This window comes from Pseudomonas sp. LBUM1652 (assembly GCF_059716105.1).
The window spans coordinates 934900-1050242 of record NZ_CP166804.1 but is presented as its reverse complement, the minus strand read 5'-3'; the positions used below and the strand labels follow the sequence as shown (position 1 = coordinate 1050242).

General features: G+C 59.3%; 111 protein-coding genes (2 of these 111 only partly in view). 54 read left to right on the top strand and 57 right to left on the bottom strand.

The window, feature by feature from the left end:
• The 8 genes from ACA069_RS04650 to ACA069_RS04615 form a co-directional block, all read right to left on the bottom strand.
• Positions 1-211, bottom strand: partial view of a LuxR C-terminal-related transcriptional regulator gene (locus tag ACA069_RS04650; RefSeq protein WP_497616491.1) — the 5' end (the start) only. 2345 nt of this gene lie to the left of the window's left edge; only the first 211 of its 2556 coding nucleotides appear in the window; it begins with the start codon at positions 209-211; its stop codon lies off the left edge, out of view.
• A 139-nt stretch (positions 212-350) separates the two neighbouring features.
• Positions 351-1718 carry a DUF1329 domain-containing protein gene (locus tag ACA069_RS04645; RefSeq protein WP_187676822.1) on the bottom strand — a complete coding sequence of 456 codons (1368 nt, stop codon included), beginning with the start codon at positions 1716-1718 and terminating at the stop codon, positions 351-353.
• A 23-nt stretch (positions 1719-1741) separates the two neighbouring features.
• On the bottom strand, positions 1742-3535 hold the full coding sequence (locus ACA069_RS04640) for a DUF1302 domain-containing protein (protein WP_497616488.1): 1794 nt from the start codon (positions 3533-3535) through the stop codon (positions 1742-1744).
• A gap of 523 nt (positions 3536-4058) precedes the next feature.
• Complete coding sequence (locus ACA069_RS04635; RefSeq protein WP_497616486.1) at positions 4059-4970, bottom strand: SDR family oxidoreductase; 912 nt, start codon at positions 4968-4970, stop codon at positions 4059-4061.
• 159 nt (positions 4971-5129) lie between these two features.
• Positions 5130-6032: an alpha/beta fold hydrolase gene (locus ACA069_RS04630; RefSeq protein ID WP_497616484.1), complete on the bottom strand. Its 903-nt coding sequence runs from the start codon at positions 6030-6032 to the stop codon at positions 5130-5132.
• Positions 6032-6814: a class II aldolase/adducin family protein gene (locus ACA069_RS04625; protein WP_187676818.1), complete on the bottom strand. Its 783-nt coding sequence runs from the start codon at positions 6812-6814 to the stop codon at positions 6032-6034. The genes ACA069_RS04630 and ACA069_RS04625 overlap by 1 nt, the downstream gene beginning before the upstream one ends.
• Positions 6815-6945: 131 nt before the next feature.
• The gene (locus ACA069_RS04620) at positions 6946-7632 is read right to left on the bottom strand and encodes an LrgB family protein (RefSeq protein WP_187676817.1); all 687 of its coding nucleotides are present in this window, start codon (positions 7630-7632) and stop codon (positions 6946-6948) included.
• Entirely contained in the window at positions 7622-8008 is a 387-nt protein-coding gene (locus ACA069_RS04615; RefSeq protein ID WP_497616482.1) for a CidA/LrgA family protein, read from the bottom strand. The genes ACA069_RS04620 and ACA069_RS04615 overlap by 11 nt, the downstream gene beginning before the upstream one ends.
• A 98-nt stretch (positions 8009-8106) precedes the next feature.
• Between ACA069_RS04615 and ACA069_RS04610 the strand changes: the two genes are divergently transcribed.
• Complete coding sequence (locus tag ACA069_RS04610) at positions 8107-8994, top strand: LysR family transcriptional regulator (protein ID WP_489879218.1); 888 nt, start codon at positions 8107-8109, stop codon at positions 8992-8994.
• Here ACA069_RS04610 and ACA069_RS04605 read toward each other — a convergent pair.
• Positions 8984-9439 (bottom strand): flavodoxin, encoded by a 456-nt coding sequence (locus tag ACA069_RS04605; protein ID WP_187676814.1) that lies wholly within the window; start codon positions 9437-9439, stop codon positions 8984-8986. The genes ACA069_RS04610 and ACA069_RS04605 overlap by 11 nt on opposite strands.
• Before the next feature lie 153 nt (positions 9440-9592).
• On the opposite strand from ACA069_RS04605, the gene ACA069_RS04600 reads away from it, so the two are divergent.
• Positions 9593-10069: a PAS domain-containing protein gene (locus tag ACA069_RS04600; RefSeq protein WP_489879219.1), complete on the top strand. Its 477-nt coding sequence runs from the start codon at positions 9593-9595 to the stop codon at positions 10067-10069.
• Between the two features lie 54 nt (positions 10070-10123).
• Entirely contained in the window at positions 10124-10729 is a 606-nt protein-coding gene (locus tag ACA069_RS04595) for a hypothetical protein (RefSeq protein ID WP_187676812.1), read from the top strand.
• Positions 10730-10732: 3 nt separating this feature from the next.
• On the opposite strand, the gene ACA069_RS04590 is transcribed toward ACA069_RS04595, so the two are convergent.
• Positions 10733-11692, bottom strand: a complete 960-nt coding sequence (locus ACA069_RS04590) for a MerR family transcriptional regulator (RefSeq protein WP_401267918.1) — start codon at positions 11690-11692, stop codon at positions 10733-10735.
• 187 nt (positions 11693-11879) lie between these two features.
• On the opposite strand from ACA069_RS04590, the gene ACA069_RS04585 reads away from it, so the two are divergent.
• The 6 genes from ACA069_RS04585 to ACA069_RS04560 all read left to right on the top strand — a co-directional run bounded on the left by ACA069_RS04585 (position 11880) and on the right by ACA069_RS04560 (position 14886).
• Positions 11880-12455: a putative antibiotic biosynthesis monooxygenase gene (locus tag ACA069_RS04585; RefSeq protein ID WP_305441452.1), complete on the top strand. Its 576-nt coding sequence runs from the start codon at positions 11880-11882 to the stop codon at positions 12453-12455.
• Positions 12456-12525: 70 nt separating this feature from the next.
• A complete protein-coding gene (gene folM, locus ACA069_RS04580; protein WP_497616479.1) occupies positions 12526-13236 on the top strand; it encodes a dihydromonapterin reductase in 711 nt (236 codons plus the stop codon).
• A 21-nt stretch (positions 13237-13257) separates the two neighbouring features.
• Positions 13258-13818: a GTP cyclohydrolase I FolE gene (folE, locus tag ACA069_RS04575; protein WP_187676808.1), complete on the top strand. Its 561-nt coding sequence runs from the start codon at positions 13258-13260 to the stop codon at positions 13816-13818.
• Entirely contained in the window at positions 13819-14190 is a 372-nt protein-coding gene (folX, locus tag ACA069_RS04570; RefSeq protein ID WP_053117178.1) for a dihydroneopterin triphosphate 2'-epimerase, read from the top strand.
• A 68-nt stretch (positions 14191-14258) separates the two neighbouring features.
• Positions 14259-14555 (top strand): DUF1244 domain-containing protein, encoded by a 297-nt coding sequence (locus ACA069_RS04565; RefSeq protein WP_187676807.1) that lies wholly within the window; start codon positions 14259-14261, stop codon positions 14553-14555.
• On the top strand, positions 14548-14886 hold the full coding sequence (locus ACA069_RS04560) for a HopJ type III effector protein (protein ID WP_497616476.1): 339 nt from the start codon (positions 14548-14550) through the stop codon (positions 14884-14886). Before ACA069_RS04565 ends, ACA069_RS04560 begins: the two co-directional genes overlap by 8 nt.
• Positions 14887-14988: 102 nt before the next feature.
• Here ACA069_RS04560 and trxB read toward each other — a convergent pair whose 3' ends face one another.
• On the bottom strand, positions 14989-15951 hold the full coding sequence (gene trxB / locus ACA069_RS04555) for a thioredoxin-disulfide reductase (protein ID WP_497616475.1): 963 nt from the start codon (positions 15949-15951) through the stop codon (positions 14989-14991).
• Between the two features lie 311 nt (positions 15952-16262).
• On the opposite strand from trxB, the gene cysZ reads away from it, so the two are divergent.
• Positions 16263-17015 carry a sulfate transporter CysZ gene (gene cysZ, locus ACA069_RS04550; RefSeq protein ID WP_187676805.1) on the top strand — a complete coding sequence of 251 codons (753 nt, stop codon included), beginning with the start codon at positions 16263-16265 and terminating at the stop codon, positions 17013-17015.
• A gap of 40 nt (positions 17016-17055) precedes the next feature.
• Positions 17056-18255, top strand: coding sequence for a glycosyltransferase family 4 protein (locus ACA069_RS04545; protein WP_489879222.1), 1200 nt, complete (start codon positions 17056-17058; stop codon positions 18253-18255).
• Positions 18256-18381: 126 nt separating this feature from the next.
• Here the strand turns inward: ACA069_RS04545 and ACA069_RS04540 are convergent, their stop codons facing one another.
• The 3 genes from ACA069_RS04540 to ACA069_RS04530 form a co-directional block, all read right to left on the bottom strand.
• Positions 18382-19485, bottom strand: coding sequence for an NADH:flavin oxidoreductase (locus tag ACA069_RS04540; RefSeq protein ID WP_187676803.1), 1104 nt, complete (start codon positions 19483-19485; stop codon positions 18382-18384).
• A gap of 155 nt (positions 19486-19640) precedes the next feature.
• Positions 19641-20123, bottom strand: a complete 483-nt coding sequence (locus ACA069_RS04535; RefSeq protein ID WP_187676802.1) for a glutathione peroxidase — start codon at positions 20121-20123, stop codon at positions 19641-19643.
• A gap of 124 nt (positions 20124-20247) precedes the next feature.
• Positions 20248-20733, bottom strand: a complete 486-nt coding sequence (locus ACA069_RS04530) for an FKBP-type peptidyl-prolyl cis-trans isomerase (protein ID WP_187676801.1) — start codon at positions 20731-20733, stop codon at positions 20248-20250.
• Between ACA069_RS04530 and ACA069_RS04525 the strand changes: the two genes are divergently transcribed.
• The 3 genes from ACA069_RS04525 to yihG are packed head-to-tail and all read left to right on the top strand — an operon-like array spanning position 20702 to position 24094.
• Complete coding sequence (locus ACA069_RS04525) at positions 20702-21028, top strand: DUF3565 domain-containing protein (RefSeq protein WP_187676800.1); 327 nt, start codon at positions 20702-20704, stop codon at positions 21026-21028. The two genes, ACA069_RS04530 and ACA069_RS04525, sit on opposite strands and share 32 nt — an antisense overlap.
• A 60-nt stretch (positions 21029-21088) precedes the next feature.
• Positions 21089-23188: a phosphate acetyltransferase gene (gene pta, locus ACA069_RS04520; RefSeq protein ID WP_497616473.1), complete on the top strand. Its 2100-nt coding sequence runs from the start codon at positions 21089-21091 to the stop codon at positions 23186-23188.
• Positions 23189-24094: a 1-acylglycerol-3-phosphate O-acyltransferase, YihG family gene (gene yihG / locus ACA069_RS04515; protein ID WP_497616471.1), complete on the top strand. Its 906-nt coding sequence runs from the start codon at positions 23189-23191 to the stop codon at positions 24092-24094.
• Between the two features lie 197 nt (positions 24095-24291).
• On the opposite strand, the gene cysN is transcribed toward yihG, so the two are convergent.
• From cysN to ACA069_RS04500, 3 genes are all read right to left on the bottom strand, one after another.
• Positions 24292-26190, bottom strand: coding sequence for a sulfate adenylyltransferase subunit CysN (gene cysN / locus ACA069_RS04510; protein ID WP_497616470.1), 1899 nt, complete (start codon positions 26188-26190; stop codon positions 24292-24294).
• A 9-nt stretch (positions 26191-26199) separates the two neighbouring features.
• Positions 26200-27117, bottom strand: coding sequence for a sulfate adenylyltransferase subunit CysD (gene cysD / locus ACA069_RS04505; RefSeq protein ID WP_007912374.1), 918 nt, complete (start codon positions 27115-27117; stop codon positions 26200-26202).
• 249 nt (positions 27118-27366) lie between these two features.
• Positions 27367-28125 (bottom strand): Nif3-like dinuclear metal center hexameric protein, encoded by a 759-nt coding sequence (locus ACA069_RS04500; RefSeq protein ID WP_489879226.1) that lies wholly within the window; start codon positions 28123-28125, stop codon positions 27367-27369.
• Positions 28126-28228: 103 nt separating this feature from the next.
• On the opposite strand from ACA069_RS04500, the gene algW reads away from it, so the two are divergent.
• From algW to ACA069_RS04485, 3 genes are all read left to right on the top strand, one after another.
• On the top strand, positions 28229-29386 hold the full coding sequence (gene algW, locus ACA069_RS04495; RefSeq protein ID WP_187676795.1) for a Do family serine endopeptidase AlgW: 1158 nt from the start codon (positions 28229-28231) through the stop codon (positions 29384-29386).
• Positions 29387-29473: 87 nt separating this feature from the next.
• Positions 29474-31591: a TonB-dependent siderophore receptor gene (locus tag ACA069_RS04490; protein WP_497616468.1), complete on the top strand. Its 2118-nt coding sequence runs from the start codon at positions 29474-29476 to the stop codon at positions 31589-31591.
• Between the two features lie 12 nt (positions 31592-31603).
• Positions 31604-32323, top strand: coding sequence for a DUF4198 domain-containing protein (locus ACA069_RS04485; protein WP_497616466.1), 720 nt, complete (start codon positions 31604-31606; stop codon positions 32321-32323).
• A gap of 105 nt (positions 32324-32428) precedes the next feature.
• Here ACA069_RS04485 and hisC read toward each other — a convergent pair whose 3' ends face one another.
• The 10 genes from hisC to ACA069_RS04435 form a co-directional block, all read right to left on the bottom strand.
• Positions 32429-33481, bottom strand: coding sequence for a histidinol-phosphate transaminase (gene hisC / locus ACA069_RS04480; protein WP_497616465.1), 1053 nt, complete (start codon positions 33479-33481; stop codon positions 32429-32431).
• A 2-nt stretch (positions 33482-33483) separates the two neighbouring features.
• Positions 33484-34809 (bottom strand): histidinol dehydrogenase, encoded by a 1326-nt coding sequence (gene hisD, locus ACA069_RS04475; protein WP_401272150.1) that lies wholly within the window; start codon positions 34807-34809, stop codon positions 33484-33486.
• Between the two features lie 125 nt (positions 34810-34934).
• Positions 34935-35570 (bottom strand): ATP phosphoribosyltransferase, encoded by a 636-nt coding sequence (gene hisG, locus ACA069_RS04470; RefSeq protein ID WP_016771668.1) that lies wholly within the window; start codon positions 35568-35570, stop codon positions 34935-34937.
• 127 nt (positions 35571-35697) lie between these two features.
• Positions 35698-36963, bottom strand: a complete 1266-nt coding sequence (murA, locus tag ACA069_RS04465) for a UDP-N-acetylglucosamine 1-carboxyvinyltransferase (RefSeq protein WP_187676790.1) — start codon at positions 36961-36963, stop codon at positions 35698-35700.
• 22 nt (positions 36964-36985) lie between these two features.
• A complete protein-coding gene (locus ACA069_RS04460; RefSeq protein ID WP_007912386.1) occupies positions 36986-37225 on the bottom strand; it encodes a BolA family protein in 240 nt (79 codons plus the stop codon).
• A 115-nt stretch (positions 37226-37340) separates the two neighbouring features.
• Positions 37341-37646 carry an STAS domain-containing protein gene (locus tag ACA069_RS04455; protein ID WP_497616461.1) on the bottom strand — a complete coding sequence of 102 codons (306 nt, stop codon included), beginning with the start codon at positions 37644-37646 and terminating at the stop codon, positions 37341-37343.
• Entirely contained in the window at positions 37643-38284 is a 642-nt protein-coding gene (locus ACA069_RS04450; protein ID WP_187676788.1) for an MlaC/ttg2D family ABC transporter substrate-binding protein, read from the bottom strand. Before ACA069_RS04450 ends, ACA069_RS04455 begins: the two co-directional genes overlap by 4 nt.
• Before the next feature lie 11 nt (positions 38285-38295).
• Positions 38296-38763, bottom strand: a complete 468-nt coding sequence (gene mlaD / locus ACA069_RS04445; protein WP_187676787.1) for an outer membrane lipid asymmetry maintenance protein MlaD — start codon at positions 38761-38763, stop codon at positions 38296-38298.
• The gene (gene mlaE, locus ACA069_RS04440; RefSeq protein WP_497616459.1) at positions 38763-39560 is read right to left on the bottom strand and encodes a lipid asymmetry maintenance ABC transporter permease subunit MlaE; all 798 of its coding nucleotides are present in this window, start codon (positions 39558-39560) and stop codon (positions 38763-38765) included. The genes mlaD and mlaE overlap by 1 nt, the downstream gene beginning before the upstream one ends.
• Entirely contained in the window at positions 39560-40369 is an 810-nt protein-coding gene (locus ACA069_RS04435) for an ATP-binding cassette domain-containing protein (RefSeq protein ID WP_187676785.1), read from the bottom strand. Before ACA069_RS04435 ends, mlaE begins: the two co-directional genes overlap by 1 nt.
• A 275-nt stretch (positions 40370-40644) precedes the next feature.
• Between ACA069_RS04435 and ACA069_RS04430 the strand changes: the two genes are divergently transcribed.
• The 10 genes from ACA069_RS04430 (at position 40645) to ACA069_RS04385 (ending at position 47672) form a co-directional block, all read left to right on the top strand.
• Positions 40645-41619, top strand: coding sequence for a KpsF/GutQ family sugar-phosphate isomerase (locus ACA069_RS04430; RefSeq protein WP_047299779.1), 975 nt, complete (start codon positions 40645-40647; stop codon positions 41617-41619).
• Complete coding sequence (locus ACA069_RS04425; protein ID WP_042557670.1) at positions 41620-42144, top strand: KdsC family phosphatase; 525 nt, start codon at positions 41620-41622, stop codon at positions 42142-42144.
• An 8-nt stretch (positions 42145-42152) separates the two neighbouring features.
• Positions 42153-42725, top strand: coding sequence for an LPS export ABC transporter periplasmic protein LptC (gene lptC, locus ACA069_RS04420; RefSeq protein WP_187676783.1), 573 nt, complete (start codon positions 42153-42155; stop codon positions 42723-42725).
• On the top strand, positions 42712-43257 hold the full coding sequence (gene lptA, locus ACA069_RS04415; RefSeq protein ID WP_008085067.1) for a lipopolysaccharide transport periplasmic protein LptA: 546 nt from the start codon (positions 42712-42714) through the stop codon (positions 43255-43257). Before lptC ends, lptA begins: the two co-directional genes overlap by 14 nt.
• Positions 43257-43982: an LPS export ABC transporter ATP-binding protein gene (lptB, locus tag ACA069_RS04410; RefSeq protein WP_008085069.1), complete on the top strand. Its 726-nt coding sequence runs from the start codon at positions 43257-43259 to the stop codon at positions 43980-43982. Before lptA ends, lptB begins: the two co-directional genes overlap by 1 nt.
• Before the next feature lie 187 nt (positions 43983-44169).
• Positions 44170-45663, top strand: coding sequence for an RNA polymerase factor sigma-54 (locus ACA069_RS04405; RefSeq protein ID WP_489879229.1), 1494 nt, complete (start codon positions 44170-44172; stop codon positions 45661-45663).
• A 73-nt stretch (positions 45664-45736) separates the two neighbouring features.
• Entirely contained in the window at positions 45737-46045 is a 309-nt protein-coding gene (gene hpf, locus ACA069_RS04400) for a ribosome hibernation-promoting factor, HPF/YfiA family (protein ID WP_187676780.1), read from the top strand.
• An 11-nt stretch (positions 46046-46056) separates the two neighbouring features.
• Positions 46057-46521, top strand: a complete 465-nt coding sequence (ptsN, locus tag ACA069_RS04395; protein ID WP_187676779.1) for a PTS IIA-like nitrogen regulatory protein PtsN — start codon at positions 46057-46059, stop codon at positions 46519-46521.
• Between the two features lie 2 nt (positions 46522-46523).
• Entirely contained in the window at positions 46524-47381 is an 858-nt protein-coding gene (gene rapZ / locus ACA069_RS04390; RefSeq protein WP_401271477.1) for an RNase adapter RapZ, read from the top strand.
• A gap of 15 nt (positions 47382-47396) precedes the next feature.
• The gene (locus tag ACA069_RS04385) at positions 47397-47672 is read left to right on the top strand and encodes an HPr family phosphocarrier protein (RefSeq protein ID WP_497616454.1); all 276 of its coding nucleotides are present in this window, start codon (positions 47397-47399) and stop codon (positions 47670-47672) included.
• A 94-nt stretch (positions 47673-47766) separates the two neighbouring features.
• On the opposite strand, the gene ACA069_RS04380 is transcribed toward ACA069_RS04385, so the two are convergent.
• From ACA069_RS04380 to pmbA, 6 genes are all read right to left on the bottom strand, one after another.
• On the bottom strand, positions 47767-48660 hold the full coding sequence (locus ACA069_RS04380; RefSeq protein WP_497616452.1) for a ZIP family metal transporter: 894 nt from the start codon (positions 48658-48660) through the stop codon (positions 47767-47769).
• 30 nt (positions 48661-48690) lie between these two features.
• Positions 48691-49302: a superoxide dismutase gene (locus tag ACA069_RS04375; protein ID WP_489879280.1), complete on the bottom strand. Its 612-nt coding sequence runs from the start codon at positions 49300-49302 to the stop codon at positions 48691-48693.
• A gap of 1 nt (position 49303) precedes the next feature.
• Positions 49304-49744: a DUF2753 family protein gene (locus ACA069_RS04370; protein WP_497616450.1), complete on the bottom strand. Its 441-nt coding sequence runs from the start codon at positions 49742-49744 to the stop codon at positions 49304-49306.
• A gap of 27 nt (positions 49745-49771) precedes the next feature.
• Positions 49772-51148, bottom strand: a complete 1377-nt coding sequence (locus ACA069_RS04365; protein WP_497616449.1) for a class II fumarate hydratase — start codon at positions 51146-51148, stop codon at positions 49772-49774.
• Complete coding sequence (locus ACA069_RS04360) at positions 51129-51536, bottom strand: FagA protein (RefSeq protein ID WP_095190848.1); 408 nt, start codon at positions 51534-51536, stop codon at positions 51129-51131. Before ACA069_RS04360 ends, ACA069_RS04365 begins: the two co-directional genes overlap by 20 nt.
• Before the next feature lie 152 nt (positions 51537-51688).
• Positions 51689-53041 carry a metalloprotease PmbA gene (gene pmbA, locus ACA069_RS04355; protein WP_187676772.1) on the bottom strand — a complete coding sequence of 451 codons (1353 nt, stop codon included), beginning with the start codon at positions 53039-53041 and terminating at the stop codon, positions 51689-51691.
• Positions 53042-53143: 102 nt separating this feature from the next.
• On the opposite strand from pmbA, the gene yjgA reads away from it, so the two are divergent.
• Positions 53144-53668, top strand: a complete 525-nt coding sequence (yjgA, locus tag ACA069_RS04350) for a ribosome biogenesis factor YjgA (protein WP_007915377.1) — start codon at positions 53144-53146, stop codon at positions 53666-53668.
• Positions 53669-53719: 51 nt separating this feature from the next.
• Here the strand turns inward: yjgA and tldD are convergent, their stop codons facing one another.
• From tldD to mreB, 8 genes are all read right to left on the bottom strand, one after another.
• On the bottom strand, positions 53720-55162 hold the full coding sequence (tldD, locus tag ACA069_RS04345; RefSeq protein WP_497616447.1) for a metalloprotease TldD: 1443 nt from the start codon (positions 55160-55162) through the stop codon (positions 53720-53722).
• A gap of 3 nt (positions 55163-55165) precedes the next feature.
• Positions 55166-56026: a carbon-nitrogen hydrolase family protein gene (locus ACA069_RS04340; RefSeq protein ID WP_305441410.1), complete on the bottom strand. Its 861-nt coding sequence runs from the start codon at positions 56024-56026 to the stop codon at positions 55166-55168.
• A gap of 58 nt (positions 56027-56084) precedes the next feature.
• Positions 56085-59888 carry a YhdP family protein gene (locus tag ACA069_RS04335; protein ID WP_497616445.1) on the bottom strand — a complete coding sequence of 1268 codons (3804 nt, stop codon included), beginning with the start codon at positions 59886-59888 and terminating at the stop codon, positions 56085-56087.
• 75 nt (positions 59889-59963) lie between these two features.
• On the bottom strand, positions 59964-61421 hold the full coding sequence (gene rng, locus ACA069_RS04330; RefSeq protein ID WP_305441406.1) for a ribonuclease G: 1458 nt from the start codon (positions 61419-61421) through the stop codon (positions 59964-59966).
• 57 nt (positions 61422-61478) lie between these two features.
• Positions 61479-62075, bottom strand: coding sequence for a Maf family protein (locus ACA069_RS04325; protein ID WP_401271457.1), 597 nt, complete (start codon positions 62073-62075; stop codon positions 61479-61481).
• Between the two features lie 37 nt (positions 62076-62112).
• Positions 62113-62604 (bottom strand): rod shape-determining protein MreD, encoded by a 492-nt coding sequence (gene mreD, locus ACA069_RS04320; protein ID WP_497616443.1) that lies wholly within the window; start codon positions 62602-62604, stop codon positions 62113-62115.
• Entirely contained in the window at positions 62604-63731 is a 1128-nt protein-coding gene (gene mreC, locus ACA069_RS04315) for a rod shape-determining protein MreC (protein ID WP_497618195.1), read from the bottom strand. The genes mreD and mreC overlap by 1 nt, the downstream gene beginning before the upstream one ends.
• A gap of 141 nt (positions 63732-63872) precedes the next feature.
• Entirely contained in the window at positions 63873-64910 is a 1038-nt protein-coding gene (mreB, locus tag ACA069_RS04310; RefSeq protein WP_002555108.1) for a rod shape-determining protein MreB, read from the bottom strand.
• A 211-nt stretch (positions 64911-65121) separates the two neighbouring features.
• On the opposite strand from mreB, the gene gatC reads away from it, so the two are divergent.
• The 6 genes from gatC to ACA069_RS04280 all read left to right on the top strand — a co-directional run bounded on the left by gatC (position 65122) and on the right by ACA069_RS04280 (position 70405).
• On the top strand, positions 65122-65409 hold the full coding sequence (gatC, locus tag ACA069_RS04305; RefSeq protein ID WP_007901429.1) for an Asp-tRNA(Asn)/Glu-tRNA(Gln) amidotransferase subunit GatC: 288 nt from the start codon (positions 65122-65124) through the stop codon (positions 65407-65409).
• A 16-nt stretch (positions 65410-65425) separates the two neighbouring features.
• Complete coding sequence (gatA, locus tag ACA069_RS04300; protein ID WP_401271916.1) at positions 65426-66877, top strand: Asp-tRNA(Asn)/Glu-tRNA(Gln) amidotransferase subunit GatA; 1452 nt, start codon at positions 65426-65428, stop codon at positions 66875-66877.
• A gap of 10 nt (positions 66878-66887) precedes the next feature.
• Positions 66888-68333 carry an Asp-tRNA(Asn)/Glu-tRNA(Gln) amidotransferase subunit GatB gene (gatB, locus tag ACA069_RS04295; protein WP_489879234.1) on the top strand — a complete coding sequence of 482 codons (1446 nt, stop codon included), beginning with the start codon at positions 66888-66890 and terminating at the stop codon, positions 68331-68333.
• Between the two features lie 218 nt (positions 68334-68551).
• Complete coding sequence (locus ACA069_RS04290) at positions 68552-68923, top strand: septal ring lytic transglycosylase RlpA family protein (RefSeq protein WP_497616439.1); 372 nt, start codon at positions 68552-68554, stop codon at positions 68921-68923.
• 46 nt (positions 68924-68969) lie between these two features.
• Positions 68970-70031, top strand: a complete 1062-nt coding sequence (locus ACA069_RS04285) for a calcium/sodium antiporter (protein WP_489879235.1) — start codon at positions 68970-68972, stop codon at positions 70029-70031.
• Positions 70028-70405, top strand: coding sequence for a carboxymuconolactone decarboxylase family protein (locus tag ACA069_RS04280; RefSeq protein WP_187676762.1), 378 nt, complete (start codon positions 70028-70030; stop codon positions 70403-70405). Before ACA069_RS04285 ends, ACA069_RS04280 begins: the two co-directional genes overlap by 4 nt.
• Positions 70406-70490: 85 nt before the next feature.
• On the opposite strand, the gene ACA069_RS04275 is transcribed toward ACA069_RS04280, so the two are convergent.
• The 5 genes from ACA069_RS04275 to kdgD all read right to left on the bottom strand — a co-directional run bounded on the left by ACA069_RS04275 (position 70491) and on the right by kdgD (position 77239).
• Positions 70491-71432 (bottom strand): AEC family transporter, encoded by a 942-nt coding sequence (locus ACA069_RS04275; RefSeq protein WP_497616437.1) that lies wholly within the window; start codon positions 71430-71432, stop codon positions 70491-70493.
• A gap of 262 nt (positions 71433-71694) precedes the next feature.
• Positions 71695-73248: a galactarate dehydratase gene (gene garD, locus ACA069_RS04270; protein WP_497616435.1), complete on the bottom strand. Its 1554-nt coding sequence runs from the start codon at positions 73246-73248 to the stop codon at positions 71695-71697.
• Positions 73249-73259: 11 nt separating this feature from the next.
• Positions 73260-74720: an MFS transporter gene (locus ACA069_RS04265; protein WP_497618193.1), complete on the bottom strand. Its 1461-nt coding sequence runs from the start codon at positions 74718-74720 to the stop codon at positions 73260-73262.
• Between the two features lie 88 nt (positions 74721-74808).
• Positions 74809-76254 carry an aldehyde dehydrogenase family protein gene (locus ACA069_RS04260; protein ID WP_401271921.1) on the bottom strand — a complete coding sequence of 482 codons (1446 nt, stop codon included), beginning with the start codon at positions 76252-76254 and terminating at the stop codon, positions 74809-74811.
• Between the two features lie 73 nt (positions 76255-76327).
• On the bottom strand, positions 76328-77239 hold the full coding sequence (gene kdgD, locus ACA069_RS04255) for a 5-dehydro-4-deoxyglucarate dehydratase (RefSeq protein WP_042557640.1): 912 nt from the start codon (positions 77237-77239) through the stop codon (positions 76328-76330).
• A 235-nt stretch (positions 77240-77474) separates the two neighbouring features.
• Here kdgD and ACA069_RS04250 point away from each other — a divergent pair, with 235 nt between their 5' ends.
• The 3 genes from ACA069_RS04250 (at position 77475) to ACA069_RS04240 (ending at position 79508) form a co-directional block, all read left to right on the top strand.
• Positions 77475-78779, top strand: coding sequence for a phospholipase (locus ACA069_RS04250; protein ID WP_497616432.1), 1305 nt, complete (start codon positions 77475-77477; stop codon positions 78777-78779).
• 15 nt (positions 78780-78794) lie between these two features.
• Positions 78795-78986, top strand: coding sequence for a hypothetical protein (locus tag ACA069_RS04245; RefSeq protein ID WP_401271923.1), 192 nt, complete (start codon positions 78795-78797; stop codon positions 78984-78986).
• Positions 78987-79193: 207 nt separating this feature from the next.
• The gene (locus ACA069_RS04240) at positions 79194-79508 is read left to right on the top strand and encodes a hypothetical protein (protein WP_489879241.1); all 315 of its coding nucleotides are present in this window, start codon (positions 79194-79196) and stop codon (positions 79506-79508) included.
• A 4-nt stretch (positions 79509-79512) separates the two neighbouring features.
• Here ACA069_RS04240 and ACA069_RS04235 read toward each other — a convergent pair whose 3' ends face one another.
• The 4 genes from ACA069_RS04235 to ACA069_RS04220 all read right to left on the bottom strand — a co-directional run bounded on the left by ACA069_RS04235 (position 79513) and on the right by ACA069_RS04220 (position 84006).
• On the bottom strand, positions 79513-80262 hold the full coding sequence (locus ACA069_RS04235) for a FadR/GntR family transcriptional regulator (RefSeq protein WP_187676755.1): 750 nt from the start codon (positions 80260-80262) through the stop codon (positions 79513-79515).
• Positions 80263-80366: 104 nt separating this feature from the next.
• On the bottom strand, positions 80367-82094 hold the full coding sequence (locus ACA069_RS04230; protein ID WP_497616430.1) for an ABC transporter ATP-binding protein/permease: 1728 nt from the start codon (positions 82092-82094) through the stop codon (positions 80367-80369).
• 96 nt (positions 82095-82190) lie between these two features.
• On the bottom strand, positions 82191-82751 hold the full coding sequence (locus ACA069_RS04225; protein WP_007942792.1) for a response regulator transcription factor: 561 nt from the start codon (positions 82749-82751) through the stop codon (positions 82191-82193).
• Positions 82744-84006 carry an ATP-binding protein gene (locus tag ACA069_RS04220; RefSeq protein WP_497616428.1) on the bottom strand — a complete coding sequence of 421 codons (1263 nt, stop codon included), beginning with the start codon at positions 84004-84006 and terminating at the stop codon, positions 82744-82746. Before ACA069_RS04220 ends, ACA069_RS04225 begins: the two co-directional genes overlap by 8 nt.
• Positions 84007-84415: 409 nt before the next feature.
• Between ACA069_RS04220 and ACA069_RS04215 the strand changes: the two genes are divergently transcribed.
• Positions 84416-85132 carry an SIMPL domain-containing protein gene (locus ACA069_RS04215; protein ID WP_187676752.1) on the top strand — a complete coding sequence of 239 codons (717 nt, stop codon included), beginning with the start codon at positions 84416-84418 and terminating at the stop codon, positions 85130-85132.
• A gap of 179 nt (positions 85133-85311) precedes the next feature.
• On the opposite strand, the gene ACA069_RS04210 is transcribed toward ACA069_RS04215, so the two are convergent.
• On the bottom strand, positions 85312-85668 hold the full coding sequence (locus ACA069_RS04210; RefSeq protein WP_497616426.1) for a DUF6124 family protein: 357 nt from the start codon (positions 85666-85668) through the stop codon (positions 85312-85314).
• Between the two features lie 980 nt (positions 85669-86648).
• On the opposite strand from ACA069_RS04210, the gene ACA069_RS04205 reads away from it, so the two are divergent.
• The 9 genes from ACA069_RS04205 (at position 86649) to ACA069_RS04165 (ending at position 99273) form a co-directional block, all read left to right on the top strand.
• The gene (locus ACA069_RS04205; RefSeq protein WP_497616424.1) at positions 86649-88250 is read left to right on the top strand and encodes an ABC transporter substrate-binding protein; all 1602 of its coding nucleotides are present in this window, start codon (positions 86649-86651) and stop codon (positions 88248-88250) included.
• Between the two features lie 259 nt (positions 88251-88509).
• Positions 88510-90135, top strand: coding sequence for an ABC transporter substrate-binding protein (locus tag ACA069_RS04200; RefSeq protein WP_497616422.1), 1626 nt, complete (start codon positions 88510-88512; stop codon positions 90133-90135).
• Between the two features lie 302 nt (positions 90136-90437).
• Positions 90438-92036 carry an ABC transporter substrate-binding protein gene (locus ACA069_RS04195; protein WP_401268833.1) on the top strand — a complete coding sequence of 533 codons (1599 nt, stop codon included), beginning with the start codon at positions 90438-90440 and terminating at the stop codon, positions 92034-92036.
• Positions 92037-92212: 176 nt separating this feature from the next.
• Complete coding sequence (locus ACA069_RS04190; RefSeq protein ID WP_187676747.1) at positions 92213-93634, top strand: OprD family porin; 1422 nt, start codon at positions 92213-92215, stop codon at positions 93632-93634.
• Between the two features lie 78 nt (positions 93635-93712).
• Positions 93713-95308: an ABC transporter substrate-binding protein gene (locus ACA069_RS04185; protein WP_497616420.1), complete on the top strand. Its 1596-nt coding sequence runs from the start codon at positions 93713-93715 to the stop codon at positions 95306-95308.
• 73 nt (positions 95309-95381) lie between these two features.
• Positions 95382-96392, top strand: a complete 1011-nt coding sequence (locus ACA069_RS04180; RefSeq protein ID WP_008085273.1) for an ABC transporter permease subunit — start codon at positions 95382-95384, stop codon at positions 96390-96392.
• A gap of 10 nt (positions 96393-96402) precedes the next feature.
• Positions 96403-97314, top strand: a complete 912-nt coding sequence (locus tag ACA069_RS04175) for an ABC transporter permease subunit (RefSeq protein WP_187676745.1) — start codon at positions 96403-96405, stop codon at positions 97312-97314.
• Between the two features lie 10 nt (positions 97315-97324).
• On the top strand, positions 97325-98293 hold the full coding sequence (locus ACA069_RS04170; RefSeq protein WP_187676744.1) for an ABC transporter ATP-binding protein: 969 nt from the start codon (positions 97325-97327) through the stop codon (positions 98291-98293).
• A complete protein-coding gene (locus ACA069_RS04165) occupies positions 98293-99273 on the top strand; it encodes a peptide ABC transporter ATP-binding protein (RefSeq protein ID WP_053117064.1) in 981 nt (326 codons plus the stop codon). Before ACA069_RS04170 ends, ACA069_RS04165 begins: the two co-directional genes overlap by 1 nt.
• Positions 99274-99462: 189 nt before the next feature.
• On the opposite strand, the gene ACA069_RS04160 is transcribed toward ACA069_RS04165, so the two are convergent.
• The 3 genes from ACA069_RS04160 to ACA069_RS04150 form a co-directional block, all read right to left on the bottom strand.
• Entirely contained in the window at positions 99463-99717 is a 255-nt protein-coding gene (locus ACA069_RS04160) for a hypothetical protein (protein ID WP_497616417.1), read from the bottom strand.
• Between the two features lie 180 nt (positions 99718-99897).
• Positions 99898-101091, bottom strand: coding sequence for an MFS transporter (locus ACA069_RS04155; RefSeq protein ID WP_497616415.1), 1194 nt, complete (start codon positions 101089-101091; stop codon positions 99898-99900).
• Between the two features lie 699 nt (positions 101092-101790).
• The gene (locus ACA069_RS04150) at positions 101791-103374 is read right to left on the bottom strand and encodes a peptide chain release factor 3 (protein ID WP_187676741.1); all 1584 of its coding nucleotides are present in this window, start codon (positions 103372-103374) and stop codon (positions 101791-101793) included.
• Positions 103375-103731: 357 nt separating this feature from the next.
• On the opposite strand from ACA069_RS04150, the gene ACA069_RS04145 reads away from it, so the two are divergent.
• The 4 genes from ACA069_RS04145 to ACA069_RS04130 are packed head-to-tail and all read left to right on the top strand — an operon-like array spanning position 103732 to position 107169.
• Positions 103732-104421, top strand: coding sequence for an ABC transporter permease (locus ACA069_RS04145; RefSeq protein ID WP_497618191.1), 690 nt, complete (start codon positions 103732-103734; stop codon positions 104419-104421).
• A 21-nt stretch (positions 104422-104442) separates the two neighbouring features.
• The gene (locus ACA069_RS04140; RefSeq protein ID WP_401268876.1) at positions 104443-105348 is read left to right on the top strand and encodes a glycine betaine ABC transporter substrate-binding protein; all 906 of its coding nucleotides are present in this window, start codon (positions 104443-104445) and stop codon (positions 105346-105348) included.
• Between the two features lie 13 nt (positions 105349-105361).
• Complete coding sequence (locus ACA069_RS04135; RefSeq protein ID WP_007915307.1) at positions 105362-106015, top strand: ABC transporter permease; 654 nt, start codon at positions 105362-105364, stop codon at positions 106013-106015.
• Entirely contained in the window at positions 106012-107169 is a 1158-nt protein-coding gene (locus ACA069_RS04130; protein ID WP_489879249.1) for an osmoprotectant ABC transporter ATP-binding protein OsmV, read from the top strand. Before ACA069_RS04135 ends, ACA069_RS04130 begins: the two co-directional genes overlap by 4 nt.
• Before the next feature lie 49 nt (positions 107170-107218).
• Here ACA069_RS04130 and ACA069_RS04125 read toward each other — a convergent pair whose 3' ends face one another.
• A complete protein-coding gene (locus ACA069_RS04125) occupies positions 107219-108139 on the bottom strand; it encodes a hypothetical protein (protein ID WP_489879250.1) in 921 nt (306 codons plus the stop codon).
• Between the two features lie 507 nt (positions 108140-108646).
• Here ACA069_RS04125 and ACA069_RS04120 point away from each other — a divergent pair.
• Complete coding sequence (locus ACA069_RS04120; RefSeq protein WP_010213203.1) at positions 108647-109810, top strand: type III PLP-dependent enzyme; 1164 nt, start codon at positions 108647-108649, stop codon at positions 109808-109810.
• Positions 109811-109875: 65 nt separating this feature from the next.
• Here the strand turns inward: ACA069_RS04120 and ACA069_RS04115 are convergent, their stop codons facing one another.
• Positions 109876-110625 carry a tetratricopeptide repeat protein gene (locus tag ACA069_RS04115; RefSeq protein ID WP_497616412.1) on the bottom strand — a complete coding sequence of 250 codons (750 nt, stop codon included), beginning with the start codon at positions 110623-110625 and terminating at the stop codon, positions 109876-109878.
• On the bottom strand, positions 110622-111302 hold the full coding sequence (locus tag ACA069_RS04110) for a Fe2+-dependent dioxygenase (RefSeq protein WP_187676737.1): 681 nt from the start codon (positions 111300-111302) through the stop codon (positions 110622-110624). Before ACA069_RS04110 ends, ACA069_RS04115 begins: the two co-directional genes overlap by 4 nt.
• Before the next feature lie 207 nt (positions 111303-111509).
• Here ACA069_RS04110 and ACA069_RS04105 point away from each other — a divergent pair, with 207 nt between their 5' ends.
• Positions 111510-113813: a TonB-dependent receptor gene (locus tag ACA069_RS04105; protein WP_497616410.1), complete on the top strand. Its 2304-nt coding sequence runs from the start codon at positions 111510-111512 to the stop codon at positions 113811-113813.
• Between the two features lie 217 nt (positions 113814-114030).
• Positions 114031-115343: the 5' portion of a PepSY domain-containing protein gene (locus ACA069_RS04100; protein WP_497618189.1), read on the top strand. Its footprint extends 1216 nt past the window's final position; 1313 of the gene's 2529 nt are visible here — the first part of the coding sequence; it begins with the start codon at positions 114031-114033; its stop codon lies off the right edge, out of view.

Below are 115343 nucleotides of genomic sequence, written 5' to 3'. Positions count from 1 at the left end.
ACGGCAACCAGCCGACCTCGCAGCGTGGCGGCGCCTGCAGCAGGCACTCGGCAAGCAGCGCACTCTTGCCACTGCCCGCAGGAGCGCAGATCAGCCTGACCCGCGCCATCGACTCAATCAACGGCTCGCTCAATCGCGAGCGTGCCTGATGATGGGCGGACAGTCTGGGCAGAAATCCGGGGCGATCCAGACACGGCGTCATGGCGGTCATCGGTTGAACCTTTTTATAGTTGTTGGCTCACCCTAGCCCTCTCCAAACCGCTTGTTGATAAGTATTCAGCACGCTGATTGGCGGCCATAAAAAAGGCGACCGTACGGTCGCCTTTTGTTCAGTCGATGTATCCGAAATGTTACCGCACCCCCTCGGCACGCAGGGCCGATGGCGTGTAGTCGGCAGCCTTGGCTTCGAAGCCGAATTCGAAGCTGTGCTTCTCTTCGTTCTTCATCCCCAGGGCAATGTATCGGCCAGCAATGATGTCGTAGAGCGCTTCGAGGGTGTAGGCCTGAGCCTGGTGATCGTAGTAGTACTGAGCGTGACCTTCGGCGACGCGCCACAGTTGCCCGCGACCGTCGTAGTGGTCGGCGAGCGCCACTTGCCAGCTGTCCTCGTCGATGTACATGTGGCGCTTGGCGTAGATGTGTCGCTCGCTCGGCTTGACCGTGCCGATCACTTCCCAGACCCGGTGCAACTCATAGCGGGTCAGATCCTGATTGATGTGCCCGGCCTTGACGATGTCGTCATATTTCAACTTCGGCGAATCGAGTTTGTAGCTGTTGTAGGGAATGTACATTTCCTTCTTGCCGACCAGTTTCCAGTCGTAGCGATCCGGTGCTCCGGAGAACATGTCGAAGTTGTCCGACGTACGCAGGCCATCAGCGGCGGTGCCCGGGCCGTCATATGCGACTTGCGGAGCGCGGCGTACCCGGCGCTGCCCGGCGTTGTAGATCCACGCCAGACGCGGTTCTTTCACTTGATCGAGAGTTTCGTGCACCAACAGCACGTTGCCGGCCAGCCGTGCCGGCGCGGTCACCGACTGCTTGAAGAAGGTCAGCACGTTGGCGGCTTTTTCCGGATCGATATCCTTCATCAGTTGCGGCACGGCGATCTCTTCTTCGAAGCGGATCGGCGTGTAGCTGCCGTTGGTTTGCGGCGTGACCTGGGTGATGATTCGGCGCAGATTGCCGCCGTGGTATCGGGTGATGTGGTTCCACAACACCTCGACGCCATTCTTCGGAATCGGGAAAGCGTAATAGCGATTACCGGTGAAATTGGCGAGGCCGTTGCCGTCGTTGATGCTGGTAACGTTGAGTGCGCTGCGCTTGGCCGACTCGTAGATTTCCGGCGGCACGGCGACGGTGCGGTGGGTCGGATAAACCGGGATCTTGTAGGTTTGCGGGTAGCGTTTGAACATGGCTACCTGGCCGTCGGAAAGCTTGCTCTTGTACTGGTCGACGTTGGCCGCAGTGATGGTGAACAACGGTTTTTCACTGGCGAACGGGTCCGCGAGAAAGCCTTTGCTGTCCACCGCACCGGCGTTCTTCGGGATGCCACCGGTCCATGCCGGGATCGAACCGTCAGCGTTGCCGGCCTTCTCGGCGCCGAGCGGGGTCAGGCTGGTGCCGAGTTTGTTTGCCTCATCCGGCGACACTGCCGCCATCACGTTGGCCGCCAACAGACTCAGGGCCAGCACACCGCATTGCAGAATCATTTTGCGCATTGCTTTCATCCTTCTCGGGCAGATCAGAAGTTCACGCCGAAGCTCAGGGCCACGAAGTCACGGTCTTCGAGGACGTTGTAATCGCCGCCGAAAAAGTCGGTGTAACTGAGGCTCGCGGTGTAGGTGTTGCGGTAATCGGCATCGACGCCGACGCTGATCGCTTTCGCACCTTCGTTGAACAAACCGTTGGGGCCGTAACCGGCGACGTCATGCGACCACGACAGGTTGGGTTTGAGGTTGATCCCGCCGATCACGTTGGCGTAATCGAGGATCGCCCGGGCGCGGTAGCCCCACGAAGTCGAGGTGACGAAGCCGTCGGTATCGCCACCGAAACCGTACTGGCCGTACACCGAGTCGCGGCCGTAACGCAGCTTGCTGCGAGACTCCAGACCACCGACCCGCACCACCGCTGCTTCACCGACCAGAGTCAGGCGTTGAGCACCCCACACCTGATCGAAAAAGTGCGTGAGAGTGCTCTGGATCTGGGTGACCTCTTTGCGTCGGTAACCCTTGTTGTCGGAACCTGGCGTCGTCGCGATCGGCGAAGCCGCGCCGCCGGCAATCGGATTGAGCAGCGCCAGAGTCAGGTCGTTGGTACTGACCTGCACCGGAGCGTTGGGCCGATAACTGATCTCGCCGGTCCATGCCGTTCCGGTGGGCAATGTGGTGGAGAAGCTCGCGCCGTACAGGCGAATGTCCTCCGGGTATTCGAGGTAATAGCCACCGCGCCCGAGCATCACACTCTGCGCCAGTCCCGAACCGCTGCCGGGCGCCAGACCGTTGGCAATGCCGACCATGCCCGGCAACGCCGCCAGGGTCGAAAGCCCTGCGGTGGTGGTGCCCACTGTTGGCGTGCGGCTGTGGTAGTTCATGAAGTACAGGCCGTACTCGGTGTCGTCACCCAGCCAGCGCAACGCCGTGCCCCACTGCCCGGAATCCCGCGCATCGCGGTCGCCGCCACGGGGGATCACCACGCCTTCGCGGGTGACTTGAATGCCCTGACCAAATGCCGTGGTCAACGGCACCAACGGCGCAATCGCCGGATTGCCGACGGTGTAGCCGCTGTTGCAACCGTCCGCCGCCACGTCGACGCCGAAGAACGTGCCGCAGTTGTCGAGTACGGTCTGGTCCCACTCCAGTTGATAAAAGCCTTCAACGGTCAACTGATCCGTCAGGCCTTGCGAGCCGAACAGCATGTTCACCGGAATCAGGCCTTCCTTGATCTCCGCGCCGGGACGCCGGAACGCCGAGACGTCGATCGGGTTGATGCTGTTGATCGAGTTGCCGATGAAAGTACTTTCGCCCCAACTGACCACTTGTTTACCGGCGCGCACAGTGCCCGGCAGATCGCCGATGGAATAGTTGTGATAGACGAACGCATCGAGAATCTGCGCGCCGGACGACTTGGCGCCTTCCTTGCGGCCCTTGTCGCTGATCTGTTTGAACTCGCGGTCTTCGTCCTTGAGTTCGAAGTCGTACCAGTACTTGCCACGCACGAACACACCGGTGTCGCCGTACTTCAGTTCTAGATCGTGAATGCCTTTGACGATTTTCGAAAAGGTCTCGCCCTTCTTGAAGTTCAAGCGCCCGTCATCACCGGTCGAGGATTGCCCGGTACCACCGTTGACCGTGCCGACCAGCGACTTGTCGGCATCGCGCATGCCCCAACTCGCCCCCACCGACAGCGACGAATCGAACGTGCCCTCGATTTCCCCGATGTTGAACGAAACCGCCTGCGCCTGGGCACAGCAACCCAGAGCCACCGCGGCTGCCAGCGCCTGCGGTGTGAAGATGGCGCGCATTGTTGTTTTTGTCATGCGTCTTCCCCGGTGAGTGACAGAAGGCCCCACCCTACTGCCGGGCGAACGGGTCGATAAGCGCACCAAGGAGGTATTCGTGTTGTCACTCGAAAGGATGAATGGCTTTGCGGAGCGGGGCTTTGCGCGAGTCATGAGTCGGCTGGATAGTTGATCATCAGCGCAACGCATGGTGCGAGGCACTGTTGCATGCCCCGTAACAGTGCATGTCCGGAATCGCTATTTTTCCTACAGATTCAAATCCGTATTCTGAGCGGGCTTTCACGGGATACGCCGCAATGCCCCTAGCCTTGGCTACTGAGTAAATCAGGCCATTGCTGACAGATTTCAGATCAATCGAAGGTGTTCGGTTGATCACCCTGGTGTTCACTGACGTTGATTTGTAGCTCCTTGATCCAACGTCTTACCTTGGCCGCTGCGTTTGCAGCGGCCTTTTTTATGGGTGATGGATTTTGCCGGGAAGGGAGATTTTAGCGGGGAGATGGCAGGGCTCGACTGAGCCCTGTCGGTTGCTGCGCAGAAATCAGAGCGAATACTTCTGCAAATTCGCCATCATTTCCTTCAGCGCTTCAATGTTGTCCTGCGGATGCGCCGCGCCTTCGAAATCACAAATCTGTTGCCAATGCGCCGCCACATCTTCCGGCGAAAATCCAACCCGTGGATCAAACCCGGCGCCCAAGCTGCGTTCCCAACGCACTTTGCCCATCCAGCCGCCGCCGACTTCGAACAGGCCCGAGGTTTCCTGGCAGTTTTCGCTAGCCAGGTACACCACCAGCGGGCTGACCAGTTCCGGCTTCAGTTGCTCGAACACTTGTGGCGGGATCAGGCCTTCGGTCATGCGCGTGCCACCCGTCGGCGCGATGGCGTTGACCAGGATGTTGTTCTTGCGGCCTTCGATGGCCAGCGTACGGGTCAAACCGTAGAGGCCAAGTTTGGCCATGCCGTAGTTGGACTGGCCGAAGTTGCCATAGATGCCCGAGGTCGAGGCGGTGAAGATCACTCGGCCATAGTTTTGCTCGCGAAGGTGCGGCCATGCGGCGCGGGTGACTTTGTAGGCGCCTTCGACGTGGACGCGGTAAACCAGATCCCAGTCAGCGTCGTCCATTTTATGGAAGGTCTTGTCGCGCAGGATCCCGGCGTTGTTGACCACTACGTCGACACGCCCGAAGACGTCGAGAGCGTTCTGTACGAGTTTGTCGCCGTCGGTGACCGAGTCGTGGTTGGCTTCGGCGATGCCGCCGGCTTCGCGAATTTCCGCGACCACTCGGTCGGCCGCAGAAGCGTTGGCGCCTTCGCCCTGAGTGGAGCCGCCGAGGTCATTGACCAGCACTTTGGCGCCCTGTCTGGCGAACAACAATGCGTGTGCGCGTCCGAGGCCACCACCGGCTCCGGTGACGATTACGACTTTATCTTCGAAACGCACAGACTCATTCATCACGGCAACTCCAGCAGGCCCAGGGACAGTTCTCCGAGTGTCAGGCACGGAGCTTTCGGTCACAACAAACACGGCTGGGGCTGAATGGTGCGCGATAAGGCTGGGGGATGATGCGGAGCCAGATCAATAGATCGCCGCCGGCTGCGATCTATTGATCTTTCAGGAGCACGCCACTTTGCGCGGTGGCAGCACGAAGCGTTCGCGAAACGCCAGGTAATGCTTGAGCACCTGCGCCGGCGCTTCGGTCTGCGGATAGTGGCCGATGCCTGGCAACAGCACGGTGTCTGCATCGGCAATCAGTTCGCGGTAACGCTCGACCATGTGAACGCCAGAGATCGGATCGACTTCACCATCGATTACCCGCAACGGCACTTCACCGCGCTGCATCGCCGCCACCCAGCGGTCACGTTGCACGCGGCGCTCAGGAATGTAGCCGATCAGTTTGTGCATGATCCGCGGGCCGTGATTACTGTCGATCAGGCTCCAGAAATCATCCAGTTCACTTTCGCTCGGGCGGGTCTGCGGGCCGAAGATCTGGCGGAAGCTTTTCACCAGCGCGTCGCGGGTAAACGCGCGGCCGATCATCCAGCCCAATGGGCTGAGCAGCAGTTTTTGCATTAATACGGGGCGATGGGTCTCCGGGAACAACCCACCGTTGAGAAACACGCAACTGGCAACCTCGATCTGCTCTTCGTAATGCCGCGCGAGCAGTTCCTGCGCGACGCTATCGCCATAGTCGTGAGCGAGGATGTGCACCGGTTGCTCGACCTGCAAATGTGCAAGCAACGCCTGTTGCAGATCGGCCTGCTCAAGAAGGCTGTAGCTGTGATTGACCGGTTTGGCCGAATCGCCGAAACCGAGCATGTCGCAAGCGATCACCCGATAACGCTGGGCCAGTGGCTGCCACAGGTAATGCCAGTCCCAACTGGCGGTCGGGAAGCCGTGGATCAGCAGCAGCGGCTCGCCCTGCCCCGTCGTCCAGTAACGGATCGGCTGGCCACGAAAGACAAACGTCTGGCTGCGTTTGCGCCAGACACACAGAGGAATCTCGGCAAGAGGCATTAGAGTTTATATCCGGGGTCTTGTTTATCGAGTTTGCGCAGCAGCGCCGGCCAGGCCAGCGCGCCACCCATGCCTTGTGCACTTTTGGTGACACCGGCGATCATCGCCTTGGCGCCTGCCAGAATCTGCGGTTCGATGGCGATGAGTTCAGCGCCGCCGGTCTGCGCCATCACCTGGATGTCGCAGGCGCGTTGGAAGGTGAACATCATCAGAAAGGTATCGGCGATGGTGCCGCCACAAGTCAGCAGACCGTGGTTGTGCAGCATCAGGAAATTGTTCTCGCCCAGGTCAGATTGCAAGCGCGCCTTCTCTTCGTGGTTCAGCGCAACACCTTCATAGCCGTGATAGGCCAGGCTCGACAGCACGAACAATGATTGCTGGCTAATCGGCAACACGCCCTGCTTCTGCGCCGACACCGCCACACCCGAGGCCGTGTGTGTATGCAGCACGCAAACCACATCGTGCCGTACTTCGTGTACGGCGCTGTGAATGGTGTAACCCGCCGGGTTGATTTCGTAAGGGCTGTCCATGAGTTTATTGCCGGCCTGATCGACTTTCACCAGGCTCGACGCAGTGATTTCGTGGAACATCAGGCCGAACGGATTGATCAGGAAATCTTCGGTGCCCGGCACCTTGGCGGAAATATGGGTGAAGATCAGATCGTCCCAGCCATGCAATGCGACCAGACGATAACAGGCGGCGAGATCGACTCGGGTCTGCCATTCCGCGGCGCTGACCTGGTCTTTGACATTAAGGGACGATTGGACGGGGGCTACGCTCACTGTATGCACCTCTGCGTTCTTCTTGTTTTGCACGTCTGTGCAGTCTAGTCAGGCGCAGTCGATCGCGTAGTTGCATTGCCAGCCAGCTTGATGACTGAGCGGGTCAGCAACGCAAACACCTTGGATCCAGGTCAAAGCAACGACGCCAACAACGGCGCGGCGAACAGGTTGAGCAACCCGGTCAACACCATCACCAGCCCCGCCACAGAGCCTTCTTCGCCGCCGACTTCATGCGCCCGACTGACGCCAGCACCGTGCGCGCCGACACCGAACAGCGCGCCACGCGCCAAGGCGCTGCGCAACGGCAACCACTTCAAGAGCACCCCGCCGAGCATCGCGCCGAACACGCCGGTGAACATCACGAACACCGCGGTCAGTTCCGGCACGCCACCCAGATCCTGCGCCAGCGGCATGGCGAACGGCGTGGTGATTGAACGCGGCACCAGTGACATCGTTACCGAACTGTCCAGCGCCAACGCCTTGGCCAGCCCGAACGAGGTGCCGATCGATGCCGCACTGCCGGCGACCATGCCCAGCAGCAATGCTGGCCAGTGCCGCATCAGCAGGCGCCGCTGCTGCCAGATCGGCACGGCGAAGGCGACGGTGACCGGGCCAAGCACCAGCATCAGCCAATGGGTGTTGCTCGAATATTCGGCGTAAGCAGTGTGCAGCGGCACGGCGAGCGCCAGCAGCAGCACCGGTACCAGAATCAGCGGTGACAACAGGTATCGCCCGGTGCGGCGATAAATCCAGCGGCTGAACAGGTACGCCAACAGGGTGAAGGCGAGCCAGAACATCGGCATGAGTTCAAGCTTCATGGGAACGCCTCATGCGGACAGCCAACTCCACGGTGAACGCCGTCACCAGCATCACCATCAATGTGCTGACGGCGATTACCAGCAGAATCCGCCAGCCGTCATTGCGCAACAGCGCGCCGTAATCCAGCAGGCTCATAAGCGCCGGAATGAAAAACAGCAACATCTCGGCCATCAGTAAGCCTGCGCCCAGTTGCAGCGCTGCGGGTTTGATCCAGCCAAAGGCGAACGTCAGCAGCAACACCGCCATGCCGATCACGCCGCCGGGAATCGGCATGGCCAGCCACGTGGCGAGTTGGCAGCCGAGCAGGTAGAGGCCGAGCAACACGGCCAGCTCGGCGAATAAACGGGAAAGATACTTAAGGGTGGCGGCGTTCATATGGTTTTGCTCCTGACTGGAGCTCATTTTACGAAGCGCCCTGCCATCCCCGAAGCGAATTGTTAGACTCAAAGCCATTCCAAAACGGAATCAGGCGAATGGAATTCAAACAGCTACGCAGTTTTGTCGAAGTCATGCATCAGGGCGGGTTTACTCAAGCCGCGAAAACCCTGCACATCAGTCAATCGGCGGTGAGTAAACAAGTCGCGCAACTGGAACAGAGCCTCGGCACGCCGTTGCTCGAACGGCTGGGCTCACAGTTACGCCTGACCGCCGCCGGCAGCGTGGTACTGCAACGGGCCGAAGGCATGCTGCGCTTGCGCAATGAGTTGCTCGTTGAACTGGACGACCTCAGCCACCTGGCCCGTGGCGAATTACGCCTCGGTTTGCCACTGCTGGGCAGTGATGCACTGTTTGCCGGGCTGTTTGCCGAATACCGCCGACGCTACCCGAACATCAGCATTCAGTTGCTTGAGGGGGGTAGTCGCAACATTGAGCAAGCGGTGTTGAGCGGTGAACTGGAGTTGGGCGGCAGCCTGTTGCCGAAAGATCCACAGTTCGACTTTCAGCCGTTCTGCGACGAGAAACTCGACGCCCTGTTACCGATGGATCACCCATTGGCGAAACGGGGTGAGATTGGTCTGGAGGAGTTGGCCGACACGCCGTTTCTGCTGTATCAGCGCAGCTTTGTGCTCAACGACCGCTTGCTGCAGGCCTGTCAGCAAATGGGTTTCACACCCAAAGAAGGTGGACGCAGTGGTCAGGCGGATTTTCTTGCGGCACTGGTGGCTGCCGGGCAAGGCGTGGTGCTGTTGCCCAGCGTGGTCGCGCGCGGCCTGGTGCGACCCGGCGTGGTGCGCCTGACCTTGCGAGCGCCGGACTATTTGCGCTGGGACATCGCGTTCATCTGGCGTCAGGGCGCTTATCTGTCGAACGCTGCACAAGCCTGGCTGGCCCTGGTGCGCGAGCGGCCGATCAACCCTTGAGTGTATCGATCAGCTGCGCCAACCAAGGCTCGGCGTCGGTTTCCGGGGTGACGCTTTCGCTGGCGTCGATGCGCAGCATGTCCTGCGCTTCACGCAGGCCAAGCTCGGCGAACAGTTCACGCATTTGCTCACCGCCACCGCAAAAGGTATCGCCGTAGCTGGCATCGCCCAAGGCAATCACTGCGCCCGGCAAACCGCGCCAGGCGGCCGGCAATTGATCACGAATGGTCGAATACAGCGGTTGCAGATTGTCCGGCAATTCGCCCATGCCGGTGGTCGAAGTCACCGCGAGAAACGCTTCAGGCGCGAAAGACTGGATATCGGCCAGGCTGGCGCGCGGGTTGTAGAAGGTTTCAAAGCCGGCGGCTTTCAGCAGGTTCTGGGCGTGGCGGGCGACTTCTTCGGCGGTGCCGTAGACCGAACCGGAGAGGATGGCGACTTTCATCAATCTGATCCTGAAACTGAAAAAATGAGCGGCGATATTAACAGCCTGAGCCAAGAAGTTGCGATTGGCTCTCAATGCGCATTGCTGGCCTATAGACAGCTTCCACTGATCTTTTAAAATGCCCGCCACTGACAACTCTGAAAGGATTCAAAGATGATCAACGCCAGTCTGCTGCAATTGGTAATCAACGCATCAAACGACGGAATTGTGGTCGCGGAGAAGGAAGGTGAACAGGACAACATCCTGATTTACGTCAATCCGGCCTTCGAACGCATGACCGGTTACACCAGCGAGGAAATTCTCTATCAGGACTGCCGCTTTCTGCAGGCCGGAGACCGGGATCAAGAAAGTCTGGAGCTGATTCGCGAAACACTGCGCCGCAATGGTTCGTGCCGGGAAGTCCTGCGCAACTATCGCAAGGACGGCACGCCGTTCTGGAATGAACTGTCGGTGTCAACGGTGAAAAACGCCGATGACGGGCAGACGTACTTTATCGGGGTACAAAAGGACGTGACCGTTCAGGTCAAGGCACAGCAAAGAGTGGCGCAGTTGGAGGCGCAGGTCGCGGCCCTGCAAAGTGAACTGGCTGCCTTGAAAGCGACGAACGGCGCAAACAAAACAGCGAACTGATGGTCAGTAACTACAATCACCAATGACTTTGTAACTATTACTTTCGAGCGCACCATGCAACGCGACGCCCTCCTGACCCAGGATGAGCTGGATTTCATCCAGACCATGCAGCACAACCCGCAATTGAACGTGCGGGATGCGACGTCGAGTCTATTGGTTAATGGTGGTTCGCAGATCCGTGATTTGCTCACGCGCCTGGCCGCTCATGAGCAAGTCACCATTCAGGCCAATTTCGAAAATCAACAGATGACTTTTCCACTGCACTTGGTGGAAGACGAGTTTCATGCGCTACATCTGCGCCTCGGTGTTCCGAGCATTTACGAAGACGGCCCGATGGTGCGCCCATGGCGGCTTACCCTCGAAGAGCCGGTGGCGCTGGAAAACGCCAAAGGCCAACCGGGCACGATGTGGGTTCACGAGGTTTCGCACAAAGGCGTACTGCTGGAAATGCGCAACAAGACCAAACCCCCCAAGCATTTCGCGTTGTGGTTCAGCCCTTCCGGCTATGAGCGGATTTCACTGCGCGGCCAATTCGAACGGGAAACCGAAAGCGGTTTCTACGCTTACGAACTGAGCCAAAGCGATGCGGATGAAACCGAACGCCTGCGCCAGTTCATTCTGCAACAACACCGCCTGACCCATCCCGCCCTGCACACCTGAGCCTCAGGTATCGAGCTTGCCTGCCAGTATCTGCATCAGACGCTGACGCATCGTCGCCCCTTCGTTGCCAACACAACCAATCGAAGTTCCGCTGAGGCTTTCCTGTGCCAGATCGGATGCATCCCCCGCCAGCAGCAACTGACAATCAAGACTCAAGGCCAACCGATTCAAACGCCGTGGCAATTCCGCGGCCGGTGCGTGGTTGGAAAACAGCACCAGAGCCTGTGGCTTGATCTTCTCGCAAACCAGCGTCAGCTCGTCGAACGGCTGGCCGGTGGTGAGCACCCGCACGCCCGAATCGCTGCTACTGAGAAACAGCGCAGCCACCAGCAATTCAAGTTCGCGGCACTGACCGGCCAGGGCACTGACAATGATCTTGCGCGGCTGTGAGCCGCGCAGAACGATGATTCGCTGCAGCACCCGCGCGCGCAGGTATCCATCGAGAAACAGCCACTCACTGGTTTGACCAAAGGCTTCCTGACGCTGCAGCAATTGCCGCCAGAGCGGCATCAAGATGTCTTGAAACACGACCGGCAAAGCGTACGAAGAAAAAATCTGACCATAAACCCGATCCAGTTCGAAATCGTCGAAAGCACTGACCGCACGTTGCAACTGGTGCTGCCATTGCTGGTAGTCGGCCTGCACCAAATCATCGGGGATGATGTGTGCGAGCACCTTCAGCGGTTCGGTTTTAGCGAGGATCTTGCCAATCTTGCTGACCGCCACACCTCGGTCGATCCAATCGACGATGCTGCGAACGCGCTCGATATCTGACATCGAATACAAACGATGCCCACTTTCGGTGCGCGTCGGTTGAATCAAACCATAGCGTCGCTCCCAAGCGCGCAGGGTGACCGGGTTGACACCGGTCAACCGTGAAACTTCCCGAATGGGGAAAAGATCTTCGCGCTCGAGCGCAACAGATGCCTGCGAGGCAGGGCTGACGTCCGTCATGACAGGCATAGTACGTTCAACGTCCTTGTGGGCTTGGATCCTATTCTAACCCCGCGATGATCTGCGACGAAAGCCACTGGTTTAATCAGGAAAATAAGGAATAATCCTTGCTAGTTGAAATACGCAAGCCACTACCCCGGCCTGCGTCAGGCGAAACTCCTACCCGGAGCGACGCACCGAGATACGGAGATACATAATGTCTACTTCACCCGTTACGCTAATGGTCGCGCGCCGCGTCGCCGATGGCCGCTATCAGGATCTGATCATCTGGCTGCGCGAAGGCGAACAATTGGCCACCGACTTTCCTGGCTATCTGGGCTCCGGCGTGCTCGCCCCGCCGCCCGGCGATAACGAATTCCAGATCATTTTCCGCTTTGTCGATGAGCAGACTTTGCATGCGTGGGAGCATTCGGCTTCGCGTACAGCGTGGCTGGACCGTGGCAGCGATCTGTTTGCACACCCGAAAGAACACCGCGTCAGCGGCATCGAGGGCTGGTTCGGAACGGGCGCAATCGGTGCACGTCCGCCGCGCTGGAAACAGGCCGTTGCGATCTGGCTGGCGTTCTTTCCGGTATCACTGCTGTTCAACTTTGTCCTCGGCCCGCTCCTCGCAGACATGAGTCTGTTGCCACGGGTGTTGATCAGCACGGCCTGCCTGACGCCACTGATGGTTTACTTCTTTATTCCCTTGTCGACACGGTTGTTGGCGAACTGGTTGAACGGTGCGCCAACGCGCCCCTTGCCTGTTACGCCGTCAACACAAAATCGTTAAGGCAAGCCGCCGTAGTTCCACGGCACGCGTCGCTGGTATAGTTTCGCTCCAACCGCGATGCGAGCCACTCATGACCACAAATTGCGCCCCGATCCTGATCACCGGTGCCGGCCAGCGCGTCGGTCTGCATTGCGCGCAACGTTTGCTGGAAGACGGCCACCCGGTGATCTTCACCTACCGCAGCGAACGTCCCGGCGTGCAAATGCTGCGGGATCTGGGTGCCGTTGGTGTATTTGCAGACTTTTCCAGCGAAACGACCATCCTGGCATTCATCGCTGAATTGAAAACCCTCACCGTCAGCCTGCGGGCGATCGTGCACAACGCCTCCGAATGGCTGGCGGAAACTCCGGACAGTGAAGCCGAAGCGTTCAGCCGCATGTTCAACATTCACATGCTCGCTCCCTACCTGATCAACCTGCACTGCGCCGGTTTGCTCCAGCAATCGACGCCCGCCGACATCATCCACATCAGCGACGATGTCACCCGCAAGGGCAGCAGCAAGCACATCGGTTACTGCGCGAGCAAAGCCGGGCTCGACAGCCTGACCCTGTCCTTCGCCGCCCGCTACGCGCCAGCAATCAAGGTCAACGGCATCGCGCCGGCCCTGCTATTGTTCAATCCCGACGACGACGCGGCGTACCGCGCCAAGGCACTGGCCAAATCCGCGCTGGGCATCGAACCCGGCAGCGAAGTGATCTACCAAAGCCTGCGCTATCTGCTCGATAACCCGTATGTAACCGGCACGACCCTGACCGTCAACGGCGGGCGGCACGTCAAATAACCCCGCCCGCGAGGATGTTCCATGACCCGCTCCCTGCCCGAGAATTACCGCGAAATCCTCATCGGCCTCGGTGAAGACCCCGACCGCGAAGGATTACTCGACACTCCGGTACGTGCGGCCAAGGCCATGCAATACCTGTGTCACGGTTATGAGCAGAGCGTCGACGCGATCGTCAATGGCGCACTGTTTGCTTCGGACAGCGATGAGATGATCATCGTCGCGGACATCGAGTTGTACTCGTTATGCGAACATCACCTGCTGCCCTTCATCGGCAAGGCCCATGTGGCGTATATTCCGACCGGCAAAGTGTTGGGGTTGTCGAAGATCGCGCGACTGGTGGACATGTTCGCCCGACGCCTGCAGATCCAGGAGAATCTCACCCGGCAAATCGCCGATGCGGTGCAACAGGTCACTGATGCCGCCGGCGTCGCCGTGGTCATCGAGGCCAGACACATGTGCATGATGATGCGCGGTGTCGAGAAACAGAATTCGACCATGAACACCTCGGTCATGCTTGGCGCTTTTCGCGACTCGAGCAACACCCGCCAGGAGTTCCTGCAATTGATTGGACGGAGCAAATAAATGCCACAACTTCAACCGGGAATGGCGCGCATCCGGGTCAAGGATCTGCGCTTGCGCACCTTTATCGGGATCAACGAGGACGAGATCCTCAACAAGCAGGATGTGCTGATCAACGTCACCATTCTGTACGCCGCGCAGGAAGCGGTGCGTGATAACGACATCGACCATGCACTCAATTACCGCACCATCACCAAGGCGATCATCGCCCACGTCGAGGGCAACCGCTTTGCGCTGCTTGAACGACTGACTCAGGAATTGCTCGATCTGGTGATGAGCAACGGTTCAGTGCTGTACGCCGAAGTCGAAGTCGACAAGCCGCACGCGCTGCGTTTTGCCGAATCGGTGTCGATCACCCTCGCCGCCAGCCGCTGAGCGAGGCTGGCGCATTGGTCGCCAGACTTTTATCATCCGCGCCACGTATTGACTGCACAGAGCCCATCATGACCGAGCAACAACGCCTCGAACTCGAAGCCGCCGCCTTCCGCCGGCTGGTTGCGCACCTGGACAGCCGCAAGGACGTGCAGAACATCGACCTGATGAACCTTGCCGGGTTCTGCCGCAACTGCCTGTCGAAGTGGTACAAGGCCGAAGCCGACGAGCGCCAGATCGAAGTCAGCCTCGACGACGCCCGCGAAGTGGTTTACGGCATGCCGTACGCCGAGTGGAAAGCCCAGTTTCAGCAAGAAGCCAACGCCGAACAACAAGCAGCGTTCGCCAAAGGAAAACCCAATGAGTGATCTCAACACCCTGCGCGCCAGCCTCAAAAGCGGCGAACACGTTTTCGCCGACACCCTGGCCTTCATCGCCGCCGGTTACGACTACCAGCCTCAGGCGTTCAACAACGGTGGCGTGGAAAACGCCGCCGGGCAGAACGAAGGTTCGTGCAAGACCCTGGGTCTGGCGCTGCTGGAAGGCTTGAGCGATGAGGAAGCGCTGCTGGCGTTTGGCGAACATTACCGTTCGGTGGTGGCCACGCCTGAGGGCAGTGATCACGGCAATATTCGTGCGTTGATCGCTAGTGGTCTGGCCGGTGTGAAGTTCACCGCGCCGCCCCTGACCCGCCGCTAATCTCAGCCCCATTACATTCCCTGTGGGAGCGAGCTTGCTCGCTCCCACATTTGAATGAACATAAAAAAACCGGCCGAAGCCGGTTTTTTTATGCCTGCGATCTTAGAACGAAGCGTTCTGCAGACCGTCCAGGTAACGCTCGGTGTCCAGTGCCGCCATGCAGCCAGCGCCAGCCGAGGTGATGGCCTGACGGTAAACGTGGTCAGCCACGTCACCGGCGGCAAAGATGCCTTCAACACTGGTCGCAGTGGCGTTGCCGTCACGGCCGCCCTGCACCACCAGATAACCGTCCTTCAAAGTCAACTGGCCTTCGAACAGCGAAGTGTTCGGGGTGTGGCCAATGGCGATGAACACGCCGTCGACTTTGATCTCGTCGAAGCTGGCGTCGTTGTTCTTCAGACGCGCACCGGTCACACCCATGTTGTCGCCCAGGACTTCGTCCAGATTGGCGTTCAACTTGAGGATGATCTTGCCTTCAGCCACACGGGCATTGAGCTTGTCGATCAGGATCTTCTCGGCGCGGAAGGTTTCGCGACGGTGGATCAGGGTCACGGTGCTGGCGATGTTGGCCAGGTACAGCGCTTCTTCAACAGCGGTGTTGCCGCCACCGACCACTGCAACAGGCTTGTTGCGATAGAAGAAACCGTCGCAGGTCGCGCAGGCCGAAACGCCTTTGCCCATGAACGCTTCTTCCGACGGCAGGCCCAGGTAACGAGCGCTGGCGCCGGTGGCGATGATCAGGGCGTCGCAAGTGTAGGTCGCGCTGTCGCCAGTCAGGCTGTACGGCTTGGAAGCGAAGTCCACGGCGTTGATGTGATCAAAGACGATCTCGGTTTCAAAACGCTCGGCGTGCTCGCGCATACGCTCCATCAGCACCGGGCCGGTGAGACCGTGAACATCGCCCGGCCAGTTGTCGACTTCGGTGGTGGTGGTCAGCTGACCGCCAGCCTGCATGCCGGTGATCAGCAGTGGCTTGAGGTTGGCACGGGCGGCATAGACCGCAGCGCTGTACCCGGCAGGGCCGGAACCGAGAATAATCACTCGCGAATGACGGACTTCAGACATGACCTGCTCCTGTTGACCGGGCCGAAAAACTGGCGCGGAACGCCGGACTGCCGGCGGGAATAAAAAAGGACCGTGGATAACCTTGGGGAAGGTATGAGCTCGACAGTCCTGTAAAAAGTTGGGTGCAGCGTATCGAGGGGGGCAAGATTAAGGAAATACGGTTTAACAATCCAGCTCATAGGTGGTCTCTATGCCGACACACTGACGAGATGGACGTCTTTGTTACAGTGGATGTCGATCACTCTGCCGCGCTTTCGCAGCCATTGCAAAGTCGGTAAGGTCGGCGCGTTTTCCCTTGCTCGGAGCACCTTATGCCCGCCCCTGTTCTGTCCGGCCCGCAATACCTGCGCGAAGGCCTCAAACTGGTCCTTAGCCCCAGCCTGCGATTGTTTGTGCTGCTGCCGCTGGCCATCAACCTGGTGCTGTTCGTCGGATTGATCTATCTGGCCGGCCACCAGTTCAGCCTGTGGGTCGATACGCTGATGCCGTCGCTGCCCGAATGGCTGAGCTTTCTCAGCTACATCCTGTGGCCGCTGTTTGTCGTGCTCGTCGCACTGATGGTGTTTTTCAGCTTCACCATGCTCGCCAACATCATTGCAGCGCCCTTCAACGGCTTCCTCGCGGAAAAGGTCGAAGTGGTGGTACGCGGCACCGATGACTTCCCGGCGTTCAGCTGGGGCGAACTGATCGCGATGGTCCCGCGTACCCTCGCTCGGGAAATGCGCAAGCTTGGCTACTTCCTGCCGCGTGCGATCGGATTGTTCATTCTCTCGTTCATCCCGGTAGTGAACATCATCGCCGCGCCCCTGTGGCTATTGTTTGGCGTGTGGATGATGGCGATCCAGTACATCGACTACCCGGCGGATAACCACAAACTGGGCTGGAACGAAATGCTCGCCTGGCTGCGGCAGAAACGCTGGCAGAGCATGAGCTTTGGCGGGATCGTCTACCTGGTACTGCTGATTCCGGTGGTCAACATCCTGATGATGCCTGCAGCTGTGGCCGGGGCGACTTTGTTCTGGGTACGTGAGCGTGGTGCCGAGAATCTGGTGACTCAGCGCTAGACCCGTCACAAATCCATCATCCGAATGTCACAAGCACGACATGGCCTCAGCCGACACTGAGGTCATGACGACAGCTCTGCACATCACTCTGATCACCGAAACCTTCCCACCGGAAATCAACGGTGTGGCCAACACCCTTGGCCGCCTGTGCGATGGATTGCGCGCGCGGGGGCATCAGGTCGAATTGGTGCGCCCACGTCAGGCCGACGATCCACAGCGCAATGAAGACGACGCCCTACTGCTGTGCCGGGGTTGGCCGTTACCGGGCTATCCAGGGCTGCAATGGGGTCAATCGTCGATGCATAAACTGCTACGACGGTGGAAGCGCCAGCGCCCGGATGTGTTGTATATCGCGACTGAAGGGCCGCTGGGTTTGTCGGCGTTGCGGGCAGCGCGGCGACTGGGAATCTCGGTGGTCAGCGGCTTTCATACGAATTTCCAGCAATACACCAGTCAGTACGGCCTTGGTCTCTTGACCCGCATGCTTACGCATTACCTGCGCTGGTTTCACAACCGTTCGGCGCTGACGCTGGTGCCGAGCGTGAGCCAGCGCCTGGAGCTGGAGCGTCGGCATTTCGAGCGTCTGGCGCTACTGTCCCGAGGTGTGGACAGCCAGTTGTTTCATCCGGCCAAGCGTTTGAACGCTCTGCGTGAGCAATGGGGATTGGGCGAGCGAGACATTGCGGTGATTCATGTAGGACGGCTCGCGCCGGAGAAAAACCTTGGCTTGCTCAAACGCAGCTTCGAAAAACTGCGAAGCACTTATCCACAGCGCAATCTGAAGCTGATCGTGGTCGGTGACGGGCCGCAACGAATGGCATTGGAAAAGGATCTGCCCGACGCGATCTTCTGCGGCTCACAGCGCGGTGAAGCGTTGGCGGCGCACTATGCGTCGGGCGATGTGTTTCTGTTTCCGAGCCTGACCGAAACCTTTGGCAACGTCGTGCTGGAAGCACTGGCCTCAGGACTTGGGGTGGTCGCTTACGATCAGGCAGCAGCGGCGCAACATATTCGCCATGGCTACAACGGCGTGCTGGCGATGCCCGGCGATGAAGAAGCGTTTTGCGATGCGGCGGCGTGGTTGCTTGAGGAAGAAGAAACGTTACGTTGCGTGCGCCTGAATGCCCGGCAGCATGCGAGTCGCCAAGGGTGGGCGGCGATCATTGAGCAGTTTGAAAGTCACTTGCGGGGGGCGTGTGTGGGGGAGCAGGTGGTGCCGAATGCTCAGACATTGCCCTGAATCTTTACTGACAGTGAAGGCGTCATCGCGAGCAGGCTCACTCCTACATTGATCGCATTTCATAAGGAAGAACACGGTCAATGGCAGGAGCGCGCCTGCTCGCGATAGCGTCAGTGAGAGCGCCCGTTAAACCAGCGTCATCAACGCCTCACGGCTGAACGGCAGAATGTCCTGCTCACGCCCTTCGCGTACTTTCAGCGCCCAGTCCGGATCGACCAGCAGGGCACGGCCCACCGCCACCAGATCAAACTCCTCTTTGTTCAGACGCTCCAGCAGGTTCTCCAGACTGGCTGGTTGAGCAACCTTGTCGGTGTTAACCATGAACTGCAGGAACTCACCATCCAGGCCGACGCTGCCGACAGTGATGGTCGGTTTGCCAGTCAGTTTGCGCGTCCATCCGGCCAGGTTCAGCTCGGAGCCGTCGAATTCCGGTTCCCAGAAGCGGCGAGTCGAGCAGTGGAAAATATCCACACCTGCGTCGGACAACGGTTTGAGGAACTCGCCCAACGCTTCCGGTGTTTGCACCAGACGCGCGGTGTAGTCCTGCTGCTTCCACTGCGAGAAACGGAAGATGATCGGGAAACCTTCTCCGACCGCCGCACGCACCGCTTGAATCAGTTCGATGGCGAAACGCGAACGGTTGGCCAGGCTGCCGCCGTATTCGTCGGTGCGCTGGTTGCTGCCTTCCCAGAAGAACTGGTCGACCAGATAACCGTGGGCGCCGTGGATTTCGACGCCGTCCATGCCAATGCTTTGCGCATCCTTGGCCGCTTGAGCGAACGCGGCGATGACGTCCTGGATATCCTGTTTGGTCATGCCGTGCACGACGACCTGACCATCCTTGAGTTTTTCCGTCGGGCCATAACCCGGCACGCTGGCGTCCGGCTCGGTGCCGATGCGACGAACACTGCCGACGTGCCACAGTTGCGGAACGATCTTGCCGCCCTCAGCGTGTACGGCATCGACCACTTTTTTCCAACCGGCCAACGGCGCTTCACCAAAGAACTGCGGGACGTTCGGATAGCCGTTCGATGCCTGGTGGCCGACAGTGGTGCCTTCGGTGATGATCAGGCCCACACCCGCGGCTGCGCGGCGGCGGTAGTACTCGATGACCTTGGAGTTGGGTACGCCACCCGGGGAAAACGAACGGGTCATAGGCGCCATGACCACACGGGTCGGCAGTTCGAGCGCACCGAGGTGGAACGGTTTGAACAAGGCTTGAACGGGCATCGAAAGGCTCCACAAAAACGTTATCGAGGGCATAAAACCATATGACGGCGATAATATGTGTGAAGACATCAACGCGATAGCACTATTGATCTGAATGATTAAGGGACAAAAGGCAGGCAAAAAAATCGCAGCTCAAGGGCTGCGATTTTCGTGTTTCAGCTCAACGCTTTTTCAATCGCGTGCACGATGGTCGGATCATCCGGCGCCGTGCGCGGCGAGAAGCGGGCCAGCACCCGGCCGTCCTTGCCGAGCAGAAACTTTTCGAAATTCCAAGTGATATCACCGGGAAATTCCGCGCCCTCGCCCGCCAGCAGACGGTAGAGCTGATGACGGTCGTGACCGTTGACTTCGAGCTTGCTCGACAACGGGAACGTCACGCCATAGTTGAGGCTGCAGAACTCTTGAATTTCCTGTTCGGTGCCTGGTTCCTGACCGGCAAACTGGTTGCACGGCAGGCCCAACACACTGAAGCCTTTACCTTTGAATTGCTGATGGAGGTTTTCCAGCGCCGCATACTGTGGGGTCAAGCCGCATTTGGAGGCGACGTTGACCACCAGCACGACTTGGCCCTTGAAGGGCGCCAGCGGTAGCTCCTGACCATCCAGGGCTGTCAACTTAAGGTCGTGAAAAGCACTCATGACGAACTCCAGGATTCCCGTGTTCTACTCGAAACAGCCACTTGGCGAGGCCACCAAGGACAGCCGCGGACTAAAAAGGCGCCCGCAGGCGCCTCTCCAGTTCTCAAAAGCTTAGCGCAGAAAATCAGTGGTGATGGCCACCTTCGCCATGGACGTGGCCATGAGCGACTTCTTCCTGGCTGGCGTCACGGATAGCAACGATCTTCACTTTGAAGTTCAGGCGCTGACCGGCCAGTGGGTGGTTGCCGTCGACAGTCACGTCGTCGCCGTCCAGGTCACGGATAGTGACGATTTGCATTTGGCCGTCCGGCGCCGAAGCGTGGAACTGCATGCCGACTTCCAGCTCGTCAACGCCTTCGAACATGCTGCGGCTCAGGGTGCTGACCAGCTCAGCAGCGTATTCGCCGTAAGCGTCTTCTGGCTCAACGGAAACGTCCAGCTCGTCACCAACAGCTTTGCCTTCCAGAGCTTTTTCCAGGCCCGGGATGATGTTGCCTGCGCCTTGCAGGTAGACCAGCGGAGCGCCGCCGGCGGAGCTGTCGATGACCTCACCAGCGTCGTTGGTCAGGGTATAGTCGATGGAGACAGCCTTATTGGCGGCGATCAGCATGGGGCGAGACCTTTTGCATAAGAATATAGAAAGGCCAAGTTTAGCGAAGCAATCGCGCGAAAGCGAACACAACCCGGACAAACGGGATTCGACGATCAGCGGCTTCCATCAGGACGAAGACGGTCACTGGGTGGTCGAGCTTTCCTGCGGCCACACCCAACACCTGCGCCATCAGCCGCCATGGCAATCGCGAGCGTGGGTGCTGGACCCGGCGCAACGTATTGAAAAAATAGGCCAACCCTTTGCCTGCGGTTGGTGCGCACAAGGCTCGGTTAGCGATAACCTTGGCGACTGAATTTCGGCAGATCGTCAGCTATAGACGACAGCCATTGCCATGCACCCTTAGAGAATTCGCATGCAAACTTTTTTTATCGCACCCACCGATTTTGGTGTGGGTCTGACCTCCATCAGCCTCGGGCTGGTGCGTACGCTTGAACGGGCCGGGCTGAAAGTCGGCTTCTTCAAACCGATTGCCCAGCCGCATCCCGGCGACACAGGCCCTGAGCGCTCCACCGAGCTGATGGCGCGCACCCACGGCCTGAAACCGCCGCAGCCGCTGGGTCTTGCCCATGTCGAGCGGATGCTCGGCGACGGTCAGCTCGATGAGTTGCTCGAAGAAATCATCGCCCTGTATCAGCAGGCCGCCGTCGGCAAAGACGTGCTGGTGGTTGAAGGCATGGTGCCGACCCGCAGCGCCAGTTACGCCGCGCGGGTCAATCTGCATCTGGCCAAAAGTCTCGATGCCGAGGTGATCCTGGTTTCGGCGCCGGAAAACGAAGTGCTCGCCGAACTCTCCGGCCGCGTCGAACTGCAGGCGCAGTTGTTCGGTGGCCCGAAAGACCCGAAAGTCCTCGGCGTGATCCTCAACAAGGTCAAGACCGACGAGAGCATGGACGCCTTCGCCGCGCGTCTGAAGGAACATTCGCCACTTCTGCGCAGCGGTGATTTCCGCCTGCTCGGCTGCATCCCGTTCCAGCCGGAACTCAACGCGCCCCGTACTCGCGACGTCGCCGACCTGATGGGCGCGCAAGTGCTCAACGCTGGCGACTACGAAACCCGGCGCATGACCAAAATCATCATCTGCGCACGGACCATGCGCAACACTGTCGAGTTGCTCAAGCCCGGCGTGCTGGTGGTAACGCCGGGGGATCGCGACGACATCATCCTCGCCGTCAGCCTCGCCGCAATTAATGGCGTGCCGCTGGCCGGCCTGTTGCTGACCAGCGACACCCTGCCCGATCCGCGCATCATGGACTTGTGCCGAGGTGCCTTGCAGGCCGGTTTACCAGTGTTGTCGGTGAGCACAGGCTCTTACGACACCGCCAATCTGCTCAACGGCCTGAACAAGGAAATCCCGATCGACGACCGTGAGCGCGCGGAGATCATCACCGATTTCGTCGCCAGCCACCTCGACGCCAACTGGCTGCATCAGCGTTGCGGCACGCCACGGGAAATGCGCCTGTCGCCAGCAGTGTTCCGCTATCAATTGATCCAACGCGCCCAGGCCGCGAACAAGCGCATCGTCCTGCCCGAAGGCAGCGAACCGTTCACCGTGCAAGCGGCGGCGATCTGCCAGGAACGCGGGATTGCCCGTTGTGTGTTGCTGGCCAAACCCGAAGACGTCGAAGCCGTGGCCCGCGCCCAAGGCATCGTGTTGCCGCCGGGACTGGAAATCCTCGACCCGGATCTGATCCGTGAGCGTTACGTCGAACCGATGGTCGCCCTGCGCAAAAGCAAAAGCCTCAACGCGCCGATGGCCGAGCAGCAACTGGAAGACACCGTGGTGATCGGCACGATGATGCTGGCGCTGGACGAAGTCGACGGGCTGGTCTCAGGTGTGATCAACACCACCGCCAACACCATCCGTCCGGCTCTTCAGCTGATTAAAACCGCGCCGGGCTGCACGCTGGTGTCCTCGGTGTTCTTCATGCTGTTTCCCGAAGAAGTGCTGGTCTACGGCGACTGCGTGATGAACCCGCACCCAAGCGCCGCCGAACTGGCAGAGATCGCCCTGCAAAGCGCCGACTCGGCGGCTGCGTTCGGCATTACCCCGCGCGTGGCGATGATCAGCTACTCCAGCGGTGAATCAGCCACGGGCGAAGAAGTCGAAAAGGTGCGTGAAGCCACCCTGCTCGCCCACGAGCAACAGCATTCGCTGCTGATCGACGGCCCGCTGCAATACGACGCCGCCGCCAACGAAACCGTGGCCCGGCAATTGGCGCCAAACAGCCAGGTCGCCGGTCGCGCGACAGTGTTCGTGTTCCCCGACCTCAACACCGGCAACACCACCCACAAAGCCGTGCAGCGCAGCGCCGACTGCGTCAGCCTAGGCCCGATGCTGCAAGGCCTGCGCAAACCGGTGAACGACCTGCCGCGCGGCGCGCAGGTCGACGACATCGTCTACACCATCGCACTCACCGCGATTCAAGCCGCCAACCGACCTATGGATCTATAAATGCTGGATTTTCTACCTGCACCGCTGCGCGGCGTGATCGCCTCACTATTGTTGGCGCTCAACACGATTCTGCTCTGCTCGTTTCTGTTTTGTGTGGCGTTGATCAAGGCCCTGCCGTTCGCGATCACCCAGCGCGTTACCGGATGGCTGATGAGCCACACCCACGAAGCCTGGATCAGCAATAACAAAGGGTGGATGAACCTAGTGCGCCGCACCCGCTGGCACCTCAGCGGTCTGCAAGGCCTGGACTACAAGCACTCGTACCTGATCACCAGCAACCATCAGAGCTGGGTCGATATCCTGGTGCTGCAATACGTGCTCAACCGCCGCATCCAGCCGCTGAAATTCTTCCTCAAGCAGGAGCTGATCTGGGTCCCGGTGATCGGTCTGGCCTGGTGGGCGCTGGGCTTCCCGTTCATGAAGCGCTACTCCAAGGCCTACCTTGCAAAGCACCCGGAGAAAAAAGGCAAAGACCTGGAAACCACCCGCAAGACCTGCGCGAAGTTTCGCAACAACCCCGTGGGGATTTTCAACTTCGTCGAAGGCACGCGCTTCACTGAAAGCAAGCATGCTCAACAGCAATCACCCTTCAAATACCTGCTCAAGCCCAAGGCCGGCGGCATTGCCTTTGTGCTCGATGCCATGGGTGAACAGCTGGAATCGATCGTCAACGTGACCATCCATTATCCGGCCGGGCGTCCGGGATTCTGGGACCTGCTGTGCGGCAACGTGCGGGACGTAGTGGTGCACTTTGAAGAGCTGAAGATCCCGCAGCAATTCATCGGCAAGAACTACGACCAGGACGGCGAATATCGCCTGCAGTTCCAGGGCTGGATCAACCAGCTGTGGCTGGACAAGGATGCGTTGCTGGAGCAAATGCACCGCGAATACCCAGCCAAACACTAACCCCCTGTGGGAGCGAGCCTGCTCGCGAAAGCGGTGGATCAGCTTGCAAAGATGTTGAATGAGATAACGCTTTCGCGAGCAGGCTCGCTCCCACAGTTTTGATCGCCGTATGCCCGAATAAAAAAGCCCGCCGATGATCACTCATCGGCGGGCTTTTTTTGCGGGTTGAAACTGGAAGCTTGTCGCTGCTTCAGTGCTTAGATCGCGCCACGCTTACGCAGCAGATCCAGCACTTGCTTGACGCTCTCTTCCAGCGTCAGCGACTGAGTATCAATCACCAGATCAGCATTCAGCGGCACATCATACGGGAAAGACTCGCCCGGAATATTATCGCCACCCGCCGCATACAACCCTTGCGGATCACGCTCGGCACAGACGGTCGGCGAAGCCTGCACATAAACCGTCAGCAGACGCTCCTGACCGATCAGCTCCTTGGCCTGCTCGCGACCTTCAGCACTTGGTGCAACGAATGCAGCCAGGGTCAGCAGGCCCGCCTCGTTGAACTGACGCGCCACATGAGCTGCACGACGCCAGTTCTCGGTACGGCCGGCGCGATCCTGTGGCAGACCTTTATTCAGGTCGTGACGCAGGTTCTGACCATCCAGCACAAACACTGCGCGGCCCATGTCGAACAGCTTGCGCTCGACCGCATAGGCCAGCGTGCTCTTGCCCGCGCCCGACAAACCGCTGAACAGCACGGTGGCCGGTTGCTGGCCGAAACGCTGAGCGCGCTCTTCAGTGGCAACATGCGCCAGTTTGCCGTGGTGCGAAGCCGTGCCGTGAGCCAGTGGCTGAGCGACGATCATGCCAGCGCCGACGGTGCCGTTGGTCAAACGGTCGATGATGATGAATGCGCCGGTGGTGCGGTTGCTCTCGTAACCGTCGAGGGCGATCGGCGCATCGAGCGCGATCTTCACCTTGCCGATTTCGTTGAGCTGCAACGCGCTCGCCGGGCCCTCTTCGAGGGTATTCACGTCGACCTTGTTGACGATGCTGGCGATGGAGCCCGGCACGTAACTGGTCGCACGTTTGATGTCGTATTTCTTGCCCGGCAGCATCGGCTCTTCAGCCATCCACACCAGCATCGCTTCGAAGCTGTCGGTAACCGGCGGCACATTGTCGGCATGCACCAGCAGGTCGCCACGGGAGATGTCGATTTCGTCTTCCATGGTCAGCGTCACCGCTTGACCTGGACCGGCGTGTTCCAGCTCACCTTCGAAAGTGACGATGGATTTGACGCGGCTGCTCTTGCCCGACGGCAACACCACGACTTCGTCGCCCTTCTTGACGATGCCGCTGGCCAGAGTGCCGGCGAAACCGCGGAAGTTCAGGTTCGGACGGTTGACGTACTGCACCGGGAAACGCAGATCGGTGAAGTTGCGGTCGCCCGCCACTTCCACGGTCTCGAGGATTTCCATCAGCGACTGGCCGGTGTACCACGGCGAGCGCTCGGACTTGTTCACTACGTTGTCGCCCTTCAGAGCGGACATCGGCACAAAGTGCATGCTGGTCGGCTTCAACTTCAAGCCTTCGGCGAACTTCAGGTAGTCGGCCTTGATCGACTCGAACACGCCTTCATCAAAGTCCTTGAGGTCCATCTTGTTGATGGCGACAACGATGTGCTTGATGCCCAGCAGCGAGGCGATGAAGCTGTGACGACGGGTCTGGGTCTGCACGCCGTAACGAGCGTCGACCAGAATGATCGCCAGGTCACAGGTGGACGCACCGGTGGCCATGTTGCGGGTGTACTGCTCATGGCCAGGGGTGTCGGCGATGATGAATTTGCGCTTGGCGGTGGAGAAGTAGCGGTAGGCGACATCAATGGTGATGCCCTGCTCGCGCTCGGCCTGCAGGCCGTCGACCAGCAACGCGAGGTCAATGTCTTCGCCGGTGGTGCCGACTTTCTTCGAATCGCGGGTGATGGCTTCCAGGTGATCTTCGTAGATCATTTTGGAGTCGTGCAGCAGGCGCCCGATCAGGGTGCTCTTGCCGTCATCGACGTTACCGCAGGTCAAAAAGCGCAGCAGCTCTTTACGTTCGTGCTGGCCCAGGTAGGCGAGGATGTCCTCGCTGATCAAATCAGATTGATGCGACATGACAACCCCTTAGAAATAGCCTTGACGTTTTTTGTCTTCCATCGAGCCTGCGCCATCGTGGTCGATGACACGGCCCTGGCGCTCGGAAGTTCGCGTCAGGAGCATTTCCTGAATGATGTCCGTCAGGCTTTCGGCCTCGGACTCCACCGCGCCCGTCAACGGGTAGCAGCCAAGGGTACGGAAACGCACTTTCTTTTTGACGATGCGCGCTTTGTCTTCATCGGACAGGTGCTCGAGGATGCGCTCGTCGTCGATCATGATCAGCGTGCCGTTCTTCTCGATCACTTCGCGTTCGGCGGCGAAGTACAGCGGCACAATCGGGATGCCTTCGAGGTAGATGTACTGCCAGATGTCCAGCTCGGTCCAGTTCGACAGCGGGAACACACGAATGGATTCGCCCTTGTTGACCTTGCCGTTGTAGACGTTCCACAGCTCAGGACGCTGGTTTTTCGGGTCCCAGCGGTGCTTGCTGTCGCGGAACGAGTACACGCGCTCTTTGGCGCGGGATTTCTCTTCATCGCGACGGGCACCGCCGAACGCTGCGTCGAAACCATGCTTGTCGAGTGCCTGCTTCAGGCCCTCGGTTTTCATGATGTCGGTGTGCTTGGCGCTGCCGTGGGTAAACGGGTTGATGTTCTGCGCCACGCCGTCCGGATTGATGTGGGTGATCAGGTCCAGGCCCAGCTCTTCGACCATCTTGTCGCGGAACTTGTACATCTCCTGGAATTTCCACCGAGTGTCGACGTGCATCACCGGAAACGGCAGTTTGCCCGGGAAGAACGCCTTGCGTGCCAGGTGCAGCATCACGGCGGAGTCTTTACCGATGGAGTACAGCATCACCGGGTTGTCGAACTCGGCGGCCACCTCGCGGATGATGTGGATGCTTTCCGCCTCCAGCTGTTTCAGATGCGTCAGTTTGTCGACCATGGCTACTCACGAAAGCTTTCTTATGAACGGCCAGCGGGCCGTGTTCGAGCGGGGAATCCTAGCACAGCGACCTCTTCTAATCAGGACGCCAACTAGATCGAAAGGGTATATGAATATGCCTGCCAGTTCTGCCGAGCAGTGCCCTTGTGGGAGCGAGCCTGCTCGCGAAAGCGGTGTGCCGGACACCCTTGTATTGAAGGTTTGACGCCTTCGCGAGCAGGCTCGCTCCCACAGGGATTTGTGGTGGATTCAGATCGGATTCGGGCAGTCGATGAAGATGTGTTCGACGGCAAAACGCTTCGCCAGATAATCGCCCAGCGCCTGCACACCATAGCGCTCGGTGGCATGGTGGCCAGCGGCGATGAAGCTGATGTCGTTTTCCCGGGCACTGTGGAAGGTCTGCTCCGATGCTTCACCGCTGATGAACAAATCGACCCCCGCCGCCACACCGTGATCGATATAACCCTGACCGCCGCCGGTGCACCAGCCGACCCGGCGGATCATTGCGCTGCCTTCAATCAGCAGCGGTTCGCGGCCCATGACTTCCTGCACCTTGCGGGCGAAATCACGCGGGGTCATGGGTTCGCTCAGCGAACCGACCAGACCGACGATTTTCAGATTGTCCGGATCCAGCGGGCCTTCGACCGTGATGTCCAGTTGACGCGCCAACTGAACGTTGTTGCCAACGTCCGGGTGCAGATCCAGTGGCAGGTGATAAGCGAGCAGGCTGATGTCGTGCTTGAGCAGAGTCTTCAAGCGACGCTGCTTCATGCCGGTAATGCAAGGGTTCTCGCCCTTCCAGAAGTAGCCGTGGTGCACCAGCACCAGATCGGCCCCTGCTTCAACGGCAGCATCGAGCAGAGCCTGGCTGGCGGTGACGCCGCTGACGATTCGCATCACTTGCGGACGGCCTTCGACCTGCAAGCCGTTGGGGCAGTAATCGGCAATTTTCGCACTGCCAAGGTAACGGTCGGCTTCTTCGACGAGGGTGCTGAGGGCAACGGCCATGAAAGACTCCTAAATATCCCGTTCAGAGGCACGCGCGGCCTCGTATAATGCGCGACATTATGGGCGGTCTGACCCCGCCTGCAACTTTTCCAGGACGTGCTTAATGCTCAAGGCGCTGCGTTTTTTTGGCTGGCCGCTGTTGGCCGGTGTGCTTATCGCACTGTTGATTATTCAGCGTTACCCGCAGTGGGTCGGGCTTCCGAGCCTCGACGTCAACCTGCAGCAGGCCCCGCAAACCACCAGCGTGCAGCAGGGGCCGGTGTCCTATGCCGATGCGGTAACCATCGCCGCGCCGTCCGTGGTCAACCTCTATACGACCAAGGTCATCAACAAACCGGCGCATCCGCTGTTTGAAGACCCGCAGTTCCGCCGCTTCTTCGGTGACAACTCGCCCAAGCAGAAACGCATGGAATCGAGCCTCGGCTCGGGCGTGATCATGAGCCCGGAGGGCTACATCCTGACCAACAACCACGTGACCAGCGGCGCCGATCAAATCGTTGTGGCGCTCAAGGATGGCCGTGAAACCCTGGCCAGGGTGATTGGCAGCGACCCGGAAACCGACCTCGCTGTCCTGAAGATCGACTTGAAAAATCTGCCGGCGATCACTGTAGGCCGCTCGGACAACATCCGTATCGGCGACGTCGCACTGGCCATTGGCAACCCGTTCGGCGTCGGCCAGACCGTGACCATGGGCATCATCAGCGCCACCGGGCGCAATCAGTTGGGCCTGAACAACTACGAAGACTTCATCCAGACCGACGCGGCGATCAACCCGGGTAACTCCGGCGGTGCGCTGGTCGATGCCAATGGCAACCTCACCGGCATCAACACCGCGATCTTCTCCAAATCCGGGGGCTCGCAAGGCATCGGCTTTGCCATCCCGGTGAAACTGGCGATGGAAGTGATGAAATCGATCATCGAGCACGGCCAGGTGATTCGTGGCTGGCTGGGGATTGAAGTACAGCCGCTGACCCAGGAACTGGCCGAGTCGTTTGGTTTGTCCGGGCGCCCGGGAATCGTGGTGGCGGGGATTTTCCGCGATGGCCCGGCGCAGAAGGCCGGCCTGCAACTGGGTGACGTGATTCTCAGCATCGATGGCGAACCGGCGGGTGATGGCCGTCGCTCGATGAACCAGGTGGCGCGGATCAAACCGACCGACAAAGTGACGATTCAGGTGATGCGCAATGGCAAAGAGATCAAGCTGACCGCTGAAATCGGCCTGCGACCACCACCGGCACCGGTAAAGGAAAAAGAAGAGTAAGACTTTGTTCGCGCCGACGGCGCGAATAACAGACATTCTCAACAGGCATGTTATATTGTTTCAATTAAACAATTGGAATAACATAACATGTCGTCTCGAACAAAGGCCTCGCTGCTGGGCCTGACCCTCGGTTTACCTCTGGGCTTGCTGTGCGATCCAGTCTTCGCCGAAGAATCGCAGCCACTCGAACTCGACGCCATCAGCGTCTCCTCCGACTACCAATCCCCTACCGGGCCCGTCACAGGCTACCGCGCCACGCGCTCGTCCAGCGCGACCAAAACCGACACCGCGATCCGCGACATCCCGCAGGCAATCAGCGTGGTGCCCGCCAGCGTGCTCAAGGATCTGGGCAGCAGCAGCGTCGAACGCGCGCTGGATTTTGCCGGCGGCGTGTCCAAGCAAAACAACTTCGGCGGCCTGACCCTCTACGAATACAGCGTGCGCGGTTTCACCACCTCGGAGTTCTACAAGGACGGTTTCAGCGCCAATCGCGGCTACCCGGCAACACCCGACGCCGCCAACATCGAGCGCATCGAAGTGCTCAAAGGCCCTGCCGCCAGCTTGTATGGCCGAGGGGATCCGGGCGGCACAGTGAACATCGTCACCAAAAAACCGCAACCCGAAGCCTTTACCACCCTGCAAACCAGCGCCGGCAGTTGGGATCGCTATCGCACCGCGCTGGACGTCAACACGCCACTCGATGAACAGGGTGATGTGCTCTCGCGGATCAACCTGGCCGTCGAGGACAACCACAGCTTTCGCGATCACGTCGACAGCCAGCGTGTATTCGTCGCGCCCTCGATCAGTTGGCAACTCAATCCCGACACATCGCTGTTGGTGGAAAGCGAAATCGTCCGCCACAGCTCCACGTTCGACCGCGGCATCGTCGCGCCAAACAACAAATGGAGCGGCGTTTCGCGCTCGACCTTCCTCGGCGAACCGAACGACGGCAACATCGACAACCACAACAACCTGCTTCAGGCCACGCTCGAACATCACCTCAACGACAACTGGAAACTGCGCCTGGCCAGCCATTACAAGGAAGGCAAACTCTGGGGCAACGCTTCTGAAAGTCGTGCTCTGAACGCTGACGGTCATACGGTGAACCGACGTTATCGCGAGCGTGACACCCACTGGCACGACAGCATCACCCAACTGGAATTGCGCGGACTCTTCGACCTCGGCCCCTGGCAGCACGAACTGCTGATCGGCAGCGAGTACGAGAACTACCGCAAGAACGAGCGTGTCACCATCATCGCTGGCGGCCCTTACGCCATCGACATTTACAAACCGGTCTACGGCCAGCCGAAACCCAACGGCGCACGCTCGGGTACCGATTTCTTCGAACACGTCGAAAGCCATGCGCTTAACCTGCAGGATCAAATCGTCTTCACCGACAAACTGCGTGGAATGGTCGGTGCGCGCTTCGAGCACTTTGATCAACGCATCGACGATCACAGCCGCAACGCCAAAAGCCACCAGACCCACGACGCCCTCACCCAACGCGCCGGCCTGCTCTATCAACTGACGCCGAATACCGGCCTGTTCGCCAACGCCTCGACCTCGTTCAAACCCAACAACGGCCTCGATGCCTCCGGCAAATCATTCGATCCCGAAGAAGGCGTGGGTTACGAAATCGGCATCAAGAACGAATTGTTCGACGAGCGTTTGAGCAGCACCCTCGCCTTCTTCCACATCGACAAGGAAAACATCCTCGCCCTCGATCCCTCCACCGACACCAGCCGGGCCATGGGCAAGGCACGCAGTAGTGGATTCGATCTGCAAGTGACCGGACAAGTAACCGATGCGCTGCGAGTCATCGGCGCATTCGCCTACATCGACGCAGAAGTCACCAAGGGCGATGCGGTGATTCCCACCGGCAGCCGCATTCTTGGCGTGGCCAAACGCAGCGGCAGCCTGCTGGGGGTTTATGAATTTCAGGACGGCCATTTGCGCGGCTCGGACGTCGGCGCGGCGTTTACTTATGTCGGCGATCGCTCCGGTGAAGCCGGCGGCGACTTTGAAATGCCGGCCTATCACACCGTCGATCTGCTGGCCCATTACAAGGCCAGCGACAACGTCACGGTCGGCCTGAACCTGAACAACGTCTTCGACGAAAAATACTACGAGCGCTCCTACAGCAACTACTGGGTCAACCCCGGCGAGCCGCGCAACTTCACCGTCAGCCTGACACTCAACCTGTAAAAGGACGTCATCATGCAATGCCGCAAAACCCTCCTGATCATCGCCGCACTGTTCGCCACCCAGGCTTCGGCCCATGGCCTGTGGACAGAGCAACGTCGCGGCAATATCGAAGTGATCTACGGCCACGGCGCCGAAGACAATGCCTTCAAGGCGCAGAAAATCAGCGGCGCCTGGGCCTATGACGCGGGCGGCAAAATGATCCCGGTCAGCGTCGAACGCCTGCCCGATCATGCACGTCTGAAGCCGCTGAAAAAACCGGCGGTCATGGCCGTGGCACTAAACAACGGGATGTGGTCGCAAACCGCTGACAAGAAGTGGATCAACGAGGGTCGCAGCAAAGTCCCGGGCGCTGTCGAGGCGACGGAGACGTTCAAGTACAGCCTGGCGATTTATCAGCCGGGGGCGAAGTTGCCCAAGCTTGATCAGATCAAGTTGCTGATTTTGCCGGAAGTCGATCCGCTGACGGTCGGACCGGGGAAATCATTGCCGGTGCGGGTATTGCTCGATGGCAAACCGGCGGCGGGCGTGAAGTTGATTGGCGACTATCGCAGTGCGCCGAATACGCTGAGCACCGAGACTGACAAGGATGGGCGTGCGCAGGTGTTGGTGCGTAATGAAGGGTTGAATGTGATTGCGGCGCAAGTAGAGGTGCCGGTGAAGGACAGTGTTGATGTGAACAGTCGTGGACTGTTCAGTTCGCTAACGTTTTTGGGTGAGCCACATCACGAATAACCAACACAAGTCCCCTGTAGGAGCGAGCCTGCTCGCGATTGCGCCGGGTCATGAATGTCCGTCCGCTTTCGCGAGCAGGCTCGCTCCTACAGGGGTAATGGTGTTTTAGAGTTCGCCGAGCCCATCAATCAACGCCTGATTCTGCTCCGGCGTGCCAATCGAAATCCGCAGGAACTGCGCAATCCGCTCCTGCTTGAAGTGCCGGACGATCACGCCCTGCTCGCGCAATTTAGCCGCCAGCCCTGCCGCATCATGTTGCGGATGCCGAGCAAAAATGAAGTTCGCTGCCGACGGCAAGACTTCAAAACCTTTGCCCTGCAACTGCGCAACCACCCACTCACGGCTCTCGATCACCAGACGACAGGTCTTGTCGAAATACTCGCGGTCTTCGAATGCCGCCGCCGCTCCGACATTCGCCAGACGATCCAAAGGATAAGAGTTGAAGCTGTTCTTGATCCGCTCCAGCGCCTCGATCAGGTCCGGATGCCCCACTGCCAGGCCAACGCGCAGGCCAGCTAACGAGCGCGACTTGGACAGAGTCTGGGTCACCAGCAGGTTCGGGTAACGGTCCACCAGACTGATCGCTGTCTCGCCGCCAAAGTCGATATAAGCCTCATCCACTACCACCACCGAATCAGGGCTGGCCTTGAGAATCTGCTCGACCGCTTCCAGTGCCAGCAGGCAACCGGTCGGTGCGTTCGGGTTGGGGAAAATGATCCCGCCGTTCGGCTTGGCGTAGTCCGCCGGGTTGATCTGGAACTGTGCGTCCAGCGGCACTGCGTCGAACTTGATGCCGTACAACCCGCAATACACCGGATAGAAGCTGTAGCTGATGTCCGGGAAGAGAATCGGCTGATCGTGTTGCAGCAGGCCGTGGAAAATGTGGGCGAGCACTTCGTCCGAACCGTTGCCGAGGAACACCTGATTGCTCTGCACGCCGTAGTACTGGGCGACGGCGTTTTTCAGCAGATCACTGTTCGGATCAGGGTACAGGCGAAGATTATCGTTGAGTTCGGTCTGCATCGCCGCCAGGGCTTTTGGCGACGGGCCGTAGGGGTTTTCATTGGTGTTGAGCTTGACCAGTTTGGTCAGCTTCGGCTGTTCGCCCGGCACATAAGGCACCAGATCCTTGACGAACGGGCTCCAGAATTTACTCATGTTCAGTTCCCCTGCTTGTCGTCAATGATGCGGTATTCGGCGCTGCGCGCGTGGGCGCTCAGGGATTCGCCACGGGCGAGTACCGATGCGGTCTTGCCCAGCTCGGAAGCACCGGCCTCGGAACAGAAGATGATCGACGAGCGTTTCTGGAAGTCATAAACACCCAGTGGCGAGGAGAAACGCGCCGTGCCGGAGGTCGGCAATACGTGGTTCGGGCCTGCGCAATAGTCGCCCAAGGCTTCGGAGGTGTGACGGCCCATGAAGATCGCGCCGGCGTGGCGGATCTGCGGCAGCCAGGCTTGCGGGTCAGCGACCGAGAGTTCCAGGTGTTCCGGGGCGATGCGGTTGGCGACTTCGATGGCCTGTGCCATGTCACGCACTTGAATCAGCGCGCCGCGGCCATTGATCGAGGTTTCGATGATGGTTGCGCGATCCATGGTCGGCAGCAGTTTGTCGATGCTCGCGGCGACCCTGTCGAGGAACTCGGCGTCGGGGCTGACCAGAATGGCTTGAGCGTCTTCATCGTGCTCGGCTTGGGAGAACAGGTCCATGGCGATCCAGTCCGGATCGGTCTGGCCGTCGCACACCACAAGGATTTCCGAAGGGCCGGCGATCATGTCGATACCGACCTGACCAAACACGTGGCGCTTGGCGGTGGCCACATAGATGTTGCCCGGGCCGACCACTTTATCCACTTTCGGCACGCTTTCGGTGCCATAGGCCAGCGCGGCAACGGCTTGTGCGCCACCGATGGTGAACACACGATCGACGCCTGCGATGCACGCAGCGGCCAGCACCAGCTCGTTGATTTCACCGCGCGGAGTCGGCACGACCATGACCACTTCGGTCACACCGGCAACCTTGGCAGGAATGGCGTTCATCAACACCGACGACGGGTACGACGCCTTGCCGCCCGGCACGTACAGGCCTGCGCGATCCAGCGGCGTAACCTTCTGGCCCAGCACCGTGCCATCGGCTTCGGTGTAGCTCCAGGAATCCTGCTTCTGTTTTTCGTGGTAGCTGCGCACACGGGCCGCGGCTTTTTCCAGTGCTTCGCGCTGAGGCACGGTGATGCGGGTCAGGGCCAGCTCCAGACGCTCGCGCGGCAGGATCAGGTCGGCCATCGAGGCGACTTCGAGACCGTCGAACTTCTGGGTGAACTCGACCAGCGCCGCGTCACCGCGCTCGCGCACAGCCTTGATGATGTCCAGCACGCGCTGATTGACCGAGTCGTCAGACACACTTTCCCAGCTCAGCAGATGATCCAGATGATGCGCGAAATCCGGGTCAGCAGCGTTGAGTCGGCGAATTGCAGTCGGTGCGGTCATAGCGAGAGCCTCATAGGAATGGCAAAAACTCAGGCGCCCTAACTTAGCAGTCGTTTCCGCTTGGGCACCTGAGATTCTGGCTATGAGGCGGATAGACGGGCGCGACTCAAGGTCGCGCAGGTAAATCAGCCGCGGTGTCGCGATTCCACAGCGTTGCGCAGGGTATCGATCAACGCCTGGATACGGGCGTGTTGCATTTTCATCGAAGCCTTGTTGACCACCAGGCGCGAGCTGATCGTGGCGATCAGCTCCTGGGGTTCCAGACCGTTGGCGCGCAGGGTGTTGCCGGTGTCGACCACGTCGATGATCTTGTCGGCCAGACCGATCAGCGGTGCCAGCTCCATCGAGCCGTAGAGCTTGATGATGTCGACCTGACGGCCCTGTTCGGCGTAATAACGCTTGGCGACGTTGACGAACTTGGTAGCCACACGCAGACGGCCCTTGGGCTCGGCCGCGCCGATCTTGCCGGCGGTCATCAGTTTGCATTGGGCGATCTGCAGGTCCAGTGGCTCGTACAAGCCCTGACCGCTGTATTCCATCAGCACGTCTTTGCCGGCAACGCCGAGGTCGGCCGCGCCATGCTCGACATACGTCGGCACGTCGGTGGCACGCACGATCAGCAGACGTACGTCGTCCTGGGTCGTGGGGATGATCAGCTTGCGGCTCTTGTCCGGATTCTCGGTCGGCACAATGCCCGCTTCAGCGAGAAGCGGCAGGGTGTCGTCAAGGATACGGCCCTTGGACAGTGCGATGGTCAACATGGGAAACGTCAGTCCTTATCAAGGTACTCATGTCCGGTCGCAATCGACGCCGGACACACATCGAGCCGGATAACGGCTCGATTCGAAACGAATTCAGTGGACACGTCCCTGTGTCCTCATGCAGCTGTTAGCCCGGAACGCGACGGATCTTGGCGCCCAGCATCTGCAGTTTTTCTTCGATGCACTCGTAACCACGGTCGATGTGGTAGATGCGGTCGATCAGGGTATCGCCTTCGGCGACCAGAGCCGAGATCACCAGACTGGCCGAAGCACGCAGGTCGGTTGCCATCACTGGCGCGCCTTTGAGGACTTCAGTACCGGTGACGATGGCAGTGTTGCCTTCGACCTGGATCTTGGCGCCCATCCGGTGCAGTTCGTAAACGTGCATGAAGCGGTTTTCGAAGATCGTCTCGATCACGGCACCAGTGCCTTCGGCAATGGCATTGAGCGAGATGAACTGCGCCTGCATGTCCGTCGGGAACGCCGGGTACGGCGCAGTGCGCACGTTGACCGCTTTCGGGCGCTTGCCGTGCATGTTCAGCTCGATCCAGTCTTCACCGCAGGTGATTTCTGCGCCGGATTCGCGAAGTTTTTCCAGAACCGCTTCGAGGATGGTCGGATCGGTGTCCTTGACCTTGACGCGACCACCGGTGACCGCAGCGGCCACCAGGTAGGTGCCGGTTTCGATACGGTCAGGCATCACCTTGTAGAAACACGAACCCAGACGCTCGACGCCATCGATGGTGATGGTGTCGGTGCCAGCACCGGAAACCTTCGCGCCCATGGCGTTGAGGAAGTTCGCCAGGTCAACCACTTCAGGCTCGCGCGCTGCGTTCTGAAGCACGCTGCGGCCCTTGGCCAGAGCAGCAGCCATCATGATGTTTTCAGTACCGGTCACGCTGACGGTATCGAAGAAGAAGTGCGCACCGCGAAGGCCGCCTTCAGGCGCCTTGGCCTTGATGTAGCCGCCTTCGACATCAATCACCGCGCCCATGGCTTCGAGACCACGGATATGCAGGTCGACCGGACGCGAACCGATGGCGCAACCGCCAGGCAGCGCGACTTCGGCTGAACCGAAACGGGCAACCATAGGGCCCAGTACCAGGATCGACGCACGCATGGTTTTCACCAGTTCGTACGGAGCGATCAGGGTCTTGATGGTGCGCGGGTCGATTTCGACGCTGAGTTTCTCGTCGATCACAGGCTCAATGCCCATGCGACCGAACAGCTCGATCATGGTGGTGATGTCGTGCAAGTGCGGCAGGTTGCCGACCGTCACCGGGCCATCGCACAGCAGGGTGGCAGCCAGAATCGGCAGGGCAGAGTTCTTTGCCCCGGAAATGCGGATCTCGCCATCAAGACGAGCGCCACCAGTAATAATCAATTTATCCATAAGAATCTCGACGCCCTTAGGCTCAGGTGCGCTCGGCCCAGGCCGCGCTGCTGAAAAATTTCATAGTGACCGCATGGATGCTGCCATCGGTGATCCATGGGTTCAAATGGGCATAGATCTGCTGCTGACGCTTCACCGGGCTCAACGCCGCCAGTTCATCGCTAATCACGTTCAGCTGGAAATTGCAGCCTTCGCCCTCAACTTCTACCAACGTTCCGGGCAGCTTTCCTTCAAGGAAGCTCTTCACTTCTACGGCCTGCATGCTCAACCTCAATCGGCGCCCTGTGCGCACGGGTCGGACATCATACAAAAAAGCCCCGCGCCTGCGAACCCCGCAAGGCAGGACTCTGACGGGGGGCTTCTTTATTGATGCGGGTTCAGGATTGCGCCAACAGTTCGGTCAGTTCACTGACCTGTGCAATTTCGCGCATGTCTTCGGGCATCGCGCGGATGCTGACAGCCTTACCGGCCGCCTGAGCATCGCGCATGAAGCACAGCAGCAGCGACAAGCCGATGCTGCTGGACTTCTTCACGGCCGAACAATCGATGACCAGCGCAGAAGCCTTGCTCGACTTGATCAGCGCCTGACCTTCCTTGCGCAAGTCCGGGCCAGTGCGGTAGTCCAGCACTCCGCTGAGCAATAGCTCGTCGACATCACTCATACGAACTGCCGCCTCATTCATTGCGCTGGCTTCTCGGTGGTTTGCTTGGCCTTGGCCACTTCACCTGCCCAATTGTTGATGGTCTTGTCCAGATCATTGCCGTTACGCTGCATCGCGTCGGCGAACTGGTCCCGGAACAACTTGCCGATGTTGATGCCGTTGATGATCACGTTGCGCAGTTTCCACTCGCCGTTGATCTTCTCCAGGGTGTACTGCACAGGGTATACCGCGCCGTTGGTGCCCTTTACGGTCATGCCGACGCTGGTGCGATCACCCGATTCGTCCTTGGCAGGATCAACGGTGATGCCCTGGTTGTTGTATTCGAGCAAGGCGTTGCCGTAGAACTGGAACAGGCCTTTCTTGAAGTTTTCCTGGAAGGTCTGCATCTGCGCAGGCGTTGCCTTGCGCGAATATTTGACCGTCATGATGCTTTTGGAGATGCCTTCGGCATCGACCACCGGACCAACGATAGTGTTCAGTGCAGCATAAAAGTCGTTCGGATCCTGCTTGTATTTCTCTTTATTGGCCGACAGATCAGCAAGCATCCGGGTGGTGGTGTCCTGAATCAGATCGTGCGCTGACTGTGCCGCCACAGCGGTACCCATCAGTGGCAATGTCGCGAGCAACACCAACAGGCCACGTCGCAAGGTAGAGATCATTCAAAAGCTCCTCATTTGGCGTCTTTGCTAACGGTATTGAGCAGGAATTTACCGATCAGGTCTTCCAGTACCAGTGACGACTGTGTGTCGTGAATGGTTCCACCATCCTTCAGAGGGGTATCTTCCCCGCCTACGCTGATACCGATGTATTTCTCGCCCAACAGACCAGCGGTCAGGATAGACGCTGTGGAGTCGGTCGGCAGGTTGTCGACCTTTTTATCCACTTGCAGGGTCACCCGACCGGTGAAGCTGTCGCGATCCAGATCGATTGCGGTGACCTTGCCGATGGTTACACCGGCCATGGTCACTTTGGCTCTGACCGTCAGACCAGCGATATTGTCGAAGTAGGCATAAAGTTTATAAGTTTCGGTGGTCGAAGTCGGAGACAGGCCACTGACCCGCAAAGCAAGCAGCAGCAAAGCCAGGATCCCTGCCAGCAGGAACAGGCCGACACCGATTTCCAGGGTGCGGTTTTGCATCAGAAATCTCCAAACATCAAAGCGGTCAGAATAAAGTCCAGGCCCAGTACTGCCAGCGAGGCAAATACTACGGTCTTGGTGGTGGCACGACTGATCCCCTCGGAAGTGGGCTCACAGTCATAGCCTTGGAATACGGCGATCCAGGTCACGACGAAGGCGAAAACGATACTTTTGACGACGCCGTTGAGCACGTCACTGGTGAAGTTCACGCTGTTCTGCATGTTTGCCCAATAAGACCCTTCATACACACCCAGCCAGTCGACAGCCACCCAAGAACCGCCCCAGATACCCACCACGCTGAAAATCATCGCCAGCACCGGCAGGGAAATGAATCCGGCCCACAGACGCGGGGCAATAATGTATTTGAGCGGGTCGACACCGATCATTTCCAGACTGGAAAGCTGCTCGGTGGACTTCATGTTGCCGATTTCCGCGGTCAGCGCCGAACCGGCACGTCCGGCGAACAGCAGCGCGGTCACCACAGGGCCGAGCTCACGCAGCAGCGTCAGCGCAACCATCTGCCCCACCGCCTGCTCCGAACCGTAGCTCGACAGAATGCTGAAACCCTGAAGTGCCAGCACCATGCCGATGAAAATCCCGGAGACCACAATGATCACCAGCGACATGACGCCGACCGAATGCAACTGCTTGACCAGCAAGCCGAAACCGCCGCTGATACCGCCACGCCCTATCAAGGCGTGAAACAGGAACAGCGTGGCCCGACCGAACACCGCAACGGCGTCGATCGCTGCTTCGCCGAACCGACGCACGCGTTCTATTAATGAAATTCTGCGCATCAGCGCTTCCCCAGAAGATCTGCGCGGTAATCCGTCGCTGGAAAATGGTACGGCACCGGGCCATCGGGATTGCCGGTCATGAACTGGCGGATACGCGGTTCGTCCGAGTTCATCAGCTCATCGGGCGTGCCCTGCCCCAGTACCTGACCATCACCCACTACATAGATGTAGTCGGCGATGCTCGCGGTTTCGGCCAGATCGTGCGAAACCACGATACTGGTGATCCCCAACGCATCGTTGAGCAGACGAATCAGGCGTACCAGCACGCCCATGGCGATCGGGTCCTGTCCAACGAACGGTTCGTCGTACATGAGAATCTGCGGATCAAGCGCAATGGCCCGCGCCAGCGCTACGCGCCGCTTCATGCCACCGGACAGCTCATCGGGCATCAAGTCGATTGCACCGCGCAACCCCACCGCCTGCAATTTGAGCAGGACGATGTCGCGGATCATTTCTTCCGGCAACTCGGTATGAACGCGCAGGGGGAAAGCGACGTTCTCGAAGACATCGAGATCGGTGAACAGAGCGCCGCTCTGAAACAGCACACCCATGTGCTTGCGCGCATCGAACAGATCACTGCGCGACAGCGCCGGCAGGTTCTGACCGTTGACCCAGACTTCGCCGCTGGCAGGACGCAACTGTGCGCCCATCAAACGCAGCAGCGTGGTCTTGCCACACCCGGAAGGCCCCATGATGCCGGTGACCTTGCCGCGCGGTATGCGAATATCGACGTTATTGAAAATGCTGCGCGCACCGCGCTTGAAGGAGACTCCCTTCAGCTCGACCGCGTAGGCGTTATCGGCACTCATCTAAACTCCTTGCGATGCAGCCTCTCACTCGGACGCCTGGCTTTATTTAAAAAGCACGTACATCCCGGGCAGGCCGAACTGGCGGCGAACTATATCACTGCAAAGGCCATGCGCCCAAGGCTTGTGCCAGCCTGTGTTCGGCGATATGGCAGGGCTGGCGGCTCTTTTCCCGGGTTTTGGTAACGAGGAATGACAAAGCACGACGAACTTGCGTGAGGCTTTGCAACATAACCGCTATAATCGCCGCCTTTTCATCGGGCTATACGATTTCTGACATGAGCCAATCCAGCGACCTGATTCAATCGGCACAACGCACCATCCGCCTCGAAGTGGAAGCCGTTCAAGGCTTGTTACCCCATATCGACGCCGATTTCGTACGCGCTTGCGAGATGATTCTGGCCAGCAAAGGCCGTGTGGTGGTGGTCGGCATGGGCAAATCCGGGCACGTCGGCAACAAGATTGCCGCAACTCTGGCGAGCACCGGCACCCCGGCATTCTTTGTACACCCGGCTGAAGCCAGCCATGGCGACATGGGCATGATTACCCGTGATGACGTGATCCTGGCCCTGTCGAACTCCGGCTCGACCAACGAAATCGTCACCCTGCTGCCCTTGATCAAACGCCTGGGCATCCAGTTGATCAGCGTGACCGGCAACCCGGCCTCGCCGCTGGCGAAAGCCGCCGAAGTGAACCTCAATGTTCACGTCGAGCACGAAGCCTGCCCGCTGAACCTGGCCCCCACCTCTTCGACCACCGCCGCGCTGGTCATGGGCGATGCCCTGGCCGTAGCGTTGCTGGAAGCTCGCGGTTTTACCGCTGAAGATTTCGCCTTTTCCCACCCGGGTGGCGCCCTGGGCCGTCGCTTGTTGCTGAAAGTGGAAAACGTCATGCACGCCGGGCAGGAATTGCCGCAGGTGCAGCGCGGCACACTGCTCAAGGATGCGCTGATGGAAATGACCCGCAAGGGTCTGGGCATGACTGTCATCCTTGAAGCCGACGGCAAGCTCGCCGGGATTTTTACCGACGGCGATTTGCGCCGCACCCTGGATCGCAGCATCGACATCCGCAGCGCCACCATCGATCAGGTGATGACGGCCCACGGCAAAACCGCACGGCCCGAAATGCTCGCCGCCGAAGCCCTGAAAATCATGGAAGACCACCGAATCAACGCACTGGTCGTTGTCGATGAGGAAGATCGCCCGGTCGGCGCTTTCAACCTCTCCGATCTGTTGCGCGCAGGAGTGATGTAAATGAGCACCGATCTGTTACAACGCGGCAAAGCGATCAAACTGGCGGTTTTCGACGTCGACGGCGTCCTCACTGACGGTCGCCTGTACTTCCTTGAAGACGGCAGCGAATTCAAGACTTTCAACACCCTCGACGGCCAAGGCATCAAAATGCTCATGAACGCGGGTGTGCAGACCGCCATCATCAGTGGCCGCAAAACCCCCGTAGTCGAGCGCCGAGCGAAAAACCTCGGCATCCCGCACCTGTTTCAGGGGCGCGAAGACAAATTGGTGGTTCTGGACGGTCTACTTGAACAACTGGGCCTAAGCTATGAACAGGTCGCCTACCTCGGTGACGACCTGCCCGACCTGCCGGTGATCCGTCGCGTGGGACTGGGCATGGCCGTAGCCAACGCTGCCGACTTCGTCCGCGAACATGCCCACGGCGTAACCCGGGCACGTGGCGGCGAAGGTGCAGCCCGCGAATTCTGCGAATTGATCCTGCGCGCCCAGGGCCGCCTCGATGCGGCCAATGCCGCGTACTTGTGAGCCAAACCATGTTCAGCAAAAAATTTCGTAACTTCCTGCTGTTCGGTTGCATCGCCGCGATATTCGCTGCGGTCGGCTACTGGAACATCAGCCCGGAACGCTTCCTCGACAAGCCTGCGGTTTCCTCCGTAGAAACGCCTATCGACTGGTATGCGACCAACACCCACACCGTGCAATATCTTCCGGACGGCAAAGTGCAGTATGAAATGACCTCCGAGAAGGCCGAGCACGTCAAGGCGACCGACATCACGCTGGTCACCAAGCCTGACCTGAACATGTACCGCGGCACAGATTTCCCGTGGCACGTGACCAGCGAACGCGGCGAAGTGAACTCGGGCGGTACCGAAGTCGAGCTGATCGACTCAGTACGCATCAAGCGCACCGATGAAAAGAACCGCGCCACCCTGATCACGTCCACTCGCATGACGGTGTTCCCGCAGCAGGAATATGCGCAGACCGCGCAACCCGTTAGAATCGACGGCGCTGGCGGTGTATCGACTGGCGTAGGAATGAAAGCGTATCTGAAGGAAAGCAGGATACACCTGCAATCGAACGTAAGAGGACAGTATGAGGCTCGTTAAAACCCTCCCTATTTTGCTCAGTCTGGGCGCAGCACTGGGAAGCGTGAGCGCCTGGGCTCTGCCGAACGATCAAGAGCAGCCAATCCGCATTCAGGCCGACGATGCCCAGCTGGACGACAAGAATGGCGTTGCCACTTATAAAGGCGACGTGATCATCACCCAGGGTTCGATGAAGGTTACCGGCAACACCGTAACCATCACCCGTACCCCGACCGGTGACATCGACGTGGTGACCTCGGTGGGCAACCTGGCCTACTTCGAGCAACTGCAAACCGCTGGCGATACCAAACCTGTTCAGGGCTGGGGCGTGACGATCCAGTACCACGCTGCGCAAAATCGCGTCGTGCTGATCGATAAAGCCAAGGTTGTCGACAAGGACAACAACACCACCCAAGGCGAGAAAATCGTCTACGACACCGTGAAGAAACTGGCCAGCGCCGGCCGCGCTACCGGCAGCAAAGTCACCGAAGCGCGTCCGCGCATCGACATGGTGATCCAGCCGAAGAAGAAAACCGAAGAGAAAACCCAGTAATGGCAACTCTGAAAGCTCAGCACCTGGCCAAGGCCTATAAAAGCCGCCAGGTCGTGCGTGACGTCAGCCTGTCGATCGACAGTGGCCAGATCGTCGGCCTGCTCGGCCCCAACGGTGCCGGCAAGACCACGTGCTTCTACATGATCGTCGGCTTGGTACAGGCCGATCAAGGCCGTGTGCTGATCGATGATCTGGACGTCAGCCACCAGCCGATGCACGGTCGCGCCAAGGCGGGTATCGGCTATCTGCCGCAAGAAGCGTCGATCTTCCGCAAACTGTCGGTGGCCGACAACATCATGGCCATCCTCGAGACCCGTCAGGAACTCGACAAGGCCGGCCGTCGCAAGGAGCTGGAAAGCCTGCTGCAGGAATTCCACATCAGCCACATTCGCGACAACCTCGGCATGAGCCTGTCCGGTGGTGAACGCCGACGGGTGGAAATCGCCCGCGCCCTGGCGACAGCACCGAAATTCATCCTGCTCGACGAACCGTTCGCCGGTGTCGACCCGATCTCGGTCGGCGACATCAAGCAGATCATCCATCATCTCAAGGCCAAGGGCATCGGTGTTCTGATCACCGACCACAACGTCCGTGAGACGCTGGACATCTGCGAAACCGCCTACATCGTCAACGACGGTCAGTTGATTGCCGAAGGCGATGCAGAAACCATCCTGGCCAACGATCTGGTCAAGGAAGTGTATCTGGGCCATGAATTCCGCCTGTAAGCCTGTTAGTGCCGAGTGAGCCGCCCGGGCGCTGTATCGATTCAAGCAGAATTTAATACGCTTTAATTGTTACAGCGCTCTAGGCAAACACTTCAGTTTCAGGCATATAATTTGCTTAAGTTTGGCGCTCCGGCGCCCTGTAGTGGATGGCGCATAGCGCCGGCGAATAAGGTGTTAAGCCCCTGCCATGAAACCATCGCTAGTCTTGAGAATGGGCCAGCAGCTGACGATGACACCGCAGCTGCAACAGGCTATCCGCCTGCTCCAATTGTCGACCCTGGATCTGCAACAGGAAATCCAGGAGGCCCTGGAATCCAATCCGATGCTCGAACGCCAGGAAGAAGGCGACGACTTCGACAACTCCGATCCTCTGGCCGACAACGCTGAACAGAAGCCCAACACCGAGATCCAGGAACCCTCCTATCAGGAAACCGCCCCGACGGTGGATAACCTAGAGGAAGGCGACTGGAGCGAACGCATCCCCAACGAGCTTCCGGTCGATACGGCCTGGGAAGACGTCTACCAGACTAGCGCCAGCAGCCTGCCCAGCAGCGACGATGACGAGTGGGACTTCACCACCCGTACCTCCGCCGGCGAAAGCCTGCAAAGCCACCTTCTGTGGCAACTTAACCTCGCGCCGATGTCCGACACCGATCGACTGATCGCCGTCACCCTGATCGATTGCATCAACAATCAGGGTTATCTGGACGAAACCCTCGAAGAGATCCTCGAAGCGTTCGATCCAGAACTGGACATCGAGCTGGACGAAATCGAAGCCGTTCTGCACCGCATCCAGCAATTCGAGCCTGCCGGCATCGGCGCCCGCAATCTTGGCGAATGCCTGCTGCTGCAACTACGCCAGTTGCCGGCCAAGACGCCTTGGCTGGCCGAAGCGAAACGTCTGGTCACCGATTATATCGACCTGCTGGGCAGCCGCGATTACAGCCAGTTGATGCGGCGCATGAAGCTCAAGGAAGATGAGTTGCGTCAGGTCATCGAGCTGGTGCAGAGCCTCAACCCGCGCCCGGGCTCGCAGATCGAATCGACTGAAGCCGAGTACGTCGTACCGGACGTCATCGTGCGCAAGGACAACGAGCGCTGGCTGGTCGAGCTGAATCAGGAGTCGGTGCCTCGCCTACGGGTCAACGCCCAGTACGCCGGCTTCGTGCGACGCGCCGATACCAGCGCCGACAACACCTTCATGCGCAATCAGTTGCAGGAAGCGCGCTGGTTCATCAAGAGCCTGCAAAGCCGCAACGAAACCCTGATGAAAGTTGCCACCCAGATCGTTGAGCATCAGCGCGGGTTTCTGGAATACGGCGATGAAGCCATGAAGCCGCTGGTCCTGCATGACATCGCTGAAGCGGTCGGCATGCACGAGTCGACGATTTCCCGGGTGACCACGCAAAAATTCATGCATACACCGCGCGGTATCTATGAATTGAAATACTTTTTTTCCAGCCACGTCAGCACCTCCGAAGGCGGTGAATGCTCGTCCACGGCGATCCGCGCGATCATCAAAAAACTGGTTGCCGCGGAAAATCAGAAAAAGCCGTTGAGTGACAGCAAGATCGCTGGTTTACTGGAGGCACAAGGCATTCAGGTGGCTCGCCGCACCGTCGCCAAGTACCGCGAGTCCCTAGGGATCGCGCCTTCGAGCGAACGCAAGCGGTTGATGTAAGCCACGTTACAGCGTTCCAGTGGCAGGCTTTTCGGCCTGCCGCTTTATGCACTGGCAACGAAGGAGAAGCTGTATGCAAGTCAACATCAGTGGACACCAACTGGAAGTGACCGAACCTCTGCGCACCTACATCAACGAGAAACTCGAACGATTGGAGCGCCATTTCGACAAGATTACCAACGTGCAAGTCACGATGTGTGTCGAAAAGCTGAAGCAGAAAATCGAAGCCACCTTGCATATTCCCGGCAGTGAAGTGGTCGCCAACGCGGAACATACCGATATGTACGCCGCGATCGACGCCCTGACCGACAAGCTGGATAAACAACTCAAAAAGCATAAGGAAAAGACCCAGAGCCTGCTCCAGGGCGCGACCGGTCGATAACCCCCCACTCCATGATCCGACTTGAAAGTATCCTGACCCCCGGCCGTTCCCTCGTGAACGTGCCGGGCGGCAGTAAAAAGAAAGCCCTCGAACAGATTGCCAATCTGATCGCCCGCGAAGTGCCGGCTCTGGAGATGCAAGATGTCTTCGAGGCCCTGATCGCTCGTGAGAAACTCGGCTCCACCGGTTTCGGCAACGGCATCGCCATTCCTCACTGCCGCCTCAAGGGTTGCCAATCGCCTATCAGCGCCTTGATGCACCTTGAAGCCCCAATCGATTTCGACGCCATCGACGGTGCTCCGGTTGACCTGCTGTTCGTATTGCTGGTGCCTGAAGCTGCGACCGATGCGCATCTGGAATTGCTGCGTCAGATCGCCAGCATGCTTGATCGTAAGGACGTTCGCGAAAAATTGCGTAGTGCTTCGAGCAACGAAGCCTTGTATCAGGTCGTCGTGGACGAACAAAGCGGGCACTAATCATGCGCTTGATCATCGTCAGTGGCCGTTCCGGCTCGGGCAAAAGTACGGCGTTGAATGTCCTTGAGGACAACGGCTACTACTGCATCGACAATTTGCCGGCGGGCCTGCTGCCGGAACTCGCAGAGCGCGCACTCATTCATACTGAACTGGCACAACCGCTGGTGGCAGTGTCGATCGATGCGCGTAATCTGCCGAGTCATCTGTCACGCTTCCCCGAGTTGCTGGAAGAAGTCCGCAGCCGCCACATCCAGTGCGATGTGTTGTATCTGGACGCTGACGAAGAAACTCTGCTCAAACGTTTCTCGGAAACCCGTCGTCGGCACCCGCTGAGCACCGCCAATCGGTCGCTGGCTGAAGCCATCAACGATGAGACCGCCCTGCTCGGCCCGATTGCCGATCTTGCCGACCTCAAGGTCAACACCACCAATCTGAACCTGTACCAGCTGCGCGATACCATCAAGCTTCGTTTGCTGAACCAGCCGGAGCCCGGTACGGCGTTTCTGGTCGAGTCATTCGGTTTCAAGCGCGGCATGCCAGTCGACGCCGATCTGGTGTTTGACGTGCGATGCCTGCCCAATCCGTACTGGAAGCCAGAGTTACGCGCGCAATCCGGTCTTGATGAGCCCGTGGCCGAGTACCTGGCGGCACAGCCGGAAGTCGAGGAAATGTTTCAGGACATTTTCGGCTACCTGCACAAATGGCTGCCGCGCTTCGCCGCGAGCAACCGCGCCTACGTCACCATTGCCATTGGCTGCACCGGCGGACATCACCGCTCCGTCTACCTGACCGAACGTCTGGGTCAGGCCCTGCAGAAAACCCTGAAGAACGTCCAGGTTCGCCACCGCGACCTCACTTAAAGGATTCACACCGCGATGCCTGCTCTGGAAATCGAAATCATCAATAAACTGGGTTTGCATGCCCGTGCGTCAGCCAAGTTTGTCGGGGTCGCCGGTCAGTATCCGGATTGCACGATCAGAGTGGGCCGGACACCAGAGTCCACCGTGGATGGCAAAAGCATCATGGCGATGATGATGCTGGCTGCGGGCAAAGGCACCAAAATCTATTTGAGTACCAAAGGACATCAGGAACGGGAAGCTCTGGATGCGCTGGTAGCGTTGATCAACAACTACTTCGATGAAGGCGGTTAATAGCCAAAGTCAAAAGATCGCAGCCTTCGGCAGCTCCTACATTGGAATGCTTTTCCTGTAGGAGCTGCCGAAGGCTGCGATCTTTTGATCTGCTTCAACCCAACGCCGTGTCCATCACCATCATCAGACAAAATCCGATCAAAAGCCCAAGGCTGGCCAGTTTGTCGTGACCATTGCGTCGCGACTCGGGGATCACTTCGTGGGTCACCACCAGCAACATCGCTCCCGCCGCCAGCGCCAGGCCCAAGGGCAACAGCACCTGCGCCAAGCTGACCAGCCACGCACAGAGCAGCGCAAACACCGGCTCGACCAGCCCTGACGCCGCACCGATCAAAAACGCTTTGACCCGCGACATCCCTGCACCGGCCAGCACCAGCGCGATCACCAGACCTTCCGGCACATCCTGCAACGCGATGCCCATGGCCAGACTGTCAGCATCGGGCATACCACCACCGGCCGACACGCCGACCGCCATGCCCTCCGGAATGTTATGGGCAATGATGGCGAACACAAACAGCCAGATCCGCGGTGGAATCACCGGGTGCTCGACTGTGCCGATGAGCATTCCGGGTGAGGCGCCAGAGACCCTGCGATCAACCAGGTACAGGCCGAATGCGCCGAGCATGATGCCGAAGCAGATCAGGCCGCTGGCTGCCCAAGGTGCCAAACCAAGGCTTTCGGCAGCGGCAATGCCCGGGACGATCAACGAAAAAGCCGTCGCTGCCAGCATCACCCCGGCACCGAAACCGAGCAACGTATCGCCTAGTGCCTGCGGCATGTTGCGAATCACCAGCACTGGCACAGCACCAAGTGCCGTTCCCAGGGCGCAGATCGCACCGCCCTGCAACGCCCTTGACAGCCGCGGCTCCAGGTTCAGCCATTCCAGTCCGTGGGCGACCAGCAAAGTCATACCCGCTAACAGCAACAGCGATCCCACTGCGTAACGAAACATACGCCCACTTCCGATCGCCAGTGTTTCAGTGCCCATAGTCAGCCTTGGATTGTTTTTATAGAAGACTTAAACCAGTGCGGCGTGATAACGCGCAGCAACTTGAGGCCAATTGATCACGTTGTAGAACGCATTGATGTATTCCGGGCGGCGGTTCTGGTAGCGCAGATAGTAGGCGTGTTCCCAGACATCCAGACCGAGAATCGGCGTGTTGCCACTCATCAGCGGGCTGTCTTGGTTGCCGCTGCTTTCCACAACCAGGGTCTTCTCCGGGGTAACGCTGAGCCACGCCCAACCACTGCCGAAACGGGTCAGTGCAGCTTTGGTGAATGCCTCTTTGAAACTGTCGAGACCACCCAATTGTTCATCGATGGCCTTGGCCAGTGCACCGTCCGGCTTGCCGCCGCCATTTGGCACCATGACTTCCCAGAACAGCGAATGGTTGGCGTGACCGCCGCCCTGATTGATTACCGCCGCACGGAGTTTTTCCGGCAATTGCTGGACGCTGGCCACCAGTTTTTCTATCGGCCACTCGGCATATTCGGTGCCTTCGACTGCCGCGTTAAGGTTGTTGATGTACGTCTGGTGATGCTTGGTGTAGTGGATTTCCATGGTCTGCGCATCAATGTGCGGTTCCAGGGCGTTGTAGGCGTAGGGCAAGGCAGGCAAGGTAAAAGCCATTTCAGTGGACTCCATGATGATGTGGGGCAGGCGCGCGGCGCGCATTGCCGGTATCCGGGTGCAGCAGGCGCTGAGTGCGCGGGTATTCGCCGTGCTCGCTGATGAAATTCAATAACTCGACGTAGGTCTTGCTGCTTTGGCGCAACGCTGCTTCGCGCAGGGCCAAGCGTAAACGCTCGTCCTGCATGGTCTGCAACAACCGCTGGTGAATGGCGCAGAGATACTCGGCGCTTTCCTCCGGCTGATTCAGGCACAGGTGCAGATCCGCCAGGTTGTGATGGGAGATGACACAGGCCGCCACCGCTTCGTCGGCATCTGCCCAGCGTTCGAACAAGACTTGCGCCAGGGCCAGGGCTTGCAGGTAAGCCTCACAGGCGTCAATCAGCTCTCCCAGCATGAAGCAGCGATTGGCCCGTTCGATCGTGCGTTTCCAGTGCTCCATGGTGAACCTCCAAAGCGGTTGCGGTGATTACACGCCGCCGGCGGTGAGTTTCTCGGGGTTGAGCAACTCTTCCAGTTGGCTGCGCGAAAGGTCGGTGTGTTCCAAGGCGACGTCGATCACCGGGCGACCCTGCTTGTAGGCCTGCTTGGCAATTTCGGCGGCTTTTTGATACCCGATGATCGGATTGAGCGCGGTGACCAGAATCGGGTTACGCGACAGCGCTTCCTTGAGCCGCGACTCATTGACCTTAAAGCTGGCGATGGCCTTGTCGCCCAGCAGGCGGCTGGAGTTGGCCAGCAGTTCGATGCTGCTCAGCAGGTTCTGAGCGATGATCGGCAGCATCACGTTGAGTTCGAAGTTGCCCGACTGGCCGGCGATGGTGATCACCGAATCGTTGCCGATCACTTGGGCTGCGACCATGGCGGTGGCTTCGGGGATCACCGGATTCACCTTGCCCGGCATGATCGAGGAGCCCGGTTGCAGAGCTTCAAGTTCGATTTCACCGAGGCCGGCGAGCGGGCCAGAGTTCATCCAGCGCAGATCGTTGGCAATTTTCATCAGCGACACAGCGGTCGCCTTGAGTTGCCCGGAGACGGCGACGGCGGTGTCCTGCGAGCCGATCAGCGCGAACAGGTCTTTGCCTTGGGTGAACTGCACGTTGGTGAGTTGGCTCAACTGGCGGCTGAAACGCGCGGCGAATTCAGGATGCGCATTGATGCCAGTGCCCACCGCCGTGCCACCCTGCGCCAGGGATTGCAGGCTTGGCAACAGGTCTTGCAGATGACCGATGTTGGCCTTGAGTTGTTGCGCCCAACCATTGAGTACCTGGCTCATGCGCACAGGCATGGCGTCCATCAAATGCGTGCGCCCGGTTTTGACGTGGTGATGCACTTGCCCGGCTTTGTGCTCGATGACTTGCACCAGGTGCAGCAGCGCCGGCAGCAGTTGTTCGTGCAACGCCAGCGCGGCGCTGACGTGGATGGTGGTCGGGATGATGTCGTTGCTGCTCTGCCCGCAGTTGACGTGATCGTTCGGATTGACTGGCTCATCGAGAAGACGGCTGGCCAACGTGGCGATCACTTCGTTGGCGTTCATGTTGGAGCTGGTGCCGGACCCGGTCTGGAAGATATCCACAGGGAAATGCTTCATGAAGTCGCCTTCGAGCAGGCCTTGGGCGGCGTCGCTGATGGCTTTGCCCTGGGCGGCACTGATCTGGTTGAGTTCGACGTTGGCCCGGGCGGCGGCGGCTTTGGCCAAAATCAGCGCGCGGATGAATTGCGCCGGCATCGGCTTGCCGCTGATCGGGAAGTTATCCACTGCACGCTGGGTTTGCGCGCCGTAGAGAGCGTCCACCGGCACCTGCAGTTCGCCCATGCTGTCGCGCTCAATACGAGTCTTGGTCATCAGTAAATCCTTGCACCAGTTCAATGAGAGGAATCGAGGGTTGCAACTCGCAGGTCGCCAGTTGCCAGGTGTAACGCTGCCAGCGTTTGAGCCGGCAATTGCACAGCGACAGGCGCTCCATTTCACGCAACGGGCGCCAGGCTTGATCGAGGCAGAGGCTGCGCCAGTGCCACGGCAAGGCGATGTCGGTGGCTGTGTCGAGCAGCAGACGGAACGAGGTTTCAGCGATAGTCCACGGGGAAGTTGCGGTACAGCAGGCCAGATACCGGCCTTCGGCCAGATAGTGTTCGATCAGACGCGGTTCGTCGGGATCCATCGCGCAACGGATCTGGCGACTCATCCAGCGCCAACTTTCGAGGTACGGCTGCTCATGCAAGGCAGAACTCATGATCCGGGACTCGTTCGGAGATGAGATTCATTATTAGATGATAATGAGAACCAAAACAAGGGTGCCTTTTTTAGGAGCCATCGTTGTGGCAGGCATAAAAAAGGCGCGCCACCCGATCGGATGGCGCGCCTTTTGGAGTTACGGGACTGGGTTTAGCTGCCCGCAACCGTCATCCGTTCGATCAACACCGAACCGGTGCGGATATTGCTGCGCAACTCCAGATCATTGCCCACGGCGACAATCTGCTTGAACATGTCGCGCATATTGCCGGCGATGGTCACTTCCTGCACCGCGAACTGGATCTCGCCGTTCTCGACCCAGAAACCCGCCGCCCCGCGAGAATAGTCACCAGTGACCATGTTCAAACCATGGCCCATCAACTCAGTGACCAACAGCCCACGACCCATGCGACGCAGCAATGCAGCCTGGTCTTCATCGCCATGGGTGACAAACAGGTTGTGCACGCCGCCGGCGTTGGCGGTGCTAGGCATGCCGAGTTTGCGCCCGGAATAAGTGCCGAGGATGTACGACACCAGCTCACCTTTTTCGACGAACGGTTTGGCGTAAGTTGCCAGGCCATCACCGTCATAAGAAGCACTGCCCATGGCGCGCATCAGGTGCGGACGCTCGTCGATGGTCAGCCATTCCGGGAACAGTTTCTGCCCTAGCGTGCCTTCCAGGAAAGACGATTTGCGATAAAGACTTCCGCCGGAAACCGCCGACAGGAAGCTGCCGAACAACCCACCCGCCAGTTCTGCAGAAAACAGCACCGGGACTTCGCAAGTCGGCACCGGACGTGCGCCCAGACGGCTCGCCGCCCGTTGCGCGGCACGTTGGCCAATGCTCACCGGGTCAGCGAGCAAAGTGCCCTGACGGTTCACGTCGTACCAGTAATCACGCTGCATCTGGCCATTAGCCTCGGCGATCATCACGCAGCTCAGGCTGTGCCGGGTCGACGCATAGCCACCAATAAAACCGTGGCTGTTGCCGTAAACGCGGCAACCCTGATGGGTGCTGAGCGTAGTGCCGTCGGCGTTCTTGATTCGTGCATCGGCATCAAACGCCGCTGCTTCGCAGAGCAATGCCTTCTCGATGGCCTGCTCCGGGGTGATATCCCATTCGTGGAACAGATCGAAATCCTGCTGATCCTTGGCCATCAGGGCGGCATCGGCCAGACCTGACGCTTCGTCTTCGGACGTGTGCTTGGCGATGGCCAGTGCAGCGGCGACCGTTTCGCGAATCGCATCAGGCCCGGTGGCGGACGTGCTGGCCGAGCCTTTGCGCTGGCCGACATACAGCGTGATGCCAAAGCCCTGATCGCGGTTGAACTCGACGGTTTCGACCTCGCGCTGACGTACCGATGTGGACAGCCCCTGCTCCAGCGACACCGCGACTTCGCAGGCACTGGCGCCCTGACGCTTGGCTTCGGCGATGATCTGCTCGACTTGTTCCTGCAGTGCCGGCAATGCCTGCGGGCCGACGCTTTGAACTGCACTCATGCTCATCTCCACTCAAATTCTGCTTTCGGCTGGGGTCATCGAGCGACCGGGCCGGACAAGCGGCCCCCGACTGGTTATCATGGCGGCGTTTCTTTGCGGACTGCCACCATGGTTGATTCTTACGACGACTCCCTCGATACGGGAGAAAAAAGCAAATCTCAGGTCAAACGCGAGCTGCATGCTCTGGTTGACCTCGGCGAGCGCCTTACAACACTCAAGCCTGACTTGATCGCAAAACTGCCGCTGACCGACGCGATGCGCCGTGCCTTGGCCGATGCGCCCAAGCACACCGCGAACATCGCGCGTAAACGGCACTTGCAGTTCATCGGCAAGCTGATGCGCGATCAGGACACTGACGCGATTCTGACGCTGCTCGATCAACTGGATGCCTCGACTCGCCAGTACAACGAGCGTTTCCACAATCTCGAACGCTGGCGTGATCGCCTGATCGCGGGCGACGATGCCGTGCTGGAGAAATTCGTCGTCGAGTACCCGGACGCCGATCGCCAGCAATTGCGTTCCCTGATCCGTCAGGCCCAGCATGAGGTTGCGCAAAACAAACCTCCTGCATCGAGCCGCAAGATCTTCAAGTACATCCGTGAGCTGGACGAGACTCAACGCGGTCTGCGTTGATATTCGTCATCGGGTGGTCGCCCTGTGCGCCACCCGCAGCTCCACCTCATCTTATGCGCCCGTGCCACCCACGGTGATCGCATCGATTTTCAGCGTCGGCTGGCCAACACCCACCGGCACCGACTGCCCATCCTTGCCACACGTCCCCACACCGCTGTCCAGCGCCAGATCGTTACCGACCATCGACACCCGGCTCATCGCCTCGGGACCGTTGCCGATCAACGTCGCGCCTTTGACCGGTGCGGTGATCTTGCCGTCCTCGATCAAATAAGCCTCACTGGTGGAGAACACGAACTTGCCGCTGGTGATGTCGACCTGACCGCCGCCAAGGTTGGCGCAGTAGATGCCTTTCTTCACCGAAGCGATGATTTCCGCCGGATCGCTTTCGCCGCCGAGCATGTAGGTGTTGGTCATCCGTGGCATCGGCAGATGCGCATAGGATTCACGACGACCGTTGCCGGTACGGGCGACGCCCATCAGGCGCGCGTTGAGCTTGTCCTGCATGTAGCCCTTGAGTACGCCGTTTTCGATCAGCGTGGTGCATTCGGTCGGGGTGCCTTCGTCGTCGACACTCAGCGATCCACGACGCCCGCTCAGGGTGCCGTCATCGACGATGGTGCAGAGTTTCGAGGCGACCATCTCGCCCATGCGCCCGCAGTAGGCCGAACTGCCCTTGCGGTTGAAGTCGCCTTCCAGACCGTGGCCGACTGCTTCGTGCAGCAGTACGCCAGACCAGCCCGAACCCAACACCACCGGCAAAGTACCGGCCGGTGCCGGAATGGCTTCCAGATTCACCAGCGCCTGACGCAGCGCTTCACGGGCATAGCCCATGGCACGGTCTTCAGCGAGGAAATAACGGTAGTCGGTACGCCCGCCGCCGCCATGGCCGCCGCGCTCGCGACGACCATTCTGCTCAACGATGACGCTGACGTTGAAGCGCACCAGTGGCCTGACATCCGCCGCCAGTCCGCCGTCGGTGGACGCCACCAGAATCCGCTCCCAGACCCCGGCCATGCTCACGCTGACTTGCTGGATGCGCGGATCGAGGGCGCGAGTGGCGACGTCGATGCGCTTGAGCAGTTCGACTTTCTCGGCACGCGTCAGCACTTCCAGCGGATTGTCCGGCGCATACAGCTGGGCGACGTCTTGTGTGGAGAACGCCTGCACCGTGCCATTTTGCCCGGCACGGGAAATCGAGCGTGCTGCACGCGCCGCAGCGCCGAGGGCTTCGAGAGTGATCGCGTTGCTGTAGGCGAAACCGGTTTTCTCACCGGACTGCGCACGCACGCCGACACCCTGATCGAGGTTGAAGCTGCCTTCCTTGACGATGCCGTCTTCCAGCGCCCAGGACTCGGAGATCTGGCCCTGGAAATACAGGTCGGCAGCATCGATGCCCGGGCCGGCCAAATCGCCGAGCACGCCTTGCAGGCTCTCGATCGTCACGCCGCCGGGCGCCAAAAGGTGATCACTGACTGAGGACAACAACTCGCTCATGGTTTAGGCCTTAAATTCATGTTCTGAAGCAGGTCGCTGTGCGCCCTGAGAGAAAAACCGCCGATGACGCGTCACCGGCATTCGCGCCCTGATGGACGCCTGTTCGTCGCTATCGCGTTCGGCCAACAGCACCGCTTCGCCTTGATCCTGATGCGCCAGCACACGCCCCCACGGGTCGACGATCGCCGCATGCCCGAAGGTTTCCCGCGGTCCCGGATGGGTCCCGCCCTGTGCTGCCGCCAACACGTAACACTGAGTCTCGATGGCCCGCGCGCGAATCAGCACATCCCAATGCGCCGCGCCGGTCACCGCGGTAAAGGCTGAAGGTGCCGTAATCAACTCGGCACCGGCGGCACGCAATTCGCTGTACAGCTCCGGAAAGCGCAGGTCATAACACACGGTCAGACCGACTTTGCCGACCGGTGTATCCGCAACCACCACACCACCGCCATAAGCATAGTCATCGGATTCGCGGTAACGCCCTCGATTGTCCGCCACATCCACATCAAACAGGTGCAGCTTGTCATACCGAGCAACGGTTTCGCCCTGATCGTTGATCAGCAGCGAGCATGCATGCGACTTGGCCGTCGGTTGATCGATGGGTGGTAGCGGCAACGTGCCGGCGACTATCCATAACCTGAGGTCGCGGGCCGTCTGTTTCAACCATGGCAGGATCGGACCTTCGCCCAATGCTTCAGCGCGACCGATGTCAGCGATGTCGCGACGGCCCATGGCAGCGAAGTTTTCCGGCAACACGGCCAGCTTCGCACCACCGGCCGCAGCCTGTTCGAGCAAGCGCCGGGCCTGAGCCAGATTGGCCAGCACGTCACTCTGGCTGACCATTTGAATGACCGCTAAAGACATGGCGAACTCCGCAAGAGGTATGCGGCCATGCTACTCCATCGTCTCAAGGCCTGGCTGTTCAAAAAGGCTTGTCGAACGTGATTTTCGGTTCTTTCCACGGGCCTTTGACGGTGTATTTCACACTGGCAAAACGTGCCACACGGTCACCGATCAGCTTGTCGATGAGGAACAGCGCACCGCCGACCGCCGGGGCACCGACGATCAGCGCGGCAATCGGCAGGTTATTGGTCACCGGCAAGGTCACCAGCAATTTGGCATCGACCTGATCACCGACCAGATCCAGCGTACCGTTCAGTTCGAGGTTGCTCGACGGCCCGGTCAGGCGAATCGGTTCCCGCGTGACATACACACCGTTGCTGGCAACCAGCAGTCCCTTGACCCGGTCGTAGCTCAAGCCTTTGCCGAACAGGTCGGAGAAATCCAGACGCAAACGGCGGCCGATGGAGTTGAAGTTCAGCAGCCCAAACACCCGCAGTGCCTGCGCACCGCCCTCGACTTCGACAAACTGGCCCTTGTTCAGCGACGCATCGAGGGTACCGGAGAAGCGTTTGGTCGCCAGCCATGCCGGCGAACCCGGCCAGCGGCCATCGACGTCCATATGGAACTCTTCACTGGTCACGCTCGGCGCAAAGCCCCAGCCCTTGAGCACGTCGGCCAGATTCTTGCCGCCAATCCGGCCCTTGAACCAGCTGCTGGTCGACCCCGGCGCGCCTTCCCAGCCGCCGTTGCCCTGCAACAGAATGCCTTTGAGGCCCATGTCGAGGTTGTTCAGGGCGATACCTTTGGCGGTCGGGCGCACTTTGAGCGACCAGCCACCGACCAGATCCTGGCCGAGGAACAGTTGATTGATGGTGATATCCAGCGCCGGAATTTTCGATGGATCCACCGACGCCAACGGGTCTGGTGAATTTTCGTCGGCCTGTACCGTCGGGTCCGGCGCCGGCAGTCGCACGTATTGCAGATTCACCGCAAGCGGTGTGCTTTTCGCGTCCGGAAGACTGGCAGTGCCTTTGGCCTGTTGACTGTCGAGCGCCAGATTCCACGCCCCGGGCTTGCGATTGACCTGAACCGAGGCCTGATCCAGCGTGGTGCCGAACGCCGTGAGCTTGCCGATCTTGAAGTCAGCACTGCTCAACAGTTGCTTGGCACTGCCGCCCGGGTCCTGTCCGGCATATTTGTTGACCAGTTCCTGCCACGGCGCAACGTCCAGCTCCGACAGCACGCCGCGAATACGCAAGCCCTTGGCGCCCGGCAGCACAGCTTCGCCTGCACCGAGAAACAACTCGCCGCGCCCGTCAGCGAAATTCGTCGGTGGTGCGGCAAAGGTGAAATTGGCCAGTTGATCGTAATTGACCCAGTAACGCCGCTCCTGCCCTTGCAGAGTCATGCGGAAGACCGTGTCGCGACCGACATCGGCTGCCATACCGAACGGTGCGGGCAGGTCGACGGTCACCCCTTTGAGGTTGGAGCTGACCATCAACTGGCTGTCGGCGCCGTCGAGGTTCAGTTGCAGCTGATAGGGAATCGTCCCGGTCACCGGTAACGGCTGAGTCACGCCGAGCCAGTCAGTGAGTTTCTTGACCTCTACCTGTCCCGAAGCGGCCACTCGGGTTCTGAGCTTACCTGGGCTGCCATCGGCAAAGATTTGCGCGGTGACCGGTTTGTCGAACGCCCGAGCTGCGATGTTCTGCCCGCTGAGCCCCTTGGCGCTGTCGAAACGGAAGTCGCCCTTGAGTTGCGTCAGCTCCAGTTTCGGTTCGGCCAGTTTCAGCCGCGCATTGGCGGTTTTGAAGTCGACAAGAATTTTCGGCTGGTCTCCCTTGGCCAGGGGAATATCCAGTTTCAGCTTGCCTTGCAGATCGCCCGAGCCTTCCCAGCCGGCGAAGGTATCGGCGGTGCCGATCGGTGCTTCCTGCAGGATCTTCAGCCCGTCACCCAGACCACCGGCAAATGCGCCGTCGAGAAACATATGGGTGTTCTGACCCGACGGAACATGGGGAATATTGACGAAAACATCACTGACCTGCGTATCGAGCAACTGGCCCTTGCTGGCCCAGATCCGCACGCCGCTGTCTTCGATGAACACGTCACCACTGACCTTGCTCACATGCGGCCAGCCCGGCTGGAAGGCCAGTTCGGCGTCATGCACCTTGAAGAACAGGCTGATGCTGCGGTCGGCCTCGCCGGCATTTTTGCTCAGCGAACCTTGGTACTGGAAGAAGCCCTGATCCACCGCGCCTTTGAGAATCGCGGTGCGCAGCCATTCGTCGAGCGCCGGGCTCAGCACTTCGGGCAAATACTTGGCGGTGTAGCGGCCGTCGCCATCGACAAGACCGACCCGCAAGTCCATGTAGTCTTCCTGGCTGTGATCGAAATGCAGGCGAATGAGGAAGTCGCCGGCAATCTTGCCCTCCTCGCCCAGTACCTTCAGGTACGGCGCGATCAGAGTGAAGCCGTCTTTATCCAGTTTCCAGGTGAGCCGTGCGTTGGCCTGAATATATTGCCAGGGCTTGGCGAAGATCGGATCGAGGTGCAGGACAAAATCCTTGCTGTCCATGCGCAACTCGCCACCATCGAGATTACCGCTGAGGCTGCCGCTGACATTTCGCGCCGCAGGGGCGCCGTGATAGGCATCAAAACCGACACGATCGAGGTTGGCGGCAAAGCCGAATTTTGTACCGTCAGTGGCGTTCGGGCGGAAATCCAGCAACACGTTGCGCAGCCCACCGGTCACTTTCAGGCGCTCGACCACCGTGGCGAAGCCTTGCGGCAACGGCCCCAACGCATTGAGTAACGGGGTGATCGGGGTGAGATCGAGACGATCTGCCTGCAAATGCCAGAGTTCGTCGACCTTGTCAGTGGCGCGCGTCTGCTGCACTTGCACGCGCGTCTCCCAACGTGTTTCGCCGAAGTTCATCGCCAGCGAATCGAGGGTGACGGTCGCGCCGTTGGCACTGTTTTTATAGTAGGCGTTGAGCGCCAGATTGTTGATCTGGATCGGCTTGCGCTCGGCGTAGGCGCCAGTCACTTGCGGTGCGTTCAAACGCAGCGCCGCACTTTGCAGCGCGCCCTCGGCCCAGTTCACCCAGAGCTCGCCGCCGGCCTTGATCTCGGAGAAATTCCATTGTTGAGTGAGGCGCTCTGGCAGCCACTTCGACCAATCACTTTGCGGCAGGCTGGCGTAGCCTTCTATCGCGCTGTCTTGCCATTGGCCGGGGCGGATTCGAGTTCGTAGGTTCAGTGCAACGGGTTGGCCATCAGGCAGGGTCAAACGTGCATCGAGACGCTGACGACTGGCACCGGTTTTCAGGTTGAGGCCGACGTAGGTGAGGGTCATCGGCGCGTGATCCAGTGGCTGCAAGGTCACCTGACTGTCGAGCACCGACAGTTGCTGAATCATTTGCGAGCGCTTGAACAGTTGCTCGGGATCGAACGGTTGATCCTTCTGCACCGGCAAGCCTTCCAGCGCCCAGGTGCCGTCCTCGGATTCCTTGAGGCTGATTTTCAGGCCATTGAGTTCCAGATGAGCGATGCGCACTTCGCGGGCCAACAGACTGGCCCACAGATCGGGTACTGCACGCACTCGATCAAGACGCAGGGCGTTGGCACCGTCGCCGACCATCACATCATGGGCCAGCAGGATCGGCGCGAACCCGCTCCAGTTACCCTCCAGCTCGCCAATCTGCAACGGCATGCCGAGGGCTGCACTGGCCTTGTCTTCGATGTCGGTGCGGTACTCGGCCACCAACGGGGTCAGCTCGCGACCGAGACTGACGTACAACGCCATCAACACCAGAACCAACGCGCACAGGCCCAGCCCCCAGCGGGTGAGTGCGGCCAAAATGCGTGTCAGACGGTCCATGTCAGTTGGCTCCCATGGCAAAAATACTGCGAAAAGCTGAGGCCAGCCGCTGTGGAAAAAAGATGACGCAGGGGTTCAGAGCAGCACCACGTCATATTGTTCCTGGGAATACATGGTTTCCACCTGGAAGCGAATGGTGCGCCCGATAAACCCTTCAAGCTCGGCAACGTTGCCGGACTCTTCGTCGAGCAGTCGGTCGACCACTTTCTGGTTCGCCAGCACGCGATAACCCTCGGCCTGATAGGCTCGGGCTTCACGAAGGATCTCGCGGAAAATCTCGTAACAGATGGTTTCCGCAGTCTTCAGCTTGCCGCGACCCTGACAACTGCTGCACGGTTCGCACAGCACTTGCTCCAAGCTTTCGCGGGTACGCTTGCGGGTCATCTGCACCAGGCCCAACTCGGTGATCCCGATGATGTTGGTCTTGGCATGATCGCGCTCCAGTTGTTTCTCCAACGTACGCAACACCTGGCGCTGATGCTCTTCATCTTCCATGTCGATGAAGTCGATGATGATGATCCCGCCCAGATTGCGCAGACGCATCTGCCGGGCAATCGCAGTGGCCGCTTCGAGATTGGTCTTGAAGATGGTTTCTTCGAGATTGCGATGACCGACGAATGCCCCGGTATTGACGTCGATGGTGGTCATGGCTTCCGCCGGATCGACCACCAGATAGCCACCGGATTTCAGCGGTACCTTGCGCTCAAGCGCTTTCTGGATTTCGTCTTCGACGCCGTACAAATCGAAAATCGGCCGCTCGCCCGGGTAATGTTCCAGACGATCGGCGATTTCAGGCATCAGTTCGGCGACGAACTGCGTGGTTTTCTGGAAGGTTTCCCGGGAATCGATGCGGATTTTCTCGATCTTCGGATTGACCAAGTCACGTAGCGTGCGCAGGGCCAGACCGAGGTCTTCGTAGATCACACTCGGCGCAGATATGGTTTTGATCTGTTCGTTGATCTGATCCCACAGGCGCCGCAGATAGCGGATGTCCATAAGGATCTCATCGGCCCCGGCGCCTTCAGCGGCGGTACGCAGAATAAAGCCGCCAGCCTCCTTGATGCCTTCTTTGGCCACACAATCGGTGACCACCTGCTTAAGGCGATCGCGCTCGGCTTCGTCTTCGATTTTCAGCGAAATACCGACGTGAGCGGTGCGCGGCATGTACACCAGGTAGCGCGACGGAATCGACAACTGCGTGGTCAACCGCGCGCCTTTGGAGCCTATCGGGTCTTTGGTGACTTGCACCACCAGGCTCTGGCCTTCGTGTACCAGTGCGCTGATGCTTTCCACTGCCGGGCCTTCGCGCAGAGAAATCTCAGCGGCATGAATGAACGCCGCACGATCCAGACCGATGTCGACGAACGCTGCCTGCATACCCGGCAGCACCCGGACAATCTTGCCTTTATAGATGTTGCCGACGATCCCGCGTTTTTGCGTGCGCTCGACGTGGACTTCTTGCAGCACACCGTTTTCGACCACCGCCACGCGCGACTCCATCGGCGTGATGTTGATCAGAATCTCTTCACTCATGGCAGGATCTCGTTCAGGCATGTTCACGATAATGGCCGCATCTTGTTCGTACGACGCTTATTGCGCGTTCAGGTTTTGCCAACAGGGTATGCCGAAATGGCCCAACAGTTCTGCGGTTTCGCAAACAGGCAACCCGACCACCGCCGAATAACTGCCATTGAGCCCCGCGACAAACACCGCGCCGAGCCCCTGAATGCCGTATCCACCGGCCTTGTCCCGGGGCTCGCCGCTGGCCCAGTAGGCAGCGGCCTCTTCGCGGCTGATCGGCCGGAACCGCACCAGACTGCGTACCACCCGCGAGTCGCAGCGCTCACCTTCGAGCACGGCAATCGCCGTCAGCACTTCATGCTCCTTGCCGGACAACATCATCAGCATGGCGCATGCATCGGCTTCGTCCACCGGTTTGCCAAGAATTTTGCCGTCCAGCACCACCGCGGTGTCGGCACCCAACACGCAGAATGCCTGGCCGGACACGACCGTGCGCCGGCCGGCCTCAGCCTTGCCGCGCGCAAGGCGCTCGACATAGGCCGATGGCGATTCTTCGGGCAACGGGGTTTCATCGATATCCGCGCTGATGGCGGAGAACGGAACGCCGATCTGCGTGAGCAACTCACGCCGACGCGGCGATCCAGAGGCGAGGTAAAGCGGCTTCATCAAAACGTCTCCCTGTTCAGTGCCCTGCTTCACCGGATCAATTGATTTTGTAGCGGCGGCGCAATCCACGCAGGGCGAAACTGATCCAGGGCCAGAGCAAGGCGCTGACCAGTGCCGGCAAGACCAGCGCCAGAGTCGGCTGACGGTTGCCGGTCAATGCACTGAGCCACAACTGCACCAGTTGTGCGAGGCCGAAGATCACCAGGATCACCAGGCACTGTTGCCACATCGGGAACATTCGCAAGCGTTGTTGCAGTGACAGCACCAGGAAAGTGATCAGCGAGAGGACGAGCGCGTTCTGCCCGAACAGATCACCCTGCAGCACGTCTTCGGCCAGACCCAGGCAGAACGCCGTGACCATGCCGACCGTCTGCGGCATGTACAGCGCCCAGAACGTCAGGAGCAACGCCAGCCACAGTGGACGCAGTATTTCCATGAAGATCGGCAACGGCGAGACGCTGAGCAACAAGCCGATAACAAACGTCAGCCAGACCAACCAGCCATTTCGAGAGGCTTTTACACCGACCATTATTCTCGTCCCCCAGTGGTGACTGGCGCCGTCGCCGGCGGTTTGGCGGGCGGTTTGCTGGCTGCTGGCGCAGAAGCCGGTGGCTTTGTCGCCGTCGGAGCAGTCGCCGGCGGCTTGCTCGCGCCAGGCTTGACCGGCGTCGCGGCGGGCACTGTGGCGGCGGGTGCCTGTTCGGCGGTTGGCGTTGCGGCAGGCGCCGGCATGACCAGCGGTCGCGAAACGTTAACCGGCTGCATCGGACCGCCGCCATGGGCATCCAGAGCTTCCTGAGCCTGCGCGGCGTCGTTGGCGCGCTCCTCGGCGGTGCGCGAGTCACTGAACACCAGCAGCAGGTAGCGACTACGGTTCAACGCAGCAGTCGGCACAGCGCGAACGATTGCGAACGGTTGACCGGAATCGTGGATCACTTCCTTGACCGTCGCTACCGGATAACCCGCCGGAAAACGCTGACCGAGGCCAGAGCTGACCAGCAAATCGCCTTCCTTGATATCCGCCGTGTCGGCGACGTGGCGTAGTTCCAGACGTTCCGGGTTGCCGGTACCGCTGGCGATTGCCCGCAAACCGTTACGGTTCACTTGCACAGGAATGCTGTGAGTTGAGTCGGTCAGCAGCAATACACGGGAGGTGTACGGCATCAACTCGACCACCTGCCCCATCAGACCGCGTGCATCGAGCACCGGCTGACCGAGGACCACGCCGTCGCGCTCACCTTTGTTGATGATGATGCGGTGGGTGAAGGGGTTGGGGTCCATGCCGATCAACTCGGCTACTTCAACCTTTTCGTTGACCAGCGCTGAAGAGTTGAGCAACTCGCGCAGCCGAACATTCTGCTCGGTCAGTGCGGCAAGCTTCTGCATGCGGCCCTGATACAGCAGGTTTTCGGTCTTGAGTTTTTCGTTTTCGGCGATGAGTTCGGTGCGACTGCCGAACTGGCTGGCGATACCGTCCCACAGCCGTCCGGGCAGGTCGGTGATCCAGTAGGCATCCATCAGCACGAGCGACGCTTGTTTGCGCGCAGGCTTGAGCAGATCAAAGCGGGCATCGACCACCATCAGCGCAACCGACAACACGGCCAGCACCAACAGGCGGACGCCCAGTGAAGGGCCCTTGGCGAAAAGCGGTTTAATAAGCCGCTCCTCCCAGGCAAATGTTCTGTTTATTCATACGGCATCAAACCGGCCTGGATGAAGACTGACAGAAGATAAACGCCAACAGGCAGCACTGCAAAGTGCTGCCTGCGCGCTCACCCACGTATTGCACTCGGCGACTTATTCGCTCGAGAGCAGATCCATGGTGTGCTTATCCATCATTTCCAATGCACGGCCACCGCCGCGAGCAACGCAAGTCAGCGGATCTTCGGCAACGATCACCGGCAGACCGGTTTCCTGAGCCAGCAACTTGTCGAGGTCACGCAGCAGCGCGCCACCACCGGTCAGCACCAGGCCACGCTCGGCGATGTCGGAAGCCAATTCCGGCGGCGACTGCTCCAGGGCGCTTTTCACGGCCTGAACGATGGTGGCCAGGGACTCTTGCAGAGCTTCCAGCACTTCGTTGGAGTTCAGGGTGAATGCGCGTGGAACGCCTTCAGCCAGATTGCGACCGCGAACGTCGACTTCGCGAACTTCGCCACCCGGGTAGGCCGTACCGATTTCCTGCTTGATGCGCTCGGCGGTGGATTCGCCGATCAGGCTGCCGTAGTTGCGGCGCACATAAGTGATGATCGCTTCATCGAAACGGTCGCCGCCAACGCGGACGGATTCGGCGTAAACCACACCGTTCAGGGAGATCAGCGCGATTTCGGTAGTACCACCACCGATATCGACGACCATCGAACCGCGCGCTTCTTCTACCGGCAGGCCGGCACCGATCGCAGCAGCCATTGGCTCTTCGATCAGGAACACTTCACGCGCACCGGCACCAAGAGCCGATTCACGGATGGCACGACGCTCAACCTGGGTGGATTTGCATGGAACGCAGATCAGCACACGAGGGCTAGGCTGCAGAAAGCTGTTTTCGTGAACCTTGTTGATGAAGTATTGCAGCATCTTTTCGCAGACGCTGAAGTCGGCGATCACGCCGTCCTTCATCGGACGAATGGCAGCAATGTTGCCCGGCGTACGGCCGAGCATGCGCTTGGCCTCGGTGCCGACAGCAACGACACTTTTCTGATTACCGTGTGTCCGAATGGCCACAACCGATGGCTCATTCAGGACGATACCGCGCTCGCGCACGTAAATAAGGGTGTTGGCAGTGCCCAGGTCAATGGAAAGATCGCTGGAAAACATGCCACGCAGTTTCTTGAACATGGGAAAGGGACCCTAGGCAACGCGTGGGTAAAAAAGTGCGGCAAACTCTAACAACGACAGGGATTTTGGGCAAGGCGCCAATATGTTAAATTGGCCGCTTTTCTGTGCACCAAGCCCCACAATCGCGGCCTTATGACCGTAGAAGTGCGGTAGTGTTCCGACAATCTAACACACGGACGCCGTCCGTTCTGTTTTCCACTGGAGAATCCCGATGGCGCTAGAACGCTCCGACGTGGAAAAAATCGCTCATTTGGCCTGCCTTGGCCTCAATGATGCCGATCTTCCGCACATTACTTCCGCCCTCAACAGCATTCTCGGGCTGGTCGACGAAATGCAGGCTGTTAATACCGACGGTATCGAGCCTCTGGCCCACCCGCTGGAAGCCAGTCAGCGCCTGCGCGCCGACGTCGTGACCGAGACCAATCATCGCGAGGCCTATCAGTCCATCGCACCAGCGGTCGAAAACGGCCTGTATCTGGTTCCGAAAGTCATCGACTAAAGGGAAAGAGCCTGCAATGCATCAAATGACTCTGGCCGAGATCGCCCGCGGTCTCGCCGATAAAAAGTTTTCTTCCGAAGAGCTGACCAAAGTCCTGCTGGCGCGTATCACCCAGCTTGACCCGCAGCTCAACAGTTTCATCAGCCTCACCGAAGAGCTGGCCATCGAGCAGGCGAAAGCCGCCGACGTGCGCCGGGCCAACGGTGAGAGCGGCGCACTGCTTGGTGCGCCGATCGCCCACAAAGACCTGTTCTGCACCCAGGGCATCCGCACCAGTTGCGGCTCGAAGATGCTCGACAACTTCAAGGCCCCGTATGACGCCACCGTGGTCGCGAAACTGGCCGCAGCCGGTGCCGTGACCCTGGGCAAGACCAACATGGACGAATTCGCCATGGGTTCGGCCAACGAGTCGAGCTGGTACGGCGCAGTGAAAAACCCGTGGAACCTGGAACACGTGCCGGGCGGTTCGTCCGGTGGTTCGGCGGCGGCCGTTGCCGCTCGTCTGTTGCCTGCGGCCACTGCCACCGACACCGGTGGTTCGATCCGTCAGCCGGCCGCGTTCACCAACCTCACTGGCCTGAAACCGACCTACGGTCGCGTTTCGCGCTGGGGCATGATTGCTTACGCTTCCAGCCTCGATCAGGGCGGCCCGTTGGCGCGCACTGCCGAAGACTGCGCAATTTTGTTGCAAGGTATGGCCGGCTTCGATCAGAACGACTCCACCAGCATCGATGAGCCCGTGCCGGATTACTCCGCCAGCCTCAACACGTCGCTGCAGGGCCTGCGCATCGGTGTGCCGAAGGAATACTTCAGCGCCGGTCTCGACCCGCGCATTGCCGAGCTGATCCAGAACAGCATCAAAGAGCTGCAGAAGCTCGGTGCCGTGATCAAGGAAATCAGCCTGCCGAACATGCAGCACGCGATTCCTGCGTACTACGTGATCGCCCCGGCCGAAGCTTCTTCGAACCTCTCGCGTTTCGACGGCGTGCGTTTCGGCCACCGTTGCGAGCACCCGAAAGACTTGATCGACCTGTACAAGCGCTCCCGTGGCGAAGGCTTCGGGCCTGAAGTACAGCGCCGGATCATGGTCGGTGCCTACGCGCTGTCCGCCGGTTACTACGACGCCTACTACCTGAAGGCGCAGAAAATCCGTCGTCTGGTGAAGAACGACTTCATGGCTGCCTTTAATGAAGTCGACATCATCCTCGGCCCGACCACGCCGAACCCGGCCTGGAAACTCGGCGCCAAGAACAGCGACCCGGTCGCCGCCTATCTGGAAGACGTCTACACCATCACCGCCAACCTCGCGGGCCTGCCGGGCCTGTCGATGCCGGCCGGTTTTGTCGACGGTCTGCCGGTTGGCGTGCAACTGCTCGCTCCGTATTTCCAGGAAGGCCGTTTGCTCAACGTTGCGCATCAGTATCAGTTGAACACTGACTGGCACACCCGCACCCCAACCGGCTTCTGAGGAGACACACATGCAATGGGAAGTCGTGATCGGGCTGGAGATTCATACCCAGCTCACCACCCGGTCGAAAATCTTTTCCGGTAGTTCGACCACGTTCGGCTCCGAGCCGAATACTCAGGCGAGTCTGATCGACCTGGGCATGCCCGGCGTTTTGCCGGTGCTGAACCAGGAAGCAGTGCGCATGGCGGTGATGTTCGGTCTGGCGATTGACGCCGAGATCGGTCAGCACAACGTGTTCGCCCGTAAAAACTACTTTTACCCGGACCTGCCGAAGGGCTACCAGATCAGCCAGATGGAATTGCCGATCGTCGGCAAGGGACACCTGGACATCGCCCTGGAAGACGGCACGGTCAAACGTGTCGGCATCACCCGTGCGCACCTGGAAGAAGACGCCGGCAAGAGCCTGCACGAGGAATTCAACGGTGCTACCGGCATCGACCTGAACCGTGCCGGCACGCCGCTGCTGGAAATCGTCTCCGAGCCGGACATGCGCAGCGCCAAGGAAGCCGTGGCTTACGTCAAGGCGATCCACGCGCTGGTGCGTTACCTGGGCATCTGCGATGGCAACATGGCCGAAGGTTCGCTGCGTTGCGACTGCAACGTGTCGATCCGTCCGAAAGGTCAGGAAGCCTTCGGCACGCGCTGCGAGATCAAGAACGTCAACTCGTTCCGTTTCATCGAGAAGGCGATCAACTCCGAGATCCAGCGTCAGATCGAGCTGATCGAAGACGGCGGCAAAGTGATCCAGCAGACCCGTCTGTACGATCCGAACAAGGACGAAACCCGTCCGATGCGCTCCAAAGAGGAAGCCAACGACTACCGTTACTTCCCCGATCCGGACCTGCTGCCCGTGGTCATCGAAGAGTCGTTCCTGGGCGAGGTGCGCGCCACCCTGCCGGAACTGCCTCCGCAGAAACGCGAGCGCTTCCAGGAGCAATTCGGTCTGTCGGTCTACGACGCTAGCGTGCTGGCCACCAGCCGCGAACAAGCCGACTACTTCGAGAAAGTTGCAGCCATCGGCGGCGACGCCAAACTGGCGGCGAACTGGGTGATGGTCGAGTTGGGCAGCCTGCTCAACAAGCAAGGCCTGGACATCGACGAGTCGCCAGTTTCCGCTGAACTGCTGGGCGGCATGCTGCAGCGCATCAAGGACAACACCATCTCCGGCAAGATCGCCAAGGTTGTGTTCGAAGCGATGGCCAACGGCGAAGGCAGCGCGGACGAGATCATCGAAAAACGCGGTCTCAAGCAAGTCACCGACAGCGGCGCGATCTCGGCGGTGCTGGACGAAATGCTCGCGGCCAACGCCGAGCAGGTCGAGCAATACCGCGCGGCAGACGAAGCCAAACGCGGCAAGATGTTCGGCTTCTTCGTCGGACAGGCCATGAAAGCCTCCAAAGGCAAGGCCAACCCGCAGCAAGTGAACGAACTGCTGAAAAGCAAGCTCGAAGGCTGACCACAATGGAGCCAGATCCACATCCTGGCTCCACCCCTTGTGGGAGTAACCGGTGGCGAGGGGATTTATCCCCGTTGGGCCGCGAAGCGGCCCCAATTGCTGAGCTTGATTTGCACCAGATAAACCGAGTTCTCAGATTTTGGGACTGCTGCGCAGTCCAACGGGGATAAATCCCCTCGCCACAGGTCGCTCCCACATTTGTTTCGGGAAACCTTTGAATGAAGCGTCTGTTAGTCAACTGCGCCCTGCTCTCTTTACTGGCTGGATGCGCCAGCACCGACACCATCGACCCGCACGGTTACGACCAGACCGGCGTCGCCTCCTATTACGGAGCCAAACACCACGGTAAACGCACCGCCAGCGGCGAAGCGTTCAACCAGCATGGCCTGACCGCCGCCCATCGCCAGTTGCCCTTCGGCACCCGGGTAAAGGTCACCAATCTGAAGAATGACGAATCCGTCGTGGTGCGTATCAACGACCGCGGCCCCCATACCCGTGGCCGACTGATCGACCTGTCCCGCGAGGCCGCAAACCAGATCGGCATGCTGCGCGCCGGTACTGCGCGGGTCCGCATTCAGGCCCTCGACTGATGGAGCGCCGACCATTTTCGGACTGACCGATTTACCGCTGATCAGCGTGATCGAATTGCTCGCCGGGCTATGCCTGCTGATCTTCGGTGCCGAACTGATGGTGCGCGCAGCGGTGCGCCTCGCCGCGCGACTGAATGTACGGCCACTGATCATCGGCCTGACCATCGTCGCCCTCGGCAGCAGCGCCCCGCAGATGGCGGTCAGTCTACAAGCCGCACTGGCGCACAATCCCGACATCGCCGTCGGTAGCGTGGTCGGCAGCAGCATCTTCAACATCCTCGTGACCCTCGGCTTGTCGGCGCTGATCATTCCGCTGCGCGTGTCGCGGCAACTGGTGCGCCTCGATATTCCGCTGATGATCGGTGCCTGCCTGCTGGTGTTCGTTCTGGCGTGGAATGAGGAAATCGGTCGCATCGACGGCATCCTCTTACTGGGCGCACTGGCGCTATACCTTGGTTTGCTGCTGCGCCAGTCACGGCATTCGACACGACCGCATTCGGAGCATCCCGAAGCAGCGCAGACGTCCTGGATCGGCTGTTCGCTGATGATCATCGTCGGTCTGGCGATGTTGGTCTTCGCCGGGCATCTGCTGTTGGGCGCTGCCGTTGTGGTGGCGACCGATCTTGGATTTTCCGAGCGCGTTATCGGGCTGACCGTGGTGGCCGTCGGCACCTCGCTGCCGGAACTCGCGACCTCGCTGATCGCCGCATTGCGCGGGCAACGGGACATTGCGGTAGGCAACGTGATCGGTGCCAATCTTTTCAACTTGCTCGGTGTACTCGGCATCACCGCGTTGATCGCACCGACACCGCTGTCGGTATCGCCCAATGCGCTGGATTTCGACTTGCCGGTGATGCTCGGTGTCGCAGCGCTGTGTCTGCCGGTGTTCTATTCCGGCTACCGCGTGACCCGCGCCGAAGGTCTGCTGCTGCTTGGTTTGTATCTGGCGTACGGGCTGCATGTGGTGTCGTTCACCACCGGCATGCCGCTGGCCGGCAAGCTTGAGCGGCTGATGTTGTTTTACGTCTTGCCGACGCTGCTGACGTTTTTGCTGATCACGTCAGTCATCGCCTGGCGCCGCCAACACCACAAAAAGGATATGCCATGACCGAGTCGAAGAAGTCCGGGGTTGAAGTCCGCCGCCAGGTAATGGGCGATGCGTTTGTTGATCGGGCGCTGGGCAACGCCACGGAATTCACCCAGCCGCTGCAGGATTTCGTCAATGAGCATGCCTGGGGTGGCGTGTGGAACCGCGAAGGCCTGCCGTTGAAGACCCGCAGTTTGATCACGCTTGCTGCGCTGACTGCCTTGAAATGTCCGCAAGAGCTGAAAGGTCATGTGCGCGGAGCGCTGAACAATGGCTGCACAGTGGATGAGATTCGCGAGGCGCTGCTGCATTGTGCGGTGTATGCCGGTGTGCCCGCGGCGATCGATGCGTTTCGCGCGGCGCAGGAAGTGATCGATACCTATCAGAAGAGCTAAAAGATCGCAGCCTTCGGCAGCTCCTACAGGGGAACGCAATCCTGTGTAGGAGCTGCCGCAGGCTGCGATCTTTTGATCTTGCCGGTCAGATCCACCCGCCCCACTGCAAAAAGAAGATCCCGACATTGGTGGTGATCGCCGCCATCAGAGTGGTCAGCACAATGATCGCCGCCGCCAGCTCGTGATTGCCCTGCGCCGCCCGGGCCATGACAAAACTGGCTGCCGCCGTCGGGCTGCCGAAGTACAGAAACAGAATCCCCAGTTCAGCCCCGCGAAAACCGCATAGCCATGCGCCGAACGTCGCCAGCACCGGCAGGCCGATCATCTTCACCAGACTGGAACTGAGCGCCATGTTGCCGCTCTTGCGCAGCGCCGCCAGCGACAAAGTGCCGCCGATGCAGATCAGCGCCAGCGGCAAAGTGGTCTGCGCCAGATACTGGCCGGAGGTTTCCAGCCACCCCGGCAGACCGATCTTGAAATAGGCAAACGGCGCCGCCGCGATCACGCTGATGATCAGCGGATTGCTGAACACGCTTTTGCAGATGCTCCACGGATCGGACTTGATCACCGGGCTGTACACCGCCAGCACGATGGTCGACAGCGTGTTGTAGAACAGGATGACCAGCGCCGCGAGAATCGCCCCGAGGGAAATCCCGTAGTCGCCGTACATGCTCGCGGCCAGTGCCAGACCGATCACACCGTTGTTGCCGCGAAACGCGCCTTGGGTATAGATGCCGCGATCTTCACGCGGACAGCGCAAAATCGCCCAGCCCCAGGCCACAGCAAAACTCACCAGCGTGGCAATGGAGAAATAGATCAGCAGTGCCGGTTGCAACGCGGCGTGCAAGTCGGCATGCAGGATGCCAAGGAACAGCAACGCCGGCATGGTGACGTTGAACACCAGCGACGAGGCCGTGTGGATGAAGTTGTCGTTGATCCAGTCGATGCGCTTGAGCAGCACACCGAGAAACAGCATGGCAAACACCGGCGCGGTGATGTTCAGGGTTTCGAGGAAGATTGCCAGCATGCCGGGGAGCCTTGGGTGAGCGTCGTTAGGGGGCTAATGATAAGCCAAAAGCTTCAAGAGCCCCTCACCCTAACCCTCTCCCGGAGGGAGAGGGGACTGACCGAGGTGTCTTTCGCTATACATCGACCTGAAAGTGCGAGTCGATTATGGATTCAGCCAAGCACTTTCAGGTCGATGTACTTCTAAAATATTCCCGAATCGGCCCCCTCTCCCTCCGGGAGAGGGCTGGGGTGAGGGTAAGCTTTTGACCTCCCCCCAAAACTCAGGTAATCGGCGCCGGATTGAACAACGTAATGTCGTTATGCAGCTTGTGCTTCTCCGCCCAGGTCTGCTGCTTGCCGCTCGCCACGGCCAGGTAGTAGTGGAACAACTCCCAGCCCAACTCCTCGATCGTCGCGCGCCCGGTGGCAATCCGCCCGGCGTCGATGTCGATCAAGTCAGGCCAACGCTGCGCCAGTTCAGTACGCGTCGAGACCTTCACCACCGGCGCCATCGCCAAGCCATATGGCGTGCCGCGCCCCGTGGTAAACACATGCAGGTTCATCCCCGCCGCCAACTGCAACGTGCCGCAGACAAAATCACTGGCCGGGGTCGCACAGAAAATCAGCCCCTTCTGCTTGAAGCGCTCGCCCGGGCCAAGCACGCCGTTGATCGCGCTGCTGCCGGATTTGACGATCGAACCCAGCGACTTCTCGACAATGTTCGACAACCCGCCCTTCTTGTTGCCCGGCGTGGTGTTGGCGCTGCGATCCGCTTCGCCCTTGGCCAGATAACGGTCGTACCAGTCCATCTCGCGCACCAGTTCCTCGGCGACAGCCTTGGTCTGGGCGCGGGAAGTCAGTAGATAAATCGCATCACGCACTTCGGTGACTTCGGAAAACATCACCGTCGCCCCCGCGCGCAGCAGCAAGTCCGAGGCGTATCCCAGCGCCGGGTTGGCGGTGATGCCGGAGAACGCGTCGCTGCCGCCGCACTGCATGCCGAGGATCAGCTCGGACGCTGGCACGGTTTCGCGGCGACGCTGGTCGAGCTTCTTCAAGCGGACTTCAGCCAGTTGCATGATCTGCTCGATCATCTCGGTAAAACCGTGACTGGAATCCTGCAAGCGATACAGCCACGGCTCGCTGAGATCCACCGAAGCATCGTCCTCGTGCATCACCTGCGCGGCCTGCAATTTCTCGCAGCCCAGACCGATCACCAACGCCTCGCCACCCAGGTTCGGGTTGCGTGCCAGATTGCGCACCGTGCGAATCGGAATGTAGGCATCGGTGGCCGTGATCGCCACGCCGCAGCCGTAACTGTGGGTCAATGCGACTACGTCATCGACGTGCGGGTACTTCGGCAGCAGTTCTTCCTTGATGCGTTTCACCGCGTGATCGAGCACGCCAGTCACGCATTGCACGGTGGTGGTGATGCCCAGGATGTTGCGCGTGCCGACGGTACCGTCGGCGTTGCGATACCCCTCGAAAGTGAAACGTTCCAGCGGTGCCTGAGCGTCCGGCACCTCGGTCGACAGCGGCAGGCTGTCCAGCGGCGGCGCGGTCGGCATGCGCAGTTGATCTTCCTTGACCCAACTGCCACGGCGGATCGGCTGCAAGGCATAACCGATGATCTGGCCGTAGCGAATCACCTGGCCGCCCTCGGGAATGTCCTCCAGAGTGACCTTGTGGCTTTGCGGCACAAAATCCAGCGTCACCAGGCCATCGGCGAATTCAGTGCCGGCCGGTACGCCCTGGTCATTGACCACAACCACGACGTTGTCCCGCTCGTGCAGGCGGATGTAGCGCGGCGAGTCGGAATGTTCAATCAACTGCATGACGCCGCTCCTCAGGAATGCGCTTGAGACAATTTGCCGGTGGCTTCAGTACCACCTTGGGTTGGCGGCTCTTTCAACACGACACGCTTGATCGGGCCAACGATCACCAGATAGCTGAACACCGCCACCAGTGCGTTGGCACCAACAAACACCAATGCCCACTTGAACGAACCGGTGGAGCTGATGATGTAGCCAATCACGATCGGCGTGGTGATCGACGCGATGTTGCCGAAGGTGTTGAACAGGCCACCGCTCAGACCGGCAATCTGTTTCGGCGAGGTGTCGGAAACCACTGCCCAGCCGAGAGCGCCAACGCCTTTGCCGAAGAATGCCAGGGCCATGAAGCCAACGACCATCCATTCAACATCGACATAGTTGCAGGCCACGATGCTGCTGGACACCAGCAGGCCGGCGATGATCGGCGCCTTGCGGGCGAAGGTCAGAGAATGGCCCTTACGCAGCAGGTAATCGGAAATCACCCCGCCGAGCACGCCACCGATGAAACCGCAGATCGCCGGCAAGGACGCAATGAAACCCGCCTTGAGAATGGTCATGCCACGCTCTTGCACCAGATAAACCGGGAACCAGGTCAGGAAGAAGTAAGTGATGCCGTTGATGCAGTATTGGCCCAGGTATACGCCGAGCATCATGCGATTGGTCAGCAACTGACGAATGTAATCCCACTTCGGGCCATCGGATTTTTTGCCGCGCTGGTCCATGTCGACCATGCCGCCGTTTTCGGCGATGTGTTTGAACTCGGCATCATTGATGCGCGGGTGTTCGCGCGGGCTGTAGATCACTTTCAGCCAGATCAGCGAGAAGACGATGCCGAGGATGCCCATGACAATAAACACGTGTTCCCAGCCAAAGCTGTAAACGATCCAGCCCATCAGTGGGGCGAACAACACGGTGGCAAAGTATTGCGCCGAGTTGAAAATCGCCGACGCGGTACCGCGTTCAGCAGTCGGAAACCAGGCAGCGACAATGCGTGCGTTGCCGGGGAAGGACGGCGCTTCAGCCAGGCCGACCAAGAAGCGCAGCATGAACAGCGCAACAATCGCCGTGGACATGCCGAATTCACCGACAAAGCCTTGCAGCACGGTGAACAGCGACCAGGTGAAAATGCTCAGGGCATAGACTTTTTTCGAGCCGAAGCGATCGAGCAACCAGCCACCGGGGATTTGCCCGGCCACGTAGGCCCAACCGAATGCGGAGAAGATGTAACCGAGGGTGACCGCGTCGATACCGAGGTCTTTTTGCAGGCTGGAACCGGCGATCGCGATGGTGGCGCGGTCGGCGTAGTTGATCGTGGTCACCAGAAACAGCATGAGCAGGATCAAATAGCGGACGTGAGTCGGCTTGGACGATTGCATGTAGATGTACTCCCACTGATTATTTTTATGCGCGGGTGAATCTTCTTTGGTCTGGCTTTTATTCCCTGTAGGAGCTGCCGAAGGCTGCGATCTTTTGATCTTGTTTTTAAGATCAGGATCAAAAGATCGCAGCCTGCGGCAGCTCCTACAGGGATTGCGGTGTCAGGGTCGACACCGCGTGCTCCATTCAGGAGCCGATGTAGCTGGTCTTCACGACCGTGTAGAACTCTTGCGCATAGCGGCCTTGCTCACGTGATCCATAGGATGAACCCTTACGCCCACCGAATGGAACGTGGTAATCCACGCCCGCCGTCGGCAGGTTGACCATCACCATCCCGGCCTGGGAGTGGCGCTTGAAGTGGTTGGCGTACTTCAGCGACGTGGTGGCAATGCCCGCCGACAAACCGAATTCGGTGTCGTTGGCCATGGCCAGTGCGGCGTCGTAATCGGCGACGCGGACGATGTTCGCCACTGGGCCGAAAATCTCTTCGCGGCTGATCCGCATCGAGGCTTCGCTGTCGGCAAACAGGGTCGGCGCGAGGAAGTAGCCCTCGGTGTCGCAGGTCACCAGACCACCGCCGCTGACCAGACGTGCACCTTCGGACTGGCCGATGTCGATGTACTTCATGTCCTGCTCAAGCTGCGCTTGCGAAACCACTGGACCGATATCGGTGCCGGATTTCAACGCGTGACCGACCTTGATCGACTTCATGCGTTCGGCCATGGCTTCAACGAATTTGTCGTGAATCCCGGCGGTAACGATCAAGCGGCTCGACGCGGTGCAACGCTGACCGGTGGAGTAGAACGCGCTCTGCACCGACAGTTCGACCGCTTGCTTGAGGTCGGCGTCGTCGAGAATGATCTGCGGGTTCTTGCCGCCCATTTCCAACTGAACCTTGGCCTGACGCGACACACAGTTGACCGCGATCTGCCGACCGACGCCGACCGAACCGGTGAAGCTGATGCCATCGATTTTCGGGCTGTTGACCAGCGCCTCACCGACGACACGACCGCTGCCCATCACCAGGTTGAACACGCCGGCCGGGAAGCCTGCGCGAGAAATGATTTCGGCCAACGCCCAGGCGCAGCCCGGGACCAGATCGGCAGGTTTGAGCACTACGCAGTTGCCGTAAGCCAAAGCCGGGGCGATCTTCCACGATGGAATGGCAATCGGGAAATTCCACGGGGTGATCAGGCCGACCACGCCGAGTGCTTCGCGGGTCACTTCGACGTTGACGCCCGGGCGCACCGACGGCACGTAGTCGCCGGACAGACGCAGGCATTCACCGGCGAAGAATTTGAAAATGTTGCCGGCGCGGGTCACTTCGCCGATGGCTTCGGGCAGGGTTTTGCCCTCTTCCCGAGCCAGCAAAGTGCCGAGTTCTTCGCGGCGGGCGAGGATTTCCGTGCCGACTTTATCCAGCGAATCGTGACGGGCCTGAATGCCCGAAGTCGACCACGCCGGGAACGCCGCGCGGGCGGCGTCGATGGCGGCGTTAACCTGAGTCAGGTCAGCCTTGGCGTAATCGCCAATGGTGTCGCTCAACTCGGACGGGTTGATGTTGGCCGAGTAATCGGCAGCGGCGACCCATTCACCGTTGATGTAGTTGTCGTAACGTTTTGCATTTGCCACGGGACAGCCCTCGAAACTAAAAGCCTTCACGCAAAAAGCCGCTGATTGCTCAGCGGCCTCGGTTTGTCGTGTGTTACTGCGCACCTTGCTTGTCGATCAGTGCGGCGAGCATTTCGTACTCTTCGCCGGTCAGGTCGGTCAGCGGTGCCCGCACCGGGCCTGCGTCATAGCCGGCGATTTTTGCGCCCGCCTTGACGATGCTCACGGCGTAACCGGCCTTGCGGTTGCGGATGTCCAGGTACGGCAGGAAGAAGTCATCGATGATCTTACCGACGGTGGCGTGATCTTCACGGGCAATCGCGTGGTAGAAATCCATCGCGGTTTTCGGAATGAAGTTGAACACTGCCGACGAGTAAACCGGCACGCCCAGCGCCTTATAGGCAGCGGCGTAGACTTCGGCGGTCGGCAGACCACCCAGGTAGCTGAAGCGATCACCGAGGCGGCGACGGATCGACACCATCAACTCGATGTCGCCCAGACCATCCTTGTAACCGATCAGGTTCGGGCAGCGCTCGGCCAGACGTTCCAGCAGCGGCGCGGTCAGGCGGCAGACGTTGCGGTTGTAGACGACCACGCCGATCTTGACCGATTTGCACACGGCTTCAACGTGGGCGGCAACGCCGTCCTGGCTGGCTTCGGTCAGGTAGTGCGGCAGCAACAACAGACCTTTGGCGCCCAGGCGTTCAGCTTCTTGAGCGTATTCGATGGCCTGACGGGTCGAACCGCCAACGCCGGCGAGGATCGGAACGCTGGTTTCACAGGTGTCGACGGCAGTCTTGATGATTTCCGAGTATTCGCTGGCGGCCAGGGAGAAGAACTCACCCGTGCCACCGGCTGCGAACAAGGCCGAAGCGCCATACGGGGCCAACCATTCCAGACGCTTGATATAGCCCGCGCGGTTGAAATCGCCCTGCGCGTTGAAATCGGTGACCGGGAAAGACAGCAGGCCGGCAGAGAGGATGGACTTCAGTTCTTGTGGATTCATTATTCGAACACCCTGGGTAGCAATATTGTTGTGAGTAAACCTTTCAGCGCTCGCTGAAGTTGTAGGTCATCGTACAACTTAAAAGATAACCGTCAACTGCATTTCATCGTTGGCGGGCACTTTTTGTCGGACAAGATCGTTTCTTGACGTAGGAAATTTCTCGGCTAAGGTTTGTTTAGCTGTATATACATACAGCTAAACATAAACCTTCCGATGACATATCAAGGAGAAAGAAATGTCCGGTCTACACCCGAAATCTCAGGAAAAACCCAAGCCGATCATTGCCCGTTTTGATGATCTGTTCACTGAATCCGGCATCGGCTTTGACGCCGAAAATCCGCATCTGGTGCTGCACATCGCCGATGCCCACAGCGATGTCGAACCGGTCACTGCCCTCCCCGCAAACGCCTTTAAAGGCAGGCCGCAGGCACGCTTCGAAGGTGGCGAACACACGGCCATCGGCGACAACACGCTGCTGCGCTTTGTCGAAAATGCCGAACCGGTGCTCGCGCAAAACGTGCAACTGCACCTGCCGAACGGCTCAGCCTTCACTTACGGCCAGGTTCTGGCGTTGGGGGGTGATTTCTACGGCATCCCGGATCGCCCGATCAGCGAAGGCGCTACGCCGGTGGATCGCCTGCAACGTTTCAACGCCGCTTTCGACTCTCTTGCGGTGTTGCCCGCCGCACGGGCCGAAGCCACGCAGATTCTTGCGGTAATGCAAAAAGAGATCGACGCGGTTAAACAGGCCATCAAGGACGGGAAACAACCGCACGAAGCCTACGACGCGTTAGGAGATACGTTGTCCGAAGAGTGGAACAAAATCACCGGTGGCGGCAGTTTTGTCTCGGCGCTGTTCCCGCTCGGGCGTTACCTGAAACTGGCGGCAAATAACGCTGACCACTTTGGCGAATGGGCAAAACTGGCCTATATCGCCGGCCACACCGCCGCGCTGCAAACCGCCATTGCTGCCCGCGCCAATCAGGATGAGCTGCAACTGGAACGGGCTTACGCGATGAACGCGTTTGCCGACCACTTCCTCACCGACCTGTTTTCCTCCGGCCACCTGCGGGTGCCACGCAAGGAGCTGGCGGCAGTGGTGACACCGAGCGATCTGGGTTCGTTGATCACCCGTTTTATGCACGATGAGGACAGCAAATTCGGCCTCAAGGTACAAAACAGTCGTGGTGATCAGTGGCGGGCATACGGTGACAAGCGCTACTTCGAGGCCACCGACGCCGACAACCGCCAACAGGTCAATCAAGCGGTGCAAACCTCGGCAGATGAAGTGTTCGCGGCTTACCTCAGCGGCAACCTCCCCGCGCCTTCCGCGTTCGCCGCGCTCAAACGCCTGCCGGACCTGACGGCGGTACTGAATCTGGCGAACAACTTCTCGCCACTGTTCCGCACCGAAGGCGGCAAAGTGTTGCGGCGCAAGGACGTCAACAACCTCAACGACACCGCGACCGTCGACGACTGGTGGGGCTGGAGCACTTACCTGCTGCTCAAGGATTACCACCCGACCGGCAACGTCAATTAATCAAGGAGAACCGCCATGACGATCACATTGAAACTGGAACTGGCCTCGGGCGAATCGCTCAAGGGTGCGCCGCTGGAGTTGTTGGCCAAAGGCCTGCCGATCGCCCGGGCGACGGTAGATGCCCAAGGTTACGCAACCTTTGATGCCAAACCCGTTGCGGGCCTGCTCGCCGTAAGAGTTGACCGGTCAATTCTGCCGCGCCACTGACAACATCCGCCCCCCTGCCGGGACTGCCGCAGGGGGGCTTTGAAATGACTGGAAATGAACGGTTTAAAACACCTTCCGCGAGAGTCTTTTACCGTGCAGAACCGCCGTGAATGGATCACGGCGCACTACGCATGGAGAGCGACCCTCATGACTTTAGCCTCACCCACACTCCCGCAATTTTTGCCTCATTCATCTGAAACGGTAACCGTGAACTTGTCGGAACTGAGCGATCACCTGATCGTTGAGGTCCCGGACTCCAGCGACTTTGCAGCCAATTGGAGCGTCTACGCCATTCTTGGCGACGATCCCGAAGAGCCCGAATGGGCAGGCGAAGAAGTTGATACCGGCGCCTGGGATGACGCCGAGGACGAGATGGAAAAACTCACGGGCATCGAATTGCAGATTCCGAAGGAAGTGCTGAAGACGTACGTGAGTTGCGAAATTGAACTGCGCTACAAGTTTCAGGACGAATCGAGCATGGAGCCGTTTTCGGCCCCGCTGATGCTGCGTATCGAAGCCTAAGCCGTTACCCCCTCTGCGCCTGCGCCTCTTCATGGGCCTGGCGCAGTCTTTCGCGGCTGTTGGTCAGGTGCAGGCGCATCGCCGCACGGGCCGCATCGGAATCCTGGCGAGCGATGGCCTCGTAGATTTCTTCGTGCTCGCGGCTCAGGCGATTCATGTAGTGCTGCTGATCGTCATGGGCCAGGCGCGCGGAATTCAGCCGTGTGCGCGGAATGATGCTGGTGCCCAGGTGGGTCATGATGTCGGTGAAATAGCGGTTGCCCGTGGACAGGGCGATTTCGAGGTGAAACGCGAAGTCAGAAGCCACGGCGTCGCTGGCATGGGCGACACTGTCGTTCAGCGCATCGAGGGCGGCACGCATGGTTGCCAGTTGCTCGGGGCTGCGGCGTTGCGCGGCGAGGCCGGCGGACTCCACTTCGAGGCTGATGCGAAGCTCAAGAATGGCCAACACGTCACGCAGGGTAACGACGGTGGCCGGGTCGATACGAAAACCGCTCGGGCTCGGTGTGTCGAGCACGAAGGTACCGATGCCGTGGCGGGTTTCCACTTGGCCGGCGGCCTGCAAACGGGAAATCGCCTCGCGCACCACCGTACGGCTGACGCCATGGGCTTCCATGATCGCCGACTCAGTGGGCAATTTGTCGCCGCGCTTGAGCAGGCCATCGCGGATCTGCTCGCTCAGCACCGTCACCAGTTCCTGAGCCAGACTGCGGCGCTTGCGCGGCAGGCGCGGGGTTTCGATCGCGTTTTCCATAGTCTGTATCTTGTCTCGAAAATTCGGCTTGGGGGCATCATAGCTCAAGCGGGTTGTACGATCACTGGTCGGCTCACATCGCTTCTCTGTAGGAGTGGAGGTGATCAGGCGTTCACGGTCTGCTCAACCAAATGACCGCTGTCGATCCGCACATGCCGTGGGTGGAAGCGTTTGAGGCTGCTGCGATGACCAACGCTGACGATGCTCAACCCCGGCAACTGATCGATCAGCGCCTGATACAACGTCGCTTCGTCCTCTTCATCCATCGCCGAGGTCGCTTCGTCCATGTACAGCCATTGCGGCGCATAGAGCAGCGCGCGGGCGAAGGCCAGACGTTGCTGCTCACCCGGCGACAACATGCGCTGCCAGTGATTGGCTTCATCTACACGGGCGACCAGATGCGGTAAACGACAGGTTTCCAGCACCTCGGCGTAGCGTTCCGACGAATACGTATCACCCGGTTGTGGATAACTCAGCGCGTCTCGCAGAGTGCCGATCGGCAGATAGGGTTTCTGCGGCAGGAACAGATAACGCGCCGCCGGCAGTCGAATGCTGCCGTGGCCCGCCGGCCACAAATGGCCCATCGCCCGAAGCAAGGTGGACTTGCCGCTGCCGGAGCGGCCGCTGAGCATCAGGCGCTCACCCGGTTCGACGGTCATGTCGGCGCTGGTCAGCAGATGACGACCATCGGCCAGATCCAGTCCGAGGTCATGCACCTTCAATTCGCGGCCCTGATTCTGTACATCGATGGCCGGAGGACGCTCTTCATTGTCGGTCATCGCCTGGCGGAAACTCAGCAGACGATCACAGGTGGCACGCCAGGAAGCGAGGCTCTGGTACGCGTTGATAAACCAGCTGAAGCTCTCTTGAACGTTGCCGAATGCCGAGCTGATCTGCATCAGCTCGCCAAGTTCGATCTTACCGGCGAGGTAACGCGGCGAAGCAACGATGAACGGAAAGATGATGGCGGCCTGGCTGTAACCGGCGGTGAAAAACGTCAGGCGCTTGGACACTTTCATGATGTCCCAGAAGTTATGCCAGACCATCCCGAAACGGTTACTCAGCCGGCGGTTCTCATTCGGCTCACCGTTGTACAACGCGATACTCTCGGCGTTCTCACGTATCCGCACCATAGAGAAACGCAGGTCAGCTTCGAAACGTTGTTGCTTGTTGTTCAGACCGATCAAGCGACGACCGATCAAATGCGTCAGCCAACTACCCACCACGGCGTAAACCAGCACGCACCAGAACATGTAGCCGGGAATGGTGATGCCATAGATTTCGATGCTGCCCGACACACCCCACAAAATGATCGAGAACGACACCAGACTGACGATGTTGCGCAACAGCCCGATACCCAGTTCAAGGGTGTTGGAGGTAAAGCTGTTGAGGTCTTCGGAAATCCGCTGATCCGGGTTATCGGTGTAACCGCCCTGCTCCAGCTGGTAATAATTCTTGTCGGCGAGCCAGCGGGAGAAATGCTTTTCGGTCAGCCACGCCCGCCAGCGGATCGTCAGCATCTGCGTCAGATATTGTCTGTATACGGCACCGACAATCGCCACCGCTGCGATTGCACAAAAGTAGAGAATCAGATTCCAGAACGCCGCTTCATCCTTCTTTTGCAGCGCGTTGTAAAAATCCTTGTACCAGGTGTTGAACCACACCGAGATGCCCACGCTGACCAGCGAGAGTGCGATCACTGCAATCAGCAGCGTCCAGGCCTTGACCTTCTCCTCACTGCGCCAATAAGGCGTGATCATCGCCCACACTTTGCGAAAAAACTGCCCGCGCACAGCATCGTTGACCGCGGAATATTCAGCGTTCTGATTCATGGAAAAGGCTCGATATAGAAAAGAACAGACACGCACCGATCATAGATGATCGGTGCGTTTTATCGCGAGGGCTGGCGATAGTCGTTCAGCGCAGGTTCAGCGACGAACAGGACGTTTCTGCAGTTTGCGCTGCAGCGTGCGGCGGTGCATGCCCAGGGCGCGGGCAGTGGCGGAGATGTTGCCTTCGTGCTCGGTGAGCACGCGCTGGATGTGTTCCCATTGCAGGCGGTCGACCGACATCGGGTTTTCCGGCACCAGCGTGTCGAGGTCGGCGTGCTCGGAGAGCAGCGCGGCCAGCACGTCGTCGGCATCAGCGGGTTTGCACAGGTAGTTGCAGGCGCCACGCTTGATCGCCTCGACCGCAGTGGCAATGCTTGAATAACCGGTGAGGATCACCACGCGCATTTCCGGGTCGAGTTCGAGCAACTTCGGCAGCAACACCAGGCCGGAGTCGCCGTCCATCTTCAGGTCCAGCGCGGCGTAGTCAGGCAGATCGGCCTGGGCGATGGTCAGGCCTTCCTCGGCAGAACCGGCGGTGCTGACGCGAAAGCCACGGCGGGCCATGGCGCGGGCCATCACTCGGGTAAAGGTCGCGTCGTCGTCGACCAGCAGCAAATGCGGCAGTTCTTCGCCTTCAACTTGGATTTCGTCACTCATGTTGGTCTCCTCGGGCGCCGTGGGGCAGGCGCAGCTCGGTGAGCGTGCCGCCTTCCTCATGACTATAGAGTTTCACTGAGCCGCCGGCGCGTGTCACGCTGGCCTTGCTCAAAAACAGGCCCAGGCCGAAACCTTTGCCCTTGGTGGTAAAAAACGGTTTGCCGATCTGTTCGGCGATGGCCAGCGGCACACCGGCGCCATGGTCGCGAATACTGATGGTCAGGTTTTCCGCGTCCCAGTCCAGCGTCACCTTGAGGTTTTCCGGGCAGGCGTCGGCTGCGTTGTTGAGCAGATTCAACAGGGCCTGGGTCAGATCCGGCGGCGGCGCCATGCGCGGCACCGTGCCCTGGCCAAGACGATGGAAGCGATAACTGGCTTCCGGACGCATCAGGTGCCAGCGGTTCAGCGCTTCGTCGAGCCATACCGTAACGTCCTGCATCTCCACCGCCAGTCGACGATTGGCTTCGGCGGCGCGCACCAGTTGCTGCAAGGTTTCTTTGCACAGTTTGACCTGATCCTGCAGCACTTTCAGATCGTCCTGCAACAGCGGGTCAGGGTGATCCTGCTGCATCTCTTTAAGCAGCACACTCATGGTTGCCAGCGGCGTACCCAGCTCATGGGCGGCGCCGGCGGCTTGGGTGGCGACGGCGAGCAACTGCTGATCGCGCAGGCCTTCTTCACGACGGATCGCACGCAATTCTTCCTGACGGCGCAACTCTTCAGCCATGCGCGCGGCGAAGAAAGTGATCACCGCAGCGGCCAGGGCGAAACTCAGCCACATGCCGTAGATCTGCAGGTTTTCGCGGGCGACTGGCAGAGTTTCCAGCGGGTAAAACCGCGTCAGCATCAAGGTGTACAACGCCAGCGCGATGCCGGACAGGATCACCGAATAACGCCACGGCAGCGTCACCGCTGCAATGGTAAGCGGCACCAGATAATAGGAAACGAAGGGGTTGGTTGAACCGCCGGAGAAATACAGCAGCGCACTGTGGATAACCAGATCGCAGGCCAGTTGCAGCGCGTATTCGAGTTCGGTCACCGGCCACGATGTGCGCAAACGCACGGCGGTAAACACGCAGAGCAGTATCGAACAGCCGAGCGTCATCGCCAGTTGCACCCACGGCAACGGCAGCAGTTGCAGCCAATAGGCCAGCCCCACAGAGCCGGCCTGCGCGGCGAGCACCAGGGTGCGGATGAAAGTCAGTCGCCAAAGGTTCTGGCGAGTGGCGGAAGTCAGTTGAACGGGGGCGAGCATGAGCTCTCCTGATGAGCGCTCCAGGCGGATCGCACGGAGTATAACCAAGCCGCGCCCTTGAGAGGCGAAAGTGCGGCAAACGACCACATGGCGTTGCCTGAAAACTGGGCTATGCCGAACAAAATTCTGAAGGTATTCGGGATCAATGTGGCGAGGGGATTTATCCCCGATGGGCTGCGAAGCGGCCCCAAATCTTGTAATCCGGTTCAGTCAGGCATACCGCATGCGCTGAATGGCGACTGCTGCGCAGCCGATCGGGGATAAATCCCCTCGCCAAAGAAGCACTCCCCACTGCGCGCTGCCATCTGTATAGAAGTTGTAACTGGGCGAACCGGATCATAAAAGCTAGAGTCTGATGGTTCACGCAGGCCAGAACTGAAAAAACCTGCGCCCCCATCAAGGAGCTTTCATGCACACATTTCGCCGCAGCGCCGCCCTTCTCGCCCTCACCATCGGCAGCGTCGCCAGCCTTCCGGCCCTGGCCGCCGATGAGCTGCACTACAACCAGATTGCCCTGCGCGCCGAAGTCAGCCAGGAAGTGGCCCGCGACCTGATGATCGTGACCCTCTACACCGAAGAGCAAAACACCGACCCGGCCAAACTCGCCGCCGACGTCAGCACCACCATGAACAAGGCACTGGCCCAGGCCAAGCAAGTCAAAGACATCACCCTGCGCCAGGGCAGCCGTAACAGCTACCCGATCTACGACACCAAGGGTCAGAAAATCACTGGCTGGCGTGAACGCGCCGAACTGCGCCTGGAAAGCGCCGACTTCGCCGCCCTGTCCAAACTCACCGGCGAACTGCTGACCGACCTGAAAATGGGCGGAATGGACTTCGCCATCGCCGACCCGACCCGCAAGGCCAGTGAAGACCAGTTGCTCAAAGAAGCCGTCACCGCCTTCAAGGCCCGCGCTCAACTGGCCACCGACGCACTCGGCGGCAAGAGCTACAAAATCGTCAATCTGAACCTCAACAGCAACGGCTACCCACAACCGTACCTGCGTGCCCCGATGATGATGAAAGCCGCCGGCATGGATTCAGCGCCAGTGACGCCGGAAGTTGAAGCGGGCACCAGCCAGGTCAGCATGACCGCTGATGGCTCGATTGAAGTGTTGATGCAGTGATGTGATATGGGCTGAATAAAAAACCGGCGATCAGAGCATGATCGCCGGTTTTTTTGTGCCTGGGATTTGTGTTGTTTGAGCTGTCGCCATCGCGAGCAGGCTCGCTCCCACAGTTGGAATGCGTACTCCTGTGGGAGCGAGCCTGCTCGCGAAGAACGATGACGCGGTAACCCTGGGGATCAGGTTTGCGGATCAACCCGATCCAGCGCCCGGTTCACCGCCAGTTCGGCCAGCATGATGATCTGCTGAATCCCCAGCACCGTATTGCGCTGCGTGCCGCCCAACTCGTTGGCGAAGTTGCTGGCCGCTGCGCTGGCAGAGGCCAGTGATTCACAGGCGTGGGCGAGCAGGCTTTCGGTGTCGACGTTGGGGCAAACCATGAACATCGTGCTGGGTTGGCGCGGTTTTCTGGTTTCGGGGATGAGGTAGAAATCGAGGGCGCGTTTGATGGCTTCGCGGTTTTGGGCGAGGTCTTCGGCGCGGAGGGCTTCTTCGAGGGGGGGGTCGAGGGGTGGGTCGGGGACCAATTTATCCATGGAGCATTTCCTTACGAATGACGCCATTCATTTCCGATCTCACTCGAGAAACGAGGTGGCAACTATGTACGGAGTGAGATTACCGGTAAGGAAACCAACCCGGCCGAACCGAAGTCCGCCCGTACATAGCCGCCATAAAGAACTGCCGACAGCATGAGCTGGCGGCGATTATGGAGCGGCTTTCGCAGGTTTCCAAATTCAATAACCGGGAATCTCACCTCCCAATCGCAGAGTCTTCTGCGACAACCCAAGCCTAGAGATCGCACGTCCGACGGACAACCTGAAAACCTTGTGGGAAGGTTCTGGTAATTCGACAGCTCTTTAAACAGCCAAAAGCGAACCCTCACCCTAGCCCTCTCCCGGAGGGAGAGGGGACTGACCGAGGTGTTTGGGAGAGGTACGCCGACGTGGGATACCGAGTCGAACTCAGGTTTGAAAAGCCCACAAATCGGCTCCCTCGCCCTCGGGAGAGCGCTGGGCTGGCGGCGTCCTGATGAGGGCCAAACCCAACACAACCCAAAAGCCGACCGCACGCTTTTCCACCACTCAACAGGATGAGCGTTAGCTCGGCTGCAGCTTTTGATCTTGATCCACGGGCGACGTCGGAAGGCTGAGTGGAGGGATTGATCCGGGGGTGGGAGCGCAGCGACCGTTTGGCGAAGCCAAACACAGCGAAAGGAGGTGCAGCGAAGCAAACCGGAGACGCTGCGCCCGGATCGATCCCGGAGCGAAGGAACCCCGAGCCCCAGCGAGCGGGCCGCACGCAGGAGCAAGCCTTTTTGGTTACTTTTTCGGCGTCTGGAAAAAGTGACCCGCCGTAAGGGCGGAACCACAAGCAGCCATAACCGCAGCAACGGATATACACACAACCCGCCAGATATACCGAGATAGACACTCCCCCAAGAAAAACGATATTTCCGAAGCCCCCCAAATCCCCGCTACCCTGAAAACATCACCACCTCCAAATCCCCGGGGACTCCATGCCAAGATCCACCCTCAAACCGCTTTTGATCTCGCTGGCCCTGGCCACAACCGCCCCGATAGCAAACGCCGCCACAACCCTGGTCTACTGCTCCGAAGCCAGCCCCGCAGGCTTCGACCCCAGCCAATACACCAGCGGTACCGACTTCGACGCCTCCGCCGAAACCGTCTTCAACCGCCTCACCCAATTCAAACGCGGCGGCACCGACATCGAACCCGGCCTGGCCACAAAATGGGACGTCTCAACGGATGGCCTGCAGTACACCTTCCACCTGCGCCAGAGCGTGAAATTCCACAAAACGGAATACTTCACCCCAACCCGCGACTTCAACGCCGACGACGTCCTCTTCACCTTCCAACGCCTGCTCGACCCGGAAAACACCTTCCGCAAGGCCTACCCCGCCGAGTCCCCGTATTTCACCGACATGGGCCTCAACACCACCATCAAATCAGTCGAAAAACTCGACGCGCAAACCGTGCGCTTCAACCTCAACAACGTCGACGCCGCCTTCGTACAAAATCTCGCCATGAGCTTCGCCTCGGTGCAGTCCGCTGAATACGCCGCGCAACTGTTGAAGGAAGGCAAAGCCGCCGACCTCAACCAGAAACCGATCGGCACCGGCCCGTTCGTGTTCAAGCGCTATCAAAAAGATTCGCAAATCCGCTACGTCGCGAACACGGCCTACTGGAAACCCGAAGATGTAAAGATCGACAACCTGATTTTCTCGATCACCCCGGACGCCGCCGTACGCCTGCAAAAACTCAAAACCGGTGAATGCCAGGTCAGCGGTTACCCGCGCCCTGCCGACATCGAAGTGATGGAAAAAGACCCAAACCTGCGCGTGCTGAAACAGGCCGGTTTCAACCTTGGCTTCCTCGCCTACAACACCACTCACCCGCCGCTGGACCAGCTCAAAGTGCGTCAGGCCCTGGACATGGCCATCGACAAACCGGCGATCATCAAAGCCGTTTACCAGAGTGCCGGCCAGTTGGCCCAGAACGCTTTGCCGCCGGCGCAATGGTCGTTCGATCCGAACATCAAGGACGCGCCGCACGATCCGGCAAAGGCCAAGGCGCTACTTAAAGAAGCAGGGGTTGCACCGGGTACAACCATCAACCTTTGGGCAATGACCGTGCAGCGCGCCTCGAACCCGAATGCGCGGATGTCGGCGCAGATGATCCAGCAGGATTGGGAGAAGATCGGCATCAAGGCCAACATCGTCAGCTATGAATGGGGCGAGTACATCAAGCGCGCCAAGAACGGCGAACATGACGCGATGATCTACGGCTGGACCGGCGACAACGGCGATCCGGACAACTGGCTCGGCGTGCTTTACAGCTGCGCGGCGGTAAAAGGCAGCAACTACGCCAAATGGTGCGACCCGGCCTACGACAAACTGGTGCAACAGGCCAAGGTGTCCACTGACAAAGCGCAGCGGGTAAAACTGTATCAACAGGCGCAACTGATCCTTAAACAGCAGGTGCCGATCACCCCGATTGCCAACTCCACGGTGTTCCAACCACTGCGCAAAGAAGTCACTGATTTCCGTATCAGCCCTTTTGGTCTAACCCCCTTTTACGGCGTGGGTATAAATAAGTAACACCGAGCCCCAAGGCGGCGCGCTCAGCCTGAACCGCGCACCATTTTGGGGCTTCATTTGCACCGTAAAAACCGCCCGCAAACGGTCAAATGCGTCAAAAGTTATACAGATGCGACATTAAGGTACGTTCGTGCCACCGTTTGAGGCCGCCGGCCGCTCTGGATCTTGCATTGGGTATGGCGCCTGCATAAGTATCCGCAGGCACGACTCACGAGGTCGTACCTCAAATCAAAAAATGACAACAAATCATGAGGCCAACATGCTTAAACACGCGGTCATTCCGTTTTTAGTCGGCGCAGGCTTGTTAGCCTCCGCACCTTTCGCATCCGCTGCGACTAACCTGGTGTTTTGCTCCGAAGGGAGCCCGGCCGGTTTTGATCCGGGCCAGTACACCACCGGAACCGACTTCGACGCCTCAGCCGAAACCATGTTCAACCGTCTGACCCAGTTCGAACGCGGCGGCACCGCCGTGATTCCTGGTCTGGCGACCAAGTGGGACATTTCCGATGACGGCCTGACTTACACCTTCCACCTGCGTGAAGGCGTCAAGTTCCACACCACCCCGTATTTCAAGCCGACTCGTGAGTTCAACGCCGACGACGTGCTGTTCACCTTTAATCGCATGATTAACAAGGATGACCCGTTCCGTAAGGCGTACCCGACCGAATTCCCGTACTTCACCGACATGGGGATGGATACCAACATCACCAAGATCGATAAAGTCGACGACCACACCGTCAAGTTCACCCTTAAAGAAGTTGATGCTGCGTTCATCCAGAACATGGCCATGAGCTTCGCGTCCGTTCAGTCCGCCGAGTACGCTGCCCAGCTGCTCAAGGAAGGCAAGCCTGCCGACATCAACCAGAAGCCGATCGGCACTGGTCCGTTCGTGTTCAAGAGCTACCAGAAAGACTCCAACATCCGCTACACCGGGAACAAGGACTACTGGAAGCCTGAAGACGTGAAGATCGACAACCTGATCTTCGCTATCACCACCGACCCGTCGGTACGCATTCAGAAGCTGAAAAAGAACGAGTGCCAGGTCACCCTGTTCCCGCGTCCAGCCGACCTGAAAGCGCTGAAAGAAGACAAGTCGCTGAAGATGCCTGACCAGGCTGGTTTCAACCTGGGCTACATCGCCTACAACGTGATGGACAAGGTCAAGGGCAGCAACGAAGCGAACCCGCTGGCCGACCTGCGCGTGCGTCAGGCACTGGACATGGCTGTCAACAAGCCTCAGATCATCGACTCGGTTTACCAGGGCGCTGGCCAATTGGCCGTCAACGCCATGCCGCCGACCCAGTGGTCTTACGACACCACCATCAAGGATGCCAAGTACGACCCTGAGAAAGCCAAGCAGCTGCTCAAGGAAGCCGGCGTCAAGGAAGGTACCGAGATCGTTCTGTGGGCGATGCCGGTGCAGCGTCCGTACAACCCGAACGCCAAGCTGATGGCTGAAATGCTCCAGTCCGACTGGGCCAAGATCGGCTTGAAAGTGAAGATCACCAGCTACGAATGGGGCGAGTACATCAAGCGTTCCAAAGGTGGCGAGAACCAGGCCATGATCATTGGCTGGAGCGGTGACAACGGTGATCCGGACAACTGGCTCAACGTTCTGTTTGGCTGCGATTCGCTGAGCGGCAACAACTTCTCCAAATGGTGCGACAAGAAGTTCGACGGCCTCGTCAAAGAAGCCAAGCGCACCACCGATCAGGGCAAGCGCACCGAGCTGTACAAACAGGCGCAACACGTCCTCAAAGATGCTGTCCCAATGACACCTATCGCTCACTCGACGGTGTATCAACCCATGCGCGCCAACGTGCAGGACTTCAAGATCAGCCCATTTGGCTTGAACTCCTTCTACGGCGTCAGCGTCAGCAAATAAAAAGACACAGCGGCGACGTTTCCAGCGTCGCCGCTGTTTTTTTCTGCCGATTGGCTAGGAATTTGCCTACATCCGTTTCCGCCATGCCTTAACAGAGTGGTACAGGATGTGTTGCCTTTTCCTACGAGTCTTTAGGACTCAACGCATTTACTGCCAGATCCACGGCCCCTACCGTCGGGTTCTGACCAGTGGCTGTGTGGGCTAACGGTTTTGCTGTCCGTACTGGTTTGAGCTTGATGCAGCCACAACATCCCCGGACGGGATCGCGGCGCATCGAACAACACTAAAAAAGAGGGAGCGTCATGCGCCATACCTTGGTTTTTTCCGCATTGCTGGGTGCCGGTCTGTTGACCGTCTCGTCAGCCAGTTTCGCCGCACCCAAAAGCCTGGTTTTCTGCTCCGAAGGCAGCCCGGCGGGTTTTGATACCGCGCAATACACGACGGCCACCGATAACGATGCCGCCGAGCCGCTGTACAACCGTTTGGTCGAGTTCGAAAAAGGCGCGACCAATGTCGTCCCTGGCCTGGCGACCAAGTGGGATATTTCCGAGGATGGTCTCAAGTACACCTTTCACCTACGTGAAGGTGTGAAATTTCATACAACGCCGTACTTCAAGCCGACCCGCGATTTAAACGCCGACGACGTGCTGTTTACGTTCAATCGCATGCTTGATGCACAGCAGCCTTTCCGTAAGGCTTATCCGACCGAATTCCCGTATTTCAACGGGATGAGCCTGAACAAGAACATCGCCAAGGTCGAAAAGACCGGGCCGCTGACCGTAGAGTTCACGCTCAACAGCGTCGACGCCGCGTTCATCCAGAACATCGCCATGAGCTTCGCCGCCATCCTGTCTGCCGAATACGCCGACAAACTGCTGGCCGAAGGCAAGCCGAGCGACATCAACCAGAAGCCGATCGGCACTGGGCCGTTCGTGTTCAAGAGCTACCAGAAAGACTCGAACATCCGTTACACAGCTAATAAACATTACTGGGATCCGAGCCGGGTAAAACTCGACAACCTGATCTTCGCGATCAACACCGACGCTTCGGTGCGCGTGCAGAAGCTCAAGGCTGGTGAATGTCAGGTCACCCTGCATCCGCGCCCTGCCGATGTTGAAGCGCTGAAGACCGATCCAAAGCTGCAACTGATCTCCAAGCCCGGCTTCAACCTCGGCTACATCGCCTACAACGTTCGGCACAAACCGTTTGACCAGCTCGAAGTGCGTCAAGCGCTGGACATGGCGGTGAATAAACAGGGGATTCTCAACGCTGTTTATCAAGGCGCCGGCCAACTGGCCGTCAACGCCATGCCACCGACCCAGTGGTCTTACGACGACACGATCAAAGACGCAGCCTACAACCCGGAAAAAGCCAAAGAGCTGCTCAAGGCTGCCGGCGTCAAAGAAGGCACCGAGATCACCTTGTGGGCAATGCCGGTACAGCGTCCGTACAACCCGAACGCCAAACTGATGGCCGAAATGCTCCAGGCTGATTGGGCGAAGATCGGTCTGAAAGTGAAGATCGTCAGCTATGAATGGGGCGAGTACATCAAGCGCACCAAGAACGGCGAGCACGACATCAGCCTGATCGGCTGGACCGGTGACAACGGTGACCCGGACAACTGGCTCGGCACGCTTTACAGCTGCGACGCCATTGGCGGCAACAACTACTCCATGTGGTGCGATCCGGCTTACGACAAGCTGATCAAAGAAGCCAAGGTCGTCACCGACCGCGACCAGCGCACCACGCTCTATAAACAGGCCCAGCAGTTGCTCAAGCAGCAAGTGCCGATCACGCCTGTCGCCCACTCGACGGTCAACCAGCCGTTAAGCACTCGGGTCGAAGGGTTCAAGGTGAGCCCCTTCGGGCGCAACGTGTTCTCGGGTGTCAGTATCGATTAACCCAACCGATTAGCCGCAATACTGAGGGGGGCCGTCTATCCCCCTCACGCAAGCGCTTTGCCAAAATTCGCCAATCCGGCATTTTGCAAACGTTTGCGGTGTGTGAATAAGTTCTAAACCAATAACCGGCCAACCCAAAAAAGCCGGCATAAAAAGAAAGTAAAGGAGCTTCACCCATGAAACTGAGCAGCACCGCGATACTGGCTCTGGCCATCAGCAGCATCACCGCCACGGCGTACGCAGAACCTGTAAGTCAGGAGTTCGTCCCTACCACATTGGCCGGCAGTAGCGCCCAAAGCGAGGCCAAGGGTTTTATCGATGGACAAAGCCTGGGCGGCACAACCCGTAACTGGTACGCCAACGAACTGAAGCGTCGTGATGACACCTTCAGCTACGTGAAGAACAGCGACAAGAACACTTCGCCATTGGTCAAGACACCGACCCAGCGTCGTATCAACTGGGTGCAAGGCACCATCGTCAACTACACCTCGGGCTTCACCCAAGGCACCGTTGGCGTCAGCACTGAAGTGGCGGCGTACAACGCCATCGTTCTGGACGGTGATCGCAAGAACATCGCTGGCGGCTCCAACCGTACCCTGGCGGACTCCGACGGCGACGCCGTAGACCAGTGGAGCAAACTGGGTCTGGCCAACGTCAAGTTCCGTGTGTCCAACACCACGCTGACCGCGGGCCGCCAGAACTTCAGCACGCCGATCGTCGACGTCATCGGTAACCGTCCGCTGCCTTCGAGCTTCGAAGGTATCAGCCTGCACAGCGAAGAGCTCAACAACCTGTCGTTCGACCTGGCAGGTTTTGACCGCGTCTCGCCACGTACTGAACAAAGCTTGTCGAAATTCCGCTCCGAGTACTCCGCCACTGGCGTTGAGACCGACAAGGTCTACACCGCCGGCGTGAACTACCAGCCGCTGAAGAGCCTGAAAACCAGCCTGTACGTCGCCAACGTCGAAGACTTCTGGAACCAGTACTACTTCGGCGGCACCCACGAACTGGGTGATAGCCAGGTGCTGAGCCTGACCACCGGTCTGAACTACTACAAGACCGTCGACGAAGGCAAAAAGTTGATGGGCAACATCGACAACGACACCTACTCGCTGTCGTTGGGTCTGACTCACCAGGCCCACAGCCTGACCTTCTCGTACCAGGAAGTTAACGGTAACGAGTACTTCGACTACCTGCACGAAACCAACGGCATCTACCTGGCCAACTCCCTGCTGTCGGACTTCAACGGCCCGAACGAGAAATCCTTCCAGATCGCCTACGGCATCAACATGGCCGAGTACGGCGTACCAGGCCTGAAGTTCAACATCTACCAGGCACGCGGCTGGGGCATCGACGGTACTCACTACCGCGGCACTGCCTACACCGATCCGGGAGCCAAGCGAGGCGACCTGAGCCTGATGGATGGTGAGACCCATTACGAATACGGCGTCGGTGCTTCCTACGCAGTACAAAGCGGTCCACTCAAGGCCACCGCCATTCGTGCGACATACACCACTCACCGCGCCAGCGAAAACCAGGCTGATGGCAACATCAACGAGTTCCGTCTCGTGACCACGATTCCATTCAACATCCTGTAAAAAACGCCAACCGACGGCTGACTCATGATGAGTCGGCCGTTCGGTTTTTTGTCTTCAACCGATTGCAGAGGGTTATCGATGAAAATGCTTCCCCTACGTGCGGCCGTCGCTGCCGCGTTGTTGAGCGCCGCCATCGGCGTCTCGGCCAAACCCTTGGTGGTCTGCACCGAAGCCAGTCCGGAAGGCTTCGACATGGTCCAGTACACAACTGCAGTCACGGCGGACGCTGTGGCCGAAACCATCTTCAACCGCCTGGTGGACTTCAAGCCGGGTACGACGGAAATCGTTCCGGCCCTGGCAGACACCTGGGAAATCAGTGAAGACGGCCTGACCTACACGTTCCACCTGCGAAAAGGCGTCAAGTTTCACACCACCGAATACTTCAAGCCGACCCGCGACATGAACGCCGACGACGTGCTCTGGAGCTTCCAGCGTCAGCTGGACCCGAATCACCCGTGGCACAAACTGTCGAGCGTGGGCTTCCCGTACTTTGAAAGCATGGGCTTCAAGGAACTGCTCAAGAACGTGGAAAAGGTCGACGACTACACGGTCAAGTTCACCCTGACCCGTCGCGAAGCGCCGTTCCTGGCCGACGTGGCCATGCCGTTCACCGCGATCTACTCCGCCGAATACGCCGACCAGTTGCTCAAGGCCAACAAGACCGCCGACCTGAACAACAAGCCAGTCGGCACCGGCCCGTTCATCTTCCAGCGTTACGCCAAGGATGCCCAGGTACGCTTCAAGGCCAACCCGGAATATTTCCGTGGCAAGCCACCGGCCGACGCGTTGATTCTGGCAATCGCCACCGACAACAACGTGCGCCTGCAAAAGCTCAAGGCCAACGAGTGCCAGATCGCGCTGTATCCGAAACCGGATGACATCCCGAGCATCAAGAAAGACAGCAATCTGAAGGTCGATGAACTGAACGCGATGACCGTTTCGTACATCGCCATGAACACCCAACACAAATACATGAGCGATGTGCGCGTGCGTAAGGCGATCGATATCGCCTTCGACAAAGCCGCTTACGTCAATGCACTGTTCGGCAAGGGCAACGCGACCGTCGCGGTCAACCCGTACCCGGATACCCTGCTCGGTTACAACAACGAACTGAAGAATCCGCCACGCGACCTCGACAAGGCTCGCGCCCTGCTCAAGGAAGCCGGGGTTCCAGAAGGCACCACGTTTACCCTGTTTACCCGCAACGGCGGTGGTCCGACCAATCCGAACCCGATGCTCGGCGCACAAATGATGCAGGCTGACCTGGCGAAAGTCGGGATCAAGATCGACATCCGTGTGATGGAATGGGGCGAGATGCTTAAACGCGCCAAGGCCGGCGAGCACGACATGGTCTCGGCCGGATGGGCGGGCGACAACGGCGACCCGGATAACTTCCTGACGCCTATGCTCAGTTGCGAAGCGGCCAAGAACGGCGAAAACTACGCGCGCTGGTGCAGCGAGAAGTTCCAGGCGCTGATCGACGAAGCACGAGCTAAAGTAGATCCGGCCGAACGCGCCAAGCTGTATGAACAAGCCCAGGTGATCTTTAACCAGGATCAACCATGGATCAGCATGGCCCACACGCGGATGTTTACTGCAATGCGCAACAACGTAGAGGGCTATCACATCAGCCCCCTGACAACTAATAACTTCGCCACTACCCAGGTGAAGTAGATAAGAAACTCCCGGCCTCCCTGACCCCAGGGAAGCCGGGCACGCCTAACCGGCTGATGAGGTACCACACAAGATGTTTAGTTTTATTGCCCGCCGACTGGGGTTGTTGATCCCCACGTTTTTCGGCATCACCTTGCTGACTTTCGCGTTGATTCGCATGATTCCGGGCGACCCCGTGGAAGTGATGATGGGCGAACGTCGGGTCGACCCCGAAATGCACGCTCAGGCAATGGAACGCCTAGGTCTGAACAAACCGTTGTATGCCCAGTATCTGGACTACATCGGCAAACTGGCCCACGGCGATCTCGGCGAATCCCTGCGTACCCGTGAGAGCGTCTGGACCGAGTTCACCTCCCTTTTCCCGGCGACCCTGGAACTGTCCATGGCCGCCCTGCTGTTCGCCGGCATTCTGGGCCTCTTGGCCGGGGTGATCGCGGCACTCAAACGAGGATCCCTGTTCGACCACGGGGTGATGGGCATCTCCCTGGCGGGGTATTCGATGCCGATCTTCTGGTGGGGCCTGATCCTGATCATGTTCTTCTCGGTGAGCCTGGGCTGGACCCCGGTGTCCGGGCGGATCGACCTGCTCTACGACATCGAGCCACGCACCGGTTTCATGTTGATCGATACGCTGCTGGCCGATGACGTCGGCGCGTTCTTCGATGCGCTGCATCACCTGATTCTGCCGGCCATCGTGCTCGGCACCATTCCACTGGCAGTGATCGCGCGGATGACCCGTTCGTCGATGCTTGAAGTGCTGCGCGAAGACTACATCCGCACCGCCAAGGCCAAAGGCCTGTCGCCGTCGCGCGTAGTGTTCGTCCACGGTCTGCGCAACGCGCTGATTCCGGTACTCACCGTGGTCGGCCTGCAAGTCGGCACCCTGCTGGCCGGTGCAGTCCTGACCGAAACCATTTTCTCCTGGCCCGGCATCGGTAAATGGCTGATCGAAGCCATCGGTGCCCGGGACTACCCGGTTGTGCAAAACGGCATCCTGTTAATCGCCTGCCTGGTGATTCTGGTCAACTTCGTAGTGGACATCCTCTACGGCTTTGCCAACCCACGCATCCGTCATCAGCGCTGAGATCATGACCATGACCACTCCAACTCCAGCGGTAGCAGTCGATCAAAGCCTGCTGTATCCGTCCCCGTACAAAGAATTCTGGCAAGCCTTCTCCAAGAACAAAGGCGCGGTTGCCGGCCTGCTGTTCATGCTGCTGATCATCTTCTGCGCGCTGTTCGCGCCGTGGGTTGCGCCGCATAACCCGAGCGAGCAATACCGTGACTTCCTGCTGACGCCGCCGGCGTGGCTTGAAGGCGGGCAGATGCAGTTTTTGCTCGGTACCGATGAACTGGGTCGCGACCTGCTGTCGCGTCTGATCCAGGGTTCGCGCCTGTCGCTGCTGATCGGCTTGTCGTCGGTGGTGATGTCGCTGATCCCGGGGATTCTGCTTGGTCTGTTCGCCGGCTTCTTCCCGAAGATGATTGGCCCGACCATCATGCGTCTGATGGACATCATGCTGGCCCTGCCGTCCTTGCTGCTGGCTGTGGCGATCGTCGCCATCCTCGGCCCTGGCCTGATCAACACCGTGATCGCTATCGCTGTGGTGTCCTTGCCGTCCTACGTACGTCTGACCCGTGCAGCCGTGATGGGCGAACTGAACCGCGACTACGTGACCGCCGCGCGCCTGGCCGGTGCCGGTCTGCCACGCCTGATGTTCATCACCGTGCTGCCGAACTGCATGGCGCCGCTGATCGTTCAGGCAACCTTGAGCTTCTCCTCGGCGATTCTCGATGCCGCCGCCCTGGGCTTCCTCGGCCTTGGCGTACAACCGCCAACCCCTGAGTGGGGCACCATGCTGGCCTCGGCCCGCGACTACATCGAACGCGCCTGGTGGGTGGTGAGCCTGCCCGGTTTGACCATTTTGCTCAGCGTGCTGGCAATCAACCTGATGGGCGACGGTCTGCGCGATGCGCTGGACCCGAAACTCAAGAACGCCGCCTGAGGAGATTCCAATGTCACTGTTAGAAATCAAGAATCTCAACGTTCGTTTCGGCGACAAGACGGCTACGCCCGTTGTTGATGGACTCGACCTGAAAGTCGACAAAGGCGAAGTGCTGGCCATCGTTGGCGAATCGGGTTCGGGTAAATCCGTGACCATGATGGCGCTGATGGGGCTGATTGAGCATCCCGGCATCGTGACCGCCGACTCGCTCAGCTTTGACGGCAAAGACATGCTCAAACTGAGCAATCGTCAACGTCGGCAAATCGTCGGCAAAGACTTGTCGATGGTGTTCCAGGATCCGATGACCGCGCTCAACCCGAGCTACACCGTCGGTTTCCAGATCGAAGAAGTGCTGCGCCTGCACCTGAAAATGTCCGGCAAGCAAGCGCGCAAACGTGCGATCGAACTGCTGGAAAAAGTTGAAATCCCAGGCGCCGCGAGCCGTATGGACGCCTACCCGCATCAACTGTCGGGCGGTATGAGCCAGCGTGTTGCAATCGCCATGGCGATTGCCGGTGAGCCGAAACTGCTGATCGCGGATGAGCCGACCACGGCACTCGACGTGACGATTCAGGCACAGATCATGGATCTGCTGCTGGCGTTGCAGAAAGAACAGAACATGGGCCTGGTGCTGATCACCCACGACCTCGCGGTCGTGGCCGAAACCGCCCAGCGCGTGTGCGTGATGTACGCCGGTCAAGCCGTTGAAGTCGGTCAGGTGCCACAACTGTTCGACATCCCGGCGCACCCGTACAGCGAAGCGCTGCTCAAGGCGATTCCTGAACACAGCCAGGGCGCCGAGCGTCTGGCGACGCTGCCGGGCATCGTCCCGGGCCGTTACGACCGACCGCAGGGTTGCCTGCTCTCGCCACGCTGCCCGTACGTGCAAGACAGCTGCCGCACGCAGCGTCCGACCCTTGATCCGAAAAGCAACAGCCTCGCCCGCTGCTTCTACCCGCTGAACCAGGAGGTGGCGTAATGGCCGTCGTACTTACCGCCCGCGACCTGACCCGTCACTACGAAGTCTCCCGTGGCCTGTTCAAGGGCCACGCGACCGTGCGCGCCCTCAACGGTGTGTCGTTCGAACTGGAGGCCGGCAAGACCCTCGCGGTTGTCGGCGAGTCGGGCTGCGGCAAATCCACCCTCGCCCGCGCCCTGACCCTGATTGAAGAACCGTCGTCCGGCTCCTTGAAAATCGCCGGCCAGGAAGTGGCCGGTGCCGACAAGGCCCAGCGCAAGCAACTGCGCAAAGACGTGCAGATGGTGTTCCAGAGCCCGTACGCGTCGTTGAACCCACGGCAGAAAGTCGGTGACCAACTCGGTGAGCCGCTGCTGATCAACACCAACCTGTCCGCCGCCGAACGTCGCGAAAAAGTCCAGGCGATGATGAAGCAGGTCGGCTTGCGTCCCGAGCACTACCAACGTTATCCGCACATGTTCTCCGGCGGTCAGCGCCAGCGGATCGCCCTCGCTCGCGCGATGATGCTGCAACCGAAAGTGCTGGTGGCGGACGAACCGACTTCGGCGCTGGACGTGTCGATTCAGGCGCAGGTGCTGAACCTGTTCATGGATCTGCAGCAGGAGTTCAACACCGCCTACGTGTTCATCTCGCACAACCTGGCGGTAGTGCAACACGTGGCCGATGACGTGATGGTGATGTACCTCGGTCGCCCGGTGGAAATGGGCCCGAAAAACGACATCTACGAACGCCCTCTGCACCCGTACACCCAGGCGTTGCTGTCGGCGACCCCGACCATTCACCCGGACCCGAACAAGCCGAAAATCAAAATCGTCGGCGAATTGCCCAACCCGCTGAACCCGCCGCCGGGCTGTGCGTTCCACAAGCGCTGCCCGTATGCCACCGAGCGTTGCAGCACTGAAGAGCCGGCCCTGCGCCCTCTCGACAACCGCCAAGTGGCTTGCCACTACGCGGAGCAGTTCCTCGACGGCGCGGCGTAAGGCACAACACCTGTAGGAGCTGCGGCACGCTGCGATCTTTCTTTTGATTTTTAGAATCAAGATCAAAAGATCGCAGCGTGCCGCAGCGCCTACAGGGATTGAGTTGTTTGTGATTCAAGTGTTGAGCAAACCCCTTCCACCTCGATTGCGCATCGGTCGAGGTAGAAGGGGTTTTCTTTTGCCTGAAATCTACGTCTGGCTGTCGCCCTCGTCATCGCTGTCCGGCTCATCGGTTGTCGAGTCGTCATCATCCTCGCTGCCGCCCTGCCCCTGATCACCCGGCTCGGACTCGGACTTGGCCAACATCAAGCCGCTGTGCCCCACCTGCCCGTTAAAGGCCTGGGAATCATGATCCTCGCACTCGGCCCAGGCCGTCGCGGTGCCGAGGGACAGCATGACCATCACTTTCAACAGCAGTAAAACCCGTAGAAACCTGTTTTTCATGATCGATTCCATCCTGTGCAGGTGAAACACCAATGCCGATCCGGCGCTGAATGAAATCTAGTTCCGATCAGCCGGGTTCACCAGATAGGACGTTATCGAAGCCATAGAAATGCCGTCGCCCGGCAGAACGCTTTCGAATAATCCCTAGTACCGATTCGGCTAAGCAGCACGTGCAGCCATTTAGAGGGTGGGCGCACGGGTTGCCCGCCACGCCAACGGGATCGCCGCCAGCGCGAGTACGGCACTGACCACCCAGACACTGTGCCCGCCAAACTGGCCGTAGATCTGCCCGCCCAGCACTGGCGACAACAGTGCGCTGGCGCTCCAGCACATGAAGAACAGGCCGAAGTACTGCCCGCTTTTACCACCCTGTGCGTGTTGCATGACCAGCACATTCAACGGCGGCATGAACAGCGCCTCGCCCAGTGTCCAGATCAGCGTCGACAAACAGACATAAGCCAGCCCGGCCCCCAGCGGCAACATGCCCAGCCCGATGGCCAGCAACACGCAACCGGCGACCAGTTGTGCACGCACGCCCCAGCGCTCGCCCCAATGGCTCAGCGGAATCTGCAAGGTCACCACCAGCACCGCGTTCAAGGCGAACTGCCAGCCGATGGCCTCGGTGCTCAAACGGTAGTAATCGGTGAGGTAATTGCCAAGCATGCTGTAGACAGTGTCGAAGGCCATGCCGAGCAGAACGGCCGCAGCCAGCAGCCATAGAAATGGCCGGTCGCGATAGGGGACACCAGGGGATTCAGCGCTGTCGGCTGAGTGCTCCGGTGCGAGCACCGAACGGCGCCATGTCGTGCGGACAAACCACAGCAAGGCCAGCAACGTCATCGCCGCACTGGCGAAGAACACCCAGCGAAAATCAGTCTGCGCCAGCAGCCCGCCAGCAATGCCGGCAGCTGCCATCCCAAGGTTGCGCGCGACCCGGCTCAAAGCCTGCGCGCGTGAGCGTTGCGCGGTTTCGCAATACTCCATGATCAGCCGTTGATGCAGCGTGCGGATCGCTCCATCGAGTACACCACTGAACAGCAACAACGCCGCGAGCCACGGCACATCGGTGACCAGCCCCAACAACAGCAGAGTCCATGCCGACATGAAAAACAGCGCCGCCGTAAGCCGCGCAGTGGGAAAGCGGTCGCTGAGCAACCCGCCGACCATCGAACCGATCAACAGTCCCGCGCCGTAACCGGACAGCAGCCAGCCAACGATCTCAATCGCCAGCCCCAGTTCCTGACGCAGATACAGCGCCATGAACAACTTGACCATGCTGCTCAGACGATTGATGAACAGCAGCGCCGCGAGCACCCAGGCCATGACGCCGAAATAGCCGTCCAGTCGTAACAGGTGAGTCAGTCGACTCGTCATTCCATTGACCTCTCAAAGCGACGTTCGTGAACCTGAAACACTAACGGCCAGCTCGCTGGTTGTCGCGCTCAAGTATGCCGAGATCACAAAAAACGGAGTCGCCCTACAACCCCCTGTAGGAGCTGCCGCAGGCTGCGATCTTTTGACTTTGCTGCTTTCGGCAGCTCAGTTGCTGAGTGCACTCAGCTAGAAAATGGTCGGCTGTAAGGCCGCCATCGCTGGCAAGCCAGCGCCCACAGAAAAGCAAAATCAAGATCAAAAGATCGCAGCCTTCGGCAGCTCCTACACAGGATGAGCGCAAGCTCGGCTGCAGCTCTTGATCTTGATCCACAGGCCGCGTCGGCAGGCTGAGTGGAGGGATTGATCCGGGGGTGGGCGCGAAGCGCCGTTTGGCGCAGCCAAACACATCGAAAGGAGGTGCAGCGAAGCAAACCGGAAGCGATGCGGCCGGATCAATTCCGGAGCGAAGGAACCCCGAGCCTCAGCGAGCGGGCCGTACGTTGCGGCAAGCCTTTTTGGGTACTTTTTCGGCGTTTGGAAAAAGTACCTCGCCGTAAGGGCGAAACCGCCAGCCGCAACACCCAAAAAAACGGATATTCACAAAGAACACCCAGAGCCTGGTCGGCCCACAGGCCGCCAAGACCAAAAAAAGCCCCCGAGGCGTACACCTCAGGGGCTTCGGACATAACAGCTCAGCGCTTAGTGATGCTCACGCGTCGCCCGGAACTTCACATCCGGCCAACGCTCTTCCATCAACGCCAGGTTAACCCGCGTCGGTGCGAGATAAGTCAGGTGACCACCGCCGTCCAATGCCAGGTTCTCCACAGCCTTGTTGGAAAACTCCTCAAGCTTCTTCTTGTCGTCGCATTCAATCCAGCGCGCCGAGTAAACAGTGATCGGCTCATAGGAGCACTCGACCTTGTATTCCTCTTTCAAACGACTGGCGACCACATCGAACTGCAGCACACCCACGGCGCCGAGAATGATGTCGTTGCTGCGCTCCGGGAAGAACACCTGAGTCGCGCCCTCTTCGGCCAATTGCTGCAGACCTTGGCGCAGTTGCTTGGATTTCAGCGGATCGCGCAGACGCACGCGACGGAACAGTTCCGGCGCAAAGTGTGGGATGCCGGTGAAGCTCAGGGCTTCGCCTTCGCTGAAGGTGTCGCCAATCTGGATCGTGCCGTGGTTGTGCAGACCGATGATGTCGCCCGCAAACGCCTCTTCCAGTTGCTCACGCTCGGAAGAGAAGAACGTCAGGGCGTCGCCGATGCGCACGTCCTTGCCGGTACGCACATGGCGCATCTTCATGCCTTTTTCGTATTTGCCAGAGCAGATACGCATGAAAGCGATGCGGTCGCGGTGTTTCGGGTCCATGTTCGCCTGGATCTTGAAGATGAAGCCCGAGAACTTCTCTTCCACCGGCTCCACGGTGCGCTCGTTGGCCACACGGGCCAGCGGGCGTGGCGCCCAGTCAACGACTGCGTCCAGGACGTGGTCAACACCGAAGTTGCCCAGCGCGGTACCGAAGAACACCGGGGTCAGTTGACCGTCGAGGAACTCCTGCTGGTTGAACTCGTGGCAGGCACCCTGCACAAGCTCAAGCTGTTCGATGAAGCGCTCGTACTCGTCGCCCAGATGCGCGCGCGCTTCGTCGGAGTCGAGCTTCTCGATGATCTTGGTTTCGGTGCGTTCGTGACCGTGACCGGCGGTGTAGACAATGATGTAGTCGTCGGCCAGGTGGTACACGCCCTTGAAGTCGCGGTAGCAACCGATCGGCCAGGTGATCGGCGCAGCCTTGATCTTCAGGACGGCTTCGATCTCGTCGAGCAGTTCGATCGGGTCGCGGATATCACGGTCGAGTTTGTTGATGAAGCTGACGATCGGCGTGTCACGCAGACGGCAGACGTCCATCAGCGCGATGGTCCGTGGCTCGACACCTTTACCGCCGTCGAGAACCATCAATGCCGAGTCCACCGCCGTCAGGGTGCGGTAGGTATCTTCGGAGAAGTCTTCGTGGCCCGGGGTGTCGAGCAGGTTGACCATGTGGTCGCGATACGGGAACTGCATGACCGACGTGGTAATGGAAATACCACGCTGCTTCTCCATCTCCATCCAGTCGGATGTCGCATGGCGGTCGGATTTACGGGATTTCACCGTGCCGGCCACAGCAATCGCCTTGCCCATCAACAGGAGCTTTTCGGTGATCGTGGTTTTACCGGCATCGGGGTGGGAAATAATGGCGAAAGTGCGGCGTTTCGCGACTTCGGCGGCCTGGTTGGTCATGGGAAATCGCCTGGCGGTGATTCAAAAAAGGGCCGCGATTATAGCCCAAGTCAGTGCAATAACCGAACCGTTGAGCACATTAAGGGTGGCCAAATGCTGCCTCAGATGGGAACCTTTTAAAGCACGGAGACGTCCATCCCCTGTTACGACATTTCGTCAGGGGCTGAAAAATCAGCAAGTTAGCCTGACGAGGCTGCGCTCATGGCTCGCTTTCAGACCGCTTTTTGCCGGTGCTGAGGGAGCTGCTTCTCGCGAACGTTTTTCCCGGCAGCCAAGGTTTGGCATGCCACACGGGATTGCGCTCGCCGACTATAAAAAAGGAGTCCGCCTGTGGCTATCCGCTATGGCAAAGGGCTGATGGGAGGTGCGATGGTTATCGCGCTCCTGGCCCTGCTGGTCCACTGGATCGGCATCAACACGATCGAACACTACCGCGACGATTTGTTGTTTTACCTGCAAGCTCATCTGATTCTCGTCCTCGCTTCAATGCTGGCCGCCCTTGTCGTGGGCATCCCCGCCGGCATCTTCCTCAGTCGCCCGACCATGGTCGGCCGTGCTGAACGCTTCATGCAGATTTTCAATATCGGTAACACCGTGCCGCCGCTGGCCGTTCTCGCGATTGCCTTGGGGATTCTGGGCATCGGCAGTGGTCCGGCGATCTTCGCTTTATTCCTCGCCTCGTTGCTGCCGATTGTGCGCAACACCTACGAAGGCCTGAAAAACGTTCAGGGTTCACTCAAAGAAGCCGCCGTCGGCATCGGCATGACCCCACGTCAGGTGCTGTGGCGAGTCGAGTTGCCCAACGCCGTGCCAATCATCGTCGGTGGCGTGCGTGTCGCGCTGGCGATCAACGTCGGGACCGCGCCGCTGGCGTTCCTGATCGGCGCCAACAGCCTTGGCAGCCTGATCTTCCCCGGCATCGCCCTGAACAATCAGCCGCAACTGCTGCTCGGCGCCGCGTGTACCGCGCTGCTGGCCTTGCTGCTCGATGGCGTGGTCACCCTCGCCAGCCGTCTCTGGCTGGAACGCGGTTTGCGCCCGTCTTAAGGCTCTTGCGAAGGAATGAATATGAAACGACTTAGCTTGATCTCAGGCCTGATCCTGAGCAGTGCCCTGCTGTTCGCAGGCATCGCCCAAGCCGCAGAAAAACCGGTTATCCGCCTCGGCGCCCGGGTGTTCACCGAGCAAACCCTGCTCGCCGAAATAACCGCGCAATACTTGCGCAGCAAAGGCTACGACGCGCAGATCACCGGCGGTCTGGGCAGCAACCTTGCCCGCAGCGCCCACGAAAGCGGGCAACTGGACATGCTCTGGGAATACACCGGCGTCTCCTTGGTGGCCTACAACCATGTCACCGAAAAACTCGACAGCGCCCAGTCCTATGCCCGGGTCAAAGAACTCGACGCGAAGAAGGGACTGGTCTGGCTCACGCCGTCGAAATTCAGCAATACCTACGCCCTCGCCCTGCCGAAAAACGTCGCCGAGGAATATCCGCAGATCAGCAACATCAGCCAGTTGAACGAAGTGCTGCGCGCTGAAGCCAAGACCAATCACCTGGTGGCGCTGGACACCGAGTTCGCCAACCGTTCCGACGGTCTGGACGGCATGGTCAAGCTCTACGACATGAACCTGAGCCGCAAGAACATCCGCCAGATGGATGCGGGGCTGGTCTACACCGCACTGCGTAACGGTCAGGTGTTTGCCGGTCTGGTTTACACCACTGACGGTCGCCTGAATGCCTTCGGCCTCAAGCTGCTGGAAGACGACAAGCATTACTTCCCCGACTACACCGCAGCTCCCGTAGTGCGTCAGGCCTACCTCGACGCGCACCCGAAACTCGCCGAGCAGCTCAAGCCGCTGGCCGAACTGTTCGATGACGAAACCATGCGCCAGCTCAACGCGCGGGTCGATGTCGATCATGAAAGCCCGTCGTCGGTTGCCGCCGATTTCCTGCGCCAGCATCCACTGAATTAAGAGAGGAGAAGTCATGGAATTCTTGAACGCCTTTTCCCATCTCGACTGGCAGCAGGTGATGCACCTGACCTGGCAGCACATCACCCTGGTCGGCATCGCTGTGACGCTGGCGATCGTCGTCGGTGTACCACTTGGCATTCTGATGACGCGCTTCCCGACACTCGCCGGCCCCTTGCAGGCCAGCGCCACGGTGCTGCTGACCGTGCCGTCGATTGCCCTGTTTGGTTTGCTGCTGCCGTTCTACTCCAAGTTCGGCCAGGGCCTCGGCCCAATGCCGGCGATCACTGCCGTGTTCCTTTATTCACTGCTGCCGATCATGCGCAACACCTACCTCGCCCTCACGGGTGTGGAACCGGGCATTCGTGAAGCCGCACGCGGCATCGGCATGACCTTCGGCCAGCGCCTGCGCATGGTCGAGCTGCCGATCGCAGTGCCGGTGATCCTCGCTGGTGTGCGCACCGCCGTGGTGATGAACATCGGCGTGATGACCATCGCCGCGACCATCGGCGCCGGTGGCCTCGGTGTGTTGATCCTCGCTTCAATCAGCCGCAGCGACATGTCGATGCTTATCGTCGGCGCGCTGCTGGTCAGTCTTCTGGCGATTTTCGCCGACCTCTTCCTGCAGTGGCTGCAACGTTCGCTGACTCCAAAAGGATTACTCAAATGATCGAACTTCAAAACCTCAGCAAGACCTTCCAAAGCAACGGCAAAGATGTGAAAGCCGTGGACTCGGTGAGCCTGACCGTCAATGAAGGCGAAATCTGTGTGTTCCTCGGGCCATCGGGCTGCGGCAAAAGCACCACGCTGAAGATGATCAACCGCCTGATCAAACCGACCTCGGGCAAGATCCTGATCAACGGCGAAGACACCACCGATCTCGACGAAGTGACCCTGCGCCGCAACATCGGTTACGTGATCCAGCAGATCGGTCTGTTCCCCAACATGACCATCGAAGAGAACATCGTCGTGGTGCCGAAACTGCTCGGCTGGGACAAACAGAAGTGCCACGACCGCGCCCGCGAACTGATGAGCATGATCAAGCTTGAGCCCAAGCAGTATCTGCATCGCTATCCACGCGAGTTGTCCGGTGGCCAGCAACAACGCATCGGCGTGATTCGCGCACTGGCGGCCGACGCGCCGCTATTGCTGATGGACGAACCGTTCGGTGCGGTCGACCCGATCAACCGCGAGATGATCCAGAACGAGTTCTTCGAGATGCAGCGCGCGCTGAACAAGACCGTGATCATGGTCAGCCACGACATCGACGAAGCGATCAAACTGGGCGACAAGATCGCGATCTTCCGCGCCGGCAAGCTGCTGCAGATCGACCACCCGGACACCCTGCTCGCGCATCCGGCGGACGACTTCGTGAGCAGCTTCGTCGGTCAGGACAGCACACTGAAACGCTTGCTGTTGGTCAAGGCTGAAGACGCGGCGGACAACGCGCCGTCGGTGAGCCCGGAAACCCCGGTGGCCGATGCGCTGGAGTTGATGGACGAGCATGACCGTCGTTACGTGGTGGTTACCTGTGCCGAGAACAAGGCACTGGGTTACGTGCGTCGTCGCGACCTGCACCGCCAGACCGGCACCTGCGCGCAGTACCTGCGTGAGTTCAACGCCACGGCGGCGTACGACGAACACCTGCGCATCCTGCTGTCGCGCATGTACGAGTTCAACCGTGCGTGGTTGCCGGTGATGGATGCCGAGCGAGTGTTCTTGGGCGAGGTGACGCAGGAGTCGATTGCGGCATATCTGAGCTCGGGCAGATCCCGTGGGGGCAAGACCAGCATCGTCTCTCCCGCCGAGACTGCACCGGCCTGACAGAAGGCCGCCTGCGTCTCTTTCAAGGGGCACGGGCGGTCCGCTCTGATCAGGAAGAAATGGCCTGGTCTGCGGGGATGAACTCGAACCGCACATCAGCCGCCGTTGTCTGCGGCAACGTGATCTTGATCGCTGGAATCCAGATACCCGTCTGCCCCTTGAAATCTCGCTGGTCATACTGCGCGCCGGCCTTGCCCGTATCGTTCACATAAAAAACCGCCTCGATCGGCAATGTCGCCCCCAGGTTCTGTGCCCACTTGGCCAGACGGAACTCATTCTGCGTACTAAAAGCGAAGGCTCCCCCTTGCCCCTGAGCCTTGACCGCTTCGTTAAAGGCGGTCGTGGCTCCCTGATCCAGAACATCGCGTACATCAAAACCGCAGAGCGAGCCATATTTGCTCGACTGCTGATTGTAATGCGCCAGGTATTGGGCAGCGGTATTAATGCCTTGGGATTGGCACGGCCGACTGGACGCTAACCCCGGGGTTTGGCCACAGCCCTGATCAGTACGAGCGGTCGTTGCACCATCCACCGGAAAGAAACAAAGTATTTCCGGCTCGATTTTTCCGATCGGTTTGAAAAAATAGGGATACAGGATAAATCCATTGTTATAGCCGAAGACCAGCTTGCTGAACTTCGCGTCAGCTCTAAGGTAGGAAAAAGATACCCCTGTAGACGTTGGATTGGGGTTCCAGAAATGAAACTGGGTGGAGTGTTGTGTAGCTCTCAACATGACGCCGGAACACAGAAATGCAGGTGCTCTCGGGTTGTCTCGGCACATGTTGACTTTATTGTGGTAGGCCTCCGTCAGATAGGCCGCGATTTGCGGCCCGGTGCCTGCGGCCATCACCCCCGATGCCTGGGCGCCAATCTGTTGCTCTTGATGAACGGCAACCGTTGGCGTCACGACCTCATGCCTCACGCATCCGGACAGCGTAAACACAATCAGCCATAGCCATAATCTGTTCATTACGATTCTCCCTGCGCTCGTTTGATTAATGAACTGCCGGGTCGATCATAGAAATAAAGCTGGACGTAAACACCTGTCAGAAATACTAGTGTTTCGCCCCTTTTCAAGGCCTATTCGAAATTAAAAAACCAGGCCTTATTTCTGTTTTTCTATGATGCGCGGAGCGTGTCAAACGGAGCGCCGGGGAACATCAGCCTGTCATATCGGTCGGTTACATCAGTAGCGGGGCAAGACCGCACGACGGAAGCGTGCAAAAACGCGACATTTTTAGTTGATCTCACGCCCCTCACGCCCTAAAGTTCGCGCCGAACGTCCATGCTGGAAACGATCCATCCGGCTCAAGTACTGACGACGAGACAGCAAGGCCAAGGGAAAGAAGCTGCATTTCCCATGGCCTTTTTGCTTTCGGCGACATGCCTTGGGAAGTAGGCGAACCAAAGTGGGGATACGGAGGACGTTCATTTGCACCCATTGATCAATTCAGTTTGCCCTTAGGAGTCTCCCAGCATGTCGATCAACGTCGAAGATTATTTCGCGCGCGCCACTTTTGACAAAATGAAGGCGTTCGCCGACAAGCAAGAAACCCCGTTCGTGGTGATCGACACCGCGATGATCAGCCAGGCCTACGATGACCTGCGCGCCGGTTTCGAATTCGCCAAGGTCTACTACGCGGTCAAGGCCAACCCGGCCGTCGAGATCATCGACCTGCTCAAAGAGAAAGGTTCGAGCTTCGACATCGCCTCGATCTACGAGCTGGACAAAGTGATGGATCGCGGCGTCAGCGCCGACCGTATCAGCTACGGCAACACCATCAAGAAATCCAAGGACATCCGCTACTTCTATGAGAAGGGCGTGCGTCTGTTCTCCACCGACTCCGAAGCCGACCTGCGCAACATCGCCAAGGCTGCGCCGGGCTCGAAAGTTTATGTACGTATCCTTACCGAAGGCTCGACCACGGCCGACTGGCCACTGTCACGCAAATTCGGTTGCCAGACCGACATGGCCATGGATCTGCTGATCCTCGCTCGCGACCTGGGCCTGGTGCCTTACGGCATCTCGTTCCACGTTGGCTCGCAACAGCGCGACATCAGTGTTTGGGACGCAGCGATCGCCAAGGTCAAAGTGATCTTCGAACGTCTGAAAGAAGAAGACGGCATTCACCTGAAGCTGATCAACATGGGCGGTGGCTTCCCGGCCAACTACATCACCCGCACCAACAGCCTGGAAACCTACGCTGAAGAAATCATTCGCTTCCTGAAAGAAGACTTCGGTGATGACCTGCCGGAAATCATTCTGGAGCCGGGCCGTTCGTTGATCGCCAACGCCGGCATTCTGGTCAGCGAAGTGGTGCTGGTTGCACGTAAATCCCGCACCGCCGTCGAGCGTTGGGTGTACACCGATGTGGGCAAGTTCTCCGGCCTGATCGAAACCATGGACGAGGCGATCAAGTTCCCGATCTGGACCGAGAAAAAAGGCGAGATGGAAGAAGTCGTCATCGCCGGCCCGACCTGCGACAGCGCCGACATCATGTACGAAAACTACAAGTACGGTTTGCCGCTGAACCTGGCGATCGGTGATCGTCTGTACTGGTTGTCGACCGGTGCGTACACCACCAGTTACAGCGCAGTTGAGTTCAATGGCTTTCCGCCGCTGAAATCGTTCTACGTGTAACGCACACACGCCGAAATGCAAAAAGCCCATGACGTGTCATGGGCTTTTTCGTATCCGCCGATCCCCTACAAGGATTGCGCGTAGCGTTGAGAATATTGGTTGGCCATGGCCTGGATTCTAGGATCCGTTGCGCTCGCCAGCGTCTGACTCGCTACTCGCAGGAAATTCAGGTTGCCACCGGCCAAGGCCTTCTCAAGCCAGAGAATGGCTTCATCGACATTGCCCTCATCCGCCAACACCGCCGCGTAACTGAACTGCCCACGAAAATCTCCGCCCTCAGCCGAACGTCGATACCACTCACGCGCCGCTGCCGGATTCGCTGGGCACACCTGCCCTTCTTCCAGATATCGCCCGAGCAAGTTCATCGATTTCGCATGGCCCGATTCGGCGGCACGCTGATAAAGCGCAAACGCCTGAAGATGATCCGCAGCCACGCCTCGTCCGGTCGCCAGCAAATTGGCCAGGTTATACATCGCCCAGTCCAGCCCTGCCTCGGCGGCCATTCGATAATGTTGCGCCGCAACCGCGGCATCCACTGCACAACCCCAGCCATGCTCGTGACAACGGCCGAGCATATTGCGCGCCATCAGATGCCCTCGCCCCGCAGCGATGCCGAACCAGCGCAGCGCCAGCGTTTGATCCTGGGCAATGCCTCGGCCGTCGAGCAGGATCTGCCCGAGCAACGCCTGCGCCTCTAGGACACCCTCACCCGCCGCCAGCAAAATCGCCTGTGCCGCACGGGCAGGGCTCTCTTCGAGCATGGCGCTGAGCTGCTCAACGTTGAGGACTTCTTCGCGGCGCAGATGAAAACTCATACCTCGACCCAGCGACGCAGCAGGTTGTGATAGGTGCCGGTGAGGCGGATCAGCGACGGGTGATCAGGCATGTCCTGGGTGAGCTGCTGGATCGCCCCGTCCATCTCGAACAGCAACGCGCGCTGACTGTCTTCGCGCACCAGACTTTGCGTCCAGAAGAACGACGCATACCGCGCGCCGCGAGTGACTGCATTGACCTTGTGCAGGCTGGTGCCGGGGTACAGCACCATGTCACCGGCGGGCAGTTTCACCCGTTGGGTGCCGAAGGTGTCCTGGATTTCCAGTTCGCCGCCGTCGTAATCCTCAGGTTCGCTGAAGAACAGTGTTGCCGACAGATCGGTACGCACCCGCTCGATGCTGCCCTTGGGCTGGCGCACGGCGTTGTCGATGTGGAAATCGAAACTGCCGCCAGCCGTGTAGCAGTTGAGTAACGGCGGGAACACTTTGTGTGGCAGCGCGGCAGACATGAACAGCGGGGTTTGCCACAGCCGTTCAAGCATTGCCGCGCCGATTTCCTTGGCCAGCGGATGGCCTTCAGGCAGTTGCAGATTGTGCTTGGCCTTGGCCGACTGGAAGCCGGCGGTGATCTTGCCATCGGCCCAATCCGCTTCTTCCAGCGCCTGGCGGATACGCTGCACTTCTTCTTTCGCGAACAGGCCGGGAATGTGCAGCAGCATGGCAAACGTACCTGATGGTAAAGGGGCGCCAATGGTATTGATTCTTATTGGCCAAGTAAAACCCGAGAGACGAATGAATCAGTAAAAACCGTAAGGCTAAATTGTAAAGAATGTAAATTCAGTGCGAATAACAATGTTTCGCAATTGATACGAATAACTGTTTACCCTATATTCCGCGACCTCAAATCCTTGGGGAGGGGAATAAAAATGGCACGTCAACACGCACAATTACCGGTCAGTTCACCACGCTTGCTCGCCTCTGCAATCGGCGTGGCAATCACCGCTGGCTCCGCCGGCCACATGGTGTTCGCCGCCGAAAAGACCGACAGCAAAGCTGCCGGCAATGCCATCGCCCTGGACGCCACGTCGATCACCGGCGAAGCCCAGGACGCGACTTCCTATCAGGTCGAGAAAGCCTCCTCGCCCAAGTACACCGCACCGCTGGTCGACACGCCGCGCTCGGTGACTGTGATTCCACAACAAGTCCTCAAGGATACCGGCGCCCTGAACATGCAGGACGCGCTGCGTACCGTGCCGGGCATCACCTTCGGTGCCGGTGAAGGCGGCAACCCGCAGGGCGACCGTCCGTTTATCCGTGGCTTCGACGCCCAGGGCGACACTTACCTGGACGGCGTGCGCGACACCGGTTCGCAGAGCCGCGAAATCTTCGCGGTGGAAAACATCGAAGTCAGCAAGGGTCCGAATTCCGCCATCGGCGGTCGCGGTGCGGCCGGCGGCAGCATCAACCTGGTGAGCAAGAAAGCGCACCTGGGCAACTCGTTCGACGGTGGCTTCACCTGGGGCTCCGACCAGACCCAGCGCTACACCCTCGACGGCAACTATCAGTTCAGCGACACCGCTGCCGGCCGTCTGAACCTGATGAGCCACGAGAGCAACGTCGCCGGTCGCGACAAGGTCGACTACGACCGCTGGGGTATCGCGCCATCGCTGGCCTTCGGCCTGGGCACCGACACCCGCGTCAACCTCGATTACTACCATCTCGAAAGCAACGACACCCCGGATTCGGGCGTGCCTTACACGCTGTCGAATCCGCGCACCAAGTCCAATCCAGACAAGCCCTACGCCGGCGGTGATGACAGCAACTTCTACGGTCTGGATCGCGACTTCCGCAAGGGCCGCACCGACACCGCGACCTTCGCCATCGAGCATGACCTGAGCGACTCGCTGACGATCAAGAACACCCTGCGCCACGGCACCAGCATGCAGGACTACATCCTGACCCAGCCGGACGACAGCAAAGGCAACGTCAACAACGGTAGCGTCTGGCGTCGTGCGAACACTCGCGTGAGCAACACCGAGACCACCACCAACCAGACTGACTTGTTCGGCAACTTCTACGTCGCCGGCTTCAAGAACAGCTTCTCCACCGGCGTGGAATACACCCGCGAGGAAAGCCAGAAATCCTCGTACAACGTCAACACCGATACCACGCCGCGCACCACTGCCGCGTCCACCAACTGCACCCCTTCGATGATCGGCGCAACGAGCGGCTACAACTGCACCTCGCTGTCGAACCCGAACCCGAACGATGCGTGGAACGGCGCGATCTCGCGCAACTACGCCGGCACCGACACCAAGGCCAACACCTACGCGCTGTATGTGTTCGACACCCTGGAATTGTCCGAGCAGTGGCTGGTGAACATGGGTCTGCGCTACGACCACTTCGACACCGAGTACAAGACCTACACCGCTGCTGGCGCCACCACCTCCAAGGGCGATGACACCAGCGAGTTCGTTACCGGTCAGTTCGGCGTGGTCTACAAACCGGCGGAAAACGGCAGCATCTATGCTTCTTACGCCACCTCCGCCACACCGCCGGGCAACACCCTCGGCGAAGGTCAGGAAGGCAACCCACTGGGTGGCACCCCGGATCGCAGCGGCAACCTGCTGAGCAGCGACATGGAGCCGGAAACCACCAAGAACTACGAAATCGGTACCAAGTGGGATCTGCTCAATGATCGCCTGTCGTTGACCGCCGACATCTTCCGTACCGAGAAAGAAAACGCGCGTGTGCAAGTCGATACCACGTCGTACGAAAACGCCGGCAAAACCCGCGTGCAAGGTATCGAACTGTCGGCCAGCGGCAAGATCACCGACAAATGGCAAGTGTTCGCCGGTTACGCCTACATGGACAGCGAGCAAGTTGATGGCGGCGCTTTGAACCGCGCCACCGACGGCAATCAACTGCCTAACACACCGAAAAACAGCGCCAGCCTGTGGACCACTTACCAAGTCACGCCGAAGCTGACCATCGGTGGCGGTGCGTTCTATGTCGACGACGTGTTCGGCAACGTGGCCAACACCACCATGGTCGACTCCTATGTTCGCTACGACGCAATGGCCGCTTACAAGCTGACCAAGAACGTCGACCTGCAACTCAACGTGCAAAACCTGACCAACGAAACCTATTACGACAAAGCCTTCTCGACCCACTTCGCCAACCAGGCGGCGGGCCGCACGGCACTGTTGAGCACCAACTTCCACTTCTAAGGAACCTGTAGGAGCTGCGATACGCTGCGATCTTTTGATTCTGCTTTTGATGGTGAAAAACAAAGATCAAAAGATCGCAGCCTTCGGCAGCTCCTACAGAACAGCAAGCCCCGTTCATTAGATTGAACGGGGCTTTTGTGCGTAATCAAAGAAGCTCTCGATAACCCACGGCATAATGTGCGCCGTGATGACAATTTCCGAACGGACGGCGAGTGACGTGTTGAAGAAAACCCTGTTCCAGTTGCACTGGTTTTTTGGCATCACTGCCGGCCTGGTGCTGGCCCTGATGGGCATTACCGGCGCCGCCTATTCGTTTCAGGACGAGATCCTGCGGGCGCTGAACCCGTCGGTGTTGCAGGTGGAAAAACAAGTTGCCGGCGTGCTGCCTCCCGTTGAACTGGTAGAACGCATCGAAGCCACCTCGGGCAAAAAAGTCTCGATGCTGTGGGTCGAGACCGACAGCGGCAACGCCGCGCGGGTGTACTTCACCCCGCCCAAAGGCGAGCGCCGTGGCGAGATGCGCTACTTCGATCCATACACCGGCGAGTTCATGGGCAATGCCGTGGGTCAGGACTTCTTCGGCCTGATGCTGCAGTTGCACCGTTTCCTCGCCATGGGCGACACCGGTCGCAACATCACCGGCGCCTGCACCCTGATCCTGTTGTTCTTCTGCCTCTCGGGCCTTTACCTGCGCTGGCCGCGCCAGTGGAACAGCTGGCGTGTGTGGCTGACCCTCGACTGGAAGAAAAAGGGCCGCGCCTTCAACTGGGATCTCCACTCGGTAGCCGGCACCTGGTGCCTGTTGGTGTATCTGCTGCTGGCGCTGACCGGGTTGTCGTGGTCGTACGAGTGGTACAACAAGGGCCTGACCAAACTGCTTTCCGACGCCCCGCAAAACGAACGCGTGCGCGGTGGTCGCGGGCCTGCGCCGGAGGGGCCGGCACCCACAGCCGACTACGCCGCGATGTGGAGCAGCATCTACAGCGCCGCCGGTCCAGGCCTGTCTGCCTACAACATCCGCATGCCGCCCGTGGCTGGCCAACCGGCGACGGTGTTCTACCTGCTCGACAGCTCGCCCCATGATCGTGCGCTGAACCAGATCACCCTCGACCCGGCCACCGGCATCGTCAAACGCGTCGACCGCTACGCCGACAAGAGCTTCAAGGCGCAACTGCTGACGAGCATTTATGCACTGCACGTCGGCAGCTATTTCGGTCTCATCGGGCGGATCATCATCACTGTCGCCGCCATATGCATGCCGCTGTTTTTCATCACCGGGTGGCTGCTGTATCTGGATCGTCGCCGCAAGAAAAAGCAAATCAAAGATGCGCGCAAAGGCCTCGCACAACCGGCCGGCGATGCTCCGGCGTGGCTGATCGGCTTCGCCAGCCAGAGCGGTTTTGCCGAGCAACTGGCCTGGCAGACCGCCGGCCAATTGCAGGCCGCCGGGTTGCCGGTCAAGGTGCAGCCGCTGGCCAATGTCAGCGAACAGGATCTGCGTGATTCGACCAACGCGTTGTTTGTCGTCAG

Coding starts and splice junctions, on each gene's coding strand:
- ACA069_RS04135 (WP_007915307.1), top strand. CDS start 105,362: ATGGAATTCTTGAACGCCTTTTCCCATCTCGACTGGCAGCAGGTGATG.
- ACA069_RS04145 (WP_497618191.1), top strand. CDS start 103,732: ATGGGAGGTGCGATGGTTATCGCGCTCCTGGCCCTGCTGGTCCACTGG.
- ACA069_RS04140 (WP_401268876.1), top strand. CDS start 104,443: ATGAAACGACTTAGCTTGATCTCAGGCCTGATCCTGAGCAGTGCCCTG.
- ACA069_RS04130 (WP_489879249.1), top strand. CDS start 106,012: ATGATCGAACTTCAAAACCTCAGCAAGACCTTCCAAAGCAACGGCAAA.
- yihG (WP_497616471.1), top strand. CDS start 23,189: ATGCTGGATTTTCTACCTGCACCGCTGCGCGGCGTGATCGCCTCACTA.
- ACA069_RS04620 (WP_187676817.1), bottom strand. CDS start 7,632: ATGAAGCTTGAACTCATGCCGATGTTCTGGCTCGCCTTCACCCTGTTG.
- ACA069_RS04375 (WP_489879280.1), bottom strand. CDS start 49,302: ATGGCTTTTACCTTGCCTGCCTTGCCCTACGCCTACAACGCCCTGGAA.
- ACA069_RS04565 (WP_187676807.1), top strand. CDS start 14,259: ATGACCGAGCAACAACGCCTCGAACTCGAAGCCGCCGCCTTCCGCCGG.
- hisD (WP_401272150.1), bottom strand. CDS start 34,809: ATGACCGCACCGACTGCAATTCGCCGACTCAACGCTGCTGACCCGGAT.
- ACA069_RS04195 (WP_401268833.1), top strand. CDS start 90,438: ATGCGCCATACCTTGGTTTTTTCCGCATTGCTGGGTGCCGGTCTGTTG.
- garD (WP_497616435.1), bottom strand. CDS start 73,248: ATGCAGTTGATTGAACATTCCGACTCGCCGCGCTACATCCGCCTGCAC.
- ACA069_RS04385 (WP_497616454.1), top strand. CDS start 47,397: ATGCCTGCTCTGGAAATCGAAATCATCAATAAACTGGGTTTGCATGCC.
- ACA069_RS04640 (WP_497616488.1), bottom strand. CDS start 3,535: ATGACAAAAACAACAATGCGCGCCATCTTCACACCGCAGGCGCTGGCA.
- ACA069_RS04125 (WP_489879250.1), bottom strand. CDS start 108,139: ATGAACAGATTATGGCTATGGCTGATTGTGTTTACGCTGTCCGGATGC.
- ACA069_RS04175 (WP_187676745.1), top strand. CDS start 96,403: ATGACCACTCCAACTCCAGCGGTAGCAGTCGATCAAAGCCTGCTGTAT.
- ACA069_RS04405 (WP_489879229.1), top strand. CDS start 44,170: ATGAAACCATCGCTAGTCTTGAGAATGGGCCAGCAGCTGACGATGACA.
- ACA069_RS04630 (WP_497616484.1), bottom strand. CDS start 6,032: ATGCCTCTTGCCGAGATTCCTCTGTGTGTCTGGCGCAAACGCAGCCAG.
- pmbA (WP_187676772.1), bottom strand. CDS start 53,041: ATGAGCATGAGTGCAGTTCAAAGCGTCGGCCCGCAGGCATTGCCGGCA.
- cysD (WP_007912374.1), bottom strand. CDS start 27,117: ATGGTCGACAAACTGACGCATCTGAAACAGCTGGAGGCGGAAAGCATC.
- ACA069_RS04210 (WP_497616426.1), bottom strand. CDS start 85,668: ATGGATAAATTGGTCCCCGACCCACCCCTCGACCCCCCCCTCGAAGAA.
- murA (WP_187676790.1), bottom strand. CDS start 36,963: ATGGATAAATTGATTATTACTGGTGGCGCTCGTCTTGATGGCGAGATC.
- ACA069_RS04365 (WP_497616449.1), bottom strand. CDS start 51,148: ATGACCAAGACTCGTATTGAGCGCGACAGCATGGGCGAACTGCAGGTG.
- rng (WP_305441406.1), bottom strand. CDS start 61,421: ATGAGTGAAGAGATTCTGATCAACATCACGCCGATGGAGTCGCGCGTG.
- ACA069_RS04485 (WP_497616466.1), top strand. CDS start 31,604: ATGCAATGCCGCAAAACCCTCCTGATCATCGCCGCACTGTTCGCCACC.
- lptB (WP_008085069.1), top strand. CDS start 43,257: ATGGCAACTCTGAAAGCTCAGCACCTGGCCAAGGCCTATAAAAGCCGC.
- ACA069_RS04155 (WP_497616415.1), bottom strand. CDS start 101,091: ATGACGAGTCGACTGACTCACCTGTTACGACTGGACGGCTATTTCGGC.
- rapZ (WP_401271477.1), top strand. CDS start 46,524: ATGCGCTTGATCATCGTCAGTGGCCGTTCCGGCTCGGGCAAAAGTACG.
- pta (WP_497616473.1), top strand. CDS start 21,089: ATGCAAACTTTTTTTATCGCACCCACCGATTTTGGTGTGGGTCTGACC.
- ACA069_RS04455 (WP_497616461.1), bottom strand. CDS start 37,646: ATGAATGAGGCGGCAGTTCGTATGAGTGATGTCGACGAGCTATTGCTC.
- ACA069_RS04610 (WP_489879218.1), top strand. CDS start 8,107: ATGGAATTCAAACAGCTACGCAGTTTTGTCGAAGTCATGCATCAGGGC.
- gatC (WP_007901429.1), top strand. CDS start 65,122: ATGGCGCTAGAACGCTCCGACGTGGAAAAAATCGCTCATTTGGCCTGC.
- cysN (WP_497616470.1), bottom strand. CDS start 26,190: ATGTCGCATCAATCTGATTTGATCAGCGAGGACATCCTCGCCTACCTG.
- ACA069_RS04185 (WP_497616420.1), top strand. CDS start 93,713: ATGAAAATGCTTCCCCTACGTGCGGCCGTCGCTGCCGCGTTGTTGAGC.
- ACA069_RS04435 (WP_187676785.1), bottom strand. CDS start 40,369: ATGAGTGCCGATAACGCCTACGCGGTCGAGCTGAAGGGAGTCTCCTTC.
- ACA069_RS04230 (WP_497616430.1), bottom strand. CDS start 82,094: ATGAATCAGAACGCTGAATATTCCGCGGTCAACGATGCTGTGCGCGGG.
- ACA069_RS04605 (WP_187676814.1), bottom strand. CDS start 9,439: ATGAAAGTCGCCATCCTCTCCGGTTCGGTCTACGGCACCGCCGAAGAA.
- ACA069_RS04180 (WP_008085273.1), top strand. CDS start 95,382: ATGTTTAGTTTTATTGCCCGCCGACTGGGGTTGTTGATCCCCACGTTT.
- ACA069_RS04430 (WP_047299779.1), top strand. CDS start 40,645: ATGAGCCAATCCAGCGACCTGATTCAATCGGCACAACGCACCATCCGC.
- cysZ (WP_187676805.1), top strand. CDS start 16,263: ATGCCCGCCCCTGTTCTGTCCGGCCCGCAATACCTGCGCGAAGGCCTC.
- gatB (WP_489879234.1), top strand. CDS start 66,888: ATGCAATGGGAAGTCGTGATCGGGCTGGAGATTCATACCCAGCTCACC.
- ACA069_RS04280 (WP_187676762.1), top strand. CDS start 70,028: ATGACCGAGTCGAAGAAGTCCGGGGTTGAAGTCCGCCGCCAGGTAATG.
- ACA069_RS04600 (WP_489879219.1), top strand. CDS start 9,593: ATGATCAACGCCAGTCTGCTGCAATTGGTAATCAACGCATCAAACGAC.
- ACA069_RS04545 (WP_489879222.1), top strand. CDS start 17,056: ATGGCCTCAGCCGACACTGAGGTCATGACGACAGCTCTGCACATCACT.
- ACA069_RS04235 (WP_187676755.1), bottom strand. CDS start 80,262: ATGGAAAACGCGATCGAAACCCCGCGCCTGCCGCGCAAGCGCCGCAGT.
- ACA069_RS04220 (WP_497616428.1), bottom strand. CDS start 84,006: ATGCTCGCCCCCGTTCAACTGACTTCCGCCACTCGCCAGAACCTTTGG.
- mreB (WP_002555108.1), bottom strand. CDS start 64,910: ATGTTCAAGAAACTGCGTGGCATGTTTTCCAGCGATCTTTCCATTGAC.
- ACA069_RS04450 (WP_187676788.1), bottom strand. CDS start 38,284: ATGATCTCTACCTTGCGACGTGGCCTGTTGGTGTTGCTCGCGACATTG.
- ACA069_RS04540 (WP_187676803.1), bottom strand. CDS start 19,485: ATGCCCGTTCAAGCCTTGTTCAAACCGTTCCACCTCGGTGCGCTCGAA.
- ACA069_RS04425 (WP_042557670.1), top strand. CDS start 41,620: ATGAGCACCGATCTGTTACAACGCGGCAAAGCGATCAAACTGGCGGTT.
- ACA069_RS04165 (WP_053117064.1), top strand. CDS start 98,293: ATGGCCGTCGTACTTACCGCCCGCGACCTGACCCGTCACTACGAAGTC.
- ACA069_RS04360 (WP_095190848.1), bottom strand. CDS start 51,536: ATGAGTTCTGCCTTGCATGAGCAGCCGTACCTCGAAAGTTGGCGCTGG.
- folX (WP_053117178.1), top strand. CDS start 13,819: ATGCCACAACTTCAACCGGGAATGGCGCGCATCCGGGTCAAGGATCTG.
- ACA069_RS04120 (WP_010213203.1), top strand. CDS start 108,647: ATGTCGATCAACGTCGAAGATTATTTCGCGCGCGCCACTTTTGACAAA.
- ACA069_RS04245 (WP_401271923.1), top strand. CDS start 78,795: ATGACGATCACATTGAAACTGGAACTGGCCTCGGGCGAATCGCTCAAG.
- hisG (WP_016771668.1), bottom strand. CDS start 35,570: ATGTTGACCATCGCACTGTCCAAGGGCCGTATCCTTGACGACACCCTG.
- ptsN (WP_187676779.1), top strand. CDS start 46,057: ATGATCCGACTTGAAAGTATCCTGACCCCCGGCCGTTCCCTCGTGAAC.
- folM (WP_497616479.1), top strand. CDS start 12,526: ATGACCACAAATTGCGCCCCGATCCTGATCACCGGTGCCGGCCAGCGC.
- ACA069_RS04215 (WP_187676752.1), top strand. CDS start 84,416: ATGCACACATTTCGCCGCAGCGCCGCCCTTCTCGCCCTCACCATCGGC.
- ACA069_RS04325 (WP_401271457.1), bottom strand. CDS start 62,075: ATGAAGCCGCTTTACCTCGCCTCTGGATCGCCGCGTCGGCGTGAGTTG.
- kdgD (WP_042557640.1), bottom strand. CDS start 77,239: ATGAATCCACAAGAACTGAAGTCCATCCTCTCTGCCGGCCTGCTGTCT.
- ACA069_RS04490 (WP_497616468.1), top strand. CDS start 29,474: ATGTCGTCTCGAACAAAGGCCTCGCTGCTGGGCCTGACCCTCGGTTTA.
- ACA069_RS04615 (WP_497616482.1), bottom strand. CDS start 8,008: ATGAACGCCGCCACCCTTAAGTATCTTTCCCGTTTATTCGCCGAGCTG.
- mreD (WP_497616443.1), bottom strand. CDS start 62,604: ATGGTCGGTGTAAAAGCCTCTCGAAATGGCTGGTTGGTCTGGCTGACG.
- mlaD (WP_187676787.1), bottom strand. CDS start 38,763: ATGCAAAACCGCACCCTGGAAATCGGTGTCGGCCTGTTCCTGCTGGCA.
- ACA069_RS04115 (WP_497616412.1), bottom strand. CDS start 110,625: ATGAGTTTTCATCTGCGCCGCGAAGAAGTCCTCAACGTTGAGCAGCTC.
- ACA069_RS04290 (WP_497616439.1), top strand. CDS start 68,552: ATGAAGCGTCTGTTAGTCAACTGCGCCCTGCTCTCTTTACTGGCTGGA.
- ACA069_RS04585 (WP_305441452.1), top strand. CDS start 11,880: ATGTCTACTTCACCCGTTACGCTAATGGTCGCGCGCCGCGTCGCCGAT.
- ACA069_RS04380 (WP_497616452.1), bottom strand. CDS start 48,660: ATGGGCACTGAAACACTGGCGATCGGAAGTGGGCGTATGTTTCGTTAC.
- ACA069_RS04590 (WP_401267918.1), bottom strand. CDS start 11,692: ATGCCTGTCATGACGGACGTCAGCCCTGCCTCGCAGGCATCTGTTGCG.
- hpf (WP_187676780.1), top strand. CDS start 45,737: ATGCAAGTCAACATCAGTGGACACCAACTGGAAGTGACCGAACCTCTG.
- ACA069_RS04340 (WP_305441410.1), bottom strand. CDS start 56,026: ATGTCTTTAGCGGTCATTCAAATGGTCAGCCAGAGTGACGTGCTGGCC.
- ACA069_RS04275 (WP_497616437.1), bottom strand. CDS start 71,432: ATGCTGGCAATCTTCCTCGAAACCCTGAACATCACCGCGCCGGTGTTT.
- ACA069_RS04460 (WP_007912386.1), bottom strand. CDS start 37,225: ATGCAGGCCGTAGAAGTGAAGAGCTTCCTTGAAGGAAAGCTGCCCGGA.
- ACA069_RS04160 (WP_497616417.1), bottom strand. CDS start 99,717: ATGAAAAACAGGTTTCTACGGGTTTTACTGCTGTTGAAAGTGATGGTC.
- lptC (WP_187676783.1), top strand. CDS start 42,153: ATGTTCAGCAAAAAATTTCGTAACTTCCTGCTGTTCGGTTGCATCGCC.
- trxB (WP_497616475.1), bottom strand. CDS start 15,951: ATGTCTGAAGTCCGTCATTCGCGAGTGATTATTCTCGGTTCCGGCCCT.
- ACA069_RS04560 (WP_497616476.1), top strand. CDS start 14,548: ATGAGTGATCTCAACACCCTGCGCGCCAGCCTCAAAAGCGGCGAACAC.
- ACA069_RS04500 (WP_489879226.1), bottom strand. CDS start 28,125: ATGGCCGTTGCCCTCAGCACCCTCGTCGAAGAAGCCGACCGTTACCTT.
- ACA069_RS04335 (WP_497616445.1), bottom strand. CDS start 59,888: ATGGACCGTCTGACACGCATTTTGGCCGCACTCACCCGCTGGGGGCTG.
- ACA069_RS04110 (WP_187676737.1), bottom strand. CDS start 111,302: ATGCTGCTGCACATTCCCGGCCTGTTCGCGAAAGAAGAAGTGCAGCGT.
- hisC (WP_497616465.1), bottom strand. CDS start 33,481: ATGAGTAAATTCTGGAGCCCGTTCGTCAAGGATCTGGTGCCTTATGTG.
- mlaE (WP_497616459.1), bottom strand. CDS start 39,560: ATGCGCAGAATTTCATTAATAGAACGCGTGCGTCGGTTCGGCGAAGCA.
- ACA069_RS04170 (WP_187676744.1), top strand. CDS start 97,325: ATGTCACTGTTAGAAATCAAGAATCTCAACGTTCGTTTCGGCGACAAG.
- folE (WP_187676808.1), top strand. CDS start 13,258: ATGACCCGCTCCCTGCCCGAGAATTACCGCGAAATCCTCATCGGCCTC.
- ACA069_RS04150 (WP_187676741.1), bottom strand. CDS start 103,374: ATGACCAACCAGGCCGCCGAAGTCGCGAAACGCCGCACTTTCGCCATT.
- ACA069_RS04225 (WP_007942792.1), bottom strand. CDS start 82,751: ATGAGTGACGAAATCCAAGTTGAAGGCGAAGAACTGCCGCATTTGCTG.
- gatA (WP_401271916.1), top strand. CDS start 65,426: ATGCATCAAATGACTCTGGCCGAGATCGCCCGCGGTCTCGCCGATAAA.
- ACA069_RS04200 (WP_497616422.1), top strand. CDS start 88,510: ATGCTTAAACACGCGGTCATTCCGTTTTTAGTCGGCGCAGGCTTGTTA.
- lptA (WP_008085067.1), top strand. CDS start 42,712: ATGAGGCTCGTTAAAACCCTCCCTATTTTGCTCAGTCTGGGCGCAGCA.
- ACA069_RS04370 (WP_497616450.1), bottom strand. CDS start 49,744: ATGGAGCACTGGAAACGCACGATCGAACGGGCCAATCGCTGCTTCATG.
- ACA069_RS04105 (WP_497616410.1), top strand. CDS start 111,510: ATGGCACGTCAACACGCACAATTACCGGTCAGTTCACCACGCTTGCTC.
- ACA069_RS04635 (WP_497616486.1), bottom strand. CDS start 4,970: ATGAATGAGTCTGTGCGTTTCGAAGATAAAGTCGTAATCGTCACCGGA.
- ACA069_RS04595 (WP_187676812.1), top strand. CDS start 10,124: ATGCAACGCGACGCCCTCCTGACCCAGGATGAGCTGGATTTCATCCAG.
- tldD (WP_497616447.1), bottom strand. CDS start 55,162: ATGAGCGAGTTGTTGTCCTCAGTCAGTGATCACCTTTTGGCGCCCGGC.
- ACA069_RS04525 (WP_187676800.1), top strand. CDS start 20,702: ATGGAGACAGCCTTATTGGCGGCGATCAGCATGGGGCGAGACCTTTTG.
- ACA069_RS04645 (WP_187676822.1), bottom strand. CDS start 1,718: ATGCGCAAAATGATTCTGCAATGCGGTGTGCTGGCCCTGAGTCTGTTG.
- ACA069_RS04535 (WP_187676802.1), bottom strand. CDS start 20,123: ATGAGTGCTTTTCACGACCTTAAGTTGACAGCCCTGGATGGTCAGGAG.
- ACA069_RS04190 (WP_187676747.1), top strand. CDS start 92,213: ATGAAACTGAGCAGCACCGCGATACTGGCTCTGGCCATCAGCAGCATC.
- ACA069_RS04205 (WP_497616424.1), top strand. CDS start 86,649: ATGCCAAGATCCACCCTCAAACCGCTTTTGATCTCGCTGGCCCTGGCC.
- ACA069_RS04250 (WP_497616432.1), top strand. CDS start 77,475: ATGTCCGGTCTACACCCGAAATCTCAGGAAAAACCCAAGCCGATCATT.
- algW (WP_187676795.1), top strand. CDS start 28,229: ATGCTCAAGGCGCTGCGTTTTTTTGGCTGGCCGCTGTTGGCCGGTGTG.
- ACA069_RS04530 (WP_187676801.1), bottom strand. CDS start 20,733: ATGCTGATCGCCGCCAATAAGGCTGTCTCCATCGACTATACCCTGACC.
- yjgA (WP_007915377.1), top strand. CDS start 53,144: ATGGTTGATTCTTACGACGACTCCCTCGATACGGGAGAAAAAAGCAAA.